General features: G+C 65.4%; 90 protein-coding genes and 3 tRNA genes (1 of these 93 only partly in view). 71 read left to right on the top strand and 22 right to left on the bottom strand.

The annotated features are described in order from the left end of the window. Positions 1-299: 299 nt before the first annotated feature. The gene (locus KDG50_16110) at positions 300-2,000 is read right to left on the bottom strand and encodes a winged helix-turn-helix domain-containing protein (GenBank protein ID MCB1866940.1); all 1,701 of its coding nucleotides are present in this window, start codon (positions 1,998-2,000) and stop codon (positions 300-302) included. A 350-nt stretch (positions 2,001-2,350) separates the two neighbouring features. Between KDG50_16110 and KDG50_16105 the strand changes: the two genes are divergently transcribed. Continuing rightward, positions 2,351-3,457, top strand: a complete 1,107-nt coding sequence (locus KDG50_16105) for a carbon-nitrogen hydrolase family protein (GenBank protein ID MCB1866939.1) — start codon at positions 2,351-2,353, stop codon at positions 3,455-3,457. A 40-nt stretch (positions 3,458-3,497) separates the two neighbouring features. Next, on the top strand, positions 3,498-4,433 hold the full coding sequence (locus KDG50_16100; GenBank protein ID MCB1866938.1) for a carbon-nitrogen hydrolase family protein: 936 nt from the start codon (positions 3,498-3,500) through the stop codon (positions 4,431-4,433). Between the two features lie 110 nt (positions 4,434-4,543). On the opposite strand, the gene KDG50_16095 is transcribed toward KDG50_16100, so the two are convergent. Further along, entirely contained in the window at positions 4,544-5,824 is a 1,281-nt protein-coding gene (locus KDG50_16095; protein MCB1866937.1) for a hypothetical protein, read from the bottom strand. Positions 5,825-5,953: 129 nt separating this feature from the next. Between KDG50_16095 and KDG50_16090 the strand changes: the two genes are divergently transcribed. Further along, positions 5,954-9,004, top strand: a complete 3,051-nt coding sequence (locus KDG50_16090; protein ID MCB1866936.1) for a hypothetical protein — start codon at positions 5,954-5,956, stop codon at positions 9,002-9,004. Between the two features lie 44 nt (positions 9,005-9,048). Here the strand turns inward: KDG50_16090 and KDG50_16085 are convergent, their stop codons facing one another. Next, on the bottom strand, positions 9,049-9,825 hold the full coding sequence (locus KDG50_16085) for a hypothetical protein (protein MCB1866935.1): 777 nt from the start codon (positions 9,823-9,825) through the stop codon (positions 9,049-9,051). Between the two features lie 223 nt (positions 9,826-10,048). On the opposite strand from KDG50_16085, the gene KDG50_16080 reads away from it, so the two are divergent. The 3 genes from KDG50_16080 (at position 10,049) to KDG50_16070 (ending at position 12,664) form a co-directional block, all read left to right on the top strand. Continuing rightward, complete coding sequence (locus KDG50_16080) at positions 10,049-10,759, top strand: methyltransferase domain-containing protein (protein MCB1866934.1); 711 nt, start codon at positions 10,049-10,051, stop codon at positions 10,757-10,759. Positions 10,760-10,860: 101 nt separating this feature from the next. After that, a complete protein-coding gene (locus KDG50_16075; GenBank protein MCB1866933.1) occupies positions 10,861-11,745 on the top strand; it encodes a TauD/TfdA family dioxygenase in 885 nt (294 codons plus the stop codon). Positions 11,746-11,971: 226 nt separating this feature from the next. Next, positions 11,972-12,664 carry a hypothetical protein gene (locus KDG50_16070; protein ID MCB1866932.1) on the top strand — a complete coding sequence of 231 codons (693 nt, stop codon included), beginning with the start codon at positions 11,972-11,974 and terminating at the stop codon, positions 12,662-12,664. A 100-nt stretch (positions 12,665-12,764) separates the two neighbouring features. Here the strand turns inward: KDG50_16070 and KDG50_16065 are convergent. Further along, positions 12,765-12,840 (bottom strand) — tRNA-Asn (locus KDG50_16065). A gap of 115 nt (positions 12,841-12,955) precedes the next feature. Beyond that, a complete protein-coding gene (locus KDG50_16060) occupies positions 12,956-15,490 on the bottom strand; it encodes a hypothetical protein (protein MCB1866931.1) in 2,535 nt (844 codons plus the stop codon). Between the two features lie 249 nt (positions 15,491-15,739). Between KDG50_16060 and KDG50_16055 the strand changes: the two genes are divergently transcribed. From KDG50_16055 to KDG50_16005, 11 genes are all read left to right on the top strand, one after another. Continuing rightward, a tRNA-Val gene (locus KDG50_16055) sits at positions 15,740-15,816 on the top strand. A 303-nt stretch (positions 15,817-16,119) separates the two neighbouring features. Next, complete coding sequence (thrS, locus tag KDG50_16050; GenBank protein ID MCB1866930.1) at positions 16,120-18,042, top strand: threonine--tRNA ligase; 1,923 nt, start codon at positions 16,120-16,122, stop codon at positions 18,040-18,042. Positions 18,043-18,132: 90 nt separating this feature from the next. Further along, the gene (infC, locus tag KDG50_16045; GenBank protein ID MCB1866929.1) at positions 18,133-18,657 is read left to right on the top strand and encodes a translation initiation factor IF-3; all 525 of its coding nucleotides are present in this window, start codon (positions 18,133-18,135) and stop codon (positions 18,655-18,657) included. Between the two features lie 33 nt (positions 18,658-18,690). Next, positions 18,691-18,888, top strand: a complete 198-nt coding sequence (rpmI, locus tag KDG50_16040) for a 50S ribosomal protein L35 (protein MCB1866928.1) — start codon at positions 18,691-18,693, stop codon at positions 18,886-18,888. 18 nt (positions 18,889-18,906) lie between these two features. Further along, positions 18,907-19,272: a 50S ribosomal protein L20 gene (gene rplT / locus KDG50_16035; GenBank protein ID MCB1866927.1), complete on the top strand. Its 366-nt coding sequence runs from the start codon at positions 18,907-18,909 to the stop codon at positions 19,270-19,272. Between the two features lie 118 nt (positions 19,273-19,390). After that, positions 19,391-20,407, top strand: a complete 1,017-nt coding sequence (gene pheS, locus KDG50_16030; protein ID MCB1866926.1) for a phenylalanine--tRNA ligase subunit alpha — start codon at positions 19,391-19,393, stop codon at positions 20,405-20,407. Between the two features lie 12 nt (positions 20,408-20,419). Next, positions 20,420-22,798, top strand: coding sequence for a phenylalanine--tRNA ligase subunit beta (pheT, locus tag KDG50_16025; protein MCB1866925.1), 2,379 nt, complete (start codon positions 20,420-20,422; stop codon positions 22,796-22,798). Then, complete coding sequence (gene ihfA, locus KDG50_16020; GenBank protein MCB1866924.1) at positions 22,798-23,103, top strand: integration host factor subunit alpha; 306 nt, start codon at positions 22,798-22,800, stop codon at positions 23,101-23,103. Before pheT ends, ihfA begins: the two co-directional genes overlap by 1 nt. Continuing rightward, positions 23,081-23,437 carry a MerR family transcriptional regulator gene (locus KDG50_16015; protein ID MCB1866923.1) on the top strand — a complete coding sequence of 119 codons (357 nt, stop codon included), beginning with the start codon at positions 23,081-23,083 and terminating at the stop codon, positions 23,435-23,437. Before ihfA ends, KDG50_16015 begins: the two co-directional genes overlap by 23 nt. Positions 23,438-23,520: 83 nt before the next feature. After that, positions 23,521-23,597 (top strand) — tRNA-Pro (locus KDG50_16010). A 24-nt stretch (positions 23,598-23,621) separates the two neighbouring features. Further along, positions 23,622-25,076, top strand: coding sequence for an FAD-binding oxidoreductase (locus tag KDG50_16005; protein ID MCB1866922.1), 1,455 nt, complete (start codon positions 23,622-23,624; stop codon positions 25,074-25,076). Here KDG50_16005 and KDG50_16000 read toward each other — a convergent pair. Beyond that, complete coding sequence (locus KDG50_16000) at positions 25,070-26,014, bottom strand: MBL fold metallo-hydrolase (protein MCB1866921.1); 945 nt, start codon at positions 26,012-26,014, stop codon at positions 25,070-25,072. The two genes, KDG50_16005 and KDG50_16000, sit on opposite strands and share 7 nt — an antisense overlap. A gap of 154 nt (positions 26,015-26,168) precedes the next feature. Between KDG50_16000 and KDG50_15995 the strand changes: the two genes are divergently transcribed. The 7 genes from KDG50_15995 to KDG50_15965 all read left to right on the top strand — a co-directional run bounded on the left by KDG50_15995 (position 26,169) and on the right by KDG50_15965 (position 37,526). Continuing rightward, positions 26,169-26,843, top strand: coding sequence for an IPTL-CTERM sorting domain-containing protein (locus tag KDG50_15995; GenBank protein MCB1866920.1), 675 nt, complete (start codon positions 26,169-26,171; stop codon positions 26,841-26,843). Between the two features lie 228 nt (positions 26,844-27,071). Then, entirely contained in the window at positions 27,072-27,740 is a 669-nt protein-coding gene (locus tag KDG50_15990) for a hypothetical protein (GenBank protein ID MCB1866919.1), read from the top strand. Positions 27,741-27,895: 155 nt separating this feature from the next. Beyond that, the gene (locus KDG50_15985) at positions 27,896-28,912 is read left to right on the top strand and encodes a hypothetical protein (protein ID MCB1866918.1); all 1,017 of its coding nucleotides are present in this window, start codon (positions 27,896-27,898) and stop codon (positions 28,910-28,912) included. 12 nt (positions 28,913-28,924) lie between these two features. After that, positions 28,925-29,914 (top strand): hypothetical protein, encoded by a 990-nt coding sequence (locus tag KDG50_15980; protein MCB1866917.1) that lies wholly within the window; start codon positions 28,925-28,927, stop codon positions 29,912-29,914. A 279-nt stretch (positions 29,915-30,193) separates the two neighbouring features. Beyond that, positions 30,194-34,051, top strand: coding sequence for a DUF3683 domain-containing protein (locus tag KDG50_15975; GenBank protein ID MCB1866916.1), 3,858 nt, complete (start codon positions 30,194-30,196; stop codon positions 34,049-34,051). Between the two features lie 279 nt (positions 34,052-34,330). Beyond that, complete coding sequence (locus KDG50_15970) at positions 34,331-36,247, top strand: hypothetical protein (GenBank protein MCB1866915.1); 1,917 nt, start codon at positions 34,331-34,333, stop codon at positions 36,245-36,247. A 133-nt stretch (positions 36,248-36,380) separates the two neighbouring features. Then, on the top strand, positions 36,381-37,526 hold the full coding sequence (locus KDG50_15965) for an MFS transporter (GenBank protein MCB1866914.1): 1,146 nt from the start codon (positions 36,381-36,383) through the stop codon (positions 37,524-37,526). A 19-nt stretch (positions 37,527-37,545) separates the two neighbouring features. On the opposite strand, the gene KDG50_15960 is transcribed toward KDG50_15965, so the two are convergent. Continuing rightward, positions 37,546-38,199, bottom strand: a complete 654-nt coding sequence (locus KDG50_15960; GenBank protein MCB1866913.1) for a 2OG-Fe(II) oxygenase — start codon at positions 38,197-38,199, stop codon at positions 37,546-37,548. A 210-nt stretch (positions 38,200-38,409) separates the two neighbouring features. Here KDG50_15960 and KDG50_15955 point away from each other — a divergent pair, with 210 nt between their 5' ends. Next, the gene (locus KDG50_15955) at positions 38,410-38,901 is read left to right on the top strand and encodes a hypothetical protein (protein MCB1866912.1); all 492 of its coding nucleotides are present in this window, start codon (positions 38,410-38,412) and stop codon (positions 38,899-38,901) included. Between the two features lie 139 nt (positions 38,902-39,040). On the opposite strand, the gene phbB (KDG50_15950) is transcribed toward KDG50_15955, so the two are convergent. From phbB (KDG50_15950) to KDG50_15930, 5 genes are all read right to left on the bottom strand, one after another. Next, entirely contained in the window at positions 39,041-39,796 is a 756-nt protein-coding gene (gene phbB / locus KDG50_15950) for an acetoacetyl-CoA reductase (GenBank protein ID MCB1866911.1), read from the bottom strand. 3 nt (positions 39,797-39,799) lie between these two features. Then, the gene (gene phaP / locus KDG50_15945; GenBank protein ID MCB1866910.1) at positions 39,800-40,186 is read right to left on the bottom strand and encodes a TIGR01841 family phasin; all 387 of its coding nucleotides are present in this window, start codon (positions 40,184-40,186) and stop codon (positions 39,800-39,802) included. A 296-nt stretch (positions 40,187-40,482) separates the two neighbouring features. Continuing rightward, positions 40,483-40,953 (bottom strand): polyhydroxyalkanoate synthesis repressor PhaR, encoded by a 471-nt coding sequence (gene phaR, locus KDG50_15940; protein MCB1866909.1) that lies wholly within the window; start codon positions 40,951-40,953, stop codon positions 40,483-40,485. Positions 40,954-41,079: 126 nt separating this feature from the next. Then, entirely contained in the window at positions 41,080-41,802 is a 723-nt protein-coding gene (gene phbB / locus KDG50_15935; GenBank protein ID MCB1866908.1) for an acetoacetyl-CoA reductase, read from the bottom strand. 90 nt (positions 41,803-41,892) lie between these two features. Continuing rightward, a complete protein-coding gene (locus KDG50_15930; GenBank protein MCB1866907.1) occupies positions 41,893-43,074 on the bottom strand; it encodes an acetyl-CoA C-acetyltransferase in 1,182 nt (393 codons plus the stop codon). A 133-nt stretch (positions 43,075-43,207) separates the two neighbouring features. Here KDG50_15930 and phaE point away from each other — a divergent pair, with 133 nt between their 5' ends. Both phaE and KDG50_15920 read left to right on the top strand, forming a co-directional pair. Beyond that, entirely contained in the window at positions 43,208-44,269 is a 1,062-nt protein-coding gene (gene phaE / locus KDG50_15925; GenBank protein MCB1866906.1) for a class III poly(R)-hydroxyalkanoic acid synthase subunit PhaE, read from the top strand. Positions 44,270-44,284: 15 nt separating this feature from the next. Continuing rightward, positions 44,285-45,352, top strand: coding sequence for a class III poly(R)-hydroxyalkanoic acid synthase subunit PhaC (locus tag KDG50_15920; GenBank protein MCB1866905.1), 1,068 nt, complete (start codon positions 44,285-44,287; stop codon positions 45,350-45,352). A 334-nt stretch (positions 45,353-45,686) separates the two neighbouring features. Here the strand turns inward: KDG50_15920 and KDG50_15915 are convergent, their stop codons facing one another. Next, a complete protein-coding gene (locus KDG50_15915) occupies positions 45,687-46,694 on the bottom strand; it encodes a LysR family transcriptional regulator (GenBank protein MCB1866904.1) in 1,008 nt (335 codons plus the stop codon). Between the two features lie 126 nt (positions 46,695-46,820). Between KDG50_15915 and aceA the strand changes: the two genes are divergently transcribed. Together aceA and KDG50_15905 are read left to right on the top strand one after the other, a co-directional pair. Continuing rightward, positions 46,821-48,125, top strand: coding sequence for an isocitrate lyase (gene aceA, locus KDG50_15910; GenBank protein ID MCB1866903.1), 1,305 nt, complete (start codon positions 46,821-46,823; stop codon positions 48,123-48,125). A 26-nt stretch (positions 48,126-48,151) separates the two neighbouring features. Continuing rightward, positions 48,152-48,580, top strand: a complete 429-nt coding sequence (locus KDG50_15905) for a rhodanese-like domain-containing protein (GenBank protein MCB1866902.1) — start codon at positions 48,152-48,154, stop codon at positions 48,578-48,580. A gap of 23 nt (positions 48,581-48,603) precedes the next feature. Here KDG50_15905 and KDG50_15900 read toward each other — a convergent pair whose 3' ends face one another. The 3 genes from KDG50_15900 to KDG50_15890 are packed head-to-tail and all read right to left on the bottom strand — an operon-like array spanning position 48,604 to position 49,834. After that, a complete protein-coding gene (locus KDG50_15900) occupies positions 48,604-49,440 on the bottom strand; it encodes a sterol desaturase family protein (GenBank protein ID MCB1866901.1) in 837 nt (278 codons plus the stop codon). Positions 49,441-49,469: 29 nt separating this feature from the next. Then, the gene (locus KDG50_15895; protein ID MCB1866900.1) at positions 49,470-49,634 is read right to left on the bottom strand and encodes a hypothetical protein; all 165 of its coding nucleotides are present in this window, start codon (positions 49,632-49,634) and stop codon (positions 49,470-49,472) included. Between the two features lie 32 nt (positions 49,635-49,666). After that, entirely contained in the window at positions 49,667-49,834 is a 168-nt protein-coding gene (locus tag KDG50_15890) for a hypothetical protein (protein ID MCB1866899.1), read from the bottom strand. A 91-nt stretch (positions 49,835-49,925) separates the two neighbouring features. Here KDG50_15890 and KDG50_15885 point away from each other — a divergent pair, with 91 nt between their 5' ends. After that, positions 49,926-50,840: a hypothetical protein gene (locus KDG50_15885; protein ID MCB1866898.1), complete on the top strand. Its 915-nt coding sequence runs from the start codon at positions 49,926-49,928 to the stop codon at positions 50,838-50,840. 31 nt (positions 50,841-50,871) lie between these two features. Further along, the gene (locus KDG50_15880; protein ID MCB1866897.1) at positions 50,872-51,750 is read left to right on the top strand and encodes a hypothetical protein; all 879 of its coding nucleotides are present in this window, start codon (positions 50,872-50,874) and stop codon (positions 51,748-51,750) included. A gap of 248 nt (positions 51,751-51,998) precedes the next feature. On the opposite strand, the gene KDG50_15875 is transcribed toward KDG50_15880, so the two are convergent. Further along, the gene (locus KDG50_15875; protein ID MCB1866896.1) at positions 51,999-52,208 is read right to left on the bottom strand and encodes a hypothetical protein; all 210 of its coding nucleotides are present in this window, start codon (positions 52,206-52,208) and stop codon (positions 51,999-52,001) included. Positions 52,209-52,335: 127 nt separating this feature from the next. Further along, positions 52,336-52,992, bottom strand: coding sequence for a Crp/Fnr family transcriptional regulator (locus tag KDG50_15870; protein ID MCB1866895.1), 657 nt, complete (start codon positions 52,990-52,992; stop codon positions 52,336-52,338). A gap of 48 nt (positions 52,993-53,040) precedes the next feature. Here KDG50_15870 and recC point away from each other — a divergent pair, with 48 nt between their 5' ends. The 15 genes from recC (at position 53,041) to ccmI (ending at position 70,817) form a co-directional block, all read left to right on the top strand. Further along, positions 53,041-56,181, top strand: coding sequence for an exodeoxyribonuclease V subunit gamma (recC, locus tag KDG50_15865; protein ID MCB1866894.1), 3,141 nt, complete (start codon positions 53,041-53,043; stop codon positions 56,179-56,181). Then, a complete protein-coding gene (gene recB / locus KDG50_15860; GenBank protein MCB1866893.1) occupies positions 56,181-59,570 on the top strand; it encodes an exodeoxyribonuclease V subunit beta in 3,390 nt (1,129 codons plus the stop codon). Before recC ends, recB begins: the two co-directional genes overlap by 1 nt. Continuing rightward, positions 59,567-61,210, top strand: coding sequence for an exodeoxyribonuclease V subunit alpha (recD, locus tag KDG50_15855; GenBank protein ID MCB1866892.1), 1,644 nt, complete (start codon positions 59,567-59,569; stop codon positions 61,208-61,210). The genes recB and recD overlap by 4 nt, the downstream gene beginning before the upstream one ends. A gap of 61 nt (positions 61,211-61,271) precedes the next feature. After that, positions 61,272-62,057 carry a Crp/Fnr family transcriptional regulator gene (locus KDG50_15850; protein MCB1866891.1) on the top strand — a complete coding sequence of 262 codons (786 nt, stop codon included), beginning with the start codon at positions 61,272-61,274 and terminating at the stop codon, positions 62,055-62,057. A gap of 149 nt (positions 62,058-62,206) precedes the next feature. Continuing rightward, a complete protein-coding gene (locus tag KDG50_15845; protein MCB1866890.1) occupies positions 62,207-62,500 on the top strand; it encodes a cytochrome C in 294 nt (97 codons plus the stop codon). 20 nt (positions 62,501-62,520) lie between these two features. Further along, positions 62,521-63,774: an FAD-dependent oxidoreductase gene (locus KDG50_15840; GenBank protein MCB1866889.1), complete on the top strand. Its 1,254-nt coding sequence runs from the start codon at positions 62,521-62,523 to the stop codon at positions 63,772-63,774. Between the two features lie 118 nt (positions 63,775-63,892). Beyond that, a complete protein-coding gene (gene ccmA / locus KDG50_15835) occupies positions 63,893-64,531 on the top strand; it encodes a cytochrome c biogenesis heme-transporting ATPase CcmA (protein MCB1866888.1) in 639 nt (212 codons plus the stop codon). Then, positions 64,528-65,205, top strand: a complete 678-nt coding sequence (gene ccmB / locus KDG50_15830; GenBank protein MCB1866887.1) for a heme exporter protein CcmB — start codon at positions 64,528-64,530, stop codon at positions 65,203-65,205. Before ccmA ends, ccmB begins: the two co-directional genes overlap by 4 nt. Continuing rightward, the gene (locus KDG50_15825) at positions 65,206-65,943 is read left to right on the top strand and encodes a heme ABC transporter permease (protein ID MCB1866886.1); all 738 of its coding nucleotides are present in this window, start codon (positions 65,206-65,208) and stop codon (positions 65,941-65,943) included. 2 nt (positions 65,944-65,945) lie between these two features. After that, positions 65,946-66,110: a heme exporter protein CcmD gene (gene ccmD / locus KDG50_15820; GenBank protein ID MCB1866885.1), complete on the top strand. Its 165-nt coding sequence runs from the start codon at positions 65,946-65,948 to the stop codon at positions 66,108-66,110. Continuing rightward, positions 66,107-66,574, top strand: a complete 468-nt coding sequence (gene ccmE, locus KDG50_15815) for a cytochrome c maturation protein CcmE (GenBank protein ID MCB1866884.1) — start codon at positions 66,107-66,109, stop codon at positions 66,572-66,574. The genes ccmD and ccmE overlap by 4 nt, the downstream gene beginning before the upstream one ends. After that, complete coding sequence (locus tag KDG50_15810; GenBank protein ID MCB1866883.1) at positions 66,571-68,550, top strand: heme lyase CcmF/NrfE family subunit; 1,980 nt, start codon at positions 66,571-66,573, stop codon at positions 68,548-68,550. Before ccmE ends, KDG50_15810 begins: the two co-directional genes overlap by 4 nt. Next, positions 68,547-69,077: a DsbE family thiol:disulfide interchange protein gene (locus KDG50_15805; GenBank protein MCB1866882.1), complete on the top strand. Its 531-nt coding sequence runs from the start codon at positions 68,547-68,549 to the stop codon at positions 69,075-69,077. The genes KDG50_15810 and KDG50_15805 overlap by 4 nt, the downstream gene beginning before the upstream one ends. A 17-nt stretch (positions 69,078-69,094) precedes the next feature. Then, positions 69,095-69,556, top strand: coding sequence for a cytochrome c-type biogenesis protein CcmH (locus KDG50_15800; GenBank protein MCB1866881.1), 462 nt, complete (start codon positions 69,095-69,097; stop codon positions 69,554-69,556). Between the two features lie 4 nt (positions 69,557-69,560). Continuing rightward, positions 69,561-70,817 carry a c-type cytochrome biogenesis protein CcmI gene (gene ccmI, locus KDG50_15795; protein MCB1866880.1) on the top strand — a complete coding sequence of 419 codons (1,257 nt, stop codon included), beginning with the start codon at positions 69,561-69,563 and terminating at the stop codon, positions 70,815-70,817. Here ccmI and KDG50_15790 read toward each other — a convergent pair. The 3 genes from KDG50_15790 to KDG50_15780 all read right to left on the bottom strand — a co-directional run bounded on the left by KDG50_15790 (position 70,795) and on the right by KDG50_15780 (position 74,599). Then, positions 70,795-72,966 (bottom strand): YgiQ family radical SAM protein, encoded by a 2,172-nt coding sequence (locus KDG50_15790; protein MCB1866879.1) that lies wholly within the window; start codon positions 72,964-72,966, stop codon positions 70,795-70,797. The two genes, ccmI and KDG50_15790, sit on opposite strands and share 23 nt — an antisense overlap. Before the next feature lie 308 nt (positions 72,967-73,274). Beyond that, a complete protein-coding gene (locus tag KDG50_15785; protein MCB1866878.1) occupies positions 73,275-73,496 on the bottom strand; it encodes a hypothetical protein in 222 nt (73 codons plus the stop codon). A 209-nt stretch (positions 73,497-73,705) separates the two neighbouring features. Further along, positions 73,706-74,599 carry a LysR family transcriptional regulator gene (locus KDG50_15780; protein ID MCB1866877.1) on the bottom strand — a complete coding sequence of 298 codons (894 nt, stop codon included), beginning with the start codon at positions 74,597-74,599 and terminating at the stop codon, positions 73,706-73,708. A gap of 102 nt (positions 74,600-74,701) precedes the next feature. On the opposite strand from KDG50_15780, the gene leuC reads away from it, so the two are divergent. The 23 genes from leuC to pap all read left to right on the top strand — a co-directional run bounded on the left by leuC (position 74,702) and on the right by pap (position 101,232). After that, positions 74,702-76,120, top strand: a complete 1,419-nt coding sequence (gene leuC / locus KDG50_15775) for a 3-isopropylmalate dehydratase large subunit (protein ID MCB1866876.1) — start codon at positions 74,702-74,704, stop codon at positions 76,118-76,120. Positions 76,121-76,136: 16 nt separating this feature from the next. Then, positions 76,137-76,787 carry a 3-isopropylmalate dehydratase small subunit gene (gene leuD, locus KDG50_15770; GenBank protein MCB1866875.1) on the top strand — a complete coding sequence of 217 codons (651 nt, stop codon included), beginning with the start codon at positions 76,137-76,139 and terminating at the stop codon, positions 76,785-76,787. Positions 76,788-76,803: 16 nt separating this feature from the next. Then, complete coding sequence (gene leuB / locus KDG50_15765; GenBank protein MCB1866874.1) at positions 76,804-77,886, top strand: 3-isopropylmalate dehydrogenase; 1,083 nt, start codon at positions 76,804-76,806, stop codon at positions 77,884-77,886. A 31-nt stretch (positions 77,887-77,917) separates the two neighbouring features. After that, positions 77,918-78,943 carry an aspartate-semialdehyde dehydrogenase gene (locus tag KDG50_15760; protein MCB1866873.1) on the top strand — a complete coding sequence of 342 codons (1,026 nt, stop codon included), beginning with the start codon at positions 77,918-77,920 and terminating at the stop codon, positions 78,941-78,943. Between the two features lie 109 nt (positions 78,944-79,052). Beyond that, positions 79,053-81,974, top strand: a complete 2,922-nt coding sequence (locus KDG50_15755; protein MCB1866872.1) for a hypothetical protein — start codon at positions 79,053-79,055, stop codon at positions 81,972-81,974. Between the two features lie 185 nt (positions 81,975-82,159). Next, a complete protein-coding gene (gene truA, locus KDG50_15750; GenBank protein MCB1866871.1) occupies positions 82,160-82,939 on the top strand; it encodes a tRNA pseudouridine(38-40) synthase TruA in 780 nt (259 codons plus the stop codon). Next, positions 82,936-83,586: a phosphoribosylanthranilate isomerase gene (locus tag KDG50_15745; protein ID MCB1866870.1), complete on the top strand. Its 651-nt coding sequence runs from the start codon at positions 82,936-82,938 to the stop codon at positions 83,584-83,586. The genes truA and KDG50_15745 overlap by 4 nt, the downstream gene beginning before the upstream one ends. Continuing rightward, positions 83,570-84,787, top strand: coding sequence for a tryptophan synthase subunit beta (trpB, locus tag KDG50_15740; protein ID MCB1866869.1), 1,218 nt, complete (start codon positions 83,570-83,572; stop codon positions 84,785-84,787). The genes KDG50_15745 and trpB overlap by 17 nt, the downstream gene beginning before the upstream one ends. After that, positions 84,784-85,599 (top strand): tryptophan synthase subunit alpha, encoded by an 816-nt coding sequence (trpA, locus tag KDG50_15735; GenBank protein ID MCB1866868.1) that lies wholly within the window; start codon positions 84,784-84,786, stop codon positions 85,597-85,599. The genes trpB and trpA overlap by 4 nt, the downstream gene beginning before the upstream one ends. A 2-nt stretch (positions 85,600-85,601) precedes the next feature. After that, complete coding sequence (locus KDG50_15730) at positions 85,602-86,474, top strand: acetyl-CoA carboxylase carboxyltransferase subunit beta (protein ID MCB1866867.1); 873 nt, start codon at positions 85,602-85,604, stop codon at positions 86,472-86,474. Positions 86,475-86,515: 41 nt separating this feature from the next. Next, positions 86,516-87,841 carry a bifunctional tetrahydrofolate synthase/dihydrofolate synthase gene (folC, locus tag KDG50_15725; protein ID MCB1866866.1) on the top strand — a complete coding sequence of 442 codons (1,326 nt, stop codon included), beginning with the start codon at positions 86,516-86,518 and terminating at the stop codon, positions 87,839-87,841. Positions 87,842-87,852: 11 nt separating this feature from the next. Further along, entirely contained in the window at positions 87,853-88,470 is a 618-nt protein-coding gene (locus KDG50_15720; GenBank protein MCB1866865.1) for an SPOR domain-containing protein, read from the top strand. Between the two features lie 88 nt (positions 88,471-88,558). After that, positions 88,559-89,173 carry a CvpA family protein gene (locus tag KDG50_15715; protein MCB1866864.1) on the top strand — a complete coding sequence of 205 codons (615 nt, stop codon included), beginning with the start codon at positions 88,559-88,561 and terminating at the stop codon, positions 89,171-89,173. A 4-nt stretch (positions 89,174-89,177) separates the two neighbouring features. Then, positions 89,178-90,692 carry an amidophosphoribosyltransferase gene (purF, locus tag KDG50_15710; protein ID MCB1866863.1) on the top strand — a complete coding sequence of 505 codons (1,515 nt, stop codon included), beginning with the start codon at positions 89,178-89,180 and terminating at the stop codon, positions 90,690-90,692. Positions 90,693-90,829: 137 nt separating this feature from the next. Further along, positions 90,830-92,182 carry a hypothetical protein gene (locus KDG50_15705; GenBank protein MCB1866862.1) on the top strand — a complete coding sequence of 451 codons (1,353 nt, stop codon included), beginning with the start codon at positions 90,830-90,832 and terminating at the stop codon, positions 92,180-92,182. Between the two features lie 56 nt (positions 92,183-92,238). Next, complete coding sequence (cysM, locus tag KDG50_15700) at positions 92,239-93,135, top strand: cysteine synthase CysM (GenBank protein MCB1866861.1); 897 nt, start codon at positions 92,239-92,241, stop codon at positions 93,133-93,135. A 56-nt stretch (positions 93,136-93,191) separates the two neighbouring features. After that, complete coding sequence (locus tag KDG50_15695; protein ID MCB1866860.1) at positions 93,192-95,228, top strand: hypothetical protein; 2,037 nt, start codon at positions 93,192-93,194, stop codon at positions 95,226-95,228. A gap of 26 nt (positions 95,229-95,254) precedes the next feature. Further along, the gene (locus KDG50_15690) at positions 95,255-95,830 is read left to right on the top strand and encodes a DUF1318 domain-containing protein (protein MCB1866859.1); all 576 of its coding nucleotides are present in this window, start codon (positions 95,255-95,257) and stop codon (positions 95,828-95,830) included. A 169-nt stretch (positions 95,831-95,999) separates the two neighbouring features. After that, on the top strand, positions 96,000-97,322 hold the full coding sequence (gene rlmD / locus KDG50_15685) for a 23S rRNA (uracil(1939)-C(5))-methyltransferase RlmD (GenBank protein MCB1866858.1): 1,323 nt from the start codon (positions 96,000-96,002) through the stop codon (positions 97,320-97,322). Beyond that, complete coding sequence (locus KDG50_15680) at positions 97,312-97,779, top strand: CYTH domain-containing protein (GenBank protein ID MCB1866857.1); 468 nt, start codon at positions 97,312-97,314, stop codon at positions 97,777-97,779. The genes rlmD and KDG50_15680 overlap by 11 nt, the downstream gene beginning before the upstream one ends. Beyond that, positions 97,724-99,250 carry an ABC transporter substrate-binding protein gene (locus KDG50_15675; GenBank protein ID MCB1866856.1) on the top strand — a complete coding sequence of 509 codons (1,527 nt, stop codon included), beginning with the start codon at positions 97,724-97,726 and terminating at the stop codon, positions 99,248-99,250. Before KDG50_15680 ends, KDG50_15675 begins: the two co-directional genes overlap by 56 nt. Next, entirely contained in the window at positions 99,231-99,707 is a 477-nt protein-coding gene (locus KDG50_15670; GenBank protein ID MCB1866855.1) for a L,D-transpeptidase, read from the top strand. Before KDG50_15675 ends, KDG50_15670 begins: the two co-directional genes overlap by 20 nt. Before the next feature lie 28 nt (positions 99,708-99,735). After that, positions 99,736-101,232 carry a polyphosphate:AMP phosphotransferase gene (gene pap, locus KDG50_15665; protein MCB1866854.1) on the top strand — a complete coding sequence of 499 codons (1,497 nt, stop codon included), beginning with the start codon at positions 99,736-99,738 and terminating at the stop codon, positions 101,230-101,232. 147 nt (positions 101,233-101,379) lie between these two features. On the opposite strand, the gene KDG50_15660 is transcribed toward pap, so the two are convergent. Beyond that, a complete protein-coding gene (locus KDG50_15660) occupies positions 101,380-102,054 on the bottom strand; it encodes a hypothetical protein (protein ID MCB1866853.1) in 675 nt (224 codons plus the stop codon). A 297-nt stretch (positions 102,055-102,351) separates the two neighbouring features. Between KDG50_15660 and aroC the strand changes: the two genes are divergently transcribed. Further along, positions 102,352-103,455 (top strand): chorismate synthase, encoded by a 1,104-nt coding sequence (aroC, locus tag KDG50_15655; GenBank protein MCB1866852.1) that lies wholly within the window; start codon positions 102,352-102,354, stop codon positions 103,453-103,455. A gap of 29 nt (positions 103,456-103,484) precedes the next feature. After that, on the top strand, positions 103,485-104,317 hold the 5' portion of the coding sequence (locus KDG50_15650) for an MFS transporter (GenBank protein MCB1866851.1). 349 nt of this gene lie beyond the right edge of the window; the window shows 833 of its 1,182 coding nt (coding positions 1-833); it begins with the start codon at positions 103,485-103,487; the stop codon falls past the right edge of the window.

Raw genomic sequence — 104,317 nt, 5'->3', positions numbered from 1 at the left:
CGAGCCGTCGGCCACGCCGTCGCCGAAACCGTCACCGATGCCGTTGCCGAAGAAAGGACCGTTGCCCCAGAAGGCATTGGCGGAGGTGGCGGCCAGGAGGGCGGCAGCTGCGATGATCTTTTTCATGGTGTATCTCCCAAAAGAGGTTTAGAGGTTGATTAGGTTTGGGACCACGAGGTCCATGGGTGAGCATTCTATTAGAATCGCCTAATATAAGCAATCCCTAATTTAGATATTTTTTGGGGAGGCCCAAGCCGGACTAGTGGGAGCCGGGGTGCCGGTCGCGGAAACCGATCTGGCTAGCGGCCGGGGCTCAGGCTGTCGCGAAGGCGCTGCAGCTGGTTTTTGTCCGTCATCGGATAGGTACGTAGCCATCTTTCCAGCGCGAAGTCCGGATCGAGTTCGCGAATCTCTTCAAGCTCCCAGGCTGCGTCCTCGGCATCACCCTGCTCATTCAGGACCGCGGCGAGGTAGACATGCGCCTCAACGTTCTGTGAATTGCGGGCGAGGGCCTGGCGTAGATTGATCGCCGCCTGCTCCAGATTGCCCAGGAAGAAATACGCGCGGCCGAGCAAGACGTAATAGAGATACCCGGCGTCGGGTCGAAGCCGGATCGCGGTACGCAGCAGGGAGATTGACCGTTGCGGACGACCGCGGTAGGTCTCGACGCCGCCCAGCAGGGCGTAGCCGTCGGCGAACGAGCGATGCAATTCCAGTGCGTGGCGTAGACGCGCGACTGCGTCGGTGTGCTCGCGCCGCTGTGCATGGACGTAGGCGATGACCCAGTCCACCTCGGCAATCTCCGGGTCAATGCCGGCCGCGGTACGGGCCGTAAGTTGCGCCTGTTCCAGTGCAGCGGCACTGTCGGTTACCCATTGGTTGCGAAAATCCGCGGCGAAAGTCAGCGCCAGTCCGGCGTAGGCACGCGCAAAATTAGGGTCAAGTTCGATTGCGCGCCGGTACAGTGCGCGTGCACGTTCATTGGCGTCCCGACCGCGTACCAGCAGATTTGCCTGCGCGCGCTGGAACAGCGCGTAGGCCTCGAGATTTCGAGTATAGTGCCGCGCCTGGCGTCGTAGTTCCGCTGCACTTACTTCGCGCGACAAGGCACGAGTGAGATCGGCGCTGATTTCGCCCTGCACCTCGAACAGATCCGTGATCGGTCGGTCGTAGCGCTGCGCCCAGATCTGAACACCATTTCGCGTATCGATCAGGCGGGCATGTACCTGCATGTGGTCTGCATTGCGTTGCACCGAACCGTTGACACTGTAACGTGCGGTGCCCCCAGGCCGTTCGGCGGATATGTCCCCGCTCAGAACCCACAGGCCGTCTACCCTTCCCAGGTCGGTCCTGAGGTCAGCCGTGAGGCCCCGCGCGAGGTCTTCCTGCGGCTGCTCGTCGATGAGGGCGCGAAAGGGTTCTATTTGAACCGTCGCCCCTGGGTCGATTTCGACCAGTGGTAGATCTTCCAGTTCGATGTCGCGGGTGGTGGGGTGGGAAAGCCAGACGTAAGCCGATCCGATCGACAGCACGATGGCTATTGCGGTCAACGCAGGAAAATGCAGTCGCCTCGATCGCGCGACGGGGCCTGGCATGGTCCGCGCGCTTGACTCGGCCGCCGGCTCCTGCCCCCCGGTGGCGGATTGCCCAACCGGGACCAGCAGCCGGTAACCGCGCTTGGGTATCGTTTCTACATAACTGGCGGCGCGCGCCGAATCCCCGAGCGCGCGCCGCAGTTTGGTGATCACCTGGGTCAGCACGTCATCGCTGACGATCAGACCGGGCCAGATCCTTTCGATGAGCGTCTCGCGTGTCAGTACGGTACCGGGACTTCGAGCCAGCTCCAGCAGTACGGCCACGGCCTTGGGCTCCAGACGTTTAATCCGGTCGCCACTACGCAGCTGATTCAGAACAGGGTCGAGATCCCAATCGCCGATCCTGATGGAGGCATCGACCGAGAGCGGGGCGTGTGGGGTTGCGGGCCCGGCGTGCGTGATCATGGCATCCGCCGGTTCGGCTGGCAGATCGCGTTTCGACTCAGGCTACGAACACGCATGCAGTCATCGTAGTGGTTGATTTTCTTCGTGGAAATGCTTTGTTCGGAAAAAGTTCGGAATTCCTTTCGGACATCACCGAGGGGATCCGTCAGTCTGTTCGGCACATTTCCCCTGACGAGATGACATTGGATGCCAAGACCACAGACTATGTCCGCCGCAATCGCAGGTCAGTTAATCACCGACGTGCACGGAGCGGAATCTGCCCGGCTGGCCGGCGTCTGGTGTGATCGTCGGCGAACTCGGCCGCACCCGGGCACCGCGCCTCGCCGGAACTGGCCGGACCCGGTAACCCCATGATTCCGCGCTCAGGCCAGGTTTCCCCCGTGGACCCGCGGCGTCGGCAGATCAACCGCTGGTTGCTGGCCGGTCTGCTTCTGGTCGGATCGCAGCCGACGCCGGCCGTCGCCCTGGTCCCCAGGCCCGCCAGACGCACACTGATGGTCGGTGCCGTGCAGATGGAAGCCAAGCTTGGTGATTTCGACGCCAATATGGCCCAGGCTGAACAATTGGTGCGCGAGGCAGCCGCGCGCGGAGCCCAGTGGATCGTGTTACCCGAGATGTTTACATCCGGCATCGGTTTTCACGAGAACATGCTTGGCACCATTCGTCCCTGGGATGGGGCTCCGCTGCAGATGTTGCAGCGCCTTGGGCGCGAGACCGGCGCGACCATCGGCGGGTCTTTTCTGGCGCGACACGGCGATGAGGTGCGCAACAGTTTCGCCCTGGTCTCGCCCGCGGGCGTGCTGGGTCGGCACGACAAGGACCACCCGACGTTCTGGGAGAACTGCTACTACCAGGGTGGCAGTGACGATGGGCTGATCGAGACCCCGATCGGCGTGGTTGGCTCGGCCCTGTGCTGGGAGTTGATCCGCTCGGCCACTGCGCGACGTCTGCGCGGAAGGGCTCGGCTGCTGTTGAGCGGCTCCGGCTGGTGGACTCTGCCTGACGATGCGCCGGATGACAGTCCCAACCGAACCCTCAACCTTCGCATGTTGCAACGTGCGCCCGTGGAGATGGCACGGATGCTGGGCGCCCCCGCGGTGCATGGCTCGCACGCGGGGCGACTTGAGGCCTACTTCAGCCCGGAATTACCGGACGTTCCCTACAACTCGAGATTCCAGGGCGAGACCATGATTGTTGACGCGAACGGCGGAATCCTGGCACGCCGCTCCCGCGAACAGGGTGCAGGTGTGATCACCGCGAGTATCGAGATCCCCGAGCAACCCGACCCAAGTCTCCCGATACCTGATCGTTTCTGGATACCCGGCGAGATGCCGGAGGAATGGAAGACTTCATGGACGCGCTGGTTCGCCAGTGGCGGCGATTATTATCGCGTCGTCACCCGACCCTATCTCCAGACTGGCGAGGTCGCGGACTACGAACCTCTCTATTTGCGTTGATGAACATACGAGGCCACCAAGTTGCCACGAGGAACCCGAAATGACCCGAGTCACCGTGATTCAGGAAGCGCCCGTCATGCTCGACCGCGTCGCCACCATCAGGAAGGCTGTGCAGCTGATCGCTCAGGCCGCAAGCGAAGGCGCGCAGTTTATCGTCTTTCCGGAGGCCTTCATTCCCGGCTATCCGGCCTGGATCTGGCGTCTGCGCCCAGGGAGCGACTGGGCGCTCAGCCAGGCCATTCACCAACGGTTACTCGACAATGCCGTAGAGGTGGATGGGCCGGATCTCGACCCGATCCGGCAGGCCTGCAGAGAGCACCACGTGATCGTGATGTGTGGTATTCATGAGCGCGACCCGGACGGCGGTCGCGCCACGCTATACAACAGCACCGTGACGATTTGCCATGAGGGCAAACTGATCGTTCATCACCGGAAACTGATGCCCACAAACCCCGAGCGGATGGTCTGGGGGTTTGGTGATGCGAGCGGGATGAAGGTCTTCGAGACGCCGCTTGGCCGGATTGGCAATCTGATCTGCTGGGAAAACTACATGCCGTTGGCACGGTATGCGCTCTACGCCCAGGGTGTCGAGATCTATGTCGCGCCTACCTACGACAGCGGCGATGGCTGGATCGGAACGCTACAACACATCGCACGCGAGGGACGTTGCTGGGTGGTCGGCGCAGGCAACGCGTTACGCGGTGCTGACATCCCGGCCGATCTGCCCGGGCGAGACCAGCTCTATGGGGATGACGAGGGGTGGGTGAATTCCGGCGACTCGGTCATCATTGCCCCGGGCGGAAAGATCATTGCGGGACCGTTACGTGACGAGCAGGGTCTGTTGAGCGCTGAAATTGATCCGGAGGCTGTCGGGATTGCCCGGCGGGACTTCGACGTAGTCGGGCATTACGCGCGGCCGGATATTTTCGACCTGCGGGTGAACACACAGGCTCAGCGGCCGGTACATTTCGATTGACTCCGTGTGGACCGGCGAATCGGGTATTGACCGCACGTGTTCGGGCTACCGTGACAAGTTGCCTTGAAGCGGGCTTCGTGGGTCTGGACCGGAACTCTCCACACACATCGCTAGCGGCCGCTGAGGCGCGCGAGGATCGGCCGAAACTCGCCGCCCTGCTTGTAGGCGCCGACCACCCAGCCGGAACCGTCACTGGAGCGGGTGTCGCTGCCATATAGAAGAAGGCTCGGCAACGCGGCCATGGAATCGGGCCGCATGCGCAGTTCGGCAATGCGCGAGCGCCGGGTTTCGGGGTCCAGCACCAGCCAGCTGTAACCGCGACCGTTTCGATCCCGGCCGGCGACGGCCGCGATCCGGGTTCCTCCATCCACGGGATAGAGTGCGGCCGGATAACTGCCGTCGAGCGGATGCATGGAGCCGGCGTCGCGCACCCGGGCCGGGGCGTCGCCCGCGCCGGGTTCGATCACATACATCCGTCCGGTGTGTGTCGTGAACGCGGAGCGCGCGCCGGAGAGTTCGGTCACGCCGACGATGCCATGCGAGCGGTCCGTCGGGTCGGGGTCGTAGTAGTCGAGTGGGGTTTCGCCGATCTCGTTCAGTTCTGCGTCGAACTCCACCAGCGTGCTGAGCCAAGCTTTCGAGCCCGAGCGGGTCACGCCCGGCGTGCGGCGCAGGCCCTTGACCTCGGTCTCGACCACGCGCGGCACGTAGGCGTGACCACGCGGGTCGACGACAAGATTGCGCGAGACGTGTCCGCCGATCGAGCCGACCCGTACCGATCGCGTTTCGCCAGTTCGTGGATCGAGGTGAACAAGGATGTGACCGAAGTAGCCCAGCGCATACAGCTCGCCAGCCCCGCCGGCCATCGCGACGATGCCGAACGGAAACGCGGCGAGGTGCTGCCACTCACCCGAATCCGGTTCCACGCGCCACAGGTGTGAGCCGTGCTCCGGTCCGCGGCTGCCGTCGGCGGCTTCGCCCTGTTCGTCGGTCGAGGCGAAGTACAGCCAGCCGTCCGTGCCCTCGACGAATTTCGTGTGGATCTTGTTCTGGCGAACGCCCGGCGTGTCGAGACCGGCCCTGCGCAGTTGGCTGACCACGTCGCCCCGCGCGGTGAATGCGCCACCCTGCGGATCGAGCGACCAGACCTCAGCCGAGGCGCCGTCGACATCGCCGGCGCTAACTGCGAACCAGATGTGGCCTTGCGCATCGCGACCGGTCGCGCCCCAGATGGCCTCGCCGCGTACCGCGGCCGGAAGTTCGACCTGTGTGAGGACGGGCGGCGGGTCGCCGGGCAGCGTGGGCAGATCGCTGGCGCGCGCGCCATGCGGGAAGCTGCTCAGCAGTGCGATGGCGCCGACCAGCGAACGGATTGAACGAGGATGAGCCACTGCGGCCGAACCGTTTGATCAAGATACAAGGACCAGAAGCTACCCCATCCGGAGCACGGACGCGACCGCAGCACGGGTTGCCGATGTGCCGGAGACCTCAACATTGTTCCGGCGTGGCAGGATAGGCCGATGCAGCTTCCGGTCCGAATCGCCCCATTCGTTCTTGCGCTGGCGCTGATCGGCGCCGCGGCGCACGCGGAAAGCCCGATCCAGGTCGATCCGCGGCTCGTTGCGGCCGATCTGTACATCGAGATTCAACAGGAGCCGGCACGCGGCGAACTGGAGTTCGCGCTTTCCGATCCCGCTCCCAATCGTGCCGGACGCTGGCCGGTGCGCGGGGCGATCCCGTTCCACCGCGGCGAACTGCGCAGCACCCGTCGGTTGCGCCTGACCACCACCGAGGGCGTGCCCGTCGACGTGCAGGGCTTCGCCACGGCGTACTGGCCGGACGGCTCGATCCGCTGGCTGTGCATCGATTTCGTGACGCCGGAAGGTCCGGCGCTCACGCGCGGCTATCGGTTCGAGTGGGGCCGCGCCGTGCCGTCGCTGGACGTCCCGACCGATGTGCAGGCGGGTCCCGACCGTGTGCGCGTGCCGACGGCGGCCGGACCCGTGGTGATTTCCCGTGATGAAGACCTGCTCGCTGGCGGTGCCGTCGGGCCGATTCGGGCGTTTGCCAGGATCGCGACCGATGGCACCGGAACGGGGGCTGCCGAACACCGGTTTACAGCGGAGTCCCTGAGCGTTCTGGAAACCGGCCCGGTGCAGGTCAGCGTGCGTGTGTCCGGCCACTATGGGGATGAACGTTCGGCGTTCTCAAAATTGCACTGGCGTTATCCGGCGAGCTTCGTGCTGCGCGTGTATCGGTCGATTGCACACGTCGAGGCGCAGCACGCGTTTGGATTCAACGGCGACGAATACCGCGACTTCGTTCAATCCTATGGTCTGAAGATGATCGGCGCCGGACCGCTCAGTGTCGGGGCCGATGCAAAGTCGATCGGGCTCGGTGCCGGCGATCGCGTCGTACAACACGACGCCCAGACCTGGAAGTCGATGCATCGTGAAGGCAGGCACCTGGACGGCTGGGCTGCGGGTGGCAGTACGCTCGCCGTCATTCGCGACGGCTGGCGCAACTGGCCGATTGCGTTTGCGCGTGACGCCGATCACTGGCGGGTCGAACTGCTCGGTGAATCCGATGGCCGGGCCCTGGATCTGCGCTACGAGGAAGCCGGCAATCCACCGCGACGAATGGTCCGCACGCAATCCATGGAGATCGGCGACCGGCTGACGACCGAGTACCTCAGCGAGGACGACAACATCACCCGTGGGCGGGCCGCCGGGCTGGTGCGCGTGCACGAGTTCGTGCTGCGTGCCGGCACGGATGCATCTGCGGCCGTTCCCGGCGCGGCCGCGCAGTTTCCGCTCGTGCCCGCGCTCGATCCGCAGCGCGTGCGATCCACGCGTGCACTCGGCGACATCGCCGTCTATGACCGGACGGAATACGAGGCGCAGCGGCGTTACTACGGCACCATGCTCGACATCCTGCCGGTCGCGCACGAGGCGCTCGGGCTGTACGGATTCGTCGATTGGGGCGACGTGCCCATGCTGGACGTCGATCCGCCGGATGGATTTCATCCGCTGTTTTCCGGCGGGTTCGGCTGGGTCAACGGCGAACGGGCGGTAGAAGCCTGGCCGTACCACTACGCGGCCGGCGGCGGTCGACGCTACTTCGACTTCGCGCGCGCGGCAGTGCACCACACGCTGGGAATCGATGCCGAACATCCGGGCGGCGACGATCTCGCGGGGTCGTTCCACCGGCACAATCAGGTCCACTGGCGGCACAACGAGATCAATACGCGCATGGGCGGTGCGCGTGGCTGGTATGCCTATTACTGGCTGAGCGGTGACCGCATGGTCGAGCAGATGCTCGGGTCCGTCGGGCCGGATTCACCCGCGCGCATTCAGCGGATCGACCTGCGCGAAGCAACGCCCAACCCCGTCGTCGGATACGACTACCAGGATTGCGCGGACCACACACTGGTGCACCTTGCATGGATCACCACCGGAGATCCGCGCTACGCGCGCGCGCATCCCGGGCTGGTTCGACTCTGGAAACACGCCGCGGAGGCGGGTGTCAGTACCGCGCGTACGGCCGTTCGAATGACCATCGAGGGCGACGAGCCGAAAGGCTTTGAACTCGATCCGTCGATCGGCCCGTTGAATCACTACTGGTTCACCTATGGATGCGATGACTTCCTGCTCGACTGGGCGGCGCTGGCGGGCGATGCGGCGGCAACGGATGCGTTGCTCGCGCTCGGGCGCAAGTTCTGGCTCGATCGCACGCCGGTGTTTCTGTACCAGTCGGCCGAGGCCCTGTACCTGGCACTTGCGGCGCTGACTGCAGATTCGCGTCTGCCGGCCCGGTTCTCTGCTCTGCGACACCAGCGGCGCGGACTCGGAATCGCCGGTCTCGCCGGACCAGACACCCGGACGGTCGATTCCGGTCAGGCGGGCTATCGCGATGGCGCGGACTGGGTGTCGCGGGGGGTATGGGTGTATGGAAAGAACGGCATTCAGATCAATGCCGCGGGGGCGCGTGAAACCTTGCTGCTCGCACGTGCGCAAGAGTTGTTCGAGCGTGGCGGGGCGCCGGTGCCGATTCCGATCGAGCGCAAGGCCGATGTTGTATTGCAGCTCGGCTTTGGCGGTTGTGATGCGCGCGAGTTCGCGGACGGCAATCGTCGCTATGAGAAATCGGCCGGATTTGGCTGGATCTCGGGCTTGGACCGGCTGACCGAACCCGGCGATTCATTGCCGGCGCGCGCGCGCGGATGCCGGCATTTGCGTCTGTGGGGACTGCATGGGTTTCGCATCACGCCGAAGCAGCCTGGTGACTACCTGATCGAAATCGGTGGCGCATACCGTCGGCATCCTGGTCGTGGCGATGTATTCGTAAACGATCGGCTGGTCGTTCCCGCCGCGGCGCTGGCGGACGACGAGGTCGAGTGGAACTGGGCCGGGCCGGTGGTGACGAACGCCGCCGGGAGTATCGATCTGAAGCTCTGGCAGGGCGAGGGCAGCAACAGCCGCGGTGAACCGCTGGATGTGCGGTTGAGTTACATCATCCTGCGTCGTGCGCCGGCCGCGACTGAACGCACCGGCGAAGTGGGGTCCAAATGATGATCCTGGCTGGCGGCTGGCGGCTGGCGGCTGGCGGCTGGCGGCTAGGTCGGCACCCGGCCGCGCGGGATGCAGCGACTGACCGGGAATTCGCTGGTTTCGATGCCCAGACACTGCACCAGCGCATCGATGTGTGGTTGCAGTTCCTCGCTGACCATCACGGCGAGCGCCCGTAGCGTGTCTTCCGGAATGTCGTACTCGATGATCGTCGACGTTCGATGCATGCCGAGTTCGGTCAGCGCCTGCATCTGCCTGTGTATCGGTTCCCATTGGATGTCGTCGAGAATCACGATGCGTGCACCTGCGCACAGCTCGCGCATATAGGGGTCGCTGAGCAATCCGTCGCGGGTGCCGAGTGGTCCGTCGATGTATAGGAAGTCCGGTGAGCAGGGCAGGAGTCCACGCACGCGGTCCATGTCGTAGTAGCCATCGCGCTCGCGAATCGCGACGTGATGAATGCAATCGGTGCGCAGTCCGCCGAGGTTCGCAATCATGTTGCCCGCTGCAACCCAGGCGGGATTTTCATCGGCCGCGACCAGAATTTTGTCGCATTTTGTGGCGTATTCCGATAAATAGATTGTGCTTCTGCCCGAGCCGAGTTCCAGCATGCATTCGGGGCGGAGCTGGTGCAGCATGGCCGCGAGCAATACCCACCAGGGGTGGCTCTTGGAGGTCCAGACCCGGGACGGCAGGGGGATCTGCGCGGTACCCGGTGGGCCAGGCGGGACAATAAACCCGCCGCGCGCGCTGCGCCGAAGTGCCGCAAACTGCCCGAGTTCGCGCGCCCAGCCCAGCCAGCTTCGCGGATTGAACGGGTTCATGGTCTAATCTCTCGCATTGGATGCTCCGGCCGCGATCTGTTGCTGACCGACGCATGATATTCCGTGGGGCTGTCCAGCCGCGAGATCGCTGGAACATCAAGTTGGCGCAACCTGCCAACCAATGACAGCTCGTTTCAGGTTTTGCTTGGCGTCAGAGCGCCAACCGTGATTGACTCTGCCCTGGTTTCAGACAAGTTCGTAAAAGTCGACTGGACATATCCGAATGGCTGAGGCTGGCGACGGCATTGAGGTGTTTCCCGGAGGATGGAGCTTTTCCGAGGATGTGGCCGAACGGTTCGACGACCACGTCGCTCGCTCCATCCCCCTGTATGAGCAGGGTCACGAGCTCATTGCGCGCATCTCGGACTATTTCCTGCCCACCGGATCGCTGTGCTACGAGCTGGGATGCTCGACCGGTCGACTGCTGGAGCGTCTCGGACGACGGCATGTATCGCGTGAGGTACGTTTCGTCGGCGTGGACAACCAGGCTGGCATGGTGGTGCGTGCTCGTAGCCGTTGCCAGAGTCTGGCTTCGGTCAAGGTCTTGCGAGGAGATTTGCGGGACCTGCAATTTGACACGAGTTCGCTCGTGATCAGTTACTACACTTGTCAGTTCGTTGACCCGGAACACAGGCTTTCCCTGTTTCAAAGCATCGCTCGCGCCTTGAGCAAGGGTGGGGCTTTCGTATTGTTTGAGAAGGTCCTCGCGCCCAGTGCGCGAGCCCAGGATGTGCTGAGCGGCGTCTATACGACATTCAAGCGCGAGCAGGGATACAGCGCGGACGAGATCATCGCCAAGGCCGAAAGCCTGCGCGGGGTGCTGCGTCCGCTGAGCATCGCCGAGAACCATCGGCTGTTGCGGCGGGCCGGTTTCCAGGAAATCGCGCCGATTTTCGGCTACGCCTGCTTCGCCGGGTTTTTGGCCATCCGCTAAGTCACAGGATTGGGTGCATGTTGGCGCTTTCGCACGACGTGGAAATTGCAGCACGGCACGCGGGACCGGGCATCCCCCAGAGTCGCGTGGAAAATCAGTCCATGGTTCTGGCGCCGGTTGCCGCTTCGTTCGGGCGAGAGGTGCAGGGCGTGGATCTCGCGCGAGCGGTTCCGCGCGGCATAAGGGCAAGACTTTCTCTAGCAGTTGCCGAGCACCAGGTGCTGGTCTTTCGCAACCAGACGCTGGACGCACGGCGCGCGCGAGAGATTGCCAGTTGGTTCGGCTCCGTTCGTGACGTACCCGGTACGCGATTCGATCGCCAGCCCGTCCGTGGCGTACGCACCATCAGCAACATTGATGTGAGTGGGCGCGTGCGGGCGACGCACCCCGACCCGTTCAGCCGAATCTGGCACGCGGACGGCGCCTGGATGAATCCACCCGCGCGCGCATCCGCCTTGTATGCGCAGCAGGTGCCGAGTTCAGGAGGCGAAACCGTATTCGCGGATATGTATGCCGCGACGGAAGCCCTGCATGACGACCGACGTGCCTCGATCCAACGTCTGCGGGTGATCCACCACGTCGACCTCGCGCGTGTGTTTCGTTTCGGGCGATCCGTCGTTGTTCCGAGCGGATTGCCCCTGGCCGTCAGGCTAAGACGCTGGCGGCGTTTTCTTCGAGCGATGCTGCCCGGTGGCGCCAGCGTGCACCCTGTGGTTCGCGTTTGTGCCGACACCGGGCGTGCAGCGGTCGTGCTCGGGGCCGACGCATGGCGCGTGCTTGGGATGTCCCGTCGTCGCGGCATGCTATTCGTGGAGCAACTGACCAGTGAACTGGTCGGCCTAGCGCCGCTCTACACGCATCGCTGGGGGTCGGGCGATCTCGTCATTTGGGATAATCGCAGCACGCTGCATCGTGTGCTCGATTACAACCCGCTCGACCGGCGCGTGATGTTGCATCTGGTCATGCTCGAGCCCTCGCACGCCTGAGTCACCGCAACCGCTCTGGATGGCGGCCTCCGTCCTGACAGACCCCGCGGGGTGTAATCGACCGCAGACGTGCTCACGCCAACTGGGGTATTTGCAGCACGCTCGCAGCGAACGTCCGAAACTCGGGGCTGGATTCCGGGACAAATCAATCTATGCTTTGCTTGCATCGGCGCCAGCGATTCGCGGGCGTCCCCCCGCAGCAAGTTCACACCAGTCAGGAGTCCACATGAACAAGTCCTTGCAAGCGTTAAGTCTGGCCGCCGCAGGAATATCGTCGCTGGCGGGTTGCATGACGGCCGGGTCGCCGCCGTCGACCGGGCCGATGTCGTTTTTCGTGACCAGTGCCGGACCCGGCAACGGTGGGGATCTGGGTGGTCTGGAGGGCGCCGATCGCCATTGTCAGTCGCTCGCGACGGCAGCCGGTGCCGCAGGGCGCACGTGGCGGGCCTATCTGAGTACGCAGGGTTCCAAGGGTCTGAACGACCCGAACGTGGTGCATGCCCGCGATCGAATCGGCGCCGGTCCGTGGTACAACGCCAAGGGCGTGCTGATCGCCCGCGACGTTGCTGATCTGCACTCGGCAAGCGCGAATCTGACCAAGGAAACCGCTCTCGACGAGACCGGCAAAGTCGTCAACGGGCGCAGCGAAAAGCCGAATCGCCACGACATCCTGACCGGTTCGCGACCCGACGGCACGGCGTTTGCCGGATCGCCGCCGTTCAGCGACATGACCTGCGGAAACTGGACGAAGGGTAGCGCCGATGGCGCCGCCATGGTGGGGCATCACGACCGGGTCGGACCGATCGACCACCCTTGGGCGATGTCGTGGAACTCCGCACATCACTCGCGCGGATGCTCCCAGGAGGCGCTGCGCAGCTCGGGCGGTGACGGCCTGTTCTACTGCTTCGCGGCGAAATAGTGGGGCGTTCCGTCGGCGCGAAAACGCGTGGCGCACGTGGCACAGGGACGTGCCGTTGCTCTGGCAGGCCGGAATGGCTTGATCAGAGATGCGTTGAGATTGGCTCCCCGGGACGGGCTCGAACCGCCGACCTAGTGATTAACAGTCACCCGCTCTACCGACTGAGCTACCGGGGAACAGCGAACGCGGCATCTTAGCGGCCGGCCCCGGCTTGGTCAACGCACGCAGCTGCCCGCGGATCGGCTGCGGCGCGCCGGGGCGCGGTTTCGGTGGGGCGTCGCTTCCTGCGTATCAGGTCCGGGTTTGACGGGTCCGACGGACGCCAATCAGCAGTGCGAGACCTGCGAGCAGACCGAGTGCGAGCGGCGCCAGGGCCGGCACCGGCCGCGGCTCGACGGGCGGCAGATCTTCACTGACGATGATCATGGACACGGCCGGGTTCGTCACGAACTGGCCGGCACCCACCAGCGACGCGGTCACGACCACCGTTTCATCGGGTTCGACCAACGGGTCGTCAATGGCCTGGATCGTGAAAGTCGCCATTTCAAGCGCACCCGGTGGCGCGCTGAATGTCAGCGGCGCGATCTGCCCGGGTGGCGAGACTCCAAGGCTGTTCTGATTGCTCATCGCATAATCAAAGCCCAGCGGTGTGGCGGTACCCAGCGCTGAAAATGCGATCTCGACCCCAGCGGCCGTTGCATTCGCGCTGTTGTCCACGACGACGGTGACGGTCGCGACCGTGCCGAGGGCTTCGAATAGCGTGGATTGGTCGACCGAGATGCTCACGCTGGCAATGCCGGAGCCGGCTTCATACGCGCCGATGTCGCAGTTCGCCACGCGCGCGGCACCGCGCTGGTCCTGTGCCGGACACGCGCCGCTGCCGTTATTGACGGCGACACTCCCTGCCTGCAGGGCGCGGGTTTGCGTATAACCGCCGTTGTTCGCCAGCGCGTTCAGCAGCGGGTCCACGCTGTCGCCGACACCGCCGCCGGTGTCCGCAAATCCGCAGGTCGCATCCGAGGAGATGTTGTTGCCGCCGTCGGTCACGCCGAAAAGCATCGCATCCAGACAGTTGCGGCTGCTGTTATAGGCGACGATGGAATCCTGAACGGTTACCGCGGCAATGGCGGCCAGGCTGTGTATGCCGTCGCCGCCGGCCGCGGAGTTCGCCGTGTTGTTCGCAATCGTTGAACTCGCAATCGTAGCCGTCAGCGCGCTGCCGTTGATGTAAACGCCGCCGCCATCCTGGGTTGCGGAATTGCCGCTCACCGTCGTGTTGCTCATCTGCAGAATCGCGCCCGTCACAGTGAACGAACGCAGATGAATGCCGCCGCCGCCACCCACGCCGACATTGGTCGCGCGATTGTTCGAAAACGTGCTGCCAGTGATCGACACGTCGACGACCTCGGCGAACAGTCCGCCGCCTTCGTCGGCCTCGTTGTCGTCGAATGTGCTGTCGCTGATCGTGAGGAAATTCTTTGACGCGCCTGGATTCTCGGTGAAATACAGTCCGCCGCCGCTCTGTGAACCAAAGTTGCCGCTGACCGTGCTGCTGGAAATCATCACGGTCTGGTTTTGCAATGAAGCGACGAAGATGCCGCCACCGTCGGCACCGTTGTTTTCTGTGATGCGGCTGTTGGTCACCGACAGGTTGCCAAGGCTGAAGATGCCGCCGCCGTCATTCGTTGCGGTATTCATGGAGATGATGGAGTCGAAAACATTGGCAATTCCGGTTTGTCCGCCATTTCGTCCGTTCGAAACACCCGCGCCGCGGGTTGCATTGTTGCCCGTAATGCTGCTCGAAAACAGATTCACCGTCGCGCCACTGCCGTGATTGAGGATCGCGCCGCCATCGGTTGCCATGTTGCCTGTGAACGAGCTGTCTACGATGAACGCGTCCGACGCGTTGAAGTTGTTGATTGCGCCGCCGTTGGCCGCGCTGTTTCCCGTGAACATGCCATTGACGACCACGAGTTGGGAGTTCGAACCTGCATTGTCGATGGCGCCACCGCCGTTAAAGGAATTCAGAGCGGTGGTAACGGTGTTCGTCATGAACGTGCTTGCGGAAACGGTAAACGCCCCACCAACGCCGTTGTAGATGGCCCCGCCGCTGACGATGGCGGTATTGCCCGTGAAAGTGCTTTCCGAGATCGTCGCTGTCGTGCCGTTCGCGCCGATCGCGCCGCCGTACTCGGCCTGATTGCCGGTGAACGTACTGCCCGTGACCGTGAGCGGGCTGAAGTTCGTCATGATTGCGCCACCGAACGGGAAGTCCGTCCCGACGGTTTCGACCGCCTGGTTGTCGTCGAACACGGTGTTGATCGCGATGACTTCTCCGCGGCTGACCACTGCCCCGCCGCATCCAGTGAACACGGTGAAACTGCAGGTGCCCGCGGCGCGGCCATGGCGAAATGCGATGTCCCGCAATGTGAGCTTCCCGGCCGCCTGGACCACCAAGAAGCGGAAATTCGGACCGCCGCTGCGGCTGAGTTCGCCGCCACGAAGGGTGATCTCGGACGTGATCTCGGGAAGTCCGGAACTGCCGGTGTCGAAAAAGACCGGGTCAGTGGGCGGAAACAGCGTCGAGCCATCCAGGTTGACGATCCCTGGCAGGAAGAGGGTGTCGGGTCCGCTGCCTGCCGGGCAGTCCGTGTGGACCTGCGCATCGGCATTCGCGTTGTCGATCGCCTCGACCAGCGAACACAGGCCGTTGGCGACTGCGTAGGGGTTGAGCGTTTCGAGGACGAAATCGACCGCGCTGGCCGTCGGAAGCTGTGCTGCGAACGCCATTGCGATGGCGATGGCGCTTGTTTTGCGGAAACCCATGGTTTTATGCCCCGATGGTGGAATTGCCATCTGGCGCCACCTGATGCGGACATGATCCGATTCCCAGGCCCGGATCTGTCATGCCGCCTGACTTGATGCGACCCGCCTGGAATACGGGTCACCGGACGCCCCTGAGCCGGGAAATTACCCCGCAGGGGCGTGGTTTTCAAGGACCGGAGCTGGGCAGGCCTGCGCAGCCGTGTAGCTTGCGTGAATCTCCGCTCGCCGGTATCTTAGCCGGCTTCCCGCAGGCGCGTAGCTCAGTTGGTTAGAGCACCACCTTGACATGGTGGGGGTCGTTGGTTCGAGTCCAATCGCGCCTACCAATTTTTTTCGCGGGCGCGAGTGGACGAGAGCCACCGGTTCGACAAAATCGCCGGGAGCGATTTTGAACGTGCGAAGCACGGCCCGAAGGGCGCAGGGCAGGGACAGCCCGGAGTAATCCAATCGCGCCTACCAAATTTTTTGCGGGCGCGAGTGGACGAGAACCACCGGTTCGACAAAATCGCCGTGAGCGTTCTTGAACGCACGTAGGGTGCGCACCGCGCACCGTTCCGCTGAACTGGCAATCCGCGTCCGTTACTGCAAGTGGCCTGTTGTGGGGGCCACCACTGAAGAGGTTCCCGATCATGCCCGTCATTACCCTTCCCGACGGTTCCCAGCGCTCGTTCGACTTGCCCGTGAGCGTGGCCGAGGTCGCGGCATCGATCGGCCCGGGCCTTGCCCGTGCCGCCTGGGCCGGCCGGGTGGACGGCCGCCTGGTCGATACAAGCCACCGGATTGACTCCGATGCGAGCCTAGCGATCGTCACCGCCCGTGACGAGGACGCCCTGGAACTCCTGCGTCACGACGCCGCGCATGTGATGGCGCAGGCCGTACAGGAGCTGTATCCGGGCACCCAGGTCACGATCGGTCCCGCGATCGAGGACGGGTTCTACTACGACTTCGCCCGCGACGAGAGTTTCACGCCCGAAGACCTCGATCGCATCGAGCAACGCATGGGCGAGATCGTCGACCGGGATCTGCCGATTCAGCGCGAGGTCTGGGACCGCGCCGAGGCCATGCGCGTGTTCGGCGGGATCGGCGAGGACTACAAGGTCGAGATCATCGACGAGATCATCCCGGAGGGCGAGGAGGTCTCGGTCTACCGGCAGGGCGAATGGTTCGACGTCTGCCGCGGGCCGCATCTGCCGTCCACGGGCAAGCTGCCCAAGGCGTTCAAGCTCATGAAGGTCGCCGGCGCGTACTGGCGCGGGGATTCACGCAATCCCATGCTCCAGCGCATCTACGGCACGGCCTGGCGCGACAAAAAGGAGCTCGCCGCGCATCTGCACAAGCTTGAAGAGGCCGAAAAGCGCGATCACCGCAAGCTCGGTCGCCGGCTGGACCTCTTCCACATGCAGGAAGAGGCGCCGGGCATGGTGTTCTGGCATGACCACGGCTGGCGAATCTACCTCCTGATCCAGGACTACATTCGCGACCGGCTGCGCGAGGCGGGCTATCTCGAAGTCCACACGCCGCAGGTCATCGACCGCTCGCTCTGGGAGCGTTCGGGCCACTGGGACAAGTTCCAGGAAATGATGTTCACCACGGCATCGGAAAACCGCGACTACGCGATCAAGCCGATGAACTGCCCGGCGCACATCCAGATCTTCAACCACGGCCTGCGCTCCTACCGCGACCTGCCGCTGCGGCTCGCGGAGTTCGGTTCCTGCCACCGTAACGAGCCGTCCGGCACCCTGCACGGTCTGATGCGGGTGCGAAATTTCGTGCAGGACGACGCCCACATCTTCTGCACCGAGGCCCAGATCGGCCCGGAAGTCTCCGCCTTCATGGATCTGTTGTACTCGGTCTACCGGGATTTCGGCTTCGAGGAGGTGCTGGTCAAGCTCTCCACGCGGCCGGCGCAGCGGGTGGGCGCGGACGAACTCTGGGACAAGGCCGAGGCGGCGCTCGAACAGTGCCTGAACGACAAGCGCCTAGCATTCGACCTGCAGCCGGGCGAAGGCGCGTTCTACGGGCCGAAGATCGAGTTCTCGCTGAAGGACTCGATCGGCCGGGTCTGGCAGCTCGGCACGATCCAGCTCGACTTCTCCATGCCCGGCCGGCTGGGGGCCGAGTACGTCGCCGAAGACAACACCCGGCAGGTGCCGGTGATGCTGCACCGGGCGATCCTCGGCTCGCTGGAACGGTTCATCGGCATCCTCGTCGAGCACCATGCCGGCGCGTTCCCGCCGTGGCTGGCGCCGGTGCAGGCGGTGGTCGCCTCGATCACCGACCGGCAGGCCGATTACGCCGAAATGGTCGCCAAACGCTTGTCTGAACGGGGTTTCCGGGTCGAGTCCGACTTGAGAAACGAGAAGATCGGCTTTAAAATCCGCGCCCACGCCATGGCCCGCGTCCCCTATCAGCTCATTGTCGGGGAGCGCGAGCAGAGCGAAGGCAGTGTTGCAGTACGCACCCGCGCCGGCGAGGATCTGGGTTCAATGCCCCTGGAGGCCTTTGCCGAACGGCTCGGCGCAGAAGTCGCCGGACGCAGCGCCCAGACCTGAGCACAGCCCCGTGGAGAGCCTGTCGTGCCGCGGCCGTGAAGGCCAGAGCGCGCGGGCTTTCTCGTTGTTTTTTGTCAGGAGATTGCGGATATCACGCAGAACAAAGAGACGCGGCTGAACGACGAGATCGACGCACCCGAGGTGCGCCTGATCGGAGCCGACGGAAGTCAGGTCGGAGTCGTTTCGATCGCAGAGGCCCTGCGCGTTGCCGAAGTGGCGGAACTCGACCTGGTCGAGATCGTGCCGACCGCGGAACCGCCGGTTTGCCGGGTCATGGACTTCGGCAAACACCAGTTCGACGAGAGCAAGAAGCGTCAGGCCCAGCGCCGTCGTCAGAAACAGATTCAGGTCAAGGAGGTCAAATTTCGCCCAGGCACGGACGAGGGCGACTACCAGATCAAGCTGCGCAATCTGCGCCGCTTCCTGGAGGCCGGGGATCGGGCCAAGATCACGGTCCGCTTTCGCGGCCGTGAAATGATGCACAAGGATCTGGGCATGAAGCAGATCGAGCGGGTCGAACACGACCTCGAGGATCTTGCAACGGTCGAGCAGCATGCGCGGCTCGAAGGCAGACAATTAGTCATGTTGCTGGCGCCCAAACGCGGCAAGAAATAGCCGGGCCAGAGACAGATACAGGAAGAAACGAAGATGCCAAAACTAAAGACCAATCGCGGGGCCGCCAAGCGCTTTCAGCGCAACGGTGCGGGCCGCTTCAAACGCGCTCAGTCGCATCGTCGACACATCCTTACGAAGAAGGACACCAAGCGCAAACGCCAACTGCGTTCGCCCTCACTGGTGAATCCATCGGATCATGAGCTGATCAAGCGCATGATGCCGTACGCCTGATCGCAGAGGAACGTCGTCATGTCACGAGTGAAGAAAGGCGTGACCGCGCATGCGCGGCACAAGAAGGTTCTCAAGCAGGCCCGCGGCTACTACGGTGCACGCAGCCGCTCATTCCGGATTGCGAAGCAGTCGGTCATCAAGGCCGGCCAGTACGCCTATCGCGACCGTCGCCAGCGCAAGCGCCAGTTCCGTGCGCTGTGGATCGTGCGCATCAACGCGGCGGCACGCGAGAACGGCCTGTCGTACAGTCGTCTGATGGACGGACTCAACAAGGCCGCGATCGAAATCGACCGCAAGGTGCTGGCCGATCTGGCCGTGTTCGACAAGGCTGGCTTCGCGCAGCTTGCCGAGCAGGCCAAGGCGAGCCTCGCGGCCGCAGCCTGACTCAGCGCGCCGGCGCCGTTCGCGGCGCCGGCGCGTTATAGCGCTGGCCAGCCTCCGCACGTCGGGCCGATAGGCCCGCCGCTGGCCGGATGTTTTTCTCCATCACCCGCGCGCCGCATTGGAATCGCTTGAAACGCTGACCGCCGAGGCCGAAGAAGCCATCGCCGCGGCCGCCGATCTGGCGGCGCTCGATGCCGTTCGCGTCGCGTATCTGGGCAAGAGTGGCGGTCTGACCGCGTTGCTCAAGTCGCTCGGCAGGCTTCCGCCCGAGGAGCGCCCGACCGCGGGCAGCGCGATCAACGCCGCCAAGCAGCGCGTCCAGGCAGCGTTGGACGCCCGACGCGACACGCTCGAAGGCGCGGCGATCAACGCACAGCTTGCCGCCGAATCGATCGATGTCACGCTGCCCGGGCGCGGCATGGACACCGGCGGATTGCATCCGGTCACGCGCACGCTCGAGCGCATCGAACTGCTGTTCCGGCAGATGGGGTTCGAGGTCGCCGAAGGCCCGGAGATCGAGGACGACCGGCACAACTTCGGCGCGCTGAACATCCCCGAGCATCACCCGGCGCGGGCGATGCACGACACCTTTTACGTCGATCAGCACACGCTGCTGCGCACGCATACCTCGCCGGTGCAGGTGCGCGTCATGGAATCGCGCAAGCCGCCGCTGAAGGTCATCGCCCCGGGTCGGGTGTACCGCTGCGATTCCGACGTGACGCACACGCCGATGTTCCATCAGCTCGAGGGCTTTCTTGTCGACGAGTCCGTGAGCATGGCGGACCTCAAGGGCGTTTTGCTGACCTTCCTGCGCGCGTTCTACGAGAAGGACCTATCGCTGCGGTTCCGGCCGTCTTTCTTTCCGTTCACCGAACCATCGGCGGAGGTCGACATGCAGTGCGTGCATTGCGACGGTGACGGGTGCCGGGTGTGCAAGCAGACCGGCTGGCTGGAGATCGGCGGCTGCGGCATGATCCATCCGAACGTCTTCAAGGCGGTCGGCATCGACCCGGAACGCTACACGGGTTACGCCTTCGGCATGGGCATCGAGCGCATGGCGATGCTCCGCTATGGAGTCGATGACCTGCGGCTGTTCTTCGAAAACGATCTGCGTTTTCTCGCGCAGTTCCGCTAGGCGTCCACCCGCATGCGTTTTTCGGAAACCTGGCTGCGTGAATGGGTCGATCCGCCGATCGACACCGAGGCACTGTGCGCTCGTCTGTCCATGGCCGGGCTCGAGGTCGATGCCGTGGATCCGGTCGCAGCGCCGTTCAGTGGCATCGTGGCCGGTCACATCCGGTCCATAGGTCCGCATCCGCAGGCGGATCGGCTGCGCATCTGCCAGATCGACGTGGGCGAGGCCGAGCCACTTGCCATCGTGACCAACGCGACGAACGTCGTCGAGGGCATGTGCGTTCCGGTCGCGCGGGTCGATGCGGTGCTGGCGGATGGCACGCGGATCAAACTCGCGAAACTGCGCGGCGTGGATTCCCCGGGCATGTTGTGCTCGGGTGTCGAGCTGGGAATTGCCGAGGAGTCCGCGGGCATCCTCGCGCTGCCCGCAAACATTGCACCCGGCACCGATGTTCGATCCGCGCTGGGGCTCGACGACCACTCGATCGAACTGGACCTGACGCCCAACCGCGCGGACTGCCTGGGCGTTGCCGGCATCGCGCGCGAGATCGGCGCGCTGACGGAATCACCGGTTCGTGAGGCTGCCGTGGCGGCGGTCGACGAAACGATTGCCGATCGTTTCGATGTCCGGGTCGACGCGAAGGCCGCCTGCCCGCGTTACCTGGGGCGGGTCGTGCGCGGGATCGATCCGCGCGCGCCGACGCCGCTGTGGATCACGGAGCGCCTGCGCCGCAGCGGACTGCGTTCGCTGGGCGCTGCGGTCGACGTCACGAACTATGTGTTGCTCGAACTCGGCCAGCCGATGCACGCGTTCGACCTCGGCAAGCTCGCCGGCGGCGTCGTCGTGCGGGCGGCGGGAGAGGGCGAGGCGCTGGAGTTGCTCAACGGCCAGTCGGTGAATCTGCGCCGCGGAACGCTGGTGATCGCCGATCACGCCCGGCCGCTCGCGTTGGCCGGTGTCATGGGCGGCGCCGGGTCGGCCGTCACGGATGCGACGACGGATGTCTTCCTGGAGTGTGCGTTTTTTGCACCCGAACACATCTCTGGTGTCGCACGCAGCTACGGGCTCGCGACGGACTCCTCGCACCGCTTCGAGCGTGGCGTGGATCCGGCGCTGCAACTGCGCGCGATGCAGCGTGCCACCGAACTGCTGACCACCATCGCCGGCGGTCGGGTGGGACCCATCGTGGAGGTTTCCTCGGCGGAGGCTGCCACACACGGCACCCCGATCGCGTTGCGCGCCGAGCGCATCGGCCGACTGCTCGGGATCGAGATTCCGGCGGACGCCGTGGTCGGCATCCTCGGGCGTCTGGGCATGCAGGTCGCAACCACAGCGACCGGCTGGAACGTGCGCGCGCCCTCATGGCGGTTCGACATCGCGATCGAGGCCGATCTGATCGAGGAGCTCGCCCGCGTGTACGGCTATGACCGGATACCCGCGGCGGAACGCACCACATTCAATGCCGCGGCCACGGCCGACGAAACCCGCCTTGACCTCGTTCGTGTCCGTCAGCGACTGATCGCGCGCGGTTGGCAGGAGGTTGTGACCTACAGCTTCGTCGCGCCGAAACTGCTCGCGCGTCTCGCGCCGGCGCTCGAGGCGGTGGAACTGGCCAACCCGCTGTCGGCGGAGATGTCGGTCATGCGCACCAGCCTGTTGCCGGGTCTGGTGTCGACTGCACAGTACAACCGCAACCGCCAGCAGGAACGCCTGCGCATCTTCGAAAGCGGGCTGTGCTTCCGGCGCGAAGCCGGGGCCATCGTGCAGTCGCCCATGCTGGGTGGGCTGCTGGCCGGCGCGGCCCTACCCGAGCAGTGGGCCGCAGCCGATACCGGCGCCGACGTCTTTGATCTCAAAGCCGAGGTCGAGGCCATTCTGGCATTTGCCGGCGGCGCTGCCGCCTACCGTTTCGAGCCGTGGACCGGACATGCCGCCCTGCACCCGGGGCGCACGGCGCGGATTCTGCGCGCGGCGGAACCGATTGGCTGGATCGGCACGCTGCACCCGGCGCTGGCCGGCGAACTCGATCTGCCGGGCGCCTGCGTCTTCGAATTCGAACTCGACCGACTCGCGCCGGGCCGCCGGCCTTCCTATGCGAGCCTGTCGAAATTTCCGGCCATCCGGCTGGATCTGGCCATGATCGTGCCGCGTGGCACGGCCTGGGAAGCACTGGCCGCAACGGTTCGCGCGACCGCGGGCAGCCGCCTGCAGGCGCTGAATCTGTTCGACGTCTATGCCGGGGACAAGATAGAAGTTGACAAAAAAAGTCTGGCTTTCAGCTTGATTTTACAGGATTTTTCGCGCACTCTTACCGATGACGACGTTGCCGCTGTCCGGGCTTCCGTGGTGGGGCGTTGTCGCGAAGAACACGGGGCGGAGTTGAGGGGGTAATCGTGGCGCTGACCAAGGCTAAGATGGCCGAACGGCTGTTCGACGAGCTTGGGCTGAACAAGCGCGAGGCCAAAGACATGGTCGAGGGTTTCTTCGAGGCCCTGCGCGGTGCGCTGGAAAGCGGCGACCAGATCAAGCTTTCAGGCTTCGGCAACTTCGAACTGCGTGACAAGAATCAGCGGCCCGGGCGCAATCCGAAGACAGGTGAAGAGATTCCGATCACGGCGCGGCGCGTCGTGACCTTCCGACCGGGGCAGAAACTCAAGGCGCGGTGCGAGGCATATGCTGGATCCGGGTCACGATAAAGACCTGCCGCCGATTCCCGGCAAGCGCTACTTCACCATCGGTGAAGTGAGCGAGCTGTGTCTGGTCAAGCCGCATGTGCTGCGTTACTGGGAACAGGAGTTTCCGCAGTTGCAGCCGGTCAAGCGGCGCGGCAACCGGCGCTATTACCAGCGCCATGACGTGCTGGTCATCCGCCAGATTCGCAGCCTGCTCTATGACCAGGGTTTCACGATCGGGGGCGCGCGTCAGCAACTCTCCGGTGACCGGGCCAAGACCGACCAGAACCGCAGCCAGCAGATCGTCCGCCAGCTCATTTCCGAGCTCGAAGACGTGCTGGAAATCCTCAAGCGCTAGAACGCCCTCTTGCGGTTACGCGCCGCATGCCATCACTGCCGCATTGCGGTACGATACGCGGCTCGTTCGATCGGGCGATCTTTCGGAGCGTAGCGCAGCCTGGTAGCGCACCACAATGGGGTTGTGGGGGTCGAGAGTTCGAATCTCTCCGCTCCGACCATTCGCCGCTTACGATCGTCCCGCTGTGATCGACTACTCCCGCGATCGTTCGCATTTCCGTGTTGAACCCGTTGAAATCGCAGCGCCTGCAAGCGTGGATGAATGTCGCGCGCTGGTTGCACGCGCACGTGAATCGGGTCTCGGCGTAACCGCACGCGGTGGCGGCACCGGGCTGGCCGGGCAGGCACTTGGCGACGGCCTTATCGTCGATCTCTCCCGACACTTCACCGGCATATCCGCCTACGACGCCGAAACCGGCCTGATTCGCGCCGAGTCCGGTGTTACGCCGGCTGCGCTGGCCCGCGCACTCGAACCCTGCGCACGCGCGTTTGCGCCCTATCCATCAACGGGTGCGGTCTGCACGCTCGGCGGCATGTTCGCGAACAATGCCTGGGGCGTGAACGCACCGTGTTTCGGGGCCACGGTGGACCACGTCGAATCGGTGGAGGTTGTACTCGCGGACGGCACGGCTCGCGAGTTCGGCCCGGTGGATCCTTGCTCCGCGAAAGCATCTTCGCTGGAGCGGACGGTCTTTGAACGGATCGACGCCCAGCGGGCGTTGATCCTTGCGGCGTATCCGCCTCCAGCCATTCCGAACAACGCCGGCTACGCGCTCGATCGCATCGCGCGCGGGCGGCCGTGGGTCGCCGATGCCGCCCCGTTCAATCTGGCGCGGCTTCTGGCCGGTTCCGAGGGCACGCTGGCGCTCGTGACCGCACTGACGCTACGCACCGTCCCGGCCGCGAAACAGCGATTTGCACGTGTGCTGCGTTTTGACTCGGCAAGCGACGCGGTCGCTGCCGTACCCGGACTGCTCACTGCGGCAACGATCGCGCTGGAAATGCTGGATGCCTCAGTGCTCGCTGCGTGGGCACAAACCAACGCCGGGACCACGCCGCCATGGGCCGAACATGCCGGTGGTGCGCTGCTGATTCAGGAACTGGACCCGGATGCGACGGAGAGTCTCCCGCCGCCCGTTCGCGAGTCAATCACGTTGCGGGATGCCGAGGTCGAAGCGGCCTGGACCCTGCGCCGCACGGCGCTTGAAAGTGTCTCCGCCATCGCCCGGTCCGATGGCCGAAAACCCGTTTCGGGGTTTGAAGATACGGCCGTGCCCATCGCGCGACTGCCGGAATACACGCGGGCGTTTCTCGACCTGCTGGCAGCCGAAGGGCTCGACTGCGTCGTCTACGGCTCGGCCGGGATGGGTGTGCTGTATTTTCGGCCGTTCCTGAATCTCGACGATCGAAGTGACCGCCAGCGGTTTGATCGTCTGCAACGCGCGCAGGCTGAACTCGTGTGGTCGTTTGGCGGAACCGTCACCGCCAAGCACGGCGACGGTCGCCTGCGTTCACATCTGCTGCGTGACCAGTATCCGGCGGATGTGATTTCGATCTGGCGGGACATCAAGCGGCTGTTTGATCCGCACGGCGTCTTTACTGCGGGCTTTCTCGCCGGTTGTGATCCGGAAAATCATTGATGTGCCAGCCAGAAGTCCAGACCCTGTGCGTTCAGGCCGGCATCCATCGCCAGCACCTGTTTGATCTGCGCGGCGTCCAGCGTGCAGCCGATGTCGCGCAGCTGCGCGGTCCAGGTTTCCAGCAAGGCATCGCGGATGCGCTCCATGCGTGGAACCGCATCCACGAGTTTTCGTGCGATCTCCGCATGTTCGCGAACGCTGGCGCGCAGCTGGTTCGCTGCGGCCGGTATATCGTCGACCGCGCCGAAATGCGTCAGCAACATGCGTGAAGGCGAAAGCGCCAGCATGTGGTCGATCGTTCGCTCCCATGCGTCCGGATCAAACTGCACCGGGGTGGTGGTCGCCAACAGCACGCGTCCACGCGGGCCGGCGAGTTCGTCGTAGTGCAGGCCGAAGGTATCGCCGGTGAACAGCGAGCGACTGGCGGCGTCCCAGACGCAGTAGTGATGCCGCGCGTGGCCCGGTGTGTCCATGCACATCAGTGTGCGGCCGGCGAGATCGACTGTGAATCCATCCGGTGCCTCGACGACCCGTTCGGCCGGCACCGGCGGCAGTTCGCCAAAGCGGGCCTCGAATCCGTCGGCGCCGTACACGGCCTTCACGCCGTCGATCAGCTTCGTCGGGTCGACCAGGTGTCGCGCACCGCGCGGATGCACTACGAGCTCGGCGTTCGGGCACTCGCGCATCAGCACGCCCGCGCCGCCGGCGTGATCCAGATGCACATGGGTCGGCATCACGTAGCGAACATCGCCCGCACCGAGACCGGCGGCTTCCAGTGCGACGAGAATTCGCGGCAGGCTCAGCGCCGTGCCGGTGTCGACGAGGGCGCCGACTCCTTCATGCGCGATGAGGTAGCAGGCCGTGCTGCCGGGCCGTTCGTAGCCGGTGTCGATGCGTGTGATGCCGTCACCGAGCGATTCGAGAAAGTCCCCTGTCATGCGCGGAGTGTACGACGGTCGTCGACCGTGGGCACGGCCAGTCCGCCGCGGTGACCGGTGGGTGGTCGGCGCCAGACCGGCGAGGCGGTTGCCGGATATTGGTTCACGGGCTACGATCCCTCGATCGGTCGTACATTGCGGACAGGAGAACAGGATGAAACGGTTCATTTTCGCTTTTTTGCTTGCCGTGCTCGCGCCCGGGGTCTGGGCTGCGGCGACCTATACCTACACCGGCCCGACCTACGCCAGCGCCGCCATCATCAACTACACACCGGCCTGCGGCGGGGGCGATTGCCAGAACTACCTCACGACCATGCGGATCGCCGGAAGCTTCACGACGGCGGTGCCGCTGGCGCCGAATCTGGCGGCCGCCGATATCCGCGCACAGCTGACAAGCTGGTCGTTTTCCGACGGACTCAAGACCATAGCCAGCACGGACCCGAATGCGCGACTTTTCCAGTTCCAGGTCCACACGGACCCGGGCGGGAACATCACAGGCTCGACGATCTCCTTACAACTGTGGCAAACCGGGAGTGCCCCGCATGCCGTGAACGACCGCTACGGCGATATCGCGGTTCTAACAGGGTCGGGCGTCGCCAATCACAACGCAACCTGCCTCGGCGTCGGCGTTCCACCGGCCGGCGACGCTGACAGCTGTACGATGGGAACCGGGTTCCCCGCTGAAACGAGTTCGGCGTATCTGAGTGTCCCGGGCACTTGGGCATTTATGCTCGAACCCAATCACGTGCCGACGCTCTCTGCCTGGGGCGTGGTGGCGCTCGGCGCACTGTTGGGCCTCGCAGGTTTCTCGACACGTCGTCGCGGTTAATTCGCAAGGGGCGCTGGCACGGCCCACCACGATCAATCGTGTTGGCTCGCGCAACCGGCCCGGTTGTGGCGAGAGCGAGAATTCAGTAGGGTCCGGGGCGAAGATAGCCTGAACGGCGCGCGCGGGGCCGGGGTCGGTGCGCTTTGGTGTGTCGGGTCCGGCTCTGGCACGGCGCCTTGCGACAGGTAATCGTTGCCGCGCATGTACCGACACACGGGAGACTGCCCCATGAAACGCATCCTCGCACTGGCCGTATTGAGCCTTGCCTTCTTCGCACCCGGGGCATGGGCCGTGACGACCTACACGTACGTCAGCCCAAGCTATGACACCATCACGAACTACACGCCTGCCTGTGGTGGTGGCGACTGTCAGAACTACCTGCCGGGCATGAACCTCTCGGGCAGCGTGAAAATGACAGCACCACCGGCGCCGAATCTGGTCGGCGCCGACATTACACCGCAGGTCGTCTCGTGGTCATTCAGCGATGGTCTGAAGACCATCCGCAGTTCGGATGCCAGTGCACGGCTCGAGAGCCCGTTCATCGTCTGGACGGACGCCGAAGGGAATATTCTAGCGATGGATTTTCAGGTACAGGCCTGGCAGACCGGGGCAGGTCCGCACATGGCCGGTGACCGGTACGGGATCATCAGTTCGTTCTTTATTTCCACGTTCGTTCTCCACAATGGAACGTGCTCCACGGTTGGAGTCTCCGGCGCCGGAGATGCCGATTCCTGTATTGGCGATACGTTCCTCCCCGACGAACGCAGCGAGGCGACATCCGAACTGGGCGTCTGGACAGCGTTTCCGCACCAAGTTCCCGCGCTTGCTGCCTGGGGTGTGCTTGCACTTGGGGCGCTGCTGGGCATCGTCGGATTTTCCGCGCGCCGCCGCAGCTGAATTCTCAACTCGTGTGACGGAGGCGCGGCCGGAACGGGCCGCGCCCGCATGGCTGTGTTCCAGGACGTGAACGGCATGGTACGGCCGTAACGACCCGTCTCAGGTCCGCGTGACATAATCTTAAGATTGCCGCCACGCCCGCCAAACCTGTGCTGTTGGATTTCGAACAAACGCCGGCCGCCGCGCGTGTGTTGGACCAGATCGGCCGGACCGAAGACCTGGCCCTCTCACCTGACAACCGGCGGCTCGCGGTGGCGGGTTTCGCGCGCAATCGCATCGTGGTGTTCGATATCGAGTTTGAAATCAACGCCGCGGCGCCGCGGATTCGACTCGGGCGGCCGCTCTGCTTTCGCGACCCATGCCTGCGCCACCCGCACGGAATCGCCTGGCTCGGTGACGATGCCCTGATCGTCGCCAACCGGCGCGGCGAAGCGCCGGTGTTCCGCCTGCCGCGGCACCGCCCGGCCGTCGACGAGATCCCGCTTGCACCGGCGCGGCTGCTGCGTGGCAGCTGGTGGCGCACGCTGCGCGCCCCGGGTTCGGTCTGTGTCGGCCGTTCCGCCGACGGGCAGGTCGAGGCGCTGTTCTGCGAGAACTACGAACACAAGGTCGTGCGCTTCGTCGTGGATGTGAATGCGGATTTCCGGTTCAGAAGCAGCGCCGTGTTGCTGGAAGAGGGTCTGGATATTCCGGATGGTATTGCACTCGACCCTTCGAATCGCTGGATCGCCGTGAGCAACCATGCTCGGCACAGCGTTGCGATCTTCGACCGCAACGGACGGCTGCGCCGTCACTCAGCGGCCTGTGGAGTGTTGAGCGGCATGTGCTATCCGCACGGACTGCGTTTCTCCCCGGACGGAAAGATGCTGCTGGTTGCGGATGCCGGCGCGCCGTTCGTGCGCGTGTTTCAGGCGGTCGACGACAACTGGTGTGGTGCGCACGAACCATTGGCCTCCATCCGTGTCATGGACGACGAGACCTTCGCAAGGGGTCATTACAACCCGCAGGAGGGTGGGCCGAAGGGGATCACGCTCGATCGCACCGGGCGTGTGTGTGGGGTCACTTCCACCTTTCAGCCGCTGGCGTTTTTTGATCTCCCCGCAGCACTGTCGTCCTCTGTTTCGTCCTCAGCTGGCAAAGCACATATGGACGTGTGCGCGATGGCGAACTGAACGACTCATCCCATGCAATCGCTTGCTGAACCGATCGTTGTTGAAAAATCTGAGCTGGTCGCGCGCGTCCTTGACGAGGTGGGACGCACCGAGGACCTTGACTTTTCGCCCGACAATCGCCGTGTAGCGATCGTGGGATACATGACCAACACGATCGCCTTGGTCGATCTCGATATCCGTTTCACGACGGAAGGTGCGCGCATCGTTGCCCGCGATGCGTTCAGGTTTCGATCCGGCACCATCAGGCACCCGCATGGGGTGGCGTTCATCGACGATGATCATCTGATTGTCGCGAACCGGCGTGGCGAAGCGCCGGTGTTTCGTCTGCCGCCGAGCGGTTCGGTTGCCGGCGAGATCGCGCTTGAGCCCGTGCGTCTGCTGCGGGGCAACTGGTGGCGAACCCTGCGCAAGCCGGGCTCGGTGTGTGTCAACCGACTCGATGATTGCCTTGTCGAGGCGCTGATCTGCGAGGCCTGGGAACATACGGTCTCGCGTTTTGTGATCGACACGCGTGCGAATTTCGCTTTGCGCAAGAGTTCGGTGTTGCTCGAACGCGATCTTGATTTGCCCGATGGTGTTGCGACGGATGCCGGCAACCGCTGGATTGCTGTCACCAATCATCTCGAAAACCGTACGGTCATCTTCCGGCGAGATGGGCGGCTCACGCGGCGCACGCCACCTTGTGGATCGCTGCGCGGCGGAGCCTATCCGCACGGCGTGCGCTTTACGCCGGATGGGCGCATCGTGCTCGTTAGCTCGGCGGGCGCGCCGCGCGTGGACGTGTTTCGCTCGGACGACGGCGACTGGTGCGGGGCGCGTGAACCGGTGGCCTCGATCCGCGTCATGGACGAGCGAACCTTCGAACGAGGTCAGATCAACCCTCAGGAGGGCGGGCCAAAGGGGCTTGCCATCGACCGAACCGGTCGCCTGTTTGCGGTCACCTCGGACCGCCAGCGGCTGGCCTTTTTCGACCTTCAGGCTGCGGTGAGCGGTGCCGCCTAGGCGGTTGAGTCGGCGTGGGCTGCCGGTCTCGAGGTTTGAACCGGTTTGGCTCTGGCGATCCGGGAGCACGTTTTCCGCGGTACAGGGAGGGGCCGCCACGTTCGCCGGCCGCAGGCCGAAGAAAATGGGAGAAAAGAAAAAACCGCGTTTTTTTGTTTTCGTGGCCCTGGCAATCCAGGACGGATGGATCAGGGCTTCCAATAATTTGTGCGGTGCATTAACGGCGGCGTCGCTTTGCGCTAGCATGGCGGCCCCGTCGCCCGGCGCGCCCCGACCCCCATGACCCAAGCCGACGCGCGCCTGCGCGAGATTCCCTACAACTACACCTCGTTCACGGATCGAGAGATCGTCATCCGCTATCTCGGCGAGCCGATGTGGGGCCTGCTTGGCGAACTGCGCGGGCAGCGCCGCACCGGGCGCTCGGCGCGCATGCTGTTCGAGGTGCTCGGCGACATGTGGGTCATCGCCCGCAATCCGTACCTGCAGGACGACCTGCAGGAAGACCCGAAACGCCGCGACCTGCTGGTCGGCGCGCTGCATCACCGGCTGGACCAGTTCGAGGCCCGCGCGAACGACAATCCGAAGGCGTTTGAGCTGCTGGCCGCGGCGCGCACGGCCGTGGCCGGGTTCGCGGCCTGCTTCGACGCCAATCGCGCGCGGCGCGAGCAGATCCGTCGTGCACTGAAGGGCGTGACGCGTCCGGACAACATCGACTTCAGCGGGCTGGCCCGCGTCTCGCATTCCACCGACGCGACGGACTGGCGCGTCGAGATGCCGTTTGTGGTGCTGCATCCGGACAGCGAAGACGAGGTCGCGCCGGTCGTGCGCGCCTGCATCGCCTGCGGTCTCACGATCATCCCGCGCGGCGGCGGCACGGGTTACACCGGCAGCGCCGTGCCGCTCGAACCGTTCACGGCTGTAATCAACACCGAGAAGCTGGATCGCCTCGGTGTGGTCGAGCATGTGAAGCTTGCCGGCCGCGACGGCCTTGCGGTTCCGACCGTCGCGTGTGGCGCCGGCGTGGTCACGCGGCGCGTCAGCGAACTCGCGCACGGGGCCGGGCTGGTGTTTGCGGTGGACCCGACCTCGCAGGATGCCTCGACCATCGGCGGCAACATCGCGATGAACGCCGGTGGAAAAAAGGCCGTGCTGTGGGGCACGGCGCTGGACAATCTGGTGTCCTGGCGCATGGTCATGCCGGACGGCAACTGGCTCGAGGTCGAACGCCTGAACCACAACGTCGGCAAGATTCACGATCAGCCAACGGTGCAGTTCCGTGTGCGTCATCTGGACGCGGAATGCAAGGCGGAAACACGCGCCGCTGAAGTGCTCGAGATGCCCGGATCGGCGTTTCGCCAGGTCGGGCTCGGCAAGGACGTCACGGACAAGTTCCTGAGCGGCCTGCCCGGCGTGCAGAAGGAAGGCTGTGACGGGCTGATCACCTCGGCGCGTTTTGTGCTGCATCGCATGCCGCCGCATGTGCGCACGGTGTGTCTGGAGTTCTTCGGCAACGATGTCGGTCGCGCGGTGCCCGCGATAGTCGAGATCAAGGACCATCTCGAATCGCTCGACGGCGTGTTGCTGTCGGGGCTGGAACATCTCGACGAACGTTATCTAAAGGCCGTGCGCTATTCGACGAAGGCCCCGCGCGGGGAACGGCCGAAGATGGTCCTGCTCGCCGACATCGCGGGTGAACACGACGACGCAGTGGCCGCGGCGGCCTCCGCCGTCGTGCGCATCGCGAACGCACGCGACGCCGAGGGTTTCATCGCCGTCAGCGCCGAGGCGCGGCGCCAGTTCTGGCTCGATCGCGCGCGGACCGCGGCGATCTCCGCGCATACCAACGCCTTCAAGATCAACGAAGACGTCGTGATCCCGCTGCCGAGGCTCGCCGAATACAGTCGCGGCATCGAACGCATCAACATCGAGCAGTCGCTCGACAACAAGCTCGAGATTGCTGATGCCGCACTTGCATACCTCACGGGCGATCTGCCGGAGCTTCGCGCGCGCGATGGCTTTGCCGAAAGCGCGGAAAACACCGAGATCCTGAATGCGAAGCGCGCCAGCGCCGAGTCTGCCGTGCGTGCCGCGATCAGGCGCTGGCGCGCGATCCGCGATCATCTGGATGCGCCGGCACGCGAGCATGCACAGCTCTGGGGCGAGGCGGAAGCTGCGCGGATGCAGCCGAACGATGCGGTGGTCGATCTGCTGCTGCGCCGCGACGCCGTGGTGTCGTATCGGCGCGAGGTCGCGCAGCCGATTAACGATGCATTCTCCGGGCACAACCTCGCCGCGGTGCGCGAGCGGCTCAAGGCGATTCATGCCACGGGGCGCAACAATCGGCTGTTCGTCGCACTGCACATGCATGCCGGCGACGGCAACGTGCACACGAACATCCCCGTGCATTCGCAGAATTACGGGATGCTGCGGGCGGCTGATCGCATCGTCGATCGCATCATGCTGCTGGCGCGTTCGCTGGGCGGTGTGATCTCGGGCGAACACGGTATCGGCATCACGAAGATCCAGTACCTCGAAGCGGACAAGCTCGAACGCTTCGTCGAGTACAAGAACAAGGTGGACCCGGACGGTCATTTCAACCGCGGCAAGCTGATGCCGGGCTCGGGGCTCCGGGACGCCTATACACCATCGCTGCAACTCGTCGCGCAGGAGGCACTGATCCTCGAAGACAGTGAACTCGGTGCGCTGAACGACGAGGTCAAGCATTGTCTGCGCTGCGGCAAGTGCAAGCCGGTGTGCATGACGCATGTGCCACGCGCGAACCTGCTGTATTCGCCGCGCAACAAGATCCTCGGGCAGGGGCTTCTTACGGAGGCATTTCTGTACGAGGAACAGACGCGGCGCGGTCTGTCGCTGCGGCATTTTGATGAATTCAACGACGTGGCCGATCACTGCACCGTCTGCCACAAGTGCGAGAACCCCTGTCCGGTCAACATCGACTACGGCGCGGTGACCGTGCGCATGCGCAAGATTCTCAGCGACCGCGGTCAGAAGCGCGCGAACCTCGGCAGCGCCGCCGCGCTGGCGTTCCTGAATGCGACGGGGCCGCGGACGATCCGCTGGATGCGCAAGGCGCTGGCCGAGTGGGGCTTCCTGGGTATCAGCCTCGGCCACGCGCTGTTCAAGCGCTTCGGGCTTCTGGGTAAGGCAAACGAACCGCCGGGCGCGACGAACACGGAACTCGGCCTCGGCCGCCAGGTCGTGGAACTCGTGCGTCGTCCGATCCGGGTCGACCTGCCCAAACGGATGTATCGCGACGCCTGGGGCATCACGGATACGCGCTATGTGCCCATCATCCGCAATCCGGAACTCGACGGACGTGAGTCGGATGCGGTGTTCTATTTTCCGGGCTGTGGATCGGAACGGCTGTTCAGCGATGTTGGACTTGCGACCATCGCGATGCTGTATGAAAGCGGAACGGAAACCGTGCTTCCGCCAGGTTATCTGTGCTGCGGTTATCCGCAGTCGGCCGCGGGGCTGCACGACCAGGGCCAGCAGATCAGCACCGAGAACCGCGTGCTGTTCCATCGCGTCGCAAACACGCTGAACTATCTGGACATCCGCACGGTGATCGTCTCCTGCGGCACCTGCATGGATCAGCTGCTCGCCTACGAGTTCGAAAAGATCTTTCCGGGCTGTCGGCTGCTGGACATCCACGAATATCTCAAAGAGAAGGGCATGGGCGTGGCCGCGGACAGCGCCACGCAATACCTCTATCACGATCCCTGTCATTCGCCGATGAAGACCTACCAGCCTTTGCAGGTCGCGAGCGAACTGATGGGCAAGCCGGTGAGGTTGTCCGAACGCTGCTGCGGCGAGGCCGGCACGCTCGGCACCGCGCGGCCTGACATCGCCAATCAGTTGCGATACCGCAAGTCCGAGGAACTGCATGCGGGTATCCGTGCGTTGACCGGCGCGGATCAGGTGAGAAACGGCGCGGTGAAACTGCTGACGGCCTGTCCGGCCTGCCAGCAGGGGCTGGCCAAGTATGCGGATGAGACCGGGCTCGTGACCGATTACATCGTCGTCGAGATCGCCCGGTCGCGGCTCGGCGAGAACTGGCAGAAAGGCTTCGTCGAGCGGGTCAGAAACGGCGGTATCGAGCGCGTTCTCCTGTGACGCCGCTTCCCGCGACCGGAGCCGCGTAGCAGCGGGGCGAATCTGGTCGAATCCTCGCGATCGTCGAGGGCGAAAACGGACGGTCAGATTGTCGGCAGGGGCGATCTGTGGACATCCCTTAGGCGCCGCGCCAGAATGGTGCCGGGACGCGACCTTTCGGGTATCTGACCAGGGCCTGAGCGGTCGTTGTGTCGATGCCGGATGGGGCTTGCAGGCGTCGGGATGCCACGGCATTTGCGGAGCGCGGCGGACGACCGAACAACAAATGAGGTGGACCAGGTGAAACACGCACTGCATCGCGCACTGGGTACCGGGTTCCTGCCAGGGATTTTGCTCGCAGCTTGTTTCGCTCCGGCGGCGGCTTTCGCGGCCACTCCGCTCGCCGAGGTGCGCTACTCGCCGGATGTGACCGTCACCCTGGGCGGCGTCACGCTCGATGACGAGGACGCGGCATCGGACGATCTGGGGGGCACGGTCACGGCACTGGATGTCGGCACCATTCCCGGCGGGGCGGATATCGTCGGCTACCATGCGCTGCCGAACGGCGATCAGCTCCTGGCATTCGATACCACGGTCACGGTCGGATTCGTCACGGCCGAGTCGCGCGATGTGGTGCGTTACGACGGCGTGAATTTCACGATCGATTTCGACGGCAGCAACCTCGGCGTGCCGCCCGGTGCGCAGATCGACGCGATCGCGCTTGGTACCGACGGGGCCCTGCTGCTGTCTTTCGATACCACGGTCATCGTCGGCGCCGTCACGGCGGACGATGCCGATATCGTGCGCTACGACGGCGCGTACAGCCTGTTCTTCGATGCCTCTGCCGCCAGTGTGCCGGACGCGCTGGACCTCGATGGCGCACACGTACTTGCCAACGGCCACCTGCTGGTTTCGTTTGATGCCAGCGAGTCGGTCGGCGGCGTCGCGTTCGACGATGAGGACGTGATCGAGTACGACCCGGCCGGGCCGACCTGGGAAATGGCCTACGACGGTTCGGCGGAACACGCGACCTGGGCGCCCGCTGATCTCGACGCATTGGCTGCGCTCGAAGATCCATCTCTGCTGCCGGGTGTCTTGCAGTTCAGCTCGCCGACCTATGTCGTCAGCGAAGCCGGCGTGTCCGCGCTGATCACCGTTACGCGCACCGGCGGTTCGGCCGGCAGCGTCTCGGTCGGCTACCAGACCGCGGACGGCAGCGCGACGGCCGGTGCGGACTACAGCGGGGTCGCAGGCGTGTTGTTCTGGGGCCCAGGCAATACCGCCTCGAAGACCTTCAACGTGCCAGTCACCAACGACGCCGATGCCGAAGGGGACGAAACGGTCAATCTCGCACTTTCCGCCCCCACGGGTGGCGCGGCGATCGGTCCGAACGGCGCGGCGATCCTGACGATCCAGGACAACGACGTTCCGCCCGGCGGTGCCCTGCAGTTCAGTGCGCCGGTCTACAGCGTGAACGAAGGTGCCGGCATGGCCACCATCACCGTGACCCGCACGGGCGGCAGCAGCGGCATGGTATCGGTCAGTTACGCGACCGCCGACGATGTTGCGCTGGATGGCAGTGATTACACCGCCGTGGCATCTGTGCTGATGTGGGGCGACGGCGACAGCGCGGCCAAGACCTTCGATGTGCCGATCACCGACGATCCGGACATCGAAGGCGACGAGCCGCTGAATCTCAGCCTGAGCGGCCCGACCGGCGGCGCGATCCTGGGCACGCAGTCGACCGCCGTGCTCTCGATCGTCGACAACGACATTCCGCCGGCCGGCGCGTTGCAGTTCAGCTCGCCGACGTACCTGGTCGTCGAAGGTGTCCCATCCGCGCTGATCACGGTCACTCGCACGGGCGGCACCTCGGGTCCGGTCTCGGTCATGTATGCGACCGCCGATGGCACGGCCGTGAATCCCGATGACTATCTGAACTCGTTCGGCGTGTTGAACTGGCCGCATGGTGACGGCTCGAACAAGACCTTCATCGTGCCGATCGTTTCCGACTCCTATAAGGAACTGCCGGAAACCATCAACCTGAGCTTGGGCGGGCCGACCGGCGGGGCCGTGCTGGGCGGTATCCCGACCGCGATCCTGACCATTCAGGATCAACCGTATCCGGTGCCCGTGTTCGCACCATGGACCCTGCTGATGCTTTCGGGTCTGTTGGGACTGTTCGGTTTGCGCCGGACTTGGTCCCGGCGCGCGTGACAATCGGCGCAGCCCCGCTGCGGGGCTGCGGCCAACCCCGGCTGTTGCTTGTCTGCATGTGGGGTCTGCACTGCGCCCACAACTGCTGACCCTGCAAGTCGGCCGATCAAGTCCCGTCGGCGACTGACCATTCATGGGCGCGCGTAACCTCGCCATCGTCATCTACTGCACGATCGTCGGTTTCGCGGTGCTGTATGCGCCGCAGCCGTTGCTGCCATTGCTTGCAAGCGAATGGGGACGCTCGACCGGCGACCTTGCGCTGCTGACCACGGCAACGATGATTCCGCTGGCACTCGGGCCCCTGCTGTACGGCTACGTGCTCGAGCATGTCTCGACTCGACTGATGCTGACCGTGGCATTCAGCGTGCTGACCGTCGCGCAGTTCTCGCTGGGGCTCGGTCCGGACTATCCGCTGTTTCTGGCGTTGCGCACGCTCGAAGGGCTCATGCTGCCGGCGATCTTCACGGCGCTGATGACCTACAGTTCGGCCGCCGGCGGGCCGGGGCGCACACGACGCAACATCTCGATCTATATCGCCGCGACGATCGTCGGCGGTTATGCGGGCCGGGTGCTGAGCGGCATCCTGACCGATCTGTCGGGCTGGACGATCGCGTTCCAGTTCTGGTCGGCGAATGCGCTCGTCGCGGCGTTTCTGACCACGCGGCTCGCGTCCGATCCACGCATTCGTCTGGGCAAGGTGCGGTTTGTCGAGATCCGAGCGCTTGCGAGCCGGCCCGTCTACGCCGAAGGTTTTGCCAGCGCGTTCCTGCTGTTCTTCGTGTTCGCGGCGCTGCTGAATTTTCTGCCGTTCCGCATGCGTGAGAACGACCCCGCCATCTCGCAGAGCGCAATCGCGCTCGTCTACACCGGCTATCTCGTTGGCGTGGTCATCGCGCTTGCATCGCTGCGGATCATTGATGCGTTCGGCGGCGAGCGGCGCACGCTGGTGGTCGGCAGCGTTGTGTACTTCATCGGCACCGCCGCGTTTGCGTTCGGTGGCAACGGTTTCGCGTATTTCGCGATGCTGATCTTCGCGGCCGGCATGTTCACACTGCACAGCGTGCTGTCGGCGTTTCTGAATCACCTGGAAACCGAGCGCAAGGGGCTGGTCAACGGGCTGTACGTATCGAGCTATTACACCGGCGGTGCGCTGGGTTCGTATCTGCCCGGTTTTCTGTATCAGGGCGCTGGATGGGGTGCGCTGGTATCGCTGCTACTGACGCTGCTTGCGGTGCTGACGTTTCTGAGCGTGAAGCTGCGCCACACGGCCCGTCCCTGAGCCGGAAAGACCGCTGTGCCTACCGGGCCGGATCGACCCGCGCTCCAGTCGAGCCGTTGACCCGAAACCACCCGGCGATGGAATGCCGCGTGCGTTGCGTGGGCAGCACCTCGTGTGCAAACACTTCGCTGAGGAACGCGACCAGGGTGCCGGCGATTGGGGAGATGCGCCGACCCTCGCTTGATCCGTCGGCATAGAGCACCAGTTCGCCGCCGTCGGCGGGCTCCCACTCTGGATTGAGGTACAGAACCGTCGAAACGACGCGGTTCGACTCGCCATGCAGCGCATCGACATGGCGCGTGTAAAAGGCGCCTGGTTCGTAGCGCGCGTAATGCGCCTCGTGTTCGAACAGACCCAGGAACAGCCGTTCGTTGATCGCGAGTCGCAGGCATTCCATTCGCCTGAGCCAGGCCTGGTCCGTCGGGTCGTCGGCTTCCATCCAGGCGACACGGTCGGTGCGCACGCCGTTGTTCACCTGCTGCTGTTCGCCGCGTCCAATCGCGGCGCGGTTGTAATCGTCGATCGCCAGCGCACGCAGCATCAGTGGCTGCCAGTCACTGGCGGGCAGAAAATCGGGAACGACGATCCAGCCAGTCGTTTGCAGTGCACGAACGATGTCGTCGAGCTGCGATCCGGTGGCCGATGATTCGAGGGCGCTGGAAGCCTGTGGCATACATGAAAATGCAGGGACGGCGGCGAGCGATATACCCCGGCCGTTACGACTTGTACACCAAAGTTTTTTTATGTCCCGGCGCAGGGCGTGGGGCGGGCATTGCGGTCCTTGCCGGGTGGATTGTTGCGGTGCTAGCGTTTGCGCCGCGGCGATCAGCGATCGTTCCGCGACTGATGTTTGTCGTATGACTTTCCCGAAAGGAGACGGACCATGTTTACGCAGTGGTGTCGGCCGTTGCCGATGGCCGGGCTGGTGTTCGGTCTTGCCCTGATCGTCCCGGGTGCCGGCGCCCTGGCCGCCGGCAGTGCAACCGGTCACTACGTGGGCAACGGGCGCGATGCGAAGCTTCCCAATGTCAGCGTGATCAAAAACGACGGCTGGGAGGGCAGGAAGGGCTGGACGATCATCGCCAGCGAAAAGCCTTCCGGCGGCTCGAAAAAGCCGGACTTCGACGCACAGTTTGGAAAGTTGGGCGATGCGCTGGTGCTGAGCGTCACCGAGGACGGCGAGCTGTTCTCGGCGCAGATCTGCCATCAGGCACTGAAGCGGAGCGGGTTTTCGTCCAGCGGCACGATCAAGGTGAACGGCTTCTCGATGAAGGGCGGCGAGGTGTCGGCGCACTTCACCACGGACGGCGAGCGCTCGTTCTTTGACGACAAGTGGTCGGTCGATCTCAAGATCAACGCGCCGCTGCCGAAGTAGCGGGAAACCGGGCAAAAAAATCGCCGCCGGCGAACCGGGTCCGGCGGCGTCGCAAGGTGCGAGGAGGAGGGAATTCGTGCGTCGCGACCGGCCGGCCAACGCCATGCGTCGGCAGGCCTTCAGATCGCGACGGGTCGCCTCAGCAGCTCATGAACATCCCGCCATTGACCGGCAGGTTCACGCCGGTGATGTAGTCCGAGTCGCCGGAAATCAGGAACGCGACGGCGTTGGCAATGTCGTCGGGCGTGCCCATGCGGCGCAGCGGAATGCCGGCGACGATTGCGTTGCGGATGTCATCGGGCATGGCGGCAGTCATCGGCGTGTCGATGTAGCCCGGCGAGATCGCGTTGACGGTCACGCCCTTGGTCGCGACTTCCTGCGCCAGCGACATCGTGAAGCCAAGCATGCCGGCCTTCGCCGACGAGTAATTCGTCTGGCCGAACTGGCCTTTCTGGCCGTTGACCGACGAGATGTTCACAACGCGCCCGAAACCACGGTCGACCATGCTGTCGATCACGTGCTTGGTGACGTTGAACACGCTGTCGAGATTGGTCGACAGCACGGCACGCCACTGCTCGGGGTCCATTTTCTTCAGCGTCTTGTCACGCGTGATGCCGGCGCCGTTGACGAGAATGTCCACGGGGCCGAGTTCGGCGCTGACCTTGCTGATCAGATCGCGGCAGGAGTCGAACGAGCTGACATCAACGGGGGCGATGTGGACGTCGGCGCCGGCCTCGCGTTCCGCGGCCTGCCAGGCCAGCGCCTGGTCGGCCTCGGCCGGATGGTAGGTCGCGACCACGCGATGGCCTTCCCTGGCCATCCGACGGCAGATCGCGGTGCCAATGCCCCCGATGCCGCCCGTGACCAGCGCGACGCGGGTCACCGGGGCTTCCATGCTTCAGGCCGCCTTGCGGACGGCGCTGACGGCCTTGTCGACGACCTGGTTGGCACGCGCGGTGGCGGCTTCGACTTCCTGCTCGACCACGGCGCGAACCTGGTCGAAGGTCTCGGTCGCAAGCTCGACGAACGCACGGCTGGCGGCCAGCGAACGGGCGCTCAGGGCCTCGAACAGGCGCACCTGCTGGGCGACGACGTCCTGCGCGGATTTCGCCTTCGCGGCGGCCTGCAGAAACTCGACCTGCGCCTTCATAACGTCGTCGGCGAGTTCCATCTGGGACTGCACCAGCTTGCGGCTGGCCGTCAGGTTCACACCGGCGAGCTGCTTGGCAGCGACCGCCGCATTTTTGCTGACCGTGTTAACGGAATCGAACATTTCATTCATCATGGCAGTGTCTCCGGTTAAGTGGATTCGGTTACCTTGTTGCCTTTGTGCAGTGCAACATTGTTGCAGTGCACAATAGCGGTACGCGGGGACCCTGTCAAGGGGTTTTGGGAAAATATTTTTGCACCGCAGCAAAAAATCGTGCGGGCAGGGGATGGGGCCGAATCTGCGGGATCGCGCCCGGGGCAGGCCGGTCTAGCGTGGGACCTGACCGTGTCGCTCAACCACCCGGGTAGGTTGGCTATCAGGCCGGGTGGCGGGTCGGAACCTGCCCGACGCCGGGTCGGGCGTTCCAGGCGCTACGGCTTGCCGGAATCCTTCTTTGTGCCGGAATCGCCGACGCCGGCGGCGTTCAGCCACTGCCGCTGGAGGTCCTGCCACAGTTCCATGTTGCGCATCGCGAGATCGCTCATCGCGCCCATGGGCGTGCCGGACAGCGCCCTGGAGACCTGCGATTGCTGTTCGCTGAACAGCTCCATGCTGCGCTCGAAGAACCCGCCGAACAGCTGCTGAACCGAATCGCCGTAGACGCGGATCATGCGGGCCAGCGCGTCGGCCGTGAACAGCGGCTCCCCGCCGGATTCCTGTTCGAGGATGATCTGCAGGAGCACGGCACGGGTGATTTCCTCGTTGGTCTCGGAATCAATCACGCGGATGTCCACGCCCGAGCGCACCAGGTCGCGCACCTCGTGCAGCGTCACGTACCGGCTCTGCATCGTGTCGTACAGGCGCCGGTTCGGGTACTTCTTGATCAGATGTGGCTCGGCCACCGGGAAGCTCCTCAATCGTGACTATTGAGGATTCTAATCCATTTTCGCTGCATCGCAACATTCCGGGCTTGCAGGGGGTTGGGTACCCGGGCATGTCCATACGCCCGGGCGGCGCCGGGCGGCGCCTCAGTACATGTGCTGGCCGCCGTTGATCGACAGGGTCGAGCCGGTGATGAAGCCGGCGTCGTCCGAGACGAGGAACAGCACGCCGCGTGCGATTTCGGAGGCCTCGCCGAGCCGGCCGACCGGGATGCGCGCGACGATCTTCTCGAGTACTTTCTCGGGCACGGCACGGACCATGTCCGTATTGATGTAGCCCGGGGCGATCGCGTTGACGGTGATGCCCTTGGCCGCGCCTTCCTGCGCCAGCGCCTTGGTGAAGCCGTGGATGCCGGATTTGGCCGCCGCGTAGTTGACCTGCCCGTACTGGCCGGCCTGGCCGTTGACCGAGCCGATGTTCACCACGCGGCCGAAACCGCGCTCGCGCATGCCGTCGATCACCGCGCGACAGGTGTTGAAGCACGAGGTCAGGTTCGTCTGCAGCACGGCGTTCCACTGTTCGAACGTCATCTTTTGCAGCGTGCCGTCGCGTGTGATGCCGGCGTTGTTGATTAGCACGTCGACGGGGCCGACGTCGCGCTCGATCTGTGCGACCGCAGCCTGAACGGCCTCGAAGTCGCCGACGTCGAACTTCTGGGTCTTGATGCCGGTGCGTTCGCTGAAGGCGCGCGCGGCGTCATCGTTGCCGGCGTAGTTCGCGACCACGGTATATCCAGCGTCGCGCAGTGCCAGCGAGATCGCCTCGCCGATGCCACGGGTCCCGCCCGTGACCAGAGCCACTCTTGCCATGTTCATTGCCTCCTCGTTTGGTGTCGTTGTTGAAAGGGTCGGAACGAAGGCCAGCGTTGCGACCCCGTCCCGACCGGAAAACGCCCGATTCTAGCGCTCGATCGCCATGGCGACGCCCTGTCCGCCGCCGATGCACAGCGTAGCAAGTCCCTTGTGCCCGTCGCGCTTCGCCAGCTCGTGGATCAGGGTGACCAGCACACGTGCGCCCGAGGCGCCGATCGGGTGTCCCAGTGCGATGGCACCGCCGTTGACATTCACGCGGTCCAGCGACCAGCCGAGATCGCGGTTCACCGAGATCGCCTGCGCGGCGAATGCCTCGTTGGCCTCGACCAGATCCAGATCGGCGACTTCCCAGCCGGCGCGCTCCAGGCACTTTTTCGACGCCGGGATCGGGCCGGTGCCCATGATCGCCGGATCCACGCCGGCGCTCGCGAATCCGCGAATGCACGCCAGTGGCTTCAGGCCAAGCGCCTTGGCACGCGCCTCGCTCATGACGATCACGGCCGCCGCCCCGTCGTTGAGACCCGATGCGTTGCCGGCGGTCACACAGCCGGCCGGGTCGAACGCCGGGCGCAGTTTGCCGAGCGATTCGGCGCTGGTGCCGGGGCGCGGGAACTCGTCGCGATCGAACACGATCGGGTCGCCCTTGCGCTGCGGGATCGAGACCGGAACGATCTCGTCGGCGAAGCGGCTGTTTTCCAGTGCCTCACCCGCACGCCTTTGCGATTCGGCCGCGAAGGCGTCCTGATCGGCGCGCGAGATGTCGAACTTCTTCGCGATGTTCTCGGCCGTGATGCCCATGTGACAGCTGTTGAAGGCATCCCACAGGCCGTCGACGATCATGGTGTCTTTCAGCGCCCAGTCGCCCATGCGCTGGCCGTTGCGTGAATTCGGCACCACGTGCGCGGAGCGGCTCATGTTCTCCTGACCGCCGGCGACGACGATCTCGGCATCACCACAACGGATCGCCTGCGCGGCGAGGTGTACGGCCTTCAGCCCGCTGCCGCACACCTTGTTGATGGTCAGCGCCGGCGTGGTGTGCGGGATGCCAGCCGCCATGCTGGCCTGGCGTGCGGTGTTCTGGCCTTCGCCGGCGGTCAGCACATGGCCGAGAATGACCTCGTCGACGGATTCCGGGGCGACACCGGTGCGTTCGAGCAGGGCGCGGATGACGGTGGCGCCGAGTTCGTGGGCGCGAACGTTCGCCAGCGCACCACCAAAGTTTCCGATCGCCGTGCGACCGGCCGCGACGATCACGGGTACGTCGTTCATGAGACTCCTCCGACAATGTTTCAGGGTGGGATTCAGGCCGGGTCCGGCCCGGCCGTTGTTTTGTTGCAGTGCACAATTCTGGCTGCTATGCTGCGCTGCGTCAAGTCCTGAAAACGAATTCCTGGAGTGAGCGATGGCGGCGAATGCTTTTGGTAACGAGTGGCTGGACCTGCAGCGGCGCTACTGGGGCCTGATGCAGGAAATGGGCAGCGCGGCGCTCGGCGATGCTGGCAAACCGGCCGCGGCGCCGGCCAACCCGTGGCTGGACATGTTCGAGCAGTGGCGCCGTGCGGCCATGCCGCAGTCCGGTGTGGCGGGCGATCTGTTCGGTCGTGTCGTCGATCAGGGCAAGGTGTTCGACAACCTGGCGCGGGTCTGCAACGAGGGCTTCCAGACCGCGATGAATTCCGGTGAGCAGGCGCAGGCCGCCTGGTCCAAGGCGATCGAGAAGGGCTTCGAACAGCTCCGCGAGGGCGTGGGCCAGACCGGAGGTCTCGATCGGGTGTTTTCATTCTGGACGGCGCCGGTGGCCGAATGGCAGAAGCAGATGCCGGCGATGCCGGCGATCACCGATCTGTTCATGCAGCCGGGCAGCGGCCCCTGGTCGCAGATGACCGCCGACGGCTGGTATGCGAATACCGCGCGCTGGCTGAACACGCCGGGTCTGGGTCTCAGCCGCGAGCGTCAGGGGCAATGGCAGCGCGCGGTCACGCTTTACATGGATTATCAGCGGGCATTCCTGGAATTCACCGCGCTGTTCAAGGACTTCGCCAGCGAGACCGCGCAGCGGCTACAGACACGCATGACCGAAGAGGCCGTCGCGCAGCCGGACGGACCGTGGTCCACCGCGCGCGGTCTGTATGGGCTGTGGGTCGACGCGGCCGAGGCGGTCTATGCCGAGATCGTCACCACCGACGCGTATCAGGCCGCGAACGGCCGCATGATCGACGCGCAGATGTCGTTCAAGCGCGAGATGAACCAGCTCGTGGATGCGAGCCTGCACCAGCTGCATCTGCCGACCCGCGCCGATTTCGACTCGCTCGCCCAGCGCGTGCAGTCACTCAAGCGCGAGAACCGCGCGCTGATCCAGCGCATCGAGGCGCTCGAAGGGCAGTCGCGCGATGAGCCGAAGGCGGAAAAGAGGCCGGCGAAAAAGAAGTCCGCCGGCGGCAAGTCGAAGAAAAGCAAATCCTGACGGAGTGAGCCTGAAATGACGAACCCGAATGCAAACGGCGCGACCATGATTCAGGAAGTCGCCGAGTTCAACCGCAAGCTCGCCGTGGGCCTGAAAAACCTGAGCGAGCTCGATGAGATCAGCACCGGCGTGAGCACGCGCGAGGCGGTGTTTCGCGATGACAAGGTGACGCTTTATCGCTACGCGACGCCGGCCGGCGTCAAGCGTTCGAAGGTGCCGACGCTGGTCGTGTATGCGCTTGTGAACCGCCCGTACATGACCGATCTGCAGGAAGACCGCTCCATGATCCGCGGACTGCTCGAGGCCGGGCAGGACGTCTATCTCATCGACTGGGGCTATCCGGACGCGGCCGATCGCTGGATCACCCTCGACGACTACATCAACGGATACATCGACAGCTGTGTGGATCACATCCTCAAGGCGCATGGCCGCAAGGACATGAACCTGCTCGGCATCTGCCAGGGCGGCACGCTGAGCCTGTGCTACAGCGCGCTGCATCCACGCAAGGTACGCAACCTCGTGACCATGGTCACGCCCGTCGACTTTCAGACGCCGGACAACCTGCTGAGCCGCTGGTCGCAGTGCCTGAACGTCGACCTGCTCGTCGATACGCTCGGCAACATTCCGGGCGATCTCATGAACGCGACGTTCCTGTCCATGCAGCCGTTCCGCATGGCCGGCCAGAAGTACATCGACGCGGTCGATCTCATGCAGGAGCCCGACAAGCTCAAGAACTTCATGCGCATGGAAAAATGGATTTTCGACAGCCCCGACCAGGCCGGCGAGGCGTTTCGTCAGTTCATCCGTGACCTGTATCAGCGCAATCTGCTGATCAAGGGCGAGCTGAAGATCGGCGCGCGCACCGTCGATCTGGGTGCGGTCGACATGCCCGTGTTCAACGTCTACGCCGAGAAGGACCACCTCGTGCCGCCGGCCGCATCGTTGGCCCTGCGCAAGCACGTCGGCACGAAGGACTACCGCGAACTGGCGTTCCGCGGCGGCCACATCGGCATCTTCGTCAGCGGCGGTGCAATGGCGCAGGTGCCGCCGGCGATCGGCGAGTGGCTGGACAAGCGCGGCTAGCAGGCTGTTGAAATTTTAATTTCAACAGCCTGATATCGCGAGACAGGGACGTCGCGCCCGAAAATCGAACACCCAAGTGTTCGATTTTCGTGAGCAACCGAAAACCGCGCTTTTCGGTTGCGATGTTGAAAAGGCCATGGACGGGCCTTTTTCAACAACCTGCTAGTGCCTCGATTGCCCACGGTGCGCGGTGCGCACCCTAAACGGAACACAAACCCCGGCACACGTAGGGTGCGCACCGCGCACCAAGGGACGGTTGGGCTGGGTTCGTGTCGGTGCGTGGCACGCACCCCTGGTAATGAGTCAGAAGTGTTTTTGTCGCATGACGGAATCTTCAGCGTATTCCAACGCTGCGATCGTTCTGCGTGGTGCAGGTGCCGCGAGCGTCGTCGGTCGCATCGTCCTTGATGTTGTGGGTTTCGCCGGTTGCCTCGAAAAAGTGCGGGTCCATCATGTCGATGAAACGGCGCGCCTGTGGTGACAGAAACCGGCCACGACGGGTGACGATGCCGTAGTCGCGCTTGGGGAAGTAGCGCGACAGCGGGATCACTTCCAGGTCTTCATCGCCGGTCAGGCACAGATCGATGACGATGGAAACCCCCAGTCCGTTCTCGACGTATTTCTTGACGACCTCCCAGCCGCCGGCCTCCAGCGCGACCTGGTAGGTCGCGTCGTTCTGGTTGAACACGGTGTCGACAATGCGCCAGGTGCTCAGATGCCGCGGCGGCAGGATCAGGCCATAGGGCGAGATGTCGGCGAGCGTCAGGGATTCGAGCTTCGACAGCGGATGCCCGCGCGGGGTGATCAGCACCGGCTTGTAGGTCTTGAGGCTGCGGTAGCAGACGTCATCGGGCACATCGATGAACGAGCCTACGGCGAAGTCAACCTCGTCGGCCCGCAGCATGACCATGCCGTCGCGTCCGGTGACGTTCTGCAGCTTCACGTCGATGCCCGGGTATTCCGCGACGAACTGCTTGATGGGCTCGGGCAGTAGATAAAGGATGGTCGCCTCGCCGGCGGCGATCGACAGCTGGCCGCTTTCGAGCCGACCGCAGTGGGCGTAGAAGGTCTCCTGCAACTGGTCGATCGCTTCGATCAGCGGGCGAGCCAGTTCATAGAGCACCTCGCCCTCGGGCGTCAGCTTGATCGACGGGCCGCGGCGCTCGAACAGGGTCGTCGAGAACTCCCGCTCCAGGGCCTGGATCTGTAACGAAACGGACGGCTGGCTCAGGAACAGACGCTCCGCGGCCTTCGACACCGTGCCGGCCTGGGCCGCGTGGACGAACGCACGCAACTGCTTGAGCCGGTTCTGTTTGTAGTAGGGGGGCTTGGGGTCGGTCATGGCTTGGGCGACTTGAATTATTGGAATGTCGCTATAGTCTAGATTAAAAAGATTGGAATGATAAATACTTGGCCCTTCGGTAGGCTCGGGCGCATCGGAAACCGTCGAACTGATTGAGAGGTCACCGTGACAACTTCCAACTCCGAACTTCAGGCGCAGTCGCTGCAAAAGTCCTGGCAAACGGACCCGCGCTGGGCGGGCGTCGAGCGCGGCTATTCCGCTGCTGATGTCCTGCGTCTGCGTGGCAGCATCAAGATCGAATACACCCTTGCGCGCCTGGGTGCGGCAAAGTTGTGGCGACGTCTGCACGAGGACGATTACATCCACGCGCTGGGCGCGCTGTCCGGCAACCAGGCCATGCAGATGGCCAAGGCCGGGCTGAAGGCCATCTACCTGTCGGGCTGGCAGGTCGCAGCCGACAACAACAATGCGTCGCAGATGTATCCGGACCAGTCCCTGTATCCGGCGGATTCCGTGCCGCGTGTGGTCGAGCGGATCAACAACACGCTGATCCGTGCCGATCAGATCGAGTGCGCGGAAGGCGGTGCGAAGGTCGACTACTTTATCCCGATTGTCGCCGACGCCGAGGCCGGTTTCGGCGGCGTGCTCAATGCCTTCGAACTGATGAAGGGCATGATCGCCGCGGGCGCGGCCGGGGTGCACTTCGAGGACCAGCTGTCGTCGGCGAAGAAATGCGGCCACATGGGCGGCAAGGTGCTGCTGCCCACTCAGGAGGCCGTACAGAAACTCGTCGCCGCGCGGCTCGCCGCCGACGTGCTCGATGTTCCGACCGTTCTCGTCGGGCGCACCGATGCCGAAGCCGCGAACCTGCTCACCAACGATGTCGATGATCGCGACAAACCGTTCTGCACCGGCGACCGTACGGTCGAGGGCTTTTTCCGTACCAAGCCTGGCATCGATCAGGCCATCGCACGCGGGCTCGCCTACGCGCCGTATGTCGATCTGGTCTGGTGCGAGACCGGCAAGCCTGATCTCGAATTCGCCCGCAGGTTTGCCGAGGCGATCCACAAGCAGTATCCGGACCAGCTGCTGGCCTACAACTGCTCGCCGTCATTCAACTGGAAGAAGAATCTGGACGACGCGACCATCGCGAAATTCCAGCGCGAGCTGGGTGCGATGGGCTACAAGTTCCAGTTCATCACGCTCGCCGGATTCCATGCGCTGAACTATTCGATGTTCGATCTGGCCAGTCGCTATCGCGACCAGGGCATGACGGCCTACGTCGAGTTGCAGCAGGCCGAGTTCGGATCCGAATCGCGCGGCTATACTGCGACCAAGCACCAGCGCGAGGTCGGCGCGGGTTACTTCGACACGGTGACGACCGTCGTCAGTGGTGGGCTGTCCGAGCTGACTGCACTGTCGGGCTCTACCGAAGAGGACCAGTTCGACAAGAAGGCGGCCCGCGGTTAACCAAGCGCCCCCGGAGGGCGACAGCGATGAGCAAGGCGAAGATCGTCGAAATCGGGCCGAAGCAGGCCTGGGAGCTGATCCAGGAAGATCCACGCGCCGTGCTGATCGACTGTCGCTCGGAGATGGAGTTTCTGTTCGTCGGTCATCCCGCGGGTGCGGTGCATGTGCCGTGGATCGACGAGCCGGACTGGAACGTGAACCCGAACTTCGCGCGCGAGGTGCGCAAGGTCATGCTCGGTGGCATCGTCTGCGAGCCGGACGATGGCTGTGCGCCGATTGTGCTGATCTGCCGCAGCGGCAAGCGTTCCATGGAGGCCGGTCGCGTGCTGCTGGAAGCCGGCTTCAAGCGTGTGTTCAGCATCAACGAAGGTTTCGAGGGCGAACTGGACGACCACCATCACCGTTCAACGGTTGGTGGCTGGAGATTCCACGGCCTGCCGTGGGAGCAGTGCTGAGACCCCTGCCGGACCGCGTTCCTTCAGGCCGTGCGCTGGCCCTGCAGTGAACGTTCGCGCGGCCAGGTAAACGGCATCGCCAGCAGCTTGAACAGGGTGATTTCGCGCGGTTCGCGGAAATACTCGAGCCCGGCCACGAGATCGAGCTGACCCTCCCAGGGGCGCGTGCGGTACGTGCCGAACAGACGATCCCACCAGGGAAACACATTGCCGAAGTTGCGGTCGGTCTCCACGCGCTCGCGCGAGTGGTGAATCCGGTGCATGTCCGGCGTGACGATCAGCCTGCGCAGGCCGCGATCGGCGGCATCCGGAATACGCACGTTACCGTGATTCAGATACTGCACGGTGTGTGAAATCGCCTGCACGACGATCCACACCGCAAGCGCAGGCCCCAGCACCCAGCCGACCACCAGCGCAACCATTGTGCTCAGGATGACTTCCAGCGGGTGATGGCGGAAGTTGGTCGAGAAGTCGATCTCGACATCCGTGTGGTGAATCGCGTGGATGCGCCACAGGGGAGCCCACAGGTGTTCGATGCGGTGCTGCCAGTAACCGACAAAGTCGCTGATCACCAGCAGCGCCGCGCACTGTGCCCAGAAGGGCAGTTCGAGCATCCTGAACAGGCCCACGCCGGTTTCGGACCCGGCCCACAGACCGGTCGACAGCGCCGCGGCACGCAACGCGAAGGCGACGCCCTCGTTTACGGCGAACAGCGACAGATTCGTCATCCAGCGCTGCACGAGGTGCTGGCCTTCAGGCCGGCGCGGGGCCAGCGATTCCCACAGCGCGACTAGGATCGCGCCGCCGATCCAGCCGAACAGCGCCAGCCAGATCAGCCAGGGTGCGTTGGGGTCCGTCACTCCAAACCTCGCATGCGCTTGAGCGAGGCTTAGGCCTTACGGCGCAGCACTCGCGCCGCGATGACGGTGAGCAGAACACCCAGACCGAGCAGACCGGGCGCATCGAGCACGGGGACCGCGAGTACTGCCCGCGAACTCGCCCAGGCGGACGGCAGGGCTGCGAACAGCGCGATTGCGAGCAATGGTTTTTTCATGGAGCGGCTCCTCAATGAGGTCGGGCGAAAGGTCAGCGGCGACTACGCAGCGCGCGCAGACCCAGCAGGCCGACCATCACCGCGATTCCCAGCAGGCCCTCGGCGCCCAGCGCCGGCACGGCATTGGCCCCTTTGACCGCGGCGGCGCAGACATCGGAAACAAACAGCAAGATCGAGGACAATGCGAGCATGCGCTTCATGGATAATCTCCCCCCAGCGGAAAACCACGAAATTCCGGATCTTTTGCGCCGCCACAGGCGCGCGCGGACGCTACTTTAGCGGATTGCAACGATGACTGGACACCGGATACGCAGTCTGATGGCGGGTGCGGCGCTCGCAGCGCTGTCGTCTGCCTGTCAGGGCACCGTGGGCGGTGCCCGGACGACGGCGCTGATCGACGCGGAGTCCCCGCCCGATGCGTCCGAGATCGCCTGGCTGGTCAGGGCCAGCGATGCCGTTTTCGCGCGCGCCCGGCAATGGCCGCACCCGATCGATGAGGCGTTCGCTTCGCTGGGTGCGTGGCGCAGCTATTCGATCGATTGTCCGGCCGCTGCGCCTCTGGATCGCGTCGACATCCGGCTTCGCACGCGGTTTTCGCGCTGGCGCGACCAGGTGACCGTCAACGGGCGCCTACAGCAGGTACCGCCGCAGAACGCCGGCTACTATCTCTGGGCGCCGGTGCTGGCTGTACGCGGTCGGCAGATGCAGGTAGAGGCCGACAACCTGGTCATGTTCAGTCCCGATCGCCACCGCGGTGCCGATGCCAATCAGATCGAGCGCGATCTGTTCGACTTCGGTCTCGTCTATCACGAACTGCTGCACGCGCAGCTTCTGATCGACTGGTTTGGCAGCGACGACGGTCGCACGGAACTGTGCAACGGTCGCTTCGACCTCGACCAGGCCGATCCGGCGCACCGCGCGATCTACCCGCTGCTGCGGCGGTTTGCCGACGCGCTTGCCGCCGAGCATGCCGACATCATCGGCGTGCGCCTGCACGCCAGCGACGCGGCTGGCCTGGTGCATGTGGAGGTCCCCCTGCCACGGTCGAATTCCCCCGTGCGCAGGTCCGGAATCTGGCTGTTCGAGTTCTCGAACCTGACGCCCGACGCGAGTCGAATGGACCTGGCCGCGGGCCGCGTCCACTTCGATTCGCGGCTGGCCGACCCCGGACAGGACGGGTTCGTCATCGTCGTTCCAGCGAACTGAGCGCGGACTGCTTGGTGCCCGGGTCAGGTCAATGAAGGTGCTGGTAGCGGGGTTGCCGAAGACCGCCACGACGGCGGTGTTCACCATGGTTCGGGACGCGATGGCCGCGGCCGGTGAAGCGCCGGAGACGGTGTTTGAACCTGGCGGCGTTACGGTCGGTGAACAATCCGTGACCTTGCATCTCGGCGGACGCGAGATTTCATTGCACGATCCAATGCTGGTCAAAGTGATCGTGCACGGGGCAATGAACGCGGCCGCGCTCGAACCGGCCCTGACCGCTTTCGACCATGCAGTGTTGCTGGTGCGCGATCCGCGCGACTGGATCATCAGCCGCTATTTGTACAGCTGGTATCGCAAGCACCAGCCGGTCGCCAAGTTCTACCGCCGCGCAGTGCGTCTCGTGCGACGCAAGGAGGCCGCCCCTGTCAGCTTGCCGTTTTTCCGGCTTCTGGCTGCCGGCAATGCATCAGGGCGCGACCTCGGCGAGGAGATTGTTCCGGCCTATGCGGAGTTGCGGCAGCTGCTGACCATGGCCGGGGCAGGTGCATTCGTGATGCGGTACGAGGACTTCGTGGCCGGCCGGATTGAGGTGCTGTCCGCGCATCTGGGCCTGGACCTGTCCGCCGACGTCAGGGTGGATGATTCAGTAGCGCGGGTCGCGCGGTCGCGCTCGAGTGCCAATTGGCGCAAATGGTTCACGCCGGCGGATGTGGAATTCTTTTCGCCGCGAATCGACCCGATTCTCCGCGCCTGTGGTTACGACGCCGACGACTGGCGACTCGACGAAACGCCGGTGCTCGATCCGCGGACTGGCTCCGGGTATATGCAGCGGCTCTATGAAGGCGACTGGTCCGGGCGGCCAGCGGGATGGCGAAGCGTGTGGCGTCGCCTGGCGACCGGGCGCGGTTAGGGAAACTCTGAAAATTTCAGAGTTTTCCTAGTCAACGGATGTTAGACGTTGAAAATGAAAGAAAACGAAAAATCGCACCTTTTCGTTTTCGGCGCTCTGGAAATCCTGGACGGATTGATCGGAGCTTCCCCAGCGCAACTCTGTTCACGTCAGTTTTGCCCTCGCAAGCCGGGGCGGCTTGATACGGCCCCCTGGAATGGCGGGGCGATTGCCGGGCGAGACCTCCGTGTCCCGCCGTGGGTCGCCGGTCAGCCGTGTCCGGCGCGTTCCATGGCCAGTTCCGGCCAGTAGGTCTTTTTCGGATCCTTGGCATTGAGTTCGGCGGCGAGCTTTTTCGCCGCGCCGTAGGTCATCACCTTGTCGGCCATCTTGCCGGCCTCGAAGCCGTACTTCATACGCCAGCCGATGATGAAGCCGTCGCGGTCGGCGTTCTTCGCCAGGGTTTCGCTGTAGGTCATGGATTGCTCCTGAAAGAGGACGGTCTGGGACGCTGCCGGGGGCAACGTCGGGGATTCGGGTCGCCCGGGCGGGACCCGCGCCGGGCGCGAAAGCATGCATCGGGTGTCGCTCCGCTGCAAGCGACCGTTACCAGCGTTTCGGCAGCCGCTCCTTCACGATGATGCGCTTGTCTTCAACTTCGATGTAGCCGCCGGCGCGCAGGTCACTGAGAATACGCGTGACCATTTCCCTCGAAGCGCCCACCATTGAGGCGATCTCCTGGTGCGTGAGCCGCGGGGTGATCATCAAGCCATTTTCCTCCTGCGCCTGGTTGAGCAACAGCCGCGCCGTGCGGCCGTAGACATCCAGCAGCGCGAGGCTGCCGACGTTTTCCGCGAGCGCCCGTACCCGGCGCGCAAGGGTGCGTAGGAGGTTCAGCGCGATTCCCGGGCGCGCATCGAGCCAGCGCAGAAAATCGGCGCGCGTGATCACCAGCATTTCCGCTGGTTCCAGCGTAACCACGGTCGCGACCCTGGGGGCCGGGTCGAGCAACGCCAGATCGCCGAACGAGTCGCCTGCGTCGAGCGTGCCCAGCACCGCTTCGCGGCCCTCGTCGTCGGCGATCAGAACGCGAGCGCGGCCTGATACGATCACGTAAAGCGAGTCGGAATCGTCATCGCGTGAGATGACGACGGCGTTTCTGGGAAAGGCCCGCTGAACTGCCAGGTCGGCAATGACGTTCAGATCGGCGTCGGCGAGACCACCGAACAGCGTGACATCTTTTAGGAGGTAACCCGAGGACATGGTTCCGCTGCAAGGCCGAATTGCACAAGTCGCGAGGATTGTAACGATGTGCGTCGACCGTTCGCCTACGCAACGATGCTGAAGGTCACGCGCGCCAACCACCTGGAGGCGCTTGCGGATGCCTGGCGGCGCGGCGTGGATGGCGGGTGTGCGTCCCCATTTGAACCGGAGTGGCTGGTCGTGCCGGACATCGGAACCGGTCACTGGCTGGTTCAGCAGCGGGCCGCGCAGACCGGCATCGCGGCGAATCTCAAGGCGCTGCTGCCCGCCGAGTTCCTAGCGCGGGTCGCCAACGGCGTCGCCGGCGAGTCGCCCGACGCGGCCGCCTACACGGCCGAGGTGCTCGGCTGGCGTCTGCTGGCCGCGCTCGATCTCGGCACGCAGGCCGGCCCGCCGCTGGACTATTTCCGCGCCCAGGACCGGCGCGGGCAGTTCGAGTTCGCACAGGCGCTGGGGCGGACTTTCGAGCGCTATCTCATCTATCGACCGGAGTGGATCGAGCCCTGGGATCGTTGCGCTACCCGCGACGACTGGCAGGCCGCGCTGTGGGCGCAAATGCACCGCGACCGCGCGCCGGCGCACTGGCGCCTGCGCCTGTCCGACACCCTTGAACGGCTCGCGGACGGGGCGATCTGGCCGTCGGCCGCGCCAGTGGCCGTGTTCGCATCCACGGCCCTGTCGCCCGCCTATCTGGAGGCGGTTGCTGCGCTCGGTCAGTTCCTCGACATCGAGCTCTACGTCCTCGATCCGTGCCGCGAGTACTGGGCTGACCTCGTCGCAGAGCGCACACGCGACCGGCAGAGCGTGCCGCGCCGCGAATACTTCGCGACCGGGCAACCGCTGCTCGGCGCGCTGGCGCGCCCGGCGCGCGACTTCATCGGCGCGGTGCACGGGCTGGACGCGGTCGATGCCGAGGTCTGGGTCGAGCCAGCGTCGAATACGTTGCTCGGGCGGATACAGGCCGACCTGCTCGACCTGCGCGCAGCCGAGCCCGGTGGGGCCATGGGCGACACCAGCGTGCAGTTTCACAGCGCGCATACCCCGTGGCGTGAGGCGGAAGTCCTGCACGATCTGCTGCTCGATCGCTTCGAGTCGCTGCCCGGACTCCGGCCACATGAGATCGCCTTGTTCGTGCCGGACATCGACGAGTACGGCACCGCCCTGCGTGCGGTGTTTGGTGCGGCGCCGGAGCACCTGCGTATCCCGGTGGATCTGGCCGGCGAGCGTGCGCCGGAAATTGCCGCCTGGCAGCGGGCGATCGATGCCCTGTTCGATCTGTGCGCGGACACGCCGCCGATCGAACGGCTGCTCGCGCCGCTGGAGTGTGAAGCGGTCCGTGCGCGGTTCGGCATCGAACTGAGCGAGCTCGCGGATATCGAGGACTGGGTGCGTGCCGTGGCGATGCGTGGTGCGCCCGACACCGACACGGCGCTGGCAATGGCCGACGGACTGGACTTCAGCTGGGCCCAGGGCCTCGACCGACTGCTGCTCGGCGTCGCGTTGCCGGCCGGCGGGGTCGACTGGTTGGACTGGTGCCCGCCGGTGGACTTCGAGGGCGAACGCGGCGAGTGTCTCAGTCGATGGCTGGATTACGTCTCGGTCGTGCGCGAACTGCGCTCGAGCTGGCGCACCGCAGCGGACGCATCCACGTGGATCGAACGCCTGCGCGCACTCGGTCGCGCCGGGTTCGACGGCGAAGCGCAACCGGACGCCGCGGCGGTGTACGACGCCGCGCTGGATCGCATCGAACACGCGCTGACCGTCGCGCGCTTCGCGCGCGAGCTCGATGTCGAGACCCTGCGCGCGGCGCTCGACGCCGCCTGGGCGTCCGGTCGCGGGTCGCCGCGGCTTTCCGGCGGTGTCGTGGTCGCACCGATCGGTCAGCTGCGCGGCGTGCCGTTTCGCGTGGTCTGCGTGCTCGGGCTCGACGCCGAACGTTTCCCGCGGCGGGACCGCGCAAAGGATTTCGATCGACTGGCCGATGAACATCGGGCGGGCGATCCGTCGGCGCGCGACGACGACCGCAACGCGCTGTTCGATGCGCTGGCCGCGGCACGCGATGGCTTCATCGCGAGCTGGTGCGGCCAGCATCCGCGCGACGATGTGCTGCGGCCGTGTTCGGTCGCGCTCGACCACCTGCTGGATACCTGCGTGTCGCTGACCGGCGCGGAGCGCGACGCGCTGATCACACGCCATCCGCGGCATGCGTTCAGCGCACGCTATTTTGCCGCGGACGCACGCTTGTTCAGCTACCGCGGCGAGCGTGTGCCGGCCCCCGCGGTGCCGTTGCGGCCGTTCGTCGACGCGCGAATCGAGGCGGCGCCGGCAGTGGAACCAGCGGTGATCGAGCTGGCGGCGTTCGAGCGCTTCTGGGCCGACGCACCCGGGCGCTGGGTGCGCACGGCACTCGGCATCGATCTGTACGACCGGCCCGATTCGCTGCCTGAGCACGAGCCGTTCGAACTCGAAGCCGATGTGCGAATCGCCCTGCGGCGGGTGCTGCTTGCACAACCCGAGGTCAGCGACGCCTGGCTGCGCCGGCATCTGGAATTGCCGGCCGGGGCGCCGGGCCGCCTGATGCTCCAGAGCGAACGTCAGCTGCTCGCCGGCATGCTGCGCCGGCGCGCGGCGCTGGTCGGTGATCCAGTCGCGGCGCGTGCCTTTGAACTGACCCTGGACGGCGCAGTGCTGACCGGCACGCTGGACGACATCGCCGAGCGCGGCGCGTGGTCGTTTGCGCGCCACTCGAAGCCGTCCGCCCGCGATCAGCTTGCGCTGTGGCTGCGTCATTTGTGCCTGTGCGCCGTGCAACGGTCGGCGGCGGACGTGCAGAGCGTCGTTCTCGGCGGCGACGAAACCAAGAAGTTCGCGGCGGTGGACGATGCGCCGGGCATTCTGACGCGTCTGATCGCCTGGTATCGCCGCGGGCAGATCGAGCCGCTGCCGCTCATTGCGGCCGCCGCGATGGATTACGTCGAAGCGCTGGAAAAGGCCGGCGACCACGACGCGGCCCTGGTCGCCGCGCGCGCCGCGCTCGAACCGGATTATCGCGGCCACACACCGATGAAGCATGCCGGCAATGCACTGGTGTTCCGCGGCCGCGACCCGCTCGCCGAGCCGTTTGCTGAAATCGCCATCGAGGTGTTCGGCCCGCTAGTCGGCGCACGCGTAAAGGGCGGCAAGGGCTGATGCAGACGACCCCGGACCTGGACGTCGACGACGTCGCGCTCGGCGGCTGGCAGCTCGTCGAGGCCAATGCCGGCACCGGCAAGACCTGGGCGCTCGAACAGCTGTACCGGCGGCTGGTCGAGGAGGCCGGGATTCCCGTCGAATCGATTCTGGTCATGACCTTCACGCGCGCCGCGACCGCTGAGCTGCGCGGCCGGATCGCCGGGACACTGGGCAAACGCATCGCCGGGATCGCCGCGGACGACCCGGCCCGCGAGCGTCTGGAGCGCGCCCGCGCGGACATGGACCTCGCCGCGATCCACACCATCCACGGTTTCTGCCAGCGCGCGCTCGACGACCACGCCTTCGCGGCCGGCCAGCCGCTTGCGCGCGAGGCCGCACCGTCGTTGGCCAGCGATCGCGTCGCGGCGCTCGGCGAGTGGTGGAAACGTCAGCTGCCGATGCAGCCGCAGGCGGTGGTGGCGGCGCTGGTCGCCAGCGGGGCCGGGCCGACACGCTGGGCCGAAGATTTCCGCAAGCTGCTGGCGCGGCCGTATCTCGAACACGAGGTGCCGGACGACGGCGGGCTCGATGCTGCGCTCGCCGCCTTCGACGAACAGGCCACGGCGCTTCGCGAGCGCTGGTCGCGCGAGCGCGATGAGTTTGGAGAGATCCTCAGGGACGGTCGCCTGAGCAAGACCTATTTCGGTCAACCGCGCATCCAGCGAGTGTTCGAGTGGCTCGACGCGGTCGCTGCGGGTGTCGACGCTGAGCTTCCCGAACATATAGACCTTCGGGTCTTTGCGCCCGGGGACCTGGGTCAGTTCGCCAAAAAGGGACATACACCACCCGATCACCCGATGTTTGCGCGCATCGAGCGGCTGGGCATGGCGGCGGCGGCCCGTGATGCGGCCGTGGAGATGCGCATCGCAGCGCTGCGGCATGCGGCGTTCGAGTGGCTCGATGCGCAGCTGCCGATACGGCGGCGCGCCGCCCGGGTGCTGGGCTACGAGGACATGCTGGTCGAGCTGCACACCGCGCTCAATGGTGCCGGTGGCGCACCACTCGCCGCGCGACTGCGTCGCAGGTATCGCGCCGCGCTGATCGACGAGTTTCAGGACACCGATCCGCTGCAATACGAGATCGTGCGGCGCATCTTTGCGGACGACGCGCCGGTGTTTCTGGTTGGCGATCCGAAACAGGCGATCTATGCATTTCGTGGCGCCGACGTGCATACCTATTTCCGGGCGCGCGCGCAGGTCGCAACGCGCTGGCTGTTGCGCAGGAACTGGCGCTCGACCCAGGGGATGATCGCGGCGGTCAACGTCCTGTATGCCGCCAATGCCGCGGCGTTTGCGGATGCCTCGATCGATTACGCGCCAAACCTGCCATCGTCCCGGTCGGACGGTGAGCCAGGCGCGGAATCACTGCGCGTGCATTGGCTGGATGCGGCGCTTTCTGCGACCGACGCACAGCCGGTGTTCGCGCAGGCCGCCGCGCGGCTGATCGCGGAGCAACTTGCGGCGCACGGCACGACCCGGCGCGCGGCGGACTTCGCGGTACTCGTGCTTCAGCACGCTCAAGCCGAGCGCATGCGCGCGGCGCTGGCCGCGCTCGGCGTTCCCGCGATCACGCGCACGAAGACCGGCGTGTTCGAGACCGAGGAAGCGCGCGAGCTGCAATGGCTGCTAGCCGCGTGCATCGAGGCCGGGCGCGCGCCGGAACTGCGGCGGGCACTGGCGACCCGGGTGTTCGGGCTGGACGCCACGGCGATCGCCGCGCTCGCGTCCGATGACCGGGCGTGGGCCGGGTATGTGGATCGTGCACATGAATACCAGGCGCGCTGGCACCACGCCGGGGTTGGCGCGATGCTCGAACGGGTGTTTATCGAGCAGCAGGTGTGCGCGCGCCTGCTGGCCGAGCCCGACGGCGCACGCCGGGTCACCAACCTGTATCACCTGCTCGAACTGACCGAGCAGGCCGAGGCCGACGCGGGCCGCTCGCCGCGCGGAACCCTGGCGTGGTTCGAGACCCAACGCGCAGAGCGACCGGCCGGCGATGAGGACCCCTCGCTGCTGCGGCTCGAAACGGATGCCGACGCGGTCCAGATCGTCACCATGCACGCGGCCAAGGGGCTTCAGTATCCGGTCGTCGTGCTGCCGTTTGTCGCCTGCGACAAGGCCGCTGACGATCCAAAGGACTTGGCGATCGTGCACGAGCAGGGCGCGCCGCTCGTGAGCTGGGGCGGGGTCTCCGCGGATCGAGGGGCGCTTGGGCGCGAACAATCCCGGGCCGAGATCGCGCGCCTGCTGTACGTCGCGCTGACGCGCGCGGAGCAAGAGTGTCATGTCTTCAGCGGGCCGGTGAAGCTGACGAAAAGCGGTGGCGTGTCCATGCTCGACCAGCTCGTCAACACCGAGGCGGCGGGCGAACCGGACGCACAGCGACGTTGCTGGGACGCGCTTGTGGCGCAAGCCGGTGGCGCGATTGCGTTCGCGTCGGCGCCGTCCGGGACGGAGACGATTCGGGCCGGTGCGGCGATTGCGGCGGCCGGCAAGGCTCGAAGCTTCACCGGCCGGCTGGCGACGGCACGACGCATCGGAAGTTTCAGTTCGCTGGCGGGCGCGGGGCACGCCGATGACGCACCGGACTACGACCTGATCGCCGCGCAGGCCGAGGCGCCGGAGCCGGCGTCCGCCTTGTCCATCGCCGGGTTTCCACGTGGCGCGCGTGCCGGTGTCTGCCTGCACGAGATCCTGGAACATGCAGAACTCTCCGCTCCGCAGACGGACGGTAACCGCGACGTCGTAGCGCGCACGCTGCTGCGTCACGGCTATCCGCAGACCTGGACCGAGGTTGCGCTGGACATGCTCGGGCGGGTCGCGCATACGGCGCTCGACTCTGCGACCGGCATGACGCTGGCGGACGTGGGTCCGAACCGCATGATCCGCGAACTCGAGTTTCATCTGGGCGCGCGCTTCGACGCTCGAGAACTCGTGCAGCTGCTGCGTCGCCACGACGTGCCCGTTGGCGAGTTGTCCGCCACGCGAATCGACGGATTCCTGCGCGGGTTCGTCGATCTGGTCTTCGAACACGTGGGCCGCTGGTGGATCGTCGACTACAAGTCGAACTGGCTCGGTGCCGATCCGCGCGGGTATCACGCCGCCGCGATGGACGGGGAGATGCGTCGGCACGATTACGCGCTGCAATACCTGCTCTACACCGTCGCGCTGCACCGCTGGCTGGGGCAGCGCCTGCCCGGCTACGACTACGAGCGGAACTTTGGCGGCGTGCGCTATCTGTTCCTGCGAGGGCTCGATCCGCGCGCGCCGGAATGCGGCGTATTCGCGGCGCGTCCGTCGCGCGTGTTCGTCGACGCACTCGATCGCCTGCTGGCCGGTGCACCATGAGCCGGGGGGCGCCGTTCACGGGACTTGGGCGCCACTTCGCCGATTGGGCCGCGCGCCAGAGTACGGGCGAACCCGAACTCGCCGCGCGCATGGCGGGCCTCGCGATCGAGGCCCTGCAGGCCGGGCATGTCTGCCTGGAGGCCGATGCCGCCGGTCTCGACGCCGAGCGACTGTTCGCGACCGGTCTGGTCGGCCACGCCGGCGAGTGCGCGGCACCGTTCGTGCTCGACGCCGCCGGCCGGCTGTACCTGTTTCGGTACTGGGACCACGAAGCCGCGCTGGCGCGACGGCTGGCCGTGCTCGATCGTGCCGCGCCGGTCGCGAACGCCGATGCGATCGGCACCGCGGTCGGGCGCCTGTTCGGGCCGCTCGCTGGGGATGCGCGCGATCGCCAGCGCGAGGTCGCGATGGCCCTGGCCTCGCGCGGTCTGGTGGTCGTCAGTGGTGGACCCGGCACGGGCAAGACCTGGACGGTGGCCAACGCCCTGGCGGTGCTCGCCGAATGCTGGCCCGGTGATTTGCCACCGCGGATCGGCCTTGCGGCGCCTACCGGCCGTGCCGCCGCGCGCCTGGACGAGAGCCTCAATACAGCGTGGCCCGACGCCGCCCGAGCCCCACGCGCGGCCCGGGCGCGGCCGGCGGGGGCGCAGACGCTGCACCGACTGCTGGGGATGCGTCGCGACGGTCGGGCGTCGTTCGACCCGTGCCGACCGCTGCCGCTGGACGTGGTGGTGGTCGACGAGGCGTCGATGCTCGATCTGGCACTGGCGCGCCGGCTCGCGGAAGCGCTGGCCGACGACGCACGTCTGATCCTGCTCGGCGACCGCGATCAGCTGGCGTCCGTCGAGGCCGGCGCGGTGCTGGCGGAGATCTGCGCCGCGGCGGGTCGCGGCGGGCCGCTGTATGGTGCCATGATCGAGCTTACGCACCGGTTCCGCTTCGGAGCGGAATCGCCCATTTCGGCGCTGGCCGATGCCGTGCGCGCCGGAGCTGCCGATGCCGCACTGGCCTCGCTCGGGTCCGGCAATCCAGCGCTGACACTGGTCCCCGCTGAACAGACTGGCGCGCTGCTCGGGACCTACGCGCAGGAACTTGCGCAAGCGATCGGCCGCGGGTCACCCGGCGAGGTCGCGCGCCTGCTGGACCGCGAGCGCCTGATCGCGGTCGTGCGCGAGGGCCCCTGGGGCGTGACCCGCATCGGCGCCGAGGTCGCCCGGCTGACGGCTACCCGCGGCGGCCACGGCGAGCCGCTGCTGGTGCGCGCGAACGATCCGGCGCAGGGTCTGTTCAATGGTGACCTGGGCATTCGCTGGCATGCCGGGCCGGAATCGGGGCCGCCCAAGGTCTGGTTCGACGGTGAGCGCTGGTTTGCCGCCGAACGCATCCCGGCCCACGAGCCGGGCTACGTGCTGACGGTACACCGGTCGCAGGGCGCGGAATTCGACGGTGTGACGCTGATACTGCCGGGCAGCGAAGTTCTGCTGGCAACGCGTGAACTCGTCTACACTGCCGTGACACGGGCGCGCTCGCGGGTGCGGATCGTCGGCTCGCGCGAGCGACTCGCAGCGGCCGTTGCGCGGCGCTTTGAGCGACGCAGTGGTCTCGCAAGCCGCATAGCGGCGGCGCGCGGCCAAACCTGAACGGGGCGATGCAGGCGACCGCGGTGCTCAGGCCCACCTCTGGACGATTGGGTGTAAAAGAATGAAAGCGTCGACGAAGGCGCCATCCGGACGCAAACGCGAAAATCCGACGGCCTGTACCGGCTGCCCGGTGCGGGCGCTGGCGCTGTTTCAGGGCGTGGCCGAGCGTGACCTCGACTGGACCAGCCGCTATCGCGAGGGCCAATACCAGATCGCGGCGCGCGAGACGCTGTTCGAAGAGGGCGGTCGCGGTCCGTTGGCCTTCACGTTGTTCTCGGGCTGGGTGATGCTGTCGGTTTCGCTGGCAAGCGGCAAGCGACAGATCCTGCGCTTCGTGCTGCCCGGCGACTTTCTCGGCTTCCAAGCCGACATGAGCGGCCCGCACATCGCCACGGCCACCGCGCTGACCGATGTGACGGTCTGCGCGTTTCAGCGTGATCGCCTCGCCAGTCTGCTGCGCGAACGCGTCGACCTGGCCAGCCGGATGGCGACGCTGAGCGCCCGCGACCAGTTTCTGTGTCATCAGCACCTGATCGGGACCGGCCAGAAAAGTGCCCGCGAGCGAATCGCGTTTCTGATGCTGGAGCTGTTCCACCGTGTGCGCATCGTGCACGATTTGGTGCCGATGGGCGTGAAATCCGACTCGATCGCGCTGCCGCTGTCGCAGGAGCAGATTGCCGACGCCGTCGGGCTCACGACCGTGCACGTCAACCGCACCCTGCGCGAGATGCGCGAGAGTGGGCTGATGGAGATTCGCGACCACTGGCTGATCATTCACGACCACGACGGGCTCGCGGCGGTCGCGCATTTCGACCCGGCCGTTTTGAGGATGCCTGCAATGTTGTGACCCGGGCGGCCGGCAAACTCGGCGTTCCAGATCGAAACATGCCACACGATGTTGCAGTTGCGGTTTGAAATGTTGCGCACGGCATGGTAGTAAGGACGCCCGGTTTGCTATGAAACCGTAAACACTGCACCTTCTGGAGGAGCAAGCGAATGAAAAGAACGATTATGGTTGCGGCGGCAATGGCCCTGCTGTCCGCGTCCTCGGCCTCGATGGCGGGCCCGTCCGGGCGCACCCTGGCGGTCACCTGTTGGGGTTGCCATGGACCGAATGGCCAGAGCTCGGGCGCTGCGCCTTCGCTCAAGGGCCTGCCGGCTGCGGTGGTGTCTGGCGCGATGAACGATTTCAAGTCGGGCAAGCGTCCCGCGACGATCATGGATCGCATCGCGAAGGGCTATTCCGACGCGGACATCGCCGCGATGTCCGACTACATTTCCAAGCTCTGACGCCGGCCGGAGGAATCATCATGGCAAAGTTCTCACGTCGTAATTTCCTCAAGGTCAGCGGCGCCGCGGGTGCGGCATCGGGCCTTGCATTGGCCGGCTGCCAGGTGGGTGGCGGCTCGAGTGGTCCCAAGAAGGTCGTCGTCATCGGCGGCGGCTTCGGCGGTGCCACGGCTGCGCGTTATCTGAAGCATTTCGATCCGTCGATCGACGTCACGCTGGTCGAGGTCAACACGACCTACGCGACCTGCCCGGGCTCCAACTGGGTGCTCGGCGGCCTGCGCAAGATGTCGGACATCACCATGACCTACGACGGCCTGAAGGCCGCCGGCGTCAAGGTCGTGCACGACTGGGTCACCGGTGTCAGCACCGGCTCGCGCAAGGTCTCGCTGAAAGGCGGCGGTTCGCTGCCGTATGACCGTCTGATCGTCTCGCCGGGTGTCGACTTCGACCCGATGGAAGGCTATGACGAAAACCACAACCCGCATGCCTGGAAGGCCGGTCCGCAGACCGACGCGCTGCGCAAGCAGCTAGAGGCCATGCCCGATGGCGGCACGTTCGTGATCGTCCCGCCGCCGAACCCGTTCCGCTGTCCGCCGGGGCCGGCCGAGCGCATCAGCATGGTCGCGCACTATTTCAAGCAGCATAAGCCGAAGTCGAAGATCATCGCGGTCGACGTCAAGCCGAAGTTCTCGAAGCAAGGCCTGTTCGTGGAAGGCTGGAAGGCCAACTACGACGGCATGATCAACTACATGCACCAGCAGACGATCGAAGGAATCGACTTCAAGAACCGCGTCGTCAAGACCGAGTTCGACGACATCAAGGCCGACGTCCTGAACTACATCCCGCCGCAGAAGGCCGGCTGGATCGCGAAGGAAGCGGGCTTGGTCGACGACAAGGGCTGGTGCCCGGTCGATCACAAGACCTGGGAGTCGACCCAGCAGGCGAACGTGCACGTCATCGGTGACGCCGCGCATCAGTCTCCGCTGCCGAAGTCCGGCTATGCCGCGAACTCCGAGGCGAAGGTCTGCGCCGCGGCGGTGGCCGATCTGCTGAACGGTCGCGAGCCCGGCGACCCGAGCTGGGTCAACACCTGCTACAGCCTCGTGGCCCCGACCTATGGCATTTCAGTTGCCGCGGTTTACAACCTCGAAGGCGGCAAGGTGGCCTCTGTCAAGGGTGCTGGCGGACTGTCCGGAAAGGACACCAGCCGGCAGCTCGAGGCCGTGTATGCGGAAAGCTGGTGGTCGAACATCACTAAAGAGATCTGGGGCTAATCCAAGGCAGCCCGGCGCCGTCTAGACCAAGATCAAGGCGGCACACTCCAGCCCTCAGGCTATAATCCCGCGCGCCGCGCCCGGCGCGCGGGATTTTTTTTGCCCGAAACCCATCGCAATGACCTCCAGCGCAGCCCCGTCACTGACCGCATCCGGCCTCGGCTGCACCCGCGATGATCGCGTGCTGTTTGACGCGCTCGATCTCGGTGTGCGGCCCGGCGAGGTGTTGCAGGTGGAGGGCCGCAACGGCGCGGGCAAGACGACTCTGCTGCGCATCCTGACCGGCGCGCGCCGGCCGGATGCGGGCGAAGTCCACTGGTGTGGCCGGGGGATCGAGACACTCGACGAGCCGTTCGCGCGCAATCTGGCCTATGTAGGCCATCTCGCCGGGGTCAAGCGCGAACTCACGCCCGAGGAGAACCTCGGGTTTGCGCTCATGCTGCACGGCACGCAGGCCGCGATGTCGGTGCGCGAGGCGTTGCGCGAGGTCGAGCTCAACGGCTTCGAGGACGTGCCGACGGCGTTCCTGTCGGCCGGTCAGACGCGGCGTGTGGCGCTTGCGCGTCTGCTGGTCTGCCCGGCGCCGCTGTGGGTGCTCGATGAGCCGTTCACGGCGCTGGACCGTCATGGCATGGAACTGTTCGAAGGCATGTTGGATCAGCATCTCGAAAACGGTGGGCTGGCGGTGCTCAGCACGCACCGGCCGGTGCGGCTGGATCCCGGCCGGGTCGTCACGCTGGACCTGTCGGCCGCATGAGCGGGGCGATCGGCGCGGGGCTGGCGGTCATCCGCCGCGATTTGATGCTCGCGCTGCGCGTGCGTCGTGAGATCGCCAATCCGCTGCTGTTCTTTGTGATCGTGCTGACGCTGTTTCCGCTCGGCGTCGGGCCGGATTCGAAACTGCTGGCGGCACTGGCGCCGGGACTGGTCTGGGTCACGGCGCTGCTGGCGACGCTGCTGTCACTGGACGCGATGTTTCGCGCGGATTTCGACGACGGCGCGCTGGACCTGATGCTCATGAGCCCGCACCCGTTGCCGGTGCTGGTGCTGGCCAAGGCGCTGTCGCACTGGCTGATCGCCGGTGCGCCGATGATCGTGCTCGCGCCGCTGTTCGCGGTATTGCTCGGCTTGCCCGGCGAGGCGATCGGCGCGCTGGTGCTCTCGCTCGCGCTGGGTACGCCCGTGCTGAGCCTGATCGGTGGCATCGGCGCGGCGCTGACGGTTGCGTTGCGTCGCGGCGGGGTGATCCTGTCGCTGCTCGTGCTGCCGCTGTACGTGCCGGTACTGATCTTCGGCGCGGGGGTGGTCGCTGCGGCCGCCGGGGGCTTCGCATATGATGCGTCGTTGTGGTTTTTGGGTGGCTTGCTGATTCTGGCGCTGACGCTGGCGCCGTTCGGCATTGCCGCCGCTCTTCGGATTAGCGTGAACTGAATGGCCGGTGGATTCTTTCATCAAATGGCGTCGCCGCGGTATTTCTATCGCATCGCGGGGCGTTTCATTCCGTGGCTGGGGGCGATTGCGGGCATCCTGATCGTGTTCGGGCTGTGGCAGGGGCTGGTCGTCGCCCCGGCCGATTACGAACAGGGTCAGGGCTACCGCATCATCTTCGTGCATGTGCCGGCGGCGTGGATGTCGCTGTTCATCTACACGACCATGGCGGTGGTCGGCGCGATCGGTCTGATCTGGCGCATCAAGCTTGCACACGTGGTCATGATGGCGAGTGCGCCGATCGGCGCCTCGTTCACGTTTCTCGCGCTGGTGACCGGCTCGCTCTGGGGCAAGCCGATGTGGGGCACCTACTGGGTCTGGGACGCGCGGCTGACCTCGGAGCTGATCCTGCTGTTCCTGTATCTGGGCGTGATCGGCATCTACAGTTCGATCGAGGACAAGCGGTCCGCCGCGAAGGCCGCCGCGCTGCTCGCGATCGTCGGCATCATCAACATTCCGATCATTCACTACTCGGTCGAATGGTGGAACACCCTGCACCAGGGGCCGACCGTGACGAAATTCGACAAGCCGTCGATTCACATCTCCATGCTGATCCCCCTGCTGTCGATGGCGATCGGCTGCACCTTCTACTACGGTGCGACCATGCTCATGCGCGCCCGCGTGCTGGTGCTCGATCAGGAGCGAAACAGCGCCTGGGTTCAGGAACTGGCGGCATCATGAGCTTGTCCGAATGGTTTTCGATGGGCGGGTACGCCGTCTACGTGTGGCCGTCCATCGGTCTCACCGTGGCCGTACTGATCTGGAACTGGATCGCGCCGATGCGAGCGCGTCGCCAGTTGCTCGCTGAACTTGCGCGGCGTCAGCGTCGCGCCGAGAGACGTCAATGACACCGAAACAGAAACGCCGATTTATGGCGGTTGGCCTGATCCTGCTCGGGGTCGCTGCCGCGGGGGCGCTGATCCTGACGGCATTTCAGGACAACCTGATGCTGTTCCACTCGCCGAGCGAGATCGCCGACGGCAAGGCGCCGACGACGCGCAAATTCCGCGTCGGTGGACTGGTCGTGCCCGGGTCGGTCGAACGCGCGCCGCAGTCGCTGCGCGTGCGTTTTCAGATCACCGACAACGCGCGCAGCGTGCCGGTCGAATACGAGGGCCTGCTGCCGGACCTGTTCCGCGAGGGGCAGGGCATCGTCGCGGACGGCCGTCTGGATGGCGGCGGCGTGTTCGTCGCCGACGAAGTGCTCGCCAAGCATGACGAGAACTACATGCCGCCCGAGGTGGCCGATGCGCTCAAGGCCGCCGGCAGCGATCCGCGCCTGCAGGGCCTGAAACAGACGACCGTGCAATGACGCCGGAGATCGGACATTTTGCGCTGATCCTGGCGCTGGTCATCGCGATCGTCCAGGCCGTGGTGCCGATGGCCGGCTCGTTGCTGGGACGCACCGCGTGGATGTCGCTGGCGCGGCCGCTCGCGTTTGGCCAGTTCGCGTTCATGGTCATTTCCTTCGGGACGCTGGTCGATGCCTTCCTGCGCAACGACTTCACCGTCGCCTACGTCGCGCACAACGGCAACACCGAACTGCCGACGCTCTACAAGATCTCCGCGGTCTGGGGGGCGCACGAGGGCTCGCTATTGCTGTGGGGCCTGATTCTGGCCGGCTGGGGCTTCGCGGTTGCGGTGTTCAGCCGGCAGCTACCGCTGACGCTGATCGCACGCGTGCTGTCGGTCATGGGGTTCATCGCGATCGGCTTCCTGCTGTTCATGCTGCTGACCTCGAACCCGTTCGACCGGCTGTTGCCGATGCCGCAGGAGGGCCGCGACCTGAACCCGCTGTTGCAGGATTTCGGGCTCGCGATTCATCCGCCCATGCTGTACATGGGCTACGTCGGATTTTCGGTGGCATTCGCCTTCGCGATCGCCGCGCTGATCGGTGGCCGACTCGATGCGACCTGGGCGCGCTGGTCGCGCCCGTGGACGACCATCGCCTGGGCGTTTCTGGGCACCGGCATCGCGCTTGGTTCGTGGTGGGCCTACTACGAACTCGGCTGGGGTGGCTGGTGGTTCTGGGATCCGGTCGAAAACGCTTCGTTCATGCCATGGATCGTCGGCACCGCATTGTTGCATTCGCTGGCCGTCACTGAAAAGCGCGGTGCGTTCAAGCGCTGGACGGTGTTGCTGGCGATCTCCGCGTTTTCCCTGAGTCTGCTCGGGACCTTCCTGGTGCGCTCCGGCGTGCTGACCTCGGTGCATGCATTCGCATCCGATCCCGAGCGCGGCGTGTTCATTCTGGGTTTTCTCGGCGTCGTGATCGGCGGGTCGCTGACCCTGTACGCGTGGCGGGCGCCCGGCATCAGCGTGGGTGGTGCCTTCAGTGCGTTCTCGCGCGAAACGCTGCTGCTGGCAAACAACGTGGTGCTGGCCGTGGCCGCCGTGACGGTGCTGTTGGGCACGCTGTTTCCGCTGATCGCCGACGCCTTCAACCTCGGCAAGGTCTCGGTCGGGTTTCCGTACTTCAATGCGACCTTCGTGCCGTTGATGGTGCCGCTGTTCGTGCTGATGGGCATCGGGCCGCTGGTCGGGTGGCGCGGCGGTGATGTAGGCGAGTTCGCCAGACGCGCTCGGGTTGCGTTCGCGGCGGCGGTGATCGCCGGTGTCGTGCTTTCCACGCCGCTGATCGGCGCGGGTTCACTCGCGGTCGGGCTCGCCGGTGCGCTGGCGGTGTGGATCGTGGCGACCAGCGCGAATGTGCTTTGGGCGCGCGTGCGACTGCGCTCCGGCATCATCGCCGGGCTGCGTGCTCAGTCGCCGAGCTTCTACGGCATGCTGCTGGCGCACATCGGTGTTGCGTTCACCATCGTTGGTGTCGCGGTGGTGAGCCAGTACGGGGTTGAACGTGACGTCAGCGTGCAGCCCGGCGACACGACCGAGGTGGCCGGCTATCGCTTTGTCTTTGATTCGGTCGCCGACGTCGAGGGGCCGAACTACACCGCACAGCGCGGGCATGTGCGGGTGCTCGATGGCAAGGGCAGGCAAGTTGCCGTGCTGGATCCGGAAAAGCGCGTCTATCGTGTGCAGACCCGACCCATGACCGAGGCCGGCATCGATGCCGGCTTCACGCGCGATCTGTACGTATCGCTCGGCGAACCGCTCGGTGGCGGGGCGTGGAGTCTGCGCGTGTACTACAAGCCGTTCGTGCGCTGGATCTGGCTCGGTGCGCTGCTGATGGCCGCCGGCGGACTGCTTGCGGTCAGTGATCGGCGTTATCGTCTGGTGCGCCGCGCGCGTGCGGGCGCTGCGGATGGTGCGGTGGCAACGCGCGCATGAAGCTGCGGTTTCTCTGGCCGCTGTTGATCTTCGCGGCGCTTGCGGGTCTGTTGTATGCGGGTCTGCACATCGATCCCCGGCATGTTCCCTCGCCACTGATCGGTAAACCGGTTCCCGAGTTCGATCTGCCGTCCCTCAATGATGCGTCCAGGCGTGTCACGAGCGCCGATCTGCGCAAGGAGATCACGCTCGTCAACATCTGGGCGAGCTGGTGCAGTCAGTGCCGCGTCGAGCACGACATGCTGCTGGCGCTGGCGCGCAACGGCGTGCCGATCATCGGCCTGAACTGGAAGGATGAACATGCGGATGCCACGCGCTGGATTCGCAGCCTCGGCGACCCGTACCGGATGACGGCGTTCGATGCCGATGGTCGCGTCGGGATCGACTGGGGTGTCTATGGCGCCCCTGAAACCTTTGTCGTGGATGCCAATGGCATGATTCGCTACAAGCACATCGGCGCGCTGACGCCGGAGGTCTGGCGTGACACGCTCGAACCGCTGATCGCGAAGATCAGGGCCGGCGCATGAAGCGTGCCATTGCGTGGATGGGTCTTGCCCTTTGGACGCTGCTTTCCTCGACGGGTCTGCACGCAACGGAGCTCCGTGATTTTGGCTCGAAGGCTGACGAGGAACGTTACAAGGACCTGATCGCCGAGCTGCGCTGCATGGTCTGTCAGAACCAGTCGCTCGCGGATTCCGATGCGCCGCTCGCCAAGGATCTGCGCGATGAGGTCTACGAGATGTTCAGCGCCGGGCAGAGCAATGTCGAGATCACGGATTTTCTGGTCGCGCGGTATGGTGACTTTGTGTTGTATCGGCCGCCGGTGAAAAGCGAGACCATCGTGCTTTGGGCCGGGCCGTTCGTGCTGTTGCTGGTGGTCGTGATCGGCGTCGCGATCTATCTGCGCCGTCGTACACCGGTGACCAACATCGCTGCGCTTTCCGATGACGAGCGTGAGCGCCTGAATCGCGCGCTGAACGATACCGACCGCGAAGACCGGAATTGAATTGATGTTCTGGACAGTTGTTGCCGCGATGCTCGCGCTCGCGCTTGCGCTCGTAATGTTCCCCCTGCTGCGTCACCAGATCAGTGCGCCGGAACGTGCGCGTGCCCTGAATCTGCGTGTCTACAAGGCGCGGCTCGCGGAACTCGAGGCCGAGCGCGACAATGGCGTGATCGCACCCGACCAGTTCGAGGCCACGCGCGCCGATGTGCAGCGCGAACTGCTCGGTGACGTAGACCCGGATGCGAAACCCTCACCGGTTGCGGCGGCGGGTCGTCCCGCCTGGGGCATGGCGATCGTGCTGGTCGTGGCGATCCCGGTTGCGGCGATACTGTTTTATGGCCTGCTCGGCGCGCAGTCGCTGGTTCCGCAGTTCGAGGTCGCGATTGCGCAGCGCGGAACCGCGGTTGCCGGTGGGGGTGATGCCGCGCCGCAGATGTCCGTCGAGGAGATGGTCGAACGGCTCGAGCAGAAACTTCAGGCCAATCCGGACAATCCCGAAGGCTGGCTGATGCTCGGGCGCAGCTACACCGTCATGGGGCGCATCGAGGAAGCCGTGCCGGCCTACGAGCGTGCGCTCGAGCTCTACGAGCACCCGCCCGCGTCGGTTTACCTCGGATTGGCGCAGGCGCTCGCGACGGTCAATGAGCGGAATTTCACCGGGCGTCCGGCGGCCTTGCTGGATGCCGCCTTGGCCGCTGAACCCGACAACCCGGTGGCGGCCTGGTTGCGCGGATTCGCGCACTATCAGGCCGACGAAAACAACGCGGCGATTGCCGTCTGGCGCGATCTGCTTGCGCGGCTCGATCCGGACGGTGAAGACGCGACCCGCGTTCGCGAGTCCATCCAGATGGCCGGTGGCACGGTGGAGGGGGCGCCCGAGCTCGCCGCTGCGCCCGAGGTCGTGGCCGACGCCGGCGCGCGTAGCGTACAGGTCGACGTCACGCTTGCCGACGAGCTGCGCAGCCAGCTCAAGGGCGATGAAACGGTATTCATTTTTGCGCGCGCCGCGAGTGGTCCACCGATGCCGCTCGCGGTTGCACGAATCCCCGTGAGCACCCTGCCGACACAGGTGCAGCTCGACGATTCCATGGCGATGATGCCGCAGCTCAGGATTTCGGCGTTCGACCAGATCCGGGTGCAGGCGCGGGTGTCACGCTCCGGTCAGCCGACGGCATCGAGCGGTGACTTCGAAAGCGAGTCAAAAACGCTCGGCTCGGACGAGAATCAGGCCGCGCTCCTTATCGCGCGGGTCGTGCCTTAGGCCGACGCTTGCGCGGCCCGCGTGCGGCGGGTTGTGTATGGCGGGACGGATTCCTTGCTCGCTTGCCCGGGGCTGGTTGATTTCTGTGCCCACGTCCGGCGCTGCCCGGGCGCTCTGCCGGAACGAGCTGGTTCTCGCCATCGCCGATCAGTTCCTCGCGATGCATGTCCTTCAGCGCTGCGCGCAGCAGCGGCCAGTTCTTCTCGTCGTGATAGCGCAGGAACGCCTTGTGCAGCCGACGCTGTTCGGGGCTGCGCGGCACGAACATTTTGTCGGTCTTGTAGCCGACCTTGTGTAGCGGATCGCGGCCCGAGTGATACATCGCCGTGGCCATGGCCATCGGTGACGGATAGAAGGTCTGTACCTGGTCCGGGCGGAAGCGCTGCCGCTTCAGCCACAGCGCGAGGTTCAGCATGTCCTCGTCGGTCGAACCCGGATGCGCGGCGATGAAATATGGAATCAGGTACTGTTCCTTGCCGGCCTCTTTCGAGTAACGATCGAACATCGCCTTGAACTCCTCGTAGCTGTCCATGCCCGGTTTCATCATCTTCGACAGTGTGCCTTCCTCGCTGTGTTCCGGGGCGATCTTCAGATAACCGCCGACGTGGTGCGTGACGAGTTCGCGTACATACTCGGGGTCCCTCACGGCAAGGTCGTAGCGCAGACCCGAGGCGACCGCGACACGCTTGACACCGGGCACCTGTCGCGCCTTGCGGTAAAGCTCGGTGGTCGGTGAGTGGTCGGTATCGAGGTTCTTGCAGATGGTCGGATACACACAGGACAGACGTCGGCAGTTCGACTGGATTTCGTCGCTCTTGCAGCGAAGCTGGTACATGTTGGCCGTCGGGCCGCCGAGGTCCGAAATCGTTCCGGTAAACCCCGGCACCTTGTCGCGAATCGCTTCGATCTCGCGCAGGATGGATTCATGTGAGCGACTCTGGATGACGCGGCCCTCGTGTTCGGTGATCGAACAGAACGTACAGCCACCAAAGCAGCCGCGCATGATGTTCACGGAGAAACGGATCATCTCGTAGGCGGGAATGCGCCGTTTCCCATAGGACGGGTGCGGCACTCGCGCATAGGGCAGGTCGAACACGCCGTCCATCTCGTCGGTTTCCAGCGGGATTGGTGGCGGGTTGATCCAGATCTCCCGCGTACCGTGGCGCTGCACCAGCGGCCGTGCGTTGTGCGGATTGGCTTCGACATGCAGCACACGCGATGCGTGAGCATAGAGCGTCGCGTCGTTGCGTACCTTTTCGAACGACGGCAGGCGTATGCAGGTGGTGCGCGGGTCGAGCGACTCGCTGCGATGCAGCGGCAAGGGGACGACGCGGACGGTGGTGCTTTCGGATGCGGCACCGTCGCTCTTCGTGCAACCCGCTTTCGCTGCCTCGTATTGGTAAGGGCTCGGGATCGCGTCGATGGTTCCCGGCCAGTCGACGCGGGAACTGTCGAGTTCGGTCCAGCCGGCCGCCACGGATTCGAGCACGACCGCGGTGCCGCGGATGTCGTGCATGTCGCGAATGCGTTCGCCGCGTGCGGCACGTGCCGCGAGTTCGGCGATGGCGCGTTCCGCGTTGCCGTACAGCAGGATGTCCGCGCCCGAATCGATCAGGACCGAACGGCGCACCTCGTCGTCCCAGTAGTCGTACTGCGCGATGCGGCGCAGACTGGCTTCGATGCCGCCGATGACGATCGGGACGTCGTGGAACGCCTCGCGGCAGCGCTGGCTGTAGACAATGACCGAGCGGTCCGGGCGACTGCCGCCGATTCCGTCCGGCGTATACGCATCGTCGTTGCGCAGTTTTCGGTCCGCCGTATAGCGGTTGATCATCGAATCCATGTTTCCGGCAGTCACGCCGAAGAACAGATTCGGCGGGCCGAGTGCGGCGAATGCCCTTGTGTCGCGCCAGTCCGGCTGCGCGATGATTCCGACGCGAAACCCCAGTGCTTCCAGAAACCGGCCGATCACGGCCATGCCAAAACTGGGATGGTCGATATAGGCATCGCCCGTCACCAGGATGATGTCGCAGCTGTCCCAACCGAGCGGCTGCATCTCGGCGCGCGACATCGGCAGAAACGGTGCCGTGCCAAAGCACTCCGCCCAGTAGCGCGGGTGCGAGAAGAGATTGGTCGCGGTCTGTTGCATGGTTTTGGGGTTTAAAGGGATGCGCGAACGGGTTGACGGCGCGCGCAGCCGATGCACGCTCGTCACAGGGCAAGTGGCGCCTTCAGGCGGGCGTAATTATACGGCCGGCCCGCGCGGGTCGGCCCGGGTGCGATGCGACGGGTTGCCAGGCTGTTGAAATTCTCATTTCAACAGCCTGATCACGCGAGACAGGGACGTCTCGCCCGAAAATCGAACATGCAAGTGTTGGATTTTCGGAGGCAACCGAAAACCACGCTTTTCGGTTGCGACGTTGAAAAGGCCATGGATGGGCCTTTTTCAACATCCTGTTAAAGCCCCAGCAGTTCGGCGTGCAGGCCGTGGGCGCGCACTTCGCCGAGCACGTCGGCGGTGCGCAGTCGTGCGTGGTCGAAATCCACGATCATCAGATGCTGGGCTCGGTCGCTGACGCAGGCGCTGATGATTCCGTCGCGTTGCGATACATCCCGCTGCAGGCGGTCGAGTTCGGCCGCGGGCAGGGTTTCGTCGATATGTACGAGTACGTTGGCCATGGGATTCCTCCGGCCGGCGGCGCCGGCAGCGTGTCGCGGGAGGGTGATACTCGAGACAGGAGCCCCCGGGGCACGTGCGGCGTCGCGGCCTGACCGGTCATGGACGTCGGGGACAGCTCCGCGCGGGCGCGGCCCCCGTCCGGCCCGCCGGGCCAAGCTGCGGCTGGCCCGTCAAGCCTTCTCTGGTTATAGACCAGCGGGCGGGGTTTTCAATGCCCTTCGGCGTTCGGCGCCAGAGCGGCGCCTGCGGACGACCGGCAGGCCGAGATCAATGCGCGCGCGGCGGGCGATTCCTCGCGTCGGCGGTGGCGCACGATCCCGAGCTGGCGGGTCATGCGCAGCTGTGGAACGTCGATTTCGGTCACGCTCGGCCCAACCAGACTGCGTGGCAGCACGCTCCAGCCGAAGCCGACCGAGACCAGCATGCGGATCGTCTCCAGGTGGTCGGTCTCCAGCCGCACACGCGGGCTGAGCCCGGCCGCCGTGCAGGCGCGGTCGATCAGGGTGCGGGTCGTCGTGCCGCGGGCAGGCAGGATCGCGGGCAGGGTCGTCAGTGCGTCGAGCGGCCGAACCGCGCCGAGCCGCGACGGCGTCGCGACTGGCACCAGCGGATCCTCCCAGATCGGCGTTAGCGCCAGCAGCGGGTCCTCGCGCAGCGGCAGCGTCACGATCGCGAGTTCGAGCCGTGACTGCCCGACGGCGGCCCACGCAGCTTCCGAAGCCAGAAAGCTGAGATCGAGCTCCACGCGCGGATAGCGGCCGATGAATGTTCGCAGCACCGGCGGCAGGCGGTGCAGGCCGATGTGATGGGAGGTCGCGACGCTGAGACGTCCGGCGACCTCGACGGAACTCGCGGCAACGGCAGCCCGCGCACGCGCGATGCCGTCCAGCACCCCGTGTGCGTGGGGCATCAGGTTGATCCCGGCGGCCGTCAGTTTCGCGCCGCGTCCGACCCGGTCGAACAGGCGCTCACCGAGCTCGGATTCCAGGGTGGCGATCCGCTTGCTGACCGCGGGTTGGGTCAGGTGCAGGGCCTCGGCGGCCAGTGAAAACGAGCCGTGTTCGGCGACGGCGAGATAGGCGCGCAGGCTGGCGGGGTCCATGGAGGAATTATATGCATCAGGAATTCGAAAAATAATAAATATGAATTGTAGTTATTCATTGGCTACGCCATAGTGGGTGCCACAATTGCCGGCCCGGAGCCCCTGATGTCGCGTACGCTCTACGACAAACTTTTCGACGAGCACGTCGTCCGCCGCGAGCCGGACGGCACGGCGCTGCTGTACATCGACCGCCATCTGGTGCATGAAGTCACCTCGCCGCAGGCCTTTGAAGGCATGCGCATGGCCGGGCGCGACCTGTGGCGTCGCGGGGCCAACCTCGCGGTGCCCGATCACAACGTGCCGACGGTCAACCGCGCCGGCGGGATCAGCGATGCGCTGTCACGCATCCAGGTCGAGACGCTGGACAGCAATTGCCGCGCCTTCGGCATCACGGAGTTCGGCATCGACGATCCGCGTCAGGGCATCGTCCATGTCATCGGGCCGGAGCAGGGCGCGACCCTGCCGGGCATGACCATCGTTTGCGGCGACTCCCATACCTCGACGCACGGCGCGTTCGGGGCGCTGGCCTTCGGCATCGGTACCTCCGAGGTCGAACATGTGCTCGCGACGCAATGTCTGGTGCACAAGCGCGCGAAAAACATGCGCATTCGCGTAGAGGGAACGCTCGGGTTCGGGGTCACGGCCAAGGACATCATCCTTGCAATCATCGGCGAGATCGGCACCGCGGGTGCGACCGGCTATGTCGTCGAGTATGCCGGCTCGGCGATCCGCGGGCTTTCGATGGAAGGGCGCATGACCGTCTGCAACATGTCCATCGAGGCCGGCGCGCGCGCTGGCATGGTCGCCGTGGACGAGACAACGATCGACTACCTGCGCGGGCGTCCCTACGCGCCGGTCGGCGAGCAGTTCGAGCGGGCCGCCGAATACTGGCGCGGTTTGGTCAGCGATCCGGATGCAAAATTCGATCGAGAGGTGGTGCTGGATGCGGCAGAGATCGCGCCACAGGTCAGCTGGGGCACGTCACCGGAAATGGTCGTTCCCGTGACCGACACCGTGCCCGATCCGGGCGCGCAGTCCGACGCGGTCCGTCGCGACGGCATCGCGCGCGCGCTCGACTACATGGGGCTCGCCGCCGGCACGCCGATTTCCGCGATTCGCCCGGACAAGGTGTTCATCGGCTCGTGCACGAACGCGCGTATCGAGGATCTGCGTGCGGCGGCCGGCGTGGTGCGCGGTCGCAAGGTCGCCGATTCCATCCGGCTGGCGATGGTCGTGCCGGGATCCGGGCTGGTCAAACGTCAGGCCGAAGAGGAAGGCCTGGACCGGATCTTCATCGAGGCCGGTTTCGAATGGCGCGAACCGGGCTGCTCGATGTGTCTGGCCATGAATGCGGACCGTCTCGAACCCGGTGAGCGCAGTGCCTCGACCTCGAACCGCAATTTCGAGGGTCGCCAGGGGCAGGGCGGGCGTACCCATCTGGTCAGCCCCGCGATGGCCGCGGCTGCGGCGATCACGGGTCACTTCGTCGATGTGCGTGAATTCGCGCCGGCCGCGGACTGAACCGAGGATCACGATCATGCAGGCTTTCACCACCTTTGAAGGACTCGTCGCGCCGCTCGACCGTTCCAACGTCGATACCGATGCGATCATCCCGAAGCAGTTTCTGAAGTCGATCCGCCGCAGCGGATTCGGTCCGTACCTGTTCGACGACTGGCGCTACAAGACACCGGGCGAGTACGGCATGCCGGCCAGTGCGCGCGAGGAAATCCCGGACTTCGTGCTGAACCAGCCCCGGTACCGGCAGGCCAGCATACTGCTGGCGCGCGAGAACTTCGGTTGCGGATCGTCCCGCGAGCATGCGGTATGGGCGCTGACCGATTTCGGTTTTCGCGTCGTCATCGCGCCGAGCTTCGCCGACATCTTCTACAACAACTGCTTCAAGAACGGGCTGCTGCCGATTGTGCTGGATGGGCAGGAGGTCGATGGACTGTTTGATGCAACCGAGCGACAGGACGGCTATCGCCTGTCGGTCGACCTGCCCGCGCAGCGGGTCGTCACGCCGGATGGTCATTCGTTTGCGTTCGACATCGATGCGTTCCGCAAGGAACGCATGCTCGAAGGGCTGGACGACATCGGCCTGACGCTTCGGCATGCCGACGAGATCCGTGACTACGAGTCGCGACGTCGGGAAAGCCGTCCATGGTTGTTCGAATCTTCGAAAGTGTGAACGGGGTATTTGTCTGATGAGTCATCTGATCGCGATACTGGCGGGCGACGGGATCGGTCCCGAAATCATGGTGCAGGCCCGTGCTGTCCTCGAATGGCTGAACGCCAACGCCGGGCTTGATGTTGAACTGCGCGAGGCGGCGGTCGGCGGTGCGGCGATCGACGCCACAGGCGGGCCGCTGCCCGAATCCACGCTGGCGCTCGCGCGCGAGGCCGATGCAGTACTGCTCGGCGCTGTGGGCGGACCGAAGTGGGAATCGCTGGAGATCGCGCGGCGGCCGGAGAAGGGACTGCTTGGGCTGCGCGCGGAACTCGGCCTGTTTGCGAACCTGCGCCCGGCGATCGTGTATCCGCAGCTTGCCGACGCGTCGCCATTACGCGAGGAGATCGTCGCCGGCCTGGACATCCTCATCGTGCGCGAACTGACCGGCGGCATCTACTTCGGTCAGCCGCGCGGCATTCGGACCCGTGCCGACGGTGCGCGCGAGGGTTTCAACACGCTGGTGTACTCGGAACCCGAGATTGAACGCATCGCGCATGTCGCGTTCCGGGCCGCGCAGGTGCGCGGCCGTCGCCTGTGTTCGGTCGACAAGGCCAACGTGCTGGAGGCGACGGAATTCTGGCGGGAGGTCGTCACGCGCGTCGGGCGGGAGTATCCGGACGTCAAACTCAGCCACATGTATGTGGACAATGCAGCGATGCAACTGGTGCGTGCACCAAAACAGTTCGACGTGATGGTCACGACGAACATGTTCGGTGACATCCTGTCGGACGAGGCATCCATGCTGACCGGGTCGATCGGCATGCTGCCCTCGGCGTCGCTGGATGCGAACAACAAGGGCATGTATGAGCCGATCCACGGATCGGCGCCGGATATCGCCGGACAGGATCGCGCCAACCCGCTTGCCACGGTCCTTTCCGTGGCGATGCTGCTGCGTTACAGTCTGGCGCGCGCGGACTTGGCGGAGCAGATCGAGCGCGCCGTGGCTGCCGTGCTCGATCGTGGTCTGCGCACCGCGGACATCGCCGGCTCCGGCCACGAAGTGGTTGGCACCCGCGCCATGGGCGAAGCGGTCGTCGCGGCGTTGGCCGCGGGCTGATCGGGCATAGTGATATCTTTCTGACGAGACTTTGATGAGCAAGACATACGATGTCGCCGTGGTCGGCGCGACGGGCGCCGTTGGCGAGGCCATGCTTTCCATCCTGGCCGAGCGGAAGTTTCCGGTCGGGAAGGTTTATGCGCTCGCTTCGAGCCGCTCGGCCGGCAACCGCGTGCCGTTCGGCGACGGCTATCTGAAGGTCGAGGACCTCTCGACGTTCGATTTTTCCAAAACGCCCATTGGTCTTTTTTCCGCCGGAGCCAGCGTTTCGGCCGAATATGCACCGAAGGCGGCCGCCGCCGGCTGCGTCGTGATCGACAATACCTCGCAGTTTCGCTACGACGACGACATTCCGTTGGTCGTGCCCGAGGTCAACCCGGAGAAGATCGCCGATTACCGCAACCGCGGCATCATCGCGAATCCGAACTGTTCGACGATCCAGATGCTGGTGGCGCTTAAACCCATCTACGATGCGGCCGGCATCGAGCGCATCAACGTCGCGACCTACCAGGCGGTCTCCGGCACCGGCAAGGAGGCGATCGAGGAGCTGGCGAGCCAGACGGCGAATCTGCTGAACGCCAAACCGGCGCGCGCCGAGGTCTATCCGAAGCAGATCGCGTTCAACGTGTTGCCGCATATCGATGTCTTCCTCGACAACGGCTACACCAAGGAAGAGATGAAGATGGTCTGGGAGACGCGCAAGATCATGGGCGACGAACGCATCCAGGTGAATCCGACGACCGTCCGCGTGCCGGTGTTCTATGGCCACTCCGAGGCTGTACACATCGAAACCCGGGACAAGATCAGCGCGGAGGCCGTGCGCGAGCTGCTGAAAAAGGCCCCAGGCGTGGAGGTGCTCGACGAGCGCGCCCCGGGCGGCTATCCGACGCCGGTCACCGAATCGGCCGGGCGGGATGCCGTTTTCGTCGGCCGGATTCGCGAGGACATTTCGCATCCGCGCGGGATCGACCTGTGGGTGGTCGCCGACAATGTTCGCAAGGGCGCGGCCCTGAACAGTGTCCAGATCGCGGAAGTGTTGGTAAAAGACTTTTTATAAGCTATAGTTACGCGAAAATTATAAAGCGTATTCTACAGTCGGCCGGCGCGCGCACGCGGCTCGACCGGGCGGGAGGGCGCACAACGACGCCTCGAGAGGAGAATTGCTCGTGCGTAAAACAGTTGCGGTAATTGCCGGGGTCCTGAGTCTGTCCCCCGTGGCGCTGTTCGCGCTGGGGCTTGGGGACGTACACACCAATTCCGCGCTCAACCAGCCGCTCGACGCCGAGATCGACCTCGTGTCGGTCGAACCGGTCGACTTCCAGAACCTGCGCGTGAACTTGGCCTCCGACGAGGCCTTCGAGCGTGCCGGCGTGCCGCGCGCGTTCCTGCTCACCAGCCTGCGCTTCGAGCCGGCCCAGCGCGCGGATGGCACTTACTACATCCATGTCACGACCCGGGAGCCGGTTCGCGAGCCGGTCGTGGATTTCATCCTCGAGGCGGACTGGCTCAAGGGCCGCCTGCTGCGCGAATACGCGGTTTTCCTGGATCCGCCGACCGTCGTCGCACGCGCCCAGACCCCGATCGTAACGCCGCCGAAGGCCGAGCCGGTGCCCGCCCGGCCGACCGCTGGCGCGACCGCCGCCGCGCCGTCTGCGAGCGTCCCCGCGCCAGCCGCGTCGTCCAGCCCGGACGGTGCCGCGATGGGCGTCGATGCCTACGGACCGACCAAACGCAATGACACGCTGTGGGTCATTGCCGAGCAGATGCGTCGATCTGATTACAGTCACGCGCAGACGATGATGGCCATCGTGCGCGCGAACCCCGGGGCGTTCATTGGCGGCAACGCGAATCTTCTGAAGACCGGCCGGATTCTGAACGCGCCGACGGAGTCGGACTACGTTGAACCCGGTGCTGCCCAGCGCGAGTTTGCCCGCCAGGTCGCCGAATGGCGGTCGACGCGTGAAGTGGCTGCGGTCGACAGCGTGCCCGGTGCACCGGTGGTGCCCGAGGCAGGCGCCAAGGAAATGCCGTCCACGGTGGTCACGGCACCAGAGTCGACTGCGCCCTCGCTCAAGCTCGCCAGCGCCAAACCCGGCGCGGCCGAGCCGGGCCCCGCCGCACAAGACAATGCCGCTGAAGGTCTGCAAGAGGAACTCAGTCAGGTCCGTGAGAAGCTGGTCCTGGCCGAGGAACGCAATGCCTCCGCGGCGCAGGAGAACGCCGAACTTGGTTCGCGTGTCTCGGACTTGGAGGAGCGCATCGATGCGATGACGCGCCTGTTGACCTTCAAGGAAGAGCAGCTCGCGCTCTTGCAGCAGCGACTTGCGCAAGCGCAGGACGCCGAGGCCGCGGCCCGCGAGGCCGCAGCCGCTGCCGCGGCAAAGATCGATTCCGCCGGCATGGTCGATACCACGGTGGCGGACGACGCGCAGCCCGCAATGCCGGAGATGGCGCTCGCCGAGCCTGCGGCGATCCCCGAGGCGCCGACCGGGCCGGCCAGCGAGACCGTCGCCCCGGTCGAGCCGGTCATGCCCGAACCCGTCGCCGAGAGCCCGTCTGCGGAACCGGTCGTTGCTCCGCCGGTCGTCGAGCCGCCGGCCCCGACCAAGATCGTCGAGGCGCCGCCGCCCGAGATCGTTTCGGTGAAGAAGCCGGCTGAACCCAAGCTTGGGTTCATGGACCGGGCCATGGCCAACCCGCTGGTGGTCGGCCTGGTTGGTGCGTTCATTCTGATTCTGGTGGCACTGCTGTACGTCGCCTGGCGCCGTCGCCAGATGGGTCGCAGCGACTTTGCCGTCGCACCGGCCGCCGCTGCGGCCGCTGCCGGCGCCGCCGGTCGTGCCCCGGACCTCGGGCCGGCGTCCGCGCCAAGCGAGGACACCTCTTTCCTGAGCGATTTCTCGCCAAGCGATATCGACGCGATCCAGGACGACACCGGCGAGGTCGATCCGCTCGCCGAGGCCGACGTCTATCTGGCCTACGGGCGCTACCAGCAGGCGGAAGAGCTGGTGAGCGAGGCCATCGAGGCCCACCCCCAGCGCACCGACCTCAAACTCAAACTGCTCGAGATTCACTTCGCGACCAAAGACCACGGTGCGTTTGATGCCCTCGCCGAGGAACTCAAGGGCAAGGGGCTGGACCGCGACACCAGCGTCTGGAACAAGGTGCTCGCCTGGGGCTATGAGCTCAATCCGAAGAACGCGATGTATGCCGCGGCCGCAGGTGGCGCGGCGGCGTTCGGGGCATCGGCCGTGGCCGACGATGTGGACGGCGCGTCCGGTTTCGGCGAGGCCGGCGATGATGATCTCGACGCGTTCGATTCCGCGCCGGTCTCCAACTATCGGCGCGAGCCCGATATCGACAGTCTGACCTCGGATTCCGATCTGCTGTCCGAGGAGTCCAGCAGTCATTTGCCGGACGAACTCGAGGGACTGTCGGAGCTTGATCTCAATGCCGAGTCCGAACTGGACCTCGACATGGATCTTTCCTCGGCGGCGTTCTCGGGCCGATCGGACGCGTCGACGTTCGATTCGGAGATCAGCGATGTCGAGGACCGTCCGAGCACGTCACGCCCGGGTTCGAGCAGCGTGTTCGATGACCTGAATCTGGACCTCGACGACGACACCGGTACCGAAGGGCCGGGTTCGCGCGGAAGTGACGAGTTCGACTCGTTGATGGCCGAACTCGACGATATCGACGATTCCGAAATTTCCCCGGAGATGGACTCCGCAGACCGGGAGGACGACGACATGCTTGCAGAACAGCTACCCGACCTCGATCTGGACCTTGACGAGCTCGGCGAAGTCGAGCCGGCATCCGGGCTCAGACACGATTCCGCACCGGGATCCAAGTTCACGGATGACGAGATGCCGTCGTCGGCGCTCGGATTCGATATGGGATCGGGCATGACCGGCCACGGCGACGACGCCGTACCAGACGACGACGAGGTTTCCACCAAGCTCGATCTTGCGCGTGCCTACATGGAGATGGGTGACGCCGAGGGTGCGAAGAGCATTCTGCTGGAGGTTGTGGACGAGGGCTCCGGCCGCCAGCGTGACGAGGCGCAGGGGCTGCTCGACCAGCTGTGACGGGCAGGGCGGGGCCGCTGCTGGCTCCGCACTCCGATCGATCGAATCGCGGCCGCCGCTGGGCGGCCGCGGCCGTTTTCACCGGGCATGATTGTTCGTCCAGGTCCATCCATGACGTCCGGCCACCAGCGCACTGAAGACGCTGCAAGCCGAATGCGCCTGAACCTCTGAAGAATGCGCCAACCGTGACGCGAATCGCGATCGGCATCGAGTACGACGGCAGCCGCTATTGCGGTTGGCAAATGCAGGCGAACGGACCATCGATCCAGGCCGCGGTCGAGACCGCCGTCGGTCAGGTCGCCGCGCACGCCGTGCTGATCACGGGGGCCGGTCGAACCGACGCCGGCGTCCACGCGCTGGGGCAGGTCGCGCACTTTGATTCGGAAGCGCTGCGCGATCCGCGCAACTGGCTGCTCGGCATCAATTCCAATCTGCCGGCGGACATTGCCGTCGTCTGGGTGCGAGAAACCGACGAGTCTTTCAACGCGCGGTTTTCGGCACGCGCTCGCACGTATCGTTACGGTATCCTGAACCGGGCTGTGCGACCGGCGCTGCACGCAACGCGGCTCAGCTGGTTTCGCAGGCCACTGGATGCGGCTCGAATGCATGCTGCGGCGCAGGCGCTGGTCGGCGAGCACGATTTCAGTGCGTATCGGGCGCAGGCCTGCCAGGCTCGTCACCCGGTCCGCGAAATCGAGTCCATTGCGGTGACCCGCGCCGGCGATGAGGTGTGGATCGAAGTGACCGCGAATGCGTTTCTCCACCACATGGTTCGAAACATTGTCGGTGTTCTGATGGCGATCGGCAGTGGCGAGCGCCCCGCAAGCTGGGCTGGCGAGGTGCTGGCGACCCGCCGGCGCGCGCTCGGCGGTGTGACGGCACCGCCGCAAGGGCTTTACCTCGTAGCGGTGCGTTATCCGCAACGGTTCGGCCTGCCCGATTTCGCAACCGGGGGCGAAACATGAGCGTTGTCGCGGCTGCGCGCCGTCGCACCCGCGTTAAGATCTGCGGCATTACGCGGCCCGTCGACGCCGAGGCGGCGGTCGAGGCTGGCGCGGATGCCATCGGGCTGGTATTCCATCCATCAAGTCCGCGCAACGTGGATGCGGACACCGCCGCCCGAATCGCGCGCGCGGTCCCGGCGTTCGTGACGGTCGTGGGGCTGGTGGTCGACGCCGAGGAGCGGCGAATCCGAAGCCTGCTGGACGCAACAGGGGTGGAACTGTTGCAGTTTCACGGCGACGAATCGGCGGAGGCCTGTCGCCCGTACGGACGTCGCTATCTGAAGGCCATTCGGATGCGGCCCGGAGTCGATCTGGCGGCGGCGGCTCGGGCCTATCACGATGCCGCGGCGCTGCTGCTGGATGCCTACGTTCCGGGCGTCCCGGGGGGCACTGGCAGCGTGTTCGACTGGTCGCGTGCGCGGCTGGACCCGGGCCCGCCCGTGGTGCTGGCTGGCGGGTTGACGCCGGAAAACGTCGCCGACGCGATCCGGATCGTGCGACCATGGGCCGTGGATGTCAGCGGCGGCGTCGAAAGCGCGCCCGGCATCAAAGACGCAGAGAAGATCCGCCGGTTCATCGCCGGCGTGCGAGATGCAGATGACGACTGAGGCGACAAGCAATACCCGATTGCCCGATGCACGCGGCCACTTCGGCGTCTATGGCGGCCGTTTCGTGGCGGAGACCCTGATTGCGCCGCTCGAGGAACTCGAGGCCGCGTGGAAGCGCTATCTGGCAGACCCCGAATTCCTCGCTGAACTCGACGCGGACCTGCGTGACTACGTCGGCCGTCCGTCGCCGCTGTATCACGCGGCGCGCCTGAGCCGGCAGAACGGCGGTGCGCAGATCTGGCTGAAACGCGAGGATCTCAACCACACCGGCGCGCACAAGGTGAACAACACCGTCGGGCAGGCGTTGATTGCCCGGCGCATGGGCAAGACCCGCATCATTGCCGAGACCGGCGCCGGCCAGCATGGCGTGGCCACGGCCACGGTCGCCGCTCGCCTCGGACTGGAGTGCGTGGTCTACATGGGCTCGGTCGATGTCGAGCGCCAGGCGCCGAACGTCTACCGCATGCGTCTGCTCGGCGCCGAGGTCGTCGCCGTGGAGTCCGGCTCCAAGACGCTGAAGGACGCGCTGAACGAGGCCATGCGCGACTGGGTCACGAACGTCGACAACACCTTCTATATCATCGGCACGGTTGCCGGCCCGCACCCGTATCCAGCCATGGTGCGTGACTTCCAGGCCGTACTCGGCCGCGAGGCACGCGCGCAGATGCTTGAGGCGAGCGGCCGACTGCCCGACGCCCTGGTGGCCTGCGTCGGCGGCGGTTCGAATGCCATCGGCCTGTTCCATCCATTCCTTGCCGATGACGTACCGATGTACGGCGTCGAGGCCGGCGGCGACGGCATCGCCAGTGGCCGGCACGCGGCACCGCTGAACGCCGGTCGCCCTGGCGTGCTGCACGGCAACCGCACCTATCTGATGGAGGACGACGACGGCCAGATCATCGAGACGCATTCGGTCTCGGCCGGTCTGGACTATCCGGGCGTGGGTCCCGAACACGCCTGGCTCAAGGATTCGGGGCGTGCGAACTATGTCGCGATCGACGATCGCGAAGCGCTTGCGGCGTTTCACACGCTCACACGAACCGAGGGCATCATCCCGGCGCTGGAATCCAGTCACGCGGTTGCCTATGCCCTGAAGCTTGCGGCAACCATGCGCGCCGACCAGAACGTGCTCGTCAACCTGTCGGGACGCGGCGACAAGGACATCAACACCGTTGCGCGCATCGAGGGCATCCGGCTGTGAACCGCATCGAAAGGCGTTTCCAGCGGCTGCGCGAGGCCGGTCGCAAGGCACTGATTCCGTATCTGACCGCCGGCGACCCGCATCCCGACCAGACGGTCCGACTGATGCGTGAACTGGTCGCCGCCGGCGCGGACCTGATCGAGCTCGGCGTGCCGTTCTCGGACCCGATGGCCGACGGTCCGGTGATCCAGCGCGCCAGCGAGCGCGCGCTCGCGCACGGCACTCGGCTGGTCGACGTGCTCGGCATGGTGGCCGAGTTTCGCCGTTCGGACAGCGAGACACCCGTCGTCCTCATGGGCTACCTGAACCCGATCGAGGCAATGGGCGCGCGCGTGTTCTCCGAGCGTGCAGTCGCGTCCGGTGTCGACGGGGTGCTGATCGTCGATCTGCCGCCGGAGGAGGGTGACGATCTGCTGCCGGCACTCACCGAGGCGGGCCTGAATCCGATTTTTCTGATATCGCCGACAACGACGGCCGCTCGCATGGACCGCATCGCCGCCGTCGCGCGCGGCTTCGTCTACTACGTCTCGCTCAAGGGCGTGACCGGCGCGGCGAACCTGGACACGGCCGCGGTGACCAGACGGATTGCCGAAATCCGTCGCCATACCAGCCTTCCGGTGGGTGTCGGTTTCGGCATTCGCGATGCGGAATCCGCGGCGAGCGTTGCCGAGATTGCCGATGCGGTGATTGTTGGTTCCGCGCTGGTAAGCCTCGTCGGTGAATACGCCGGACGGCTCGATGAACTCGCGGCCCGCCTCACCGCGCTGCTCGGGTCGATGCGCGCGGCGATCGACCACCGCGCGGCCGCCTGACCATGAACTGGTTCGACCGATTGATCCCGTCGCGTATCCGCACCGAGGGAACGAACGGAGGACGCAAGGTGCCCGAGGGATTGTGGACGAAGTGCGATGCCTGCGCGGCCGTGCTGTATCGCGCCGACCTCGAACGCAACTGCGATGTATGCCCGAAATGCGGGCAGCACAACCGTATCGGCGCGCGCCGTCGACTGGACATCCTGCTGGACCCGAACGATCGTGAGGAAATCGGCGCCCAGCTCGAGCCAGCCGATCCGCTGAAGTTCAAGGATTCCAAGAAATACAAGGACCGCCTGGCCACTGCACAGAAGGACACCGGTGAAAAGGATGCACTGGTCGTGATGTCCGGGACGATCCACGAAATTCCGCTCGTTGCGGCGGCGTTCGAATATCGGTTCATTGGTGGCTCGATGGGATCGGTCGTCGGTGAACGTTTCGTGCGAGCCGTCGATACCTGTCTGCAGGGCGAACTGCCACTGGTCTGCATCTCCGCCAGTGGCGGAGCGCGCATGCAGGAGGCACTGTTCTCGCTGATGCAGATGGCCAAGACCAGCGCGGCCCTACAGCGGCTCGCGAAACGCGGGCTGCCGTATATTTCGGTGCTGACCGATCCGACGATGGGCGGCGTGTCGGCGAGCTTTGCGATGCTTGGTGACGTGATCATTGCCGAGCCGCGCGCGCTGATCGGCTTCGCCGGGCCGCGCGTGATCGAACAGACCGTGCGTGAAAAGTTACCCGAGGGTTTCCAGCGCAGCGAGTTTCTGCTTGAACACGGCGCGATCGACATGATCGTCGACCGCCGAGAGTTGCGTGACACGCTCGCGCGTCTGCTTGCGAAGCTGACCCACCGCGCGGCACCGCCGGTACCGTAACGGACCGTGGTTCCGTTGCGGTCGTCCACAATCGGCGGCCCATGGCGCGATTTCAAAACCTCGGCGACTGGCTCGCCTGGCTCGAGACGGCGCATCCAAAGCCGATCGAACTCGGGCTGGATCGGGTGTCCGCGGTCTACGCGCGCCTGGGGCGCAGTGCGCATGCGCCCTGGCCGGTGATCACCGTTGCCGGCACCAACGGCAAGGGTTCGACCGTGGCACTTCTGGAGTCGACCTATCGCTGCGCCGGATATTCGACCGCTGCGTACACCTCGCCACACCTGCTCCGCTTCAACGAGCGGATTCGCGTAAACGCCGAACCGGTGGGTGACGAAACCATCGTTGCCGCACTGGCGCGCGTGGATGCCGCGCGCGGCGATGTGTCACTGAGCTACTTCGAGTTCACCACGCTGGCGGCGCTGGAAATCTTCCACCAGAGGGTGCCGGATGTCGTGTTGCTTGAGGTTGGCCTTGGTGGACGTCTGGATGCGGTGAACATCGTCGACGCGGATGTCGCGGTCATTACCAGCATCGGCCTCGATCACACCGAGTGGCTGGGCGCCGATCGGGATCACATCGGCGCGGAGAAGGCCGGGATCGCGCGCGCTCACCGACCGGTCATCGTCGGCGATCGCGACCCGCCCGCGGGTCTCATGCACGCGCTGCATGCCGTGGATGCGCGCATCTTTCGCATCGGTCACGAATTCGATGCGCGCGTGCGCGCGGCGGGCTGGGACTGGCACGGCCTGGTGCGGGTGCGTTCGGGATTGCCGCCTCCGGCATTGGTCGGCGCCCGGCAGATCGACAACGCCGCCGTCGCCCTGGCTGCAATCGAACAGCTCGCCGGGCGTCTGCCGGTTTCCCAGCAGGCCGCCCGCGAGGGCATGCTGGAGGTCTCGCTGCCGGGACGTTTCCAGTCCCTGCCGGGGCGCGGAACCTTTATCGTCGACGTCTGCCACAATCCACAGGCCGCGGCAACACTGGCGCAGACGCTGGCGAAACAACCCGTGAGCGGGCGCCAGATTGCGCTGTTTGCGGCGCTCGCGGACAAGGATATCGCCGGGATCGGCGCGGAACTCGCGCAGGTCTTCGACGAATGGCACATTGTGGCTCTACCGGGTCCGCGTGCCGCGCCGGTCGAATCGATCCGTGATGACTTAAAGCGCGGTGGCGTTCGCGCTAGCATGCACACCCATGCCGAAGCGCCGGTAACCGTCGCCCGCGAACTGCGCGAACGTGCGGCGCCCGGCGACCGGATCGTGGCGTTTGGTTCGTTTCTGGTTGCCGCGGGACTGCTCGATCCGTCGGGCGGGCTCGTGAGCGGATACCTGGCTGCAGGCACAGCCCCACAGTTGCCGGAGCAATAACACCGAATTCGATGGATATCCGAGTCAAACAACGTCTGGTTGGCATCCTGGTGCTCGGCGCACTGCTGGTCATCTTTCTGCCGATGTTGATCGACGAGCGCGCGCCGACCCCGGTGACCCGCGTCGCCCAGCCGCTGCCTCCGATGCCGCCGCCGCTCGAAGACGGATTCCAGTCGTCGATCCTGCCGCTGGCGACCGATCGAATCGATGCGCCGGCGGCGATCGCAGTCGACGCGGTGCTTCCGGTCGACCCGGCGACGGCCGAGGTCTCGCGCGCGGAGGTCGCGCAGTCCATGCCGCCCGCGGAGAAGCCCGCACTGACGGAGGCCCCCGCACCGGTGGCGGAAACGCCGAAGCCCGTACCCGCGGCGCCCAAACCGGCGGCTGGCGCGTTGTCGGCCTGGGCCGTGCAGGTCGGCAGTTTCAGCGAACGTGCGCGCGCCGAAGCCCTGAAGAAACGTCTGACCGATGCGGGCTTCGTCACCCTGCTGGAACCCGCGTTCGTCGGTTCGCAGACGTTTTATCGCGTGCGCGTCGGTCCGGAACTGGAGCGTGAGGCCGCGGAAAAGCTGCAGAAGGCGATCCGCGCCAAGCTGCGCCTCAAGGGGCAGGTGCTGCGCTACCCGTGAGCGTGAACGCCAGCGCGGTGCGGTCTGCTAAAATCCGCGCCTCACGCAGCGGTGCGCACGGCAACAGGCCGGCGGGACGATGGCCAAACTGATCTGGCCCGACTACGTCATTGTCGCGATTGTGTTGCTGTCGGTGACGATCAGCATCATTCGCGGATTTGTGCGCGAGGCCATCTCGCTCGCGACCTGGGTCGCCGCGATCTGGGTCGCGCTCGTCTTCTACGAGCCGCTGGCGACTCATCTAGAAGCCTACATCGCCCACGACACGCTGCGGCTGGCCGGCGCGTTTTTCTCGATTCTGATCTTCACGCTGCTGGTCGGTGCGCTGATCAACTACATCGTCGCACTGGCCGTGAGTCGCACCGGACTGTCCGGCACCGATCGTCTGCTGGGCGCGATCTTCGGCATGGCGCGGGGTGCGCTGCTGATTGCGGTGCTCGTGGTGCTCGGCCGCATCACCGTGCTGCCGGAGCAGGACTGGTGGCGTCAGTCGCGCCTGATCGCCGAATCCGAGCGGCTTGCGGGCTGGCTGCTGGAACAGCTGCCGGCCGATCTCGCCGCGCGGCTGGCACCGGTCGCCGCTGCCGCTGCCGCTGCCGGCGCTCCGCCGCCGCAGGCGAGCCCAGGCGCAAAGCCCACCGCAGCGCCGACGCAACCCCCGGTAAAATCTTCCCCGAACAACGCCTCCAGGGTGGCGGAGTAAGGCCATGTGCGGAATTGTCGGAATCGTTTCGTCGACGCCTGTCAATCAGGAACTCTACGACTCCCTGCTGGTGCTGCAACATCGCGGACAGGACGCCGCGGGTATCGTGACCTCGGACCAGGGCCGGCTGTGTCTGCGCAAGGATGCCGGTCTGGTTCGCGATGTTTTCCGCACCCGCCACATGCGTGACCTCGCCGGCACCATGGGCATTGGGCATTGCCGCTATCCAACCGCAGGCACCACGTCGTCGGCCGAGGCGCAGCCCCTGTATGTGAACTCGCCCTACGGCATCACGCTCGCGCACAACGGCAATCTGACCAATGCCGACGAGTTGCGCGAGACGCTGTTTCGCGAATCGCTCCGGCACATCAACACCAATTCGGATTCCGAAATCCTGCTCAATGTCCTCGCCGATGAGCTTGCCGAAAAACGCAAGATTCGGCTGGAAGTCAAAGACATTTTCGAAGCGGTGGCTGGCGTGCATCGCCGCTGCCGCGGTGCGTATGCGGCGGTCGCGATGATCAGCGACCTGGGCATATTGGGCTTTCGCGATCCGTACGGCATTCGCCCGATCGTGTTCGGTTCCCGCACCCGCGCCGATGGCGGCAAGGACTGGATGATCGCATCCGAGAGCGTGGCACTCGATGTGCTGGGGTTTGAGCTGGTTCGAGACGTGGGTCCGGGCGAGGCCGTATTCATCGATCGCGAGGGCGAAGTGCACAGCTGTCGCTGCGCGGCCGCCGCCGAGCTCTCGCCGTGCATCTTCGAGTTCGTCTATCTCGCGCGTCCGGACTCCATCATCGACAACGTGTCGGTGTACAAGGCTAGATTGCGCATGGGTGAGAAACTCGCCGGCAAGATCCAGCGCGAATGGGCCGATCACGACATCGATGTCGTGATCCCGATTCCGGACACCAGCCGCACCGCCGCGCTGTCGCTTGCCCAGCGCCTCAAGGTTGATTACCGCGAGGGCTTCATCAAGAACCGGTACATCGGTCGGACGTTCATCATGCCCGGGCAGACCGAACGCAAACGCTCGGTGCGCCAGAAGCTCAACGCCATTGATCTCGAATTCAGCGGCAAGAATGTTCTGCTCGTCGACGACTCCATCGTGCGCGGCACCACCTCGAAGCAGATCATTCAGATGGCCCGTGATGCCGGTGCGCGCAAGGTCTACTTCGCCTCCGCTGCACCGCCGGTACGGCACGTGAATCTCTACGGCATCGATATGCCGACACTGGGTGAACTCGTCGCCCACGGGCGCACGATCGAGGAGATCTGCACCGAGATCGGTGCGGACCGCCTGATCTATCAGGATCTCGACGACCTGATCAACGCGGTACGCAAGGGCAATCCGCGCATAGGACGATTCGACACCTCGGTTTTCGACGGCGTCTATCCGACCGGACAACCCACCGACGAGTACCTGCAACAGCTCGAACTGCTGCGCAGCGACACCGCCAAGCGCCAGCGTCGCGCGGCGGCGGATTCAGTCATCGACCTGCACAACGTGGTCTGACTGGCAGGGCAAATGCCCGGTTGGATTGGCTGCGGCGGGATGCTATTGTCCGGTGCGCGCCGGCGCGAAAGTTCGGCCGCGAACGCCCGAACCGCCAGCCGAGCACCTAAACGAAAAGCAGCCTGGAGCCCTCTCTGATGGCCGACGAAGACGACAAGCCCGGCGCAACGCCGCCGGCCAAGAAAGCCGCCCCGAAGAAGAAATCCACGGTAAAGAAGAAGGCTGCGGCGAAGAAGGCTGCGCCCAAGAAGGCGGCCGCCAAGAAAAAGGCGCCGGCCGCGCCGACGGCCAAGCCGGCTGCTCCGCCACCAGCGGCGGCCCCGGTCGAAGCCACGCCGGCTGCTGCCGAGCCGATCATCCAGGAGGCCCCGGCGGAGGCGTTCGAACTGGAGGATCGACCCAACGGATTCTGGCCCAAGTTCATCGCCTGGGTCATCGCGATGATTGTGCTGATCGTGCTTGTGCGCTCGTGCCTCGACGAGCGGCACACCCAGTCCACGCAGTCCGGCGCGTCCGAGCCCGGTGGTGCGGTCGTCGCGGATCAGGCACCCAGTCCGCCCGCAGTCGCGGATGCCGCGAAGGCAGTCGTGCCGGCGGCGTCGGCCGATGCTGCGGCGGCTGAAGGAACCGGATCCGTTGGTGTGGCCAAGGGCGGGCTGGACGACTTCGTCGCACGCGTGAAATCGGTGATGCGCGAGCCGGCGCCCGAGCCACCGCCAGTGCCGGTTGTTCCACCACCCCCCGAGCTGCCGACGATGGGCGGGATCCCGCCGCCGCCGGAACCGCCTGTTCTCGGCAGGCCGTTGAACCGTCCCGTGCCAGCACCCGGTCGCCCTGAACCGCTGCCGCCGCGGATGACCGAGTGGCCCAGGCCGCCCGCGATGCCGCCGCTGCCGGAGCCGCCCGCACCGCCGGTCATGCCGGAACGGCCGCAGCCCCCGGAGATGCCGCCGCTGCCCGAACCACCGCAGATGCCGAAGTGGCGCCCGATGGCCGAGCCGCCGGCGCCGCCCGTGCGCCCGGAGCCACCCGATCTGCCGCCGTTACCGGAGCCGCCGGCGATGCCGCCGCCGCCCAAACCGCCGGAGATGCCGAAGTGGCGCCCGATGGCCGAGCCTCCGGAAGTGCCGCCGCTGCCGGAGCCGCCCGCACCGCCGACCATGCCGGAACGGCCGCAACCCCCGGAGATGCCGCCGCTGCCGGAACCGCCGACCATGCCGGAGCCGCCGCAACCCCCGGAGATGCCGGAGCCGCCGGAGATGCCGGAGCCTCCGGAGATGCCCAAGTGGCGTCCGGTCGCGGAGCCGCCAGTTGCACCGCAGCCGCCGGACGTGCGTGATGCGGTTCCGCCACCCCCGCCGCCGCCGGGATATGCGCCGCCCGGATACTGGCCGCGCCCGTACTATACGGCGCCGGGCTACTGGGGGCCGCCGCCGGCGCCCGGACCGTGGCTCCCGCCGCCGCCACCGGCGGCGCGCACGGCCGAGTAGCCTCCTCCGTGAACGCGATCGGCGGGAGGGAGCCCGCCGGTCGCGTCGCAATCACGATGCGCGAGTATCCGACGATCGAATCCAGCGTGGGCAACACCCCGTTGGTGCGCCTGCAACGCCTGGCCGCTGGTGTCGACAACACGCTGCTGGTCAAGCTCGAGGGCAACAACCCGGCAGGGTCGGTCAAGGATCGTCCGGCGCTGTCCATGATTCGTCACGCCGAGGCCCGTGGCGACATTCGGCCCGGCGATACGCTGATCGAAGCCACCAGCGGCAATACCGGCATTGCACTTGCCATGGCCGCGGCGATTCGCGGTTACCGGCTGATCCTCGTCATGCCGGAGCACATGAGCGTCGAGCGTCGCGCGCTGATGCGTGCCTATGGCGCCGAACTGGTGCTGACTCCGCAGGCTCTGAGCATGGAAGGTGCGATTGATCGTGCACGTGCGCTGGAAGCCGCAGGCGAGGGCCGCATCCTCGATCAGTTCTCGAATGCGGACAATCCGCTCGCCCACTACGAGAGCACCGGCCCGGAAATCTGGCGCGACACGGGCGGCGAGATCACCCATTTCGTCAGCTCCATGGGTACGACCGGAACCATCATGGGCACCTCACGCTTCTTGAAGGAACGCAATCCCGCGGTGCAAATCGTCGGCGTACAGCCGACCGAGGGGTCGAGCATTCCCGGCATCCGGCGCTGGCCCGCGGCCTATCTGCCGAAGATCTTCGAACCCGCGCGGGTCGATCGCATCATCGATGTGACGCAGGATGAGGCCGAGGCCACGACGCGCGACCTCGCGCAGCACGAAGGCATCTTCGCGGGAATCTCCTCGGGCGGCGCGGTGGCCGCTGCGCGCAGACTCGCCGCCGAGTGCTCCGGTGCGGTCATCGTCGCGATCATCTGTGACCGGGGTGATCGATACCTCTCGACCGGCGTTTTTCCATCCGCCTGACGGCGTTCATGTGTCGGCCTGCGCCGCGTCTGCTGGTGTGGGCGAGCCTCGCCCTTGTGAGCCTGACCGCGTTCGGCATCGAGCGCGCGCGCATCCAGATTCCCCTGTCCGAGGCCGATGGCGTGCGGGTGGTCAATGCGGCCGCCGAACTCGTGCTGGGTGCCGGCGGCGGCATCGGTCTGGTGCTGAGCGCGGAGCAGGTCGAGCTGGCGCCGCCGCTGCCGGCCATTCGCGGGCTCACGCTCGATTGCCGCAATCTGCGCATGTCCGAGGCACGTATCGAATGTGCGGCTGCGCGTCTGCGGCTCGAGCACGACTGGATCGCGGCGCCCGATGCGCGTGTCGATCTGGTCCTGGTGCGCGCGAGCGGCGAATTGCAGCTGCGCGTCCGCGGGCTGCGGTTCGCCGATGGAACGGTGGACCTGAGCGTCGAAACCGAGGCGGATGGGCGCTGGTCCGCGATCGCGGAACTCGGCGGCGTGAGTCTCCGGGGGGTGGATGCGATCGCGGCTGCCGTCCTTGGTGCGCCAACGGGTTTCAGCGCGGGGTCGGTGTCCGGAAAGATTTCTCTCGCCGGTCGTGGCGCCACGATGGAACGTCTGGCGCCGACGCTCGAATTTGACGGCGTTGCCTGGGCCGCGGCCGATGCGGCAAACGCCTGCGAGCGTGTCAGCGGGCGCGTCAGCGCAACGGTTCGGAATGGATCGGACGATGCCTCGATGCCCTGGTCGATCGATGCCTTCGACCTGCGTCTCGACTCTGCCGACGTACTGGCCGGTGACTGGTTTGTCACGGCGCCGCCAAGCGGCCTGAAACTCACCGCGCGCGGAACGGCGGGCAGTGAACGTCTGGCACTGAGGGAACTGATGCTTGCCAGCCCGGGCCTGTTTTCGGCGCATGCGACCGGTCTGCGTGCCGGGATTGCGCCCGAGCCGCATCTAGAAAACGCCCAGGTCGAGATCGAGCTGAACGATCTGGCCGGCGTTTTTTCGCAGTTCGTAAAGGACAACCTCAGCGGTCCGGTGTGGGAGGCGGCGCGAGTCGCCGGCCGCGCGAAGGTTCATGCGCGGTGGCAGGATGCTTTGGTCGGGCTGCAATGGCAGACGGAACTCCCCGAGCTGGCACTCAGTGCCGGGCGGGTCGACGCCCGCGGACTGCATTCGACCGGCCGGTGGCGTGCGGATGCGCCGGGTGAGGCCAGTGTCGGCTGGGACTCGGCCACGCTGTTCGGGGATATTCCGGTCGGTGCCAGCGTCGCGCGTCTGGACGTGCAGCCGCGCGGCGTTTCGCTGGCGGAACCGCTGGAGATTCCGCTGATCGATGGCGCGCTGCACATCGACCGCCTGCGTGCCACTCGCCCGACGGCGGGGGCCGATCTGGACCTCAGTTTTGACGGTTTTCTGAAACCGGTGTCGCTGGAACGCCTGTCGACCGCATTCGGCTGGCCGCCGCTACGCGGTGTCGTCTCCGGCATGATCCCGGGCGTCGAACTCTCGGCGGGCAATCTGCGGCTCGATGGGCAGTTGCTCGTTCGCGCCTTCGATGGTTCCCTGCGCATCAGTCGTCTGGAGGCGAACGGGCTGTTCGGGGAGTACCCGATCGTCAGTGCCGATGTCGACTTGCAGCCGCTGGACCTGGAGGCGCTGACGGGCGCGTTCGAGGTAGGCCGCATCACCGGGCGGCTCGGTGGGCATATCCGCGGGCTTGTACTGGAGAACTGGCAGCCGCGCGCGTTTGAGATGCTGCTCGCCACGCCAGCCGACGACCGTTCGCGCCGGCGTATCAGCCAGCGTGCCGTCGACCAGTTCACGGAGCTTGGCGGCAGCGGGGTGGCCGGCGCACTGTCGCGCAGCTACCTGCGATTTTTCGAGGATTTCGGCTATTCGCGACTCGGGCTCGAAGGACGGCTCGAGGGTTCGGTCTTCGAGATTCGGGGGGTCGAACCGGCCGAACACGGCGGGTATTATCTGGTCAAAGGCAGTGGTCTGCCGCGCGTGGACGTGATCGGTTTCAACCAGCGCGTCGACTGGGCCGCGTTTCTTGCGAACCTGAACGCGGCGATGACCCGCTCGGATGAAATTCAGGTTCGATAAAACTGGTCTCTCAGGTGCTTACACAGATGTTTTCAATTCAGCGCTTGGCCCTTGCGGGCCTGGTATTCGTGTCGTCGGCCTGTGTGACGATCAATGTCTACTTTCCGTCCGCGGAGGCCGAGAAGGCCGCGCGTGAAATCGTCGAGGACATCCTGCGCCAGCGCGGTCCCGGCGAGACCGGTGCCGTGAACGAACTCGGTCGTGCGATCGATCGACTGCTGGCGGTGGTGTTTCCGGCCGCGCATGCCGCGGACGCCAAGCTCGACATCGACTCTCCCGAGATTCGCCAGGTGCGCGCAAGCATGCGTACCCGGCATGCCGAACTGCTGCCGTTCTATGAATCCGGCGCGGTCGGTTTCACGGACGATGCGTTGATTGCGGTGCGCGATGCCGCTGGCCTGGAACTGCGCGATCGCGCGCGCGTGAACAAGCTCGTGGACGGCGAGAACGCCGATCGGCAGAAGCTCTATCGCGTGATCGCGAGCGCCAACAATCATCCGGAGTGGGCCGGGGAGATCCAGCGCACCTTCGCTGCGGAGTGGGTCCGGGAAATGCGCAAGGGTTGGTGGCTGCGGTCCGGCGGCAGCTGGAAGCAGCGTTGACAGGCTGTTGAAATTGTCCTTTCAATGGCCTGTTAACGCGAGACAGGGACGTCTCGCCCAAAAATCGACCACACAAGTGTTTGATTTTCGTGCGCAACCGAAAACCGCGCTTTTCGGTTGTGACGTTGAAACGGCCATGGACTGGCCTTTTTCAACAACCCGTTAAGCCTTGGCACGTCGCGCAAAGCTGCCGCAGTATCCGGTTCGCGCCGGGATCGACTCACTTTCGCATGACGGGCGCGGTGTCGCCCGGGTCGACGGCAAGGTCGTGTTCGTCGATGGCGCGTTGCCCGGCGAGTCCGTGGAGATCGTCTATACCGGTGCGCGTCGTCGCCATGACGAGGCGCGCGTACATGCGGTGCTCACACCATCGCCGGATCGTGTGCAAGCGCGCTGCGCACACTTCGGCGTGTGCGGCGGCTGTGCCCTGCAACATCTCGCCCCGGCGGCCCAGCTCCAGGCCAAGCAGCGGGTGTTGTTCGACAACCTCGAACGCCTCGGCGGCGTCGTGGCGGCCAGACGGCTGGCGCCCGTCACCGGGCCGGTCTGGGGCTACCGACACAAGGCACGGCTGGGCGTGAAGCATGTCGACAAGAAGGGCCGGGTGCTGGTCGGCTTCCGCGAGCGCAGCAAACCCTATGTCGCGGACCTGCACAACTGCCCGGTATTGCACCCGGATTTCGGCGAACGCCTGGACGCATTTGCGGCGCTGGTCAGTTCGCTTTCAATCGTGCGCCAGTTGCCTCAGATCGAGGTCGCACGAGGCGATGAATTCGCCACGCTGATCCTGCGTGTCCTCGAGGCGCCCGATGCCGACGATCTCGCGCGCCTGGAGGCCTTTGCCCGCGAGCACGATTTCGATCTGTATCTTCAGCCTGCCGGCCCGGACTCGGTCCGGCCCCTGGGCGAGGCGCGCCCCATGCGTTATGCGCTGGATGACGGTGCGCTGCAGATCGAGTTCGAGCCCGGTGACTTCACACAGGTCAATCCGCAAACCAATCGTGCAATGGTCGCGCAGGCACTCGAGCTTCTGCGGCCGACCGCCGGCGACGACATCCTTGATCTCTTTTGCGGGCTGGGTAATTTCACGCTGCCGGTCGCGCGGCGCGCCGGTTCGGTGACGGGCGTCGAGGGAGACGCGGCGCTGGTTGCGCGTGCCCGCTCCAACGCCAGCGCGAACGCCATTTCGAATGCACAGTTCCATACCGCCGACCTGTTCGAGGATGTCTCGCGCGAGCCATGGTTCGGGCCAGGGTATTCCGGGCTGATCATCGATCCGCCACGTTCCGGCGCGCAGTGGATCTGCGAACACATGGATCGTCTTGCCCCGCAGCGCATCGTTTATGTTTCGTGCTATCCGGCGACGCTTGCGCGCGACGCCGGCATTCTCGCCGGGCATGGTTACCGACTGGATGCGGCCGGCGTCGTCGATATGTTCCCGCATACCGCGCATGTAGAGGCCATGGCCCTGTTCCGGCGCGATGGGCATTGAGATAGAACGAAAGTTTCTGCTTGCGAGCGACGCCTGGCGTGCGCAGGTCGAACGCAGTGTGGACATGCGTCAGGGCTATCTGATTGGCAGCGATCGTGCCTCGGTCCGCCTGCGGGTGGCCGGAGACAAGGCCTGGCTGAACATCAAGGGTGCGACGCTCGGCATCGAACGCCGGGAATACGAACTCGAGATGCCGCCCAAGGATGCCGCCGAGATTCTCGACCACCTGTGCATGCGGCCGCTGATCGAGAAACGTCGCCATTATGTGCGCGTGGGCGATCATCTGTGGGAGATCGATGAGTTTAGCGGTGAAAACGCCGGTCTGATCGTCGCGGAGATCGAGCTTGCCCGTGCCGATGAAGACTTTGATCGCCCGGAATGGCTCGGCGAGGAGGTCTCGGATGACCCGCGCTACTACAACGTCAGCCTTGCGCAGCATCCGTATCGCGACTGGTAGCCTCTTACTGATCGCCATTCTCGTCGGTGCCTGCACGCGCAGCGTCCCGGAAACGGCAATGGTGATTGGCGTCGAGACCCTGCCGTCGACGTTGAACCCCGTCCTTGCAAGCGATGCGATTGCCACGCGCATGCTGCGACTCGTCACTCAATCGCTGGTCGAGCTTGATGACAGCGGCTGGCCGGTGCCAAAGCTGGCGAGCTGGGAGCAAGTCGACGCCACGCACTACGTCTTTTCACTGGGCGAGGCGAACCGGGTATTCCACGACGGCACGCGCCTGCACGCCGAGGATGTCGTTGCGCTGTATCGGGCCATTGTCGATCCGGCCTCGGGCTCGCCGCATCGCGCGACGCTTGCCAATCTCATGGACGTTCGCGCGCTGGATGCCGACCGGATCGAGTTCGTGCTCGATCATGCCGATACGCTGTTTCCCGCCTACCTGACGCACGGCATCGTGCCGCGCCGGTGGCTTGCACAACGCGGTTCTCGATTGCCACCGGGATCGGGACCGCTGGCCCTGGTCAAATGGAGCGGAGACGAGCGCATCGAACTCAAGCGGCTGGATGATGGATTGCGCATTGCCTTCATCCGCGTGGCCGACCCGACCGTGCGGGTCCTGAAGCTGTTGCGCGGCGAGATCGATCTGCTGCAGAACGACCTGCCGCCCGAATTGCGCGCGTATCTGCGCGCGCAGAACGGGATGTCCACCGCGTCGGTTCGCGGTACGAACTTCGCCTATCTGGGGTTCAATCTGGACGACCCGCTGACCGGCCGAGCGGAGCTTCGTCGCGCAATCGCGCAGGCGATCGATCGAGCCGCCATCGTCAGGCACCTGTTTGCCGACGCCGCATACACCGCCGAGGCGATCTTTCCATCCGACCACTGGGCCGGGGCGCCAATGCTCCCATCGTTGCGGTTCGATCCCGACGCGGCGAGGCGACTTCTGCGCGAGGCCGGATTGAGCGGCGAGCGACGGCCGCGGCTGGTCTACAAGACCTCGGCGAATCCGTTTCGCTTGCGGCTCGCAACGATCGTTCAGCATCAGCTTGCCGCGGTGGGGATCGATCTGGAGGTGCGGTCGCACGACTGGGGGACGTTTTACGGCGACATCAAGGCCGGCCGGTTCCAGATGTATTCGCTGGCCTGGGTCGGTGTGCGCACCCCGGACATCTTTCGCTATACCCTGCACAGCGAGTCCGTGCCCCCGGCCGGCGCGAATCGCGGGCGTCTGCGGTCGGCGGAGGTCGATCGTCTGATCGAGTCGGCCGAACGCGCGGATACAAAGCCCGAGCGCCAACAGGCCTATCGCAGGCTGCAAGCCATCGTGCACGAGCAATTGCCCTATATTCCGTTGTGGTACGAGGATCATTTTCATGCCGAAGGGCCACGAGTGAGCGGGTACACACTGGACGCGCAGGGCACTTACGATGCGCTAGCGGCGGTGAGATTCGATGCGACAGCTGAATATTGATATCGCCGGACAGACGCTGGAACTGCTTGGCGCGACCGGCAGTGCCCGGGTCTACCCGGTTTCCACGGCGCTGGCCGGTGCCGGGGAATGCATGGGCAGTGGCTGCACGCCGCGTGGCGAACATCGCATTCGCATCGGGATCGGCGCTGGCTGTGCGGTCGGCACGGTGTTCGTCGGGCGACGCCCGACGGGCGAGGTCTGGACGCCGGAACTCGCCGCCCGCCATCCGGAGCGTGACTGGATCCTCACGCGGATCCTCTGGCTGACCGGCTGTGAGCCGGGCATCAACCGCGGCGGCGGGGTCGACACGCTTCGTCGATTCATCTACATCCACGGCACGCCCGATTCAGAACCCATGGGGGCCCCGCGCTCGCACGGGTGCGTGCGCATGCAAAACCTCGATGTTCTTGATCTGTTTCAGTACGTGTCTGCGGGTGATCGGGTGATGATTCGATAACCTGCGGCGACCGGAATCGGGAGGGAAGATGTTCGAGAACGCAAAACTCGGTCACCGCCTCAGTCGGGAGGAGTACCACGCCCGTCGCGACGCGTTGCGTCCTGCGCTTCTGGAGGCACAGCGCGCCGTTCGCGAAAAGGGCGTGCCGGTCGTTGTGCTGGTCTCGGGCATGGACGGGGCTGGCAAGGGGCAGTTCGTCAACCGGCTCGGCGAATGGCTCGATCCGCGCGGCGTGCGGGTCCATGCGTTCTGGGACGAAACCGACGAGGAAATCCAGCGCCCGCGCATGTGGCGCTTCTGGCGCGTGCTGCCGCCGCGTGGCGAGATCGCAGTACTGTTCGACGGTTGGTATCAGTGGCCGATCGAGCAGCGTTTCAATGAAGGATGGGGGGATGCGCGATTGTCGGTGAGCCTCGGCCGCATCCGCGAGTTCGAGCGCATGCTGATCGAGGATGGCGTGCTGATCATCAAGCTCTGGTACCACTTTTCCAAGGGCATCCAGCGCAAGCGGCTCAAGCAGCGCAAACACGACGCGCATTCGCGCTGGGGCATGCTGCCGAAGAAGGCCGAGTTCAAGCTGCGCTATGAACTGTTCGAGGGTATTGGTGAGCAGATCATGCGCGAGACTGACCTCGGACGCGCGCCATGGCATGTGATCGAAGCGAGCAATGCGCGATATCGGAACATTGTCGGCGGCGAGGCGATTCTTCACGCCGTGCAGCACCGCCTGGCCAACGCGAGTCTCTCGGCATCGTCCGAGCCGACTGCCACGCCGGAAGCAGCAACCGCGCTCACCGGTGACGACCTGGTCGAGCTGACGCTGCTCGATACGCTGGACCTGACGCGACGGATCGATGTCGACGACTACGATCGGCAGATGGCGGTACTACGCGCCCGCATCAACGAACTGAGCTGGGCGGCGTACAAACAACAGCGCTCGTCGGTGCTGGTCTTCGAGGGCGTGGATGCGGCCGGCAAGGGCGGTGCGATCCGTCGCGTGGTCGAGACCGTGGACGCGCGGCTGCGCAGGGTGATCCGCATTGCGGCACCGCGTGAATTCGAGCGCGACTTTCATTATCTGTGGCGATTCTGGCGCTATCTTCCGCGCGCCGGACGAATGACGGTGTACGACCGGTCCTGGTATGGGCGGGTGCTCGTTGAGCGGGTAGAGGGCCTCACGCCTGAAGCGCGCTGGCAGCGGGCCTTTCTCGAGATCAACGACTTCGAACAGCAGTTGCACGACGCCGGTGCGATTGTCATGAAGTTCTGGTTGCAGATCTCACCTGAGGAACAGCTCGCACGGTTTGAATCACGCGCCCAGACCGAACACAAGCGGCACAAGATCACCGACGAGGACTGGCGTAACCGTGATCGCTGGGACGACTATCGGCTGGCCGCCAACGAAATGTTCGAGCGGACTTCGACGCACCATGCGCCGTGGACGTTGGTTCCCGCGGACGACAAGCGGTACGCGCGGGTTGAAGTTTTGACGACCGTCTGCAAGCGTCTTGAGGCGGCCTTGTAGGGGATGCAAGCCGGGGCCTGGCAGGTCGTTGGCGCCTTCTTCTCAATCGCCCGTGACGGCGGGCTTTCGAACCGAAGAAATCGCAGGCATAAAAAAACCGGGTCGGGCATTTGCCGGACCCGGTTTGCAGGATCTGAGAACGCTGGCCTAGTTCGGGCTGCCGTCGTCGTCGTCAAGCAGCAGCATTGCGCCGACGGCGCCAAAGCCTACGAAGGCGGCGACTACCGGCTCAGTAAACAGGCCACCACCGCCTGCGGCGGCACTGCCGCCACCACCCGCAGCTGCGCCACTGCCGCTGGCTGCTGAGGCACTGCTGCCTGCACCGCCACTGGCCGCTGACGCACCACCGCTACCCGCTCCGCCCGCGGATGCGGAACTCGAGCTGGCTACCGTGGCCTTGGGCGCCATCGCCGCTGGCGGCGGCGCCGAGGCGACGGGTGGCGGAGGCGGCGGCGGAGCCGAGGCTGCCGGTGGCGGGGCCGCGCCGATCGCTTCGCTGGCCGGGGCCACGGCGACCGGGCCGCAGTTTGGATCCTTCGTGATGGTCACGTAGGCGTTTTTCAGTACGTGGGTCATGCCCGAACGAACACACTGATCCAAATTCAGTACGAGTTCGTTGGAATCCGGCACCAGATAGCGATTTCCCACGCGGACATCGGCGCCAACTGCGACCGACTGGAACTTGCCGTCGCCGTTGTCATCGACGAACGCCTTGCCTTTGATGCTGGAAACGGTGCCGACGACATCACCGGCCTGCGCGACGCCTGTGGCGATGGCGATCAAACCGGCGGTTACGGCGGTGGTCAGACGAGAACGCTTCATAACTCCAGTGCCTCCCATCGGGCCTGTAGGCGCGGCGCGTGTGAACCTGTGGCGCGTCGCATAGAGATTGCAGTCCCGAAAAGGCTAGCATGAATACCCGATTTGCGCCAGTTAATGATCGTCAATCGGCGCGCATTTTCCGGCGGCCGGCGTTCGGCCCACAGCGGCGGAAAAATGGCCTGTCCGCCGCACCTGAACGGGTCGCGGTCGGCTGCCGTCGCGCACCGCGCAGCGGCGATTCGCCGATGGTTCCACTGGCATAATGCGACGGTCTTCCAGCCATAGCGGAGCGCAGCGTTGTCCGGCAACACCTTCGGCCGATTATTTGCGGTCACCTCGTTCGGCGAGAGCCATGGGCCCGCGATCGGCTGTGTGGTCGACGGCTGCCCGCCCGGGCTTGGGCTGTGCGAGGCCGACCTGCAGGGCGATCTGGATCGCCGCCGCCCCGGCCAGTCCCGCCACACGACCCAGCGTCGTGAGCCCGATGCGGTGCGCATCCTGTCCGGCGTTTTCGAGGGCGTGACGACCGGGGCGCCGATCGGTCTGGTGGTCGAAAATGTCGACCAGCGATCGAAAGACTACTCGCAAATCAAGGACTTGTTCCGACCTGGGCACGCTGATTACACCTACGCGCAGAAGTATGGCGTGCGCGACTACCGGGGTGGCGGCCGTTCCTCCGCACGCGAAACCGCCATGCGCGTTGCGGCGGGCGGAATCGCCAAAAAGTACCTGCGCGAGCGTCTCGGCATCGAGATTCGCGGCTATCTGGCGGCCCTGGGGCCGATCCGGGTCCAGCGCGTGGAGTGGGACGAGATCGAACGAAACGCGTTTTTCTGCCCGGACCCCGACCGCATCGCCGAAATGGAGGCGTTCATGGACGCGCTGCGGCGCGATGGAGATTCCGTTGGCGCCCGTGTGAATGTCGTCGCGGCCGGTGTGCCGCCGGGGCTTGGCGAGCCGATCTTCGATCGTCTGGACGCCGACATCGCCCACGCGATGATGAGCATCAACGCGGTCAAGGCAGTCGAGATCGGCGCGGGATTCCGCAGCGTCGAGCAGCGCGGCAGCGAGCACCGCGACGAGATCACGCCGGAGGGGTTTCTGAAGAACGACGCTGGCGGCACGCTGGGTGGCATTTCCAGTGGTCAGGACGTCGAGGTCTCGATCGCGCTGAAGCCGACTTCAAGCATCCTCAAACCCGGCCGCAGCGTCGACAGCCACGGCCAGCCCGCTGAGGTGGTCACCCGCGGGCGCCATGACCCCTGCGTGGGCATCCGCGCCGTGCCGATCGCCGAGGCGATGCTGGCGCTCGTGCTGATGGATCACTGGCTGCGCCACCGTGCTCAGAATGCCGATGTCGCTTCCGGCGTCCCGGTGATTCCGTCCCGCGCCGAATCCTGATCACAGCCGTGGGCGCCCGGTCGCCTGCGCTGCCGTACTGGCGGCTGTCGGGGTTTTATCTCGCCTATTTCGCGGCCCTGGGGGCGCTGGTGCCGTACTGGCCGCTGTACCTCGAGGGCCGTGGTTTCGGCGCGGCCGAGATCGGCGAGCTCATCGCGGTGCTCATGGCCACCAAGCTGCTTGCGCCGTTCCTCTGGAGCTGGCTCGCCGACCGCACGGGCCTGCGCATGCCCGTGGTGCGCAGCGGTTCGCTGCTGGCGGTGCTGAGCTTCACCCTGGTGCTGTTCGAACCGGGATTCTGGCCACTGGCGCTGGTGACGGCGCTGTTCAGCTTCTTCTGGAACGCCGCGCTGCCGCAGTTCGAGGCCGTGACGCTGAACCACCTGCGGCACGACACCCATCAATATCCGCGCGTGCGGTTGTGGGGCTCGGTCGGATTCGTGGTCACGGTCGTTGCCTGCGGGCCGCTGCTCGACCGGTTCGGAACCGGATGGCTGCCAGCGGTCTTGCTTGCATGTTTCGTACTGATCTGGGGCGTCTCGCATCTGGTCGCCGACGCACCGGGCGTCGGACAGGCAGGGCATCCGCCGCGCGGCGGAACGCTCGTGAAGATCATGCGCGCGCCACCCGTGGCGGCGTTCTTCGTGGTCTGCTTTCTGGCGCAATTCGGGCATGGCCCGTACTACGCGTTCTTTTCGGTGCATCTGGAGGCCAGCGGCTACAGTCGCACGCTGATTGGCCAGCTCTGGGCGCTCGGGGTGATCGCGGAAATCGCCCTGTTCATCGTGATGCCCCGGCTGGCGGGGCGCCTGAATCTGCGCCGGATGCTGGTCCTGGCACTGGCGATTGCGGCAGTGCGCTG

The organism is Chromatiales bacterium, from assembly GCA_020445605.1.
In the GTDB taxonomy this organism is placed as follows: domain Bacteria; phylum Pseudomonadota; class Gammaproteobacteria; order JAGRGH01; family JAGRGH01; genus JAGRGH01.
Note: the sequence above shows the minus strand (reverse complement) of the source record. Positions and strands in the feature narration are given on the sequence as shown.

What these genes read in the sequence shown, in the direction of transcription:
- KDG50_15870 (MCB1866895.1), bottom strand. Translation starts at nt 52,992, where the DNA reads ATGTCCTCGGGTTACCTCCTAAAAGATGTCACGCTGTTCGGTGGTCTC.
- leuB (MCB1866874.1), top strand. Translation starts at nt 76,804, where the DNA reads ATGAGTCATCTGATCGCGATACTGGCGGGCGACGGGATCGGTCCCGAA.
- KDG50_15670 (MCB1866855.1), top strand. Translation starts at nt 99,231, where the DNA reads ATGCGACAGCTGAATATTGATATCGCCGGACAGACGCTGGAACTGCTT.
- KDG50_15850 (MCB1866891.1), top strand. Translation starts at nt 61,272, where the DNA reads ATGAAAGCGTCGACGAAGGCGCCATCCGGACGCAAACGCGAAAATCCG.
- KDG50_15905 (MCB1866902.1), top strand. Translation starts at nt 48,152, where the DNA reads ATGAGCAAGGCGAAGATCGTCGAAATCGGGCCGAAGCAGGCCTGGGAG.
- KDG50_16100 (MCB1866938.1), top strand. Translation starts at nt 3,498, where the DNA reads ATGACCCGAGTCACCGTGATTCAGGAAGCGCCCGTCATGCTCGACCGC.
- recB (MCB1866893.1), top strand. Translation starts at nt 56,181, where the DNA reads ATGCAGACGACCCCGGACCTGGACGTCGACGACGTCGCGCTCGGCGGC.
- KDG50_15810 (MCB1866883.1), top strand. Translation starts at nt 66,571, where the DNA reads ATGACGCCGGAGATCGGACATTTTGCGCTGATCCTGGCGCTGGTCATC.
- KDG50_15980 (MCB1866917.1), top strand. Translation starts at nt 28,925, where the DNA reads ATGCAATCGCTTGCTGAACCGATCGTTGTTGAAAAATCTGAGCTGGTC.
- KDG50_15845 (MCB1866890.1), top strand. Translation starts at nt 62,207, where the DNA reads ATGAAAAGAACGATTATGGTTGCGGCGGCAATGGCCCTGCTGTCCGCG.
- thrS (MCB1866930.1), top strand. Translation starts at nt 16,120, where the DNA reads ATGCCCGTCATTACCCTTCCCGACGGTTCCCAGCGCTCGTTCGACTTG.
- phaE (MCB1866906.1), top strand. Translation starts at nt 43,208, where the DNA reads ATGGCGGCGAATGCTTTTGGTAACGAGTGGCTGGACCTGCAGCGGCGC.
- trpB (MCB1866869.1), top strand. Translation starts at nt 83,570, where the DNA reads ATGCAGATGACGACTGAGGCGACAAGCAATACCCGATTGCCCGATGCA.
- ccmB (MCB1866887.1), top strand. Translation starts at nt 64,528, where the DNA reads ATGAGCGGGGCGATCGGCGCGGGGCTGGCGGTCATCCGCCGCGATTTG.
- KDG50_15880 (MCB1866897.1), top strand. Translation starts at nt 50,872, where the DNA reads ATGAAGGTGCTGGTAGCGGGGTTGCCGAAGACCGCCACGACGGCGGTG.
- KDG50_16090 (MCB1866936.1), top strand. Translation starts at nt 5,954, where the DNA reads ATGCAGCTTCCGGTCCGAATCGCCCCATTCGTTCTTGCGCTGGCGCTG.
- KDG50_15720 (MCB1866865.1), top strand. Translation starts at nt 87,853, where the DNA reads ATGGATATCCGAGTCAAACAACGTCTGGTTGGCATCCTGGTGCTCGGC.
- KDG50_15730 (MCB1866867.1), top strand. Translation starts at nt 85,602, where the DNA reads ATGAACTGGTTCGACCGATTGATCCCGTCGCGTATCCGCACCGAGGGA.
- KDG50_15825 (MCB1866886.1), top strand. Translation starts at nt 65,206, where the DNA reads ATGGCCGGTGGATTCTTTCATCAAATGGCGTCGCCGCGGTATTTCTAT.
- KDG50_15690 (MCB1866859.1), top strand. Translation starts at nt 95,255, where the DNA reads ATGTTTTCAATTCAGCGCTTGGCCCTTGCGGGCCTGGTATTCGTGTCG.
- KDG50_15930 (MCB1866907.1), bottom strand. Translation starts at nt 43,074, where the DNA reads ATGAACGACGTACCCGTGATCGTCGCGGCCGGTCGCACGGCGATCGGA.
- phaP (MCB1866910.1), bottom strand. Translation starts at nt 40,186, where the DNA reads ATGATGAATGAAATGTTCGATTCCGTTAACACGGTCAGCAAAAATGCG.
- KDG50_15675 (MCB1866856.1), top strand. Translation starts at nt 97,724, where the DNA reads ATGACCCGCGCTACTACAACGTCAGCCTTGCGCAGCATCCGTATCGCG.
- KDG50_15785 (MCB1866878.1), bottom strand. Translation starts at nt 73,496, where the DNA reads ATGGCCAACGTACTCGTACATATCGACGAAACCCTGCCCGCGGCCGAA.
- KDG50_15800 (MCB1866881.1), top strand. Translation starts at nt 69,095, where the DNA reads ATGGGTCTTGCCCTTTGGACGCTGCTTTCCTCGACGGGTCTGCACGCA.
- KDG50_15920 (MCB1866905.1), top strand. Translation starts at nt 44,285, where the DNA reads ATGACGAACCCGAATGCAAACGGCGCGACCATGATTCAGGAAGTCGCC.
- KDG50_15660 (MCB1866853.1), bottom strand. Translation starts at nt 102,054, where the DNA reads ATGAAGCGTTCTCGTCTGACCACCGCCGTAACCGCCGGTTTGATCGCC.
- KDG50_15705 (MCB1866862.1), top strand. Translation starts at nt 90,830, where the DNA reads ATGGCCGACGAAGACGACAAGCCCGGCGCAACGCCGCCGGCCAAGAAA.
- KDG50_16110 (MCB1866940.1), bottom strand. Translation starts at nt 2,000, where the DNA reads ATGATCACGCACGCCGGGCCCGCAACCCCACACGCCCCGCTCTCGGTC.
- KDG50_15960 (MCB1866913.1), bottom strand. Translation starts at nt 38,199, where the DNA reads ATGCCACAGGCTTCCAGCGCCCTCGAATCATCGGCCACCGGATCGCAG.
- KDG50_15990 (MCB1866919.1), top strand. Translation starts at nt 27,072, where the DNA reads ATGAAACGCATCCTCGCACTGGCCGTATTGAGCCTTGCCTTCTTCGCA.
- rpmI (MCB1866928.1), top strand. Translation starts at nt 18,691, where the DNA reads ATGCCAAAACTAAAGACCAATCGCGGGGCCGCCAAGCGCTTTCAGCGC.
- KDG50_16070 (MCB1866932.1), top strand. Translation starts at nt 11,972, where the DNA reads ATGAACAAGTCCTTGCAAGCGTTAAGTCTGGCCGCCGCAGGAATATCG.
- KDG50_15885 (MCB1866898.1), top strand. Translation starts at nt 49,926, where the DNA reads ATGACTGGACACCGGATACGCAGTCTGATGGCGGGTGCGGCGCTCGCA.
- ccmE (MCB1866884.1), top strand. Translation starts at nt 66,107, where the DNA reads ATGACACCGAAACAGAAACGCCGATTTATGGCGGTTGGCCTGATCCTG.
- KDG50_15780 (MCB1866877.1), bottom strand. Translation starts at nt 74,599, where the DNA reads ATGGACCCCGCCAGCCTGCGCGCCTATCTCGCCGTCGCCGAACACGGC.
- cysM (MCB1866861.1), top strand. Translation starts at nt 92,239, where the DNA reads ATGCGCGAGTATCCGACGATCGAATCCAGCGTGGGCAACACCCCGTTG.
- KDG50_16000 (MCB1866921.1), bottom strand. Translation starts at nt 26,014, where the DNA reads ATGACAGGGGACTTTCTCGAATCGCTCGGTGACGGCATCACACGCATC.
- KDG50_16085 (MCB1866935.1), bottom strand. Translation starts at nt 9,825, where the DNA reads ATGAACCCGTTCAATCCGCGAAGCTGGCTGGGCTGGGCGCGCGAACTC.
- leuD (MCB1866875.1), top strand. Translation starts at nt 76,137, where the DNA reads ATGCAGGCTTTCACCACCTTTGAAGGACTCGTCGCGCCGCTCGACCGT.
- ccmA (MCB1866888.1), top strand. Translation starts at nt 63,893, where the DNA reads ATGACCTCCAGCGCAGCCCCGTCACTGACCGCATCCGGCCTCGGCTGC.
- phbB (MCB1866908.1), bottom strand. Translation starts at nt 41,802, where the DNA reads ATGGCAAGAGTGGCTCTGGTCACGGGCGGGACCCGTGGCATCGGCGAG.
- folC (MCB1866866.1), top strand. Translation starts at nt 86,516, where the DNA reads ATGGCGCGATTTCAAAACCTCGGCGACTGGCTCGCCTGGCTCGAGACG.
- KDG50_16015 (MCB1866923.1), top strand. Translation starts at nt 23,081, where the DNA reads ATGCTGGATCCGGGTCACGATAAAGACCTGCCGCCGATTCCCGGCAAG.
- KDG50_15875 (MCB1866896.1), bottom strand. Translation starts at nt 52,208, where the DNA reads ATGACCTACAGCGAAACCCTGGCGAAGAACGCCGACCGCGACGGCTTC.
- KDG50_15955 (MCB1866912.1), top strand. Translation starts at nt 38,410, where the DNA reads ATGTTTACGCAGTGGTGTCGGCCGTTGCCGATGGCCGGGCTGGTGTTC.
- rplT (MCB1866927.1), top strand. Translation starts at nt 18,907, where the DNA reads ATGTCACGAGTGAAGAAAGGCGTGACCGCGCATGCGCGGCACAAGAAG.
- purF (MCB1866863.1), top strand. Translation starts at nt 89,178, where the DNA reads ATGTGCGGAATTGTCGGAATCGTTTCGTCGACGCCTGTCAATCAGGAA.
- KDG50_16060 (MCB1866931.1), bottom strand. Translation starts at nt 15,490, where the DNA reads ATGGGTTTCCGCAAAACAAGCGCCATCGCCATCGCAATGGCGTTCGCA.
- KDG50_15790 (MCB1866879.1), bottom strand. Translation starts at nt 72,966, where the DNA reads ATGCAACAGACCGCGACCAATCTCTTCTCGCACCCGCGCTACTGGGCG.
- pheT (MCB1866925.1), top strand. Translation starts at nt 20,420, where the DNA reads ATGCGTTTTTCGGAAACCTGGCTGCGTGAATGGGTCGATCCGCCGATC.
- phbB (MCB1866911.1), bottom strand. Translation starts at nt 39,796, where the DNA reads ATGGAAGCCCCGGTGACCCGCGTCGCGCTGGTCACGGGCGGCATCGGG.
- KDG50_15995 (MCB1866920.1), top strand. Translation starts at nt 26,169, where the DNA reads ATGAAACGGTTCATTTTCGCTTTTTTGCTTGCCGTGCTCGCGCCCGGG.
- KDG50_15805 (MCB1866882.1), top strand. Translation starts at nt 68,547, where the DNA reads ATGAAGCTGCGGTTTCTCTGGCCGCTGTTGATCTTCGCGGCGCTTGCG.
- recD (MCB1866892.1), top strand. Translation starts at nt 59,567, where the DNA reads ATGAGCCGGGGGGCGCCGTTCACGGGACTTGGGCGCCACTTCGCCGAT.
- KDG50_15890 (MCB1866899.1), bottom strand. Translation starts at nt 49,834, where the DNA reads ATGAAGCGCATGCTCGCATTGTCCTCGATCTTGCTGTTTGTTTCCGAT.
- KDG50_16105 (MCB1866939.1), top strand. Translation starts at nt 2,351, where the DNA reads ATGATTCCGCGCTCAGGCCAGGTTTCCCCCGTGGACCCGCGGCGTCGG.
- KDG50_15975 (MCB1866916.1), top strand. Translation starts at nt 30,194, where the DNA reads ATGACCCAAGCCGACGCGCGCCTGCGCGAGATTCCCTACAACTACACC.
- ccmI (MCB1866880.1), top strand. Translation starts at nt 69,561, where the DNA reads ATGTTCTGGACAGTTGTTGCCGCGATGCTCGCGCTCGCGCTTGCGCTC.
- KDG50_15840 (MCB1866889.1), top strand. Translation starts at nt 62,521, where the DNA reads ATGGCAAAGTTCTCACGTCGTAATTTCCTCAAGGTCAGCGGCGCCGCG.
- KDG50_16080 (MCB1866934.1), top strand. Translation starts at nt 10,049, where the DNA reads ATGGCTGAGGCTGGCGACGGCATTGAGGTGTTTCCCGGAGGATGGAGC.
- KDG50_15895 (MCB1866900.1), bottom strand. Translation starts at nt 49,634, where the DNA reads ATGAAAAAACCATTGCTCGCAATCGCGCTGTTCGCAGCCCTGCCGTCC.
- pap (MCB1866854.1), top strand. Translation starts at nt 99,736, where the DNA reads ATGTTCGAGAACGCAAAACTCGGTCACCGCCTCAGTCGGGAGGAGTAC.
- KDG50_15915 (MCB1866904.1), bottom strand. Translation starts at nt 46,694, where the DNA reads ATGACCGACCCCAAGCCCCCCTACTACAAACAGAACCGGCTCAAGCAG.
- KDG50_15680 (MCB1866857.1), top strand. Translation starts at nt 97,312, where the DNA reads ATGGGCATTGAGATAGAACGAAAGTTTCTGCTTGCGAGCGACGCCTGG.
- KDG50_16075 (MCB1866933.1), top strand. Translation starts at nt 10,861, where the DNA reads ATGGTTCTGGCGCCGGTTGCCGCTTCGTTCGGGCGAGAGGTGCAGGGC.
- KDG50_15965 (MCB1866914.1), top strand. Translation starts at nt 36,381, where the DNA reads ATGGGCGCGCGTAACCTCGCCATCGTCATCTACTGCACGATCGTCGGT.
- KDG50_15745 (MCB1866870.1), top strand. Translation starts at nt 82,936, where the DNA reads ATGAGCGTTGTCGCGGCTGCGCGCCGTCGCACCCGCGTTAAGATCTGC.